The 98,995-nt window shown below is 53.9% G+C and carries 91 protein-coding genes and 1 tRNA gene (1 of these 92 cut by a window edge); 42 read left to right on the forward strand and 50 right to left on the reverse strand.

The genetic code is table 11. From position 1 onward, the window contains the following. The 3 genes from ACMZ66_RS19620 to nadB form a co-directional block, all read right to left on the reverse strand. Positions 1-909, reverse strand: the 5' portion of a protein-coding gene (locus ACMZ66_RS19620) for a sensor domain-containing diguanylate cyclase (RefSeq protein WP_416939841.1). It extends 162 nt beyond the left edge of the window; 909 of the gene's 1,071 nt are visible here — the first part of the coding sequence; it begins with the start codon at positions 907-909; the stop codon falls past the left edge of the window. Positions 910-989: 80 nt separating this feature from the next. Beyond that, a complete protein-coding gene (locus ACMZ66_RS19625; RefSeq protein WP_416939843.1) occupies positions 990-1,439 on the reverse strand; it encodes an MOSC domain-containing protein in 450 nt (149 codons plus the stop codon). 29 nt (positions 1,440-1,468) lie between these two features. After that, positions 1,469-3,115, reverse strand: coding sequence for an L-aspartate oxidase (gene nadB / locus ACMZ66_RS19630; RefSeq protein WP_416939844.1), 1,647 nt, complete (start codon positions 3,113-3,115; stop codon positions 1,469-1,471). 236 nt (positions 3,116-3,351) lie between these two features. Between nadB and ACMZ66_RS19635 the strand changes: the two genes are divergently transcribed. After that, positions 3,352-3,798, forward strand: coding sequence for a GFA family protein (locus tag ACMZ66_RS19635; RefSeq protein WP_416939845.1), 447 nt, complete (start codon positions 3,352-3,354; stop codon positions 3,796-3,798). On the opposite strand, the gene ACMZ66_RS19640 is transcribed toward ACMZ66_RS19635, so the two are convergent. The 3 genes from ACMZ66_RS19640 to ACMZ66_RS19650 all read right to left on the reverse strand — a co-directional run bounded on the left by ACMZ66_RS19640 (position 3,789) and on the right by ACMZ66_RS19650 (position 6,923). Next, complete coding sequence (locus ACMZ66_RS19640; protein ID WP_416939847.1) at positions 3,789-4,763, reverse strand: SAM-dependent methyltransferase; 975 nt, start codon at positions 4,761-4,763, stop codon at positions 3,789-3,791. The two genes, ACMZ66_RS19635 and ACMZ66_RS19640, sit on opposite strands and share 10 nt — an antisense overlap. 94 nt (positions 4,764-4,857) lie before the next feature. Beyond that, positions 4,858-6,159 carry an esterase-like activity of phytase family protein gene (locus tag ACMZ66_RS19645; protein ID WP_416939849.1) on the reverse strand — a complete coding sequence of 434 codons (1,302 nt, stop codon included), beginning with the start codon at positions 6,157-6,159 and terminating at the stop codon, positions 4,858-4,860. 155 nt (positions 6,160-6,314) lie between these two features. After that, positions 6,315-6,923, reverse strand: a complete 609-nt coding sequence (locus ACMZ66_RS19650) for a flavin reductase family protein (RefSeq protein WP_416939851.1) — start codon at positions 6,921-6,923, stop codon at positions 6,315-6,317. Between the two features lie 114 nt (positions 6,924-7,037). On the opposite strand from ACMZ66_RS19650, the gene ACMZ66_RS19655 reads away from it, so the two are divergent. Then, positions 7,038-7,631 carry a Crp/Fnr family transcriptional regulator gene (locus tag ACMZ66_RS19655; RefSeq protein ID WP_416939853.1) on the forward strand — a complete coding sequence of 198 codons (594 nt, stop codon included), beginning with the start codon at positions 7,038-7,040 and terminating at the stop codon, positions 7,629-7,631. 88 nt (positions 7,632-7,719) lie between these two features. Beyond that, positions 7,720-8,160, forward strand: a complete 441-nt coding sequence (locus tag ACMZ66_RS19660) for a methyltransferase family protein (RefSeq protein ID WP_416939855.1) — start codon at positions 7,720-7,722, stop codon at positions 8,158-8,160. Between the two features lie 29 nt (positions 8,161-8,189). On the opposite strand, the gene ACMZ66_RS19665 is transcribed toward ACMZ66_RS19660, so the two are convergent. The 5 genes from ACMZ66_RS19665 to ACMZ66_RS19685 all read right to left on the reverse strand — a co-directional run bounded on the left by ACMZ66_RS19665 (position 8,190) and on the right by ACMZ66_RS19685 (position 14,313). Continuing rightward, a complete protein-coding gene (locus tag ACMZ66_RS19665) occupies positions 8,190-9,479 on the reverse strand; it encodes an amidohydrolase family protein (protein ID WP_416939857.1) in 1,290 nt (429 codons plus the stop codon). 49 nt (positions 9,480-9,528) lie between these two features. Beyond that, positions 9,529-10,470, reverse strand: coding sequence for an ABC transporter permease (locus ACMZ66_RS19670; RefSeq protein WP_416939859.1), 942 nt, complete (start codon positions 10,468-10,470; stop codon positions 9,529-9,531). Positions 10,471-10,481: 11 nt separating this feature from the next. Next, positions 10,482-11,552 carry an ABC transporter permease gene (locus tag ACMZ66_RS19675; protein WP_416939862.1) on the reverse strand — a complete coding sequence of 357 codons (1,071 nt, stop codon included), beginning with the start codon at positions 11,550-11,552 and terminating at the stop codon, positions 10,482-10,484. Continuing rightward, positions 11,549-13,144, reverse strand: coding sequence for an ABC transporter ATP-binding protein (locus ACMZ66_RS19680; protein ID WP_416939864.1), 1,596 nt, complete (start codon positions 13,142-13,144; stop codon positions 11,549-11,551). The genes ACMZ66_RS19675 and ACMZ66_RS19680 overlap by 4 nt, the downstream gene beginning before the upstream one ends. Before the next feature lie 161 nt (positions 13,145-13,305). Beyond that, complete coding sequence (locus ACMZ66_RS19685; RefSeq protein WP_416939866.1) at positions 13,306-14,313, reverse strand: BMP family protein; 1,008 nt, start codon at positions 14,311-14,313, stop codon at positions 13,306-13,308. A 487-nt stretch (positions 14,314-14,800) separates the two neighbouring features. Here ACMZ66_RS19685 and ACMZ66_RS19690 point away from each other — a divergent pair, with 487 nt between their 5' ends. Together ACMZ66_RS19690 and ACMZ66_RS19695 are read left to right on the forward strand one after the other, a co-directional pair. Then, entirely contained in the window at positions 14,801-15,901 is a 1,101-nt protein-coding gene (locus ACMZ66_RS19690) for a site-specific DNA-methyltransferase (RefSeq protein WP_416939868.1), read from the forward strand. A gap of 140 nt (positions 15,902-16,041) precedes the next feature. Then, positions 16,042-16,251 carry a hypothetical protein gene (locus tag ACMZ66_RS19695; RefSeq protein WP_416939869.1) on the forward strand — a complete coding sequence of 70 codons (210 nt, stop codon included), beginning with the start codon at positions 16,042-16,044 and terminating at the stop codon, positions 16,249-16,251. A gap of 78 nt (positions 16,252-16,329) precedes the next feature. On the opposite strand, the gene mutY is transcribed toward ACMZ66_RS19695, so the two are convergent. Then, entirely contained in the window at positions 16,330-17,403 is a 1,074-nt protein-coding gene (gene mutY, locus ACMZ66_RS19700; RefSeq protein ID WP_416939871.1) for an A/G-specific adenine glycosylase, read from the reverse strand. A 56-nt stretch (positions 17,404-17,459) separates the two neighbouring features. Here mutY and ACMZ66_RS19705 point away from each other — a divergent pair, with 56 nt between their 5' ends. The 9 genes from ACMZ66_RS19705 (at position 17,460) to ACMZ66_RS19745 (ending at position 26,862) form a co-directional block, all read left to right on the forward strand. Continuing rightward, entirely contained in the window at positions 17,460-18,083 is a 624-nt protein-coding gene (locus ACMZ66_RS19705) for a DUF721 domain-containing protein (protein WP_416939873.1), read from the forward strand. A 245-nt stretch (positions 18,084-18,328) separates the two neighbouring features. Further along, entirely contained in the window at positions 18,329-18,925 is a 597-nt protein-coding gene (locus tag ACMZ66_RS19710; protein WP_416939875.1) for a DsbA family protein, read from the forward strand. 73 nt (positions 18,926-18,998) lie between these two features. Next, entirely contained in the window at positions 18,999-22,532 is a 3,534-nt protein-coding gene (gene smc / locus ACMZ66_RS19715; RefSeq protein WP_416939877.1) for a chromosome segregation protein SMC, read from the forward strand. 93 nt (positions 22,533-22,625) lie between these two features. Then, positions 22,626-23,957 (forward strand): class I SAM-dependent methyltransferase, encoded by a 1,332-nt coding sequence (locus ACMZ66_RS19720; protein WP_416939879.1) that lies wholly within the window; start codon positions 22,626-22,628, stop codon positions 23,955-23,957. A 441-nt stretch (positions 23,958-24,398) separates the two neighbouring features. Next, on the forward strand, positions 24,399-24,752 hold the full coding sequence (locus ACMZ66_RS19725; RefSeq protein ID WP_416939881.1) for an AtpZ/AtpI family protein: 354 nt from the start codon (positions 24,399-24,401) through the stop codon (positions 24,750-24,752). Between the two features lie 34 nt (positions 24,753-24,786). After that, complete coding sequence (locus ACMZ66_RS19730; protein ID WP_416939883.1) at positions 24,787-25,509, forward strand: F0F1 ATP synthase subunit A; 723 nt, start codon at positions 24,787-24,789, stop codon at positions 25,507-25,509. Between the two features lie 60 nt (positions 25,510-25,569). Then, positions 25,570-25,794 (forward strand): ATP synthase subunit C family protein, encoded by a 225-nt coding sequence (locus ACMZ66_RS19735; protein ID WP_007089066.1) that lies wholly within the window; start codon positions 25,570-25,572, stop codon positions 25,792-25,794. A 74-nt stretch (positions 25,795-25,868) separates the two neighbouring features. Continuing rightward, a complete protein-coding gene (locus ACMZ66_RS19740; RefSeq protein WP_416939885.1) occupies positions 25,869-26,354 on the forward strand; it encodes a hypothetical protein in 486 nt (161 codons plus the stop codon). Between the two features lie 4 nt (positions 26,355-26,358). Further along, positions 26,359-26,862, forward strand: coding sequence for a F0F1 ATP synthase subunit B (locus ACMZ66_RS19745; protein ID WP_416939887.1), 504 nt, complete (start codon positions 26,359-26,361; stop codon positions 26,860-26,862). Between the two features lie 87 nt (positions 26,863-26,949). Here the strand turns inward: ACMZ66_RS19745 and ACMZ66_RS19750 are convergent, their stop codons facing one another. Both ACMZ66_RS19750 and ACMZ66_RS19755 read right to left on the reverse strand, forming a co-directional pair. Next, complete coding sequence (locus ACMZ66_RS19750) at positions 26,950-27,765, reverse strand: substrate-binding periplasmic protein (protein ID WP_416939889.1); 816 nt, start codon at positions 27,763-27,765, stop codon at positions 26,950-26,952. 84 nt (positions 27,766-27,849) lie between these two features. Beyond that, on the reverse strand, positions 27,850-28,800 hold the full coding sequence (locus ACMZ66_RS19755; RefSeq protein WP_416939891.1) for a glutathione S-transferase family protein: 951 nt from the start codon (positions 28,798-28,800) through the stop codon (positions 27,850-27,852). A 167-nt stretch (positions 28,801-28,967) separates the two neighbouring features. Between ACMZ66_RS19755 and ACMZ66_RS19760 the strand changes: the two genes are divergently transcribed. After that, a complete protein-coding gene (locus tag ACMZ66_RS19760; protein ID WP_416939893.1) occupies positions 28,968-29,933 on the forward strand; it encodes a LysR family transcriptional regulator in 966 nt (321 codons plus the stop codon). A gap of 12 nt (positions 29,934-29,945) precedes the next feature. Here ACMZ66_RS19760 and ACMZ66_RS19765 read toward each other — a convergent pair whose 3' ends face one another. The 5 genes from ACMZ66_RS19765 to ACMZ66_RS19785 are packed head-to-tail and all read right to left on the reverse strand — an operon-like array spanning position 29,946 to position 36,722. After that, positions 29,946-32,021 (reverse strand): hypothetical protein, encoded by a 2,076-nt coding sequence (locus tag ACMZ66_RS19765; RefSeq protein WP_416939895.1) that lies wholly within the window; start codon positions 32,019-32,021, stop codon positions 29,946-29,948. Further along, entirely contained in the window at positions 32,018-33,553 is a 1,536-nt protein-coding gene (locus ACMZ66_RS19770) for a DUF4159 domain-containing protein (protein WP_416940010.1), read from the reverse strand. Before ACMZ66_RS19770 ends, ACMZ66_RS19765 begins: the two co-directional genes overlap by 4 nt. Continuing rightward, complete coding sequence (locus ACMZ66_RS19775) at positions 33,493-34,731, reverse strand: BatA domain-containing protein (protein WP_416939897.1); 1,239 nt, start codon at positions 34,729-34,731, stop codon at positions 33,493-33,495. The genes ACMZ66_RS19770 and ACMZ66_RS19775 overlap by 61 nt, the downstream gene beginning before the upstream one ends. After that, complete coding sequence (locus ACMZ66_RS19780) at positions 34,728-35,675, reverse strand: DUF58 domain-containing protein (RefSeq protein WP_416940012.1); 948 nt, start codon at positions 35,673-35,675, stop codon at positions 34,728-34,730. The genes ACMZ66_RS19775 and ACMZ66_RS19780 overlap by 4 nt, the downstream gene beginning before the upstream one ends. A gap of 6 nt (positions 35,676-35,681) precedes the next feature. After that, on the reverse strand, positions 35,682-36,722 hold the full coding sequence (locus ACMZ66_RS19785) for an AAA family ATPase (protein ID WP_416939899.1): 1,041 nt from the start codon (positions 36,720-36,722) through the stop codon (positions 35,682-35,684). Between the two features lie 113 nt (positions 36,723-36,835). On the opposite strand from ACMZ66_RS19785, the gene ACMZ66_RS19790 reads away from it, so the two are divergent. Genes ACMZ66_RS19790 through ACMZ66_RS19810 form a run of 5 tightly spaced genes read left to right on the forward strand, consistent with a single transcriptional unit; the run spans position 36,836 to position 40,382 of the window. Further along, positions 36,836-37,417: a DUF1285 domain-containing protein gene (locus ACMZ66_RS19790; RefSeq protein WP_416939901.1), complete on the forward strand. Its 582-nt coding sequence runs from the start codon at positions 36,836-36,838 to the stop codon at positions 37,415-37,417. Further along, the gene (locus ACMZ66_RS19795) at positions 37,414-38,058 is read left to right on the forward strand and encodes a CoA pyrophosphatase (RefSeq protein ID WP_416939903.1); all 645 of its coding nucleotides are present in this window, start codon (positions 37,414-37,416) and stop codon (positions 38,056-38,058) included. The genes ACMZ66_RS19790 and ACMZ66_RS19795 overlap by 4 nt, the downstream gene beginning before the upstream one ends. 23 nt (positions 38,059-38,081) lie before the next feature. Next, on the forward strand, positions 38,082-38,369 hold the full coding sequence (locus ACMZ66_RS19800) for a hypothetical protein (RefSeq protein WP_416939905.1): 288 nt from the start codon (positions 38,082-38,084) through the stop codon (positions 38,367-38,369). A 37-nt stretch (positions 38,370-38,406) separates the two neighbouring features. Continuing rightward, entirely contained in the window at positions 38,407-39,738 is a 1,332-nt protein-coding gene (locus ACMZ66_RS19805; RefSeq protein ID WP_416939906.1) for a CCA tRNA nucleotidyltransferase, read from the forward strand. Then, positions 39,735-40,382 (forward strand): GDSL-type esterase/lipase family protein, encoded by a 648-nt coding sequence (locus ACMZ66_RS19810; protein ID WP_416939908.1) that lies wholly within the window; start codon positions 39,735-39,737, stop codon positions 40,380-40,382. The genes ACMZ66_RS19805 and ACMZ66_RS19810 overlap by 4 nt, the downstream gene beginning before the upstream one ends. Positions 40,383-40,387: 5 nt before the next feature. On the opposite strand, the gene ACMZ66_RS19815 is transcribed toward ACMZ66_RS19810, so the two are convergent. From ACMZ66_RS19815 to ACMZ66_RS19840, 6 genes are all read right to left on the reverse strand, one after another. Continuing rightward, a complete protein-coding gene (locus ACMZ66_RS19815; RefSeq protein ID WP_416939909.1) occupies positions 40,388-40,741 on the reverse strand; it encodes a hypothetical protein in 354 nt (117 codons plus the stop codon). Between the two features lie 81 nt (positions 40,742-40,822). Then, positions 40,823-42,679, reverse strand: a complete 1,857-nt coding sequence (locus ACMZ66_RS19820) for a GGDEF domain-containing protein (RefSeq protein ID WP_416939911.1) — start codon at positions 42,677-42,679, stop codon at positions 40,823-40,825. Positions 42,680-42,920: 241 nt separating this feature from the next. Further along, positions 42,921-43,871: a site-specific tyrosine recombinase XerD gene (locus ACMZ66_RS19825; RefSeq protein WP_416939913.1), complete on the reverse strand. Its 951-nt coding sequence runs from the start codon at positions 43,869-43,871 to the stop codon at positions 42,921-42,923. Between the two features lie 12 nt (positions 43,872-43,883). Then, positions 43,884-45,434, reverse strand: coding sequence for an antifreeze glycopeptide (locus tag ACMZ66_RS19830; protein WP_416939914.1), 1,551 nt, complete (start codon positions 45,432-45,434; stop codon positions 43,884-43,886). A gap of 5 nt (positions 45,435-45,439) precedes the next feature. Next, positions 45,440-45,958: a hypothetical protein gene (locus tag ACMZ66_RS19835; RefSeq protein ID WP_416939916.1), complete on the reverse strand. Its 519-nt coding sequence runs from the start codon at positions 45,956-45,958 to the stop codon at positions 45,440-45,442. 1 nt (position 45,959) lies between these two features. Beyond that, positions 45,960-46,097 (reverse strand): hypothetical protein, encoded by a 138-nt coding sequence (locus ACMZ66_RS19840; protein WP_416939918.1) that lies wholly within the window; start codon positions 46,095-46,097, stop codon positions 45,960-45,962. A gap of 432 nt (positions 46,098-46,529) precedes the next feature. On the opposite strand from ACMZ66_RS19840, the gene ACMZ66_RS19845 reads away from it, so the two are divergent. The 6 genes from ACMZ66_RS19845 (at position 46,530) to ACMZ66_RS19870 (ending at position 52,609) form a co-directional block, all read left to right on the forward strand. Then, the gene (locus ACMZ66_RS19845; RefSeq protein ID WP_416939919.1) at positions 46,530-47,141 is read left to right on the forward strand and encodes a shikimate kinase; all 612 of its coding nucleotides are present in this window, start codon (positions 46,530-46,532) and stop codon (positions 47,139-47,141) included. Positions 47,142-47,145: 4 nt separating this feature from the next. Further along, positions 47,146-48,261, forward strand: coding sequence for a 3-dehydroquinate synthase (aroB, locus tag ACMZ66_RS19850; protein ID WP_416939920.1), 1,116 nt, complete (start codon positions 47,146-47,148; stop codon positions 48,259-48,261). A 144-nt stretch (positions 48,262-48,405) separates the two neighbouring features. After that, the gene (locus ACMZ66_RS19855; RefSeq protein WP_416939921.1) at positions 48,406-49,680 is read left to right on the forward strand and encodes an HlyC/CorC family transporter; all 1,275 of its coding nucleotides are present in this window, start codon (positions 48,406-48,408) and stop codon (positions 49,678-49,680) included. Between the two features lie 233 nt (positions 49,681-49,913). Continuing rightward, positions 49,914-50,363: a CBS domain-containing protein gene (locus tag ACMZ66_RS19860; RefSeq protein ID WP_416939923.1), complete on the forward strand. Its 450-nt coding sequence runs from the start codon at positions 49,914-49,916 to the stop codon at positions 50,361-50,363. A 182-nt stretch (positions 50,364-50,545) separates the two neighbouring features. Then, the gene (locus tag ACMZ66_RS19865; protein ID WP_416939925.1) at positions 50,546-51,127 is read left to right on the forward strand and encodes a DUF2889 domain-containing protein; all 582 of its coding nucleotides are present in this window, start codon (positions 50,546-50,548) and stop codon (positions 51,125-51,127) included. A gap of 111 nt (positions 51,128-51,238) precedes the next feature. Further along, a complete protein-coding gene (locus ACMZ66_RS19870) occupies positions 51,239-52,609 on the forward strand; it encodes a hypothetical protein (RefSeq protein WP_416939927.1) in 1,371 nt (456 codons plus the stop codon). A gap of 33 nt (positions 52,610-52,642) precedes the next feature. On the opposite strand, the gene ACMZ66_RS19875 is transcribed toward ACMZ66_RS19870, so the two are convergent. After that, on the reverse strand, positions 52,643-52,936 hold the full coding sequence (locus tag ACMZ66_RS19875) for a BolA family protein (RefSeq protein ID WP_416939929.1): 294 nt from the start codon (positions 52,934-52,936) through the stop codon (positions 52,643-52,645). A 159-nt stretch (positions 52,937-53,095) separates the two neighbouring features. Here ACMZ66_RS19875 and ACMZ66_RS19880 point away from each other — a divergent pair, with 159 nt between their 5' ends. The 4 genes from ACMZ66_RS19880 to gluQRS all read left to right on the forward strand — a co-directional run bounded on the left by ACMZ66_RS19880 (position 53,096) and on the right by gluQRS (position 57,798). Continuing rightward, on the forward strand, positions 53,096-53,740 hold the full coding sequence (locus ACMZ66_RS19880; protein ID WP_416939931.1) for a J domain-containing protein: 645 nt from the start codon (positions 53,096-53,098) through the stop codon (positions 53,738-53,740). 214 nt (positions 53,741-53,954) lie between these two features. Further along, positions 53,955-54,962 (forward strand): cobaltochelatase subunit CobS, encoded by a 1,008-nt coding sequence (gene cobS / locus ACMZ66_RS19885; RefSeq protein WP_416939933.1) that lies wholly within the window; start codon positions 53,955-53,957, stop codon positions 54,960-54,962. Between the two features lie 51 nt (positions 54,963-55,013). Then, positions 55,014-56,939, forward strand: a complete 1,926-nt coding sequence (gene cobT / locus ACMZ66_RS19890) for a cobaltochelatase subunit CobT (protein WP_416939935.1) — start codon at positions 55,014-55,016, stop codon at positions 56,937-56,939. Between the two features lie 19 nt (positions 56,940-56,958). Beyond that, complete coding sequence (gene gluQRS / locus ACMZ66_RS19895; RefSeq protein WP_416939937.1) at positions 56,959-57,798, forward strand: tRNA glutamyl-Q(34) synthetase GluQRS; 840 nt, start codon at positions 56,959-56,961, stop codon at positions 57,796-57,798. Here gluQRS and ACMZ66_RS19900 read toward each other — a convergent pair. Further along, positions 57,789-58,715, reverse strand: a complete 927-nt coding sequence (locus tag ACMZ66_RS19900) for a LysR substrate-binding domain-containing protein (protein WP_416939939.1) — start codon at positions 58,713-58,715, stop codon at positions 57,789-57,791. The two genes, gluQRS and ACMZ66_RS19900, sit on opposite strands and share 10 nt — an antisense overlap. A gap of 101 nt (positions 58,716-58,816) precedes the next feature. Here ACMZ66_RS19900 and ACMZ66_RS19905 point away from each other — a divergent pair, with 101 nt between their 5' ends. Both ACMZ66_RS19905 and ACMZ66_RS19910 read left to right on the forward strand, forming a co-directional pair. Continuing rightward, positions 58,817-59,416 carry a short chain dehydrogenase gene (locus ACMZ66_RS19905; protein WP_416939941.1) on the forward strand — a complete coding sequence of 200 codons (600 nt, stop codon included), beginning with the start codon at positions 58,817-58,819 and terminating at the stop codon, positions 59,414-59,416. Between the two features lie 187 nt (positions 59,417-59,603). Further along, positions 59,604-61,670, forward strand: a complete 2,067-nt coding sequence (locus ACMZ66_RS19910) for a putative bifunctional diguanylate cyclase/phosphodiesterase (protein ID WP_416939943.1) — start codon at positions 59,604-59,606, stop codon at positions 61,668-61,670. A gap of 91 nt (positions 61,671-61,761) precedes the next feature. On the opposite strand, the gene ACMZ66_RS19915 is transcribed toward ACMZ66_RS19910, so the two are convergent. Beyond that, positions 61,762-61,950, reverse strand: a complete 189-nt coding sequence (locus tag ACMZ66_RS19915; RefSeq protein ID WP_416939945.1) for a hypothetical protein — start codon at positions 61,948-61,950, stop codon at positions 61,762-61,764. Positions 61,951-62,419: 469 nt separating this feature from the next. Between ACMZ66_RS19915 and rpmB the strand changes: the two genes are divergently transcribed. Together rpmB and ACMZ66_RS19925 are read left to right on the forward strand one after the other, a co-directional pair. Further along, the gene (gene rpmB / locus ACMZ66_RS19920) at positions 62,420-62,713 is read left to right on the forward strand and encodes a 50S ribosomal protein L28 (protein WP_416939947.1); all 294 of its coding nucleotides are present in this window, start codon (positions 62,420-62,422) and stop codon (positions 62,711-62,713) included. Between the two features lie 372 nt (positions 62,714-63,085). Next, on the forward strand, positions 63,086-63,652 hold the full coding sequence (locus tag ACMZ66_RS19925) for an HNH endonuclease (RefSeq protein WP_416939949.1): 567 nt from the start codon (positions 63,086-63,088) through the stop codon (positions 63,650-63,652). Between the two features lie 81 nt (positions 63,653-63,733). Here the strand turns inward: ACMZ66_RS19925 and ACMZ66_RS19930 are convergent, their stop codons facing one another. From ACMZ66_RS19930 to ACMZ66_RS19945, 4 genes are all read right to left on the reverse strand, one after another. Beyond that, complete coding sequence (locus ACMZ66_RS19930) at positions 63,734-65,920, reverse strand: TonB-dependent siderophore receptor (RefSeq protein WP_416939951.1); 2,187 nt, start codon at positions 65,918-65,920, stop codon at positions 63,734-63,736. A gap of 146 nt (positions 65,921-66,066) precedes the next feature. Beyond that, on the reverse strand, positions 66,067-66,936 hold the full coding sequence (locus ACMZ66_RS19935; RefSeq protein ID WP_416939953.1) for a helix-turn-helix domain-containing protein: 870 nt from the start codon (positions 66,934-66,936) through the stop codon (positions 66,067-66,069). Positions 66,937-67,179: 243 nt separating this feature from the next. After that, the gene (locus ACMZ66_RS19940) at positions 67,180-67,686 is read right to left on the reverse strand and encodes a disulfide bond formation protein B (RefSeq protein WP_416939955.1); all 507 of its coding nucleotides are present in this window, start codon (positions 67,684-67,686) and stop codon (positions 67,180-67,182) included. 43 nt (positions 67,687-67,729) lie between these two features. After that, positions 67,730-68,317, reverse strand: a complete 588-nt coding sequence (locus ACMZ66_RS19945; RefSeq protein ID WP_416939957.1) for a YqaA family protein — start codon at positions 68,315-68,317, stop codon at positions 67,730-67,732. A 217-nt stretch (positions 68,318-68,534) separates the two neighbouring features. On the opposite strand from ACMZ66_RS19945, the gene ACMZ66_RS19950 reads away from it, so the two are divergent. Both ACMZ66_RS19950 and ACMZ66_RS19955 read left to right on the forward strand, forming a co-directional pair. Then, a tRNA-Leu gene (locus ACMZ66_RS19950) sits at positions 68,535-68,620 on the forward strand. Positions 68,621-68,826: 206 nt separating this feature from the next. Continuing rightward, complete coding sequence (locus ACMZ66_RS19955) at positions 68,827-69,774, forward strand: cyclase family protein (RefSeq protein ID WP_416939959.1); 948 nt, start codon at positions 68,827-68,829, stop codon at positions 69,772-69,774. A gap of 102 nt (positions 69,775-69,876) precedes the next feature. Here the strand turns inward: ACMZ66_RS19955 and ACMZ66_RS19960 are convergent, their stop codons facing one another. The 16 genes from ACMZ66_RS19960 to ACMZ66_RS20035 all read right to left on the reverse strand — a co-directional run bounded on the left by ACMZ66_RS19960 (position 69,877) and on the right by ACMZ66_RS20035 (position 88,288). Beyond that, a complete protein-coding gene (locus ACMZ66_RS19960) occupies positions 69,877-71,031 on the reverse strand; it encodes an iron-containing alcohol dehydrogenase (protein ID WP_416939961.1) in 1,155 nt (384 codons plus the stop codon). Between the two features lie 21 nt (positions 71,032-71,052). Further along, the gene (locus ACMZ66_RS19965) at positions 71,053-72,528 is read right to left on the reverse strand and encodes an NAD-dependent succinate-semialdehyde dehydrogenase (RefSeq protein WP_416939963.1); all 1,476 of its coding nucleotides are present in this window, start codon (positions 72,526-72,528) and stop codon (positions 71,053-71,055) included. 18 nt (positions 72,529-72,546) lie between these two features. Continuing rightward, positions 72,547-73,701: an iron-containing alcohol dehydrogenase gene (locus ACMZ66_RS19970; RefSeq protein ID WP_416939965.1), complete on the reverse strand. Its 1,155-nt coding sequence runs from the start codon at positions 73,699-73,701 to the stop codon at positions 72,547-72,549. A gap of 36 nt (positions 73,702-73,737) precedes the next feature. Then, entirely contained in the window at positions 73,738-74,400 is a 663-nt protein-coding gene (locus tag ACMZ66_RS19975; RefSeq protein ID WP_416939967.1) for an ABC transporter ATP-binding protein, read from the reverse strand. Next, entirely contained in the window at positions 74,397-75,173 is a 777-nt protein-coding gene (locus tag ACMZ66_RS19980) for an ABC transporter ATP-binding protein (protein ID WP_416939969.1), read from the reverse strand. Before ACMZ66_RS19980 ends, ACMZ66_RS19975 begins: the two co-directional genes overlap by 4 nt. Next, a complete protein-coding gene (locus ACMZ66_RS19985) occupies positions 75,170-76,117 on the reverse strand; it encodes a branched-chain amino acid ABC transporter permease (protein WP_416939971.1) in 948 nt (315 codons plus the stop codon). The genes ACMZ66_RS19980 and ACMZ66_RS19985 overlap by 4 nt, the downstream gene beginning before the upstream one ends. A 1-nt stretch (position 76,118) precedes the next feature. Beyond that, positions 76,119-77,018, reverse strand: coding sequence for a branched-chain amino acid ABC transporter permease (locus tag ACMZ66_RS19990; protein WP_416939973.1), 900 nt, complete (start codon positions 77,016-77,018; stop codon positions 76,119-76,121). Between the two features lie 94 nt (positions 77,019-77,112). Further along, on the reverse strand, positions 77,113-78,426 hold the full coding sequence (locus ACMZ66_RS19995) for an ABC transporter substrate-binding protein (protein WP_416939975.1): 1,314 nt from the start codon (positions 78,424-78,426) through the stop codon (positions 77,113-77,115). Between the two features lie 21 nt (positions 78,427-78,447). Continuing rightward, complete coding sequence (locus ACMZ66_RS20000) at positions 78,448-79,785, reverse strand: ABC transporter substrate-binding protein (protein ID WP_416939976.1); 1,338 nt, start codon at positions 79,783-79,785, stop codon at positions 78,448-78,450. A 244-nt stretch (positions 79,786-80,029) separates the two neighbouring features. Continuing rightward, positions 80,030-81,400, reverse strand: coding sequence for a sigma-54-dependent transcriptional regulator (locus ACMZ66_RS20005; protein ID WP_416939977.1), 1,371 nt, complete (start codon positions 81,398-81,400; stop codon positions 80,030-80,032). After that, positions 81,369-83,123, reverse strand: coding sequence for a sensor histidine kinase (locus tag ACMZ66_RS20010; RefSeq protein WP_416939979.1), 1,755 nt, complete (start codon positions 83,121-83,123; stop codon positions 81,369-81,371). Before ACMZ66_RS20010 ends, ACMZ66_RS20005 begins: the two co-directional genes overlap by 32 nt. Positions 83,124-83,785: 662 nt before the next feature. After that, positions 83,786-84,502: an ABC transporter ATP-binding protein gene (locus tag ACMZ66_RS20015; protein WP_416939981.1), complete on the reverse strand. Its 717-nt coding sequence runs from the start codon at positions 84,500-84,502 to the stop codon at positions 83,786-83,788. Further along, positions 84,486-85,205 (reverse strand): ABC transporter ATP-binding protein, encoded by a 720-nt coding sequence (locus ACMZ66_RS20020; protein WP_416939983.1) that lies wholly within the window; start codon positions 85,203-85,205, stop codon positions 84,486-84,488. Before ACMZ66_RS20020 ends, ACMZ66_RS20015 begins: the two co-directional genes overlap by 17 nt. Then, positions 85,198-86,172 carry a branched-chain amino acid ABC transporter permease gene (locus ACMZ66_RS20025; protein WP_416939985.1) on the reverse strand — a complete coding sequence of 325 codons (975 nt, stop codon included), beginning with the start codon at positions 86,170-86,172 and terminating at the stop codon, positions 85,198-85,200. The genes ACMZ66_RS20020 and ACMZ66_RS20025 overlap by 8 nt, the downstream gene beginning before the upstream one ends. A gap of 1 nt (position 86,173) precedes the next feature. Beyond that, the gene (locus ACMZ66_RS20030) at positions 86,174-87,046 is read right to left on the reverse strand and encodes a branched-chain amino acid ABC transporter permease (RefSeq protein ID WP_416939986.1); all 873 of its coding nucleotides are present in this window, start codon (positions 87,044-87,046) and stop codon (positions 86,174-86,176) included. Between the two features lie 57 nt (positions 87,047-87,103). Next, positions 87,104-88,288, reverse strand: a complete 1,185-nt coding sequence (locus tag ACMZ66_RS20035) for an ABC transporter substrate-binding protein (protein WP_416939988.1) — start codon at positions 88,286-88,288, stop codon at positions 87,104-87,106. Positions 88,289-88,546: 258 nt separating this feature from the next. Here ACMZ66_RS20035 and ACMZ66_RS20040 point away from each other — a divergent pair, with 258 nt between their 5' ends. Further along, positions 88,547-89,320: an IclR family transcriptional regulator gene (locus ACMZ66_RS20040; protein ID WP_416939989.1), complete on the forward strand. Its 774-nt coding sequence runs from the start codon at positions 88,547-88,549 to the stop codon at positions 89,318-89,320. Positions 89,321-89,350: 30 nt separating this feature from the next. On the opposite strand, the gene ACMZ66_RS20045 is transcribed toward ACMZ66_RS20040, so the two are convergent. Continuing rightward, a complete protein-coding gene (locus ACMZ66_RS20045; protein ID WP_416939991.1) occupies positions 89,351-90,745 on the reverse strand; it encodes a hypothetical protein in 1,395 nt (464 codons plus the stop codon). Between the two features lie 6 nt (positions 90,746-90,751). Then, positions 90,752-92,317 (reverse strand): class I adenylate-forming enzyme family protein, encoded by a 1,566-nt coding sequence (locus ACMZ66_RS20050; protein ID WP_416939992.1) that lies wholly within the window; start codon positions 92,315-92,317, stop codon positions 90,752-90,754. Between the two features lie 235 nt (positions 92,318-92,552). On the opposite strand from ACMZ66_RS20050, the gene ACMZ66_RS20055 reads away from it, so the two are divergent. Genes ACMZ66_RS20055 through ACMZ66_RS20075 form a run of 5 tightly spaced genes read left to right on the forward strand, consistent with a single transcriptional unit; the run spans position 92,553 to position 98,842 of the window. Continuing rightward, the gene (locus ACMZ66_RS20055; RefSeq protein WP_416939994.1) at positions 92,553-93,755 is read left to right on the forward strand and encodes an acetyl-CoA C-acyltransferase; all 1,203 of its coding nucleotides are present in this window, start codon (positions 92,553-92,555) and stop codon (positions 93,753-93,755) included. Positions 93,756-93,766: 11 nt separating this feature from the next. Beyond that, positions 93,767-95,875: a 3-hydroxyacyl-CoA dehydrogenase NAD-binding domain-containing protein gene (locus ACMZ66_RS20060; RefSeq protein ID WP_416939996.1), complete on the forward strand. Its 2,109-nt coding sequence runs from the start codon at positions 93,767-93,769 to the stop codon at positions 95,873-95,875. Beyond that, positions 95,872-96,879: an NAD(P)H-dependent flavin oxidoreductase gene (locus tag ACMZ66_RS20065; protein ID WP_416939998.1), complete on the forward strand. Its 1,008-nt coding sequence runs from the start codon at positions 95,872-95,874 to the stop codon at positions 96,877-96,879. Before ACMZ66_RS20060 ends, ACMZ66_RS20065 begins: the two co-directional genes overlap by 4 nt. Continuing rightward, positions 96,876-97,625, forward strand: a complete 750-nt coding sequence (locus ACMZ66_RS20070; RefSeq protein WP_416939999.1) for an enoyl-CoA hydratase-related protein — start codon at positions 96,876-96,878, stop codon at positions 97,623-97,625. Before ACMZ66_RS20065 ends, ACMZ66_RS20070 begins: the two co-directional genes overlap by 4 nt. 20 nt (positions 97,626-97,645) lie before the next feature. After that, on the forward strand, positions 97,646-98,842 hold the full coding sequence (locus ACMZ66_RS20075) for an acyl-CoA dehydrogenase family protein (RefSeq protein WP_416940001.1): 1,197 nt from the start codon (positions 97,646-97,648) through the stop codon (positions 98,840-98,842). The last annotated feature ends 153 nt before the right edge of the window (positions 98,843-98,995 follow it).

A 98,995-nucleotide genomic window follows, 5' to 3' on the forward strand; every position in this document is an offset into this window, starting at 1 on the left:
GATTCGCACGGGATTGCCGTCACGATCGGTAAAGCGGCATTGCTCACGCACGGTGTCGCAAAGCTTAAAGCCCAGGAAACTTGTCTGTTCCTGACGGACGCCCGGCATCAGGCAAGCAAAGCCGTAATCATCAACCCGACCGACCACGTCGCGCTGGCGCAGGGATGTTGTGACAGCGGTTGAGATGGCCTGAATGATGCGATTGACCGTGTCCTGCCCAAAACTTTTGACAAGCTTGTCATGCTCGTCAATTTCAAAGCGGTAGATACCAATCGTGCTATGTTTCAGGCGCGCATTGATCAATTCGCGGTGCAGAAACTCTTTCATCCCCATTTCGTTCCAGGAACGGGTCAATGGATCGATCAGGAGCTGATGTTTTGCGGGATCAAGATCGTTATAGACCTGCTGCGGGGTGCGCGCGCCATAGCGAAGTGCGATGGTCGTTTCCGCCCAATGTCCCAAATCTTCAAGGATTTGCAAATCATCGGGGCTGAACTGACGCGAATGCGTATCCACAACGCAAAGCGCACCGATCTTGTAGCCGTCCGGATTGGTCAGGGGAACGCCAGCATAGGACCGAACATTCGGAACGCCGGTAACAAGCGGATTGTCGTAAAAGCGCTCGTCACGGGATGCGTCTTCGACCACGAACGGGTCATCACCATTGATCACATGGCCACAAAATGAAATGTCGCGCGGTGTTTCGCTCGATGGCTGATTGATGTTGGACTTGAAGAATTGCCGATCATTATCAAGCAGCGAAATCGCCACAATTTCCGAACCAAATATCCGTTGGGCAACACGGGTAATCCGGTCAAGTTCCGGGTCCGCAACGCTGGTCAGGATGCCCATGCTTTCAAGGGATCTTTGGCGGGCGGCTTCGTTATCTGGCAATTCTGCTTTTTTCATCAGCCCTTTTCCTGACGGATCAATGATGAGTAACGAGCAATTTTAAGCGTTTATCACCAAGGATCAAGCTGGCCTTTGATCTAAGACACCAACGCAATCACATCGCCAAGCGCAACTGAGCCACCCTCAATCACGCGACACGTAACCCCACCACGCCAGTCCGGCGTCATCGCCTCTTTCAGGCCGGGTGCCGCGTCATCCATGCGGTTGCAGGGATCGGTTTCGCCAGTGATCTCAAATACCACATTCCCGATGGTAAGTTTTGAACCCTTGGTGCGCGGAAGATCAACACCGCGCACATAAAGGTTTGCGCGGCGCGTTGTCCAATCAAGGTCGCCACGATCAATCGCGTTACATGCTGCCTGCCAGCCTTCTTCGGCCAGAATGGTAACCTGGCGGCGACGTAGTTTGCCGCGGAAATCACCATCAAGGCCAAGCTCGGTGGTGATCTCAATCCGATCAAGCGTTTCCATTGGCGCGCGCGAACGTGCCTTGCGTGCGATTCCGATCAGTTCGGCTTTGACCGTCATGCTTGCTTCCCTTGTTTTGATCTTGGGGATCAGGTTTTCCACTGACCTGAAATCACCCAGCGACCTGCAAAGTTTTCCGGTACCAGAATGGTCTGGCGCGGGGTTCCGCTTTCATCCAGATCCGGATAGTCGGTTGTGTAATGCAGACCACGGCTTTCGCGACGCCAAAGCGCTGATTGAATGATCAGCTTGGCGACAACCGACAGGTTACGGAGTTCCAACAGGTCATTGGTGACGCGGAAATTACCGTAATATTCGTCGATTTCCGAAAGCAACAGGTCAACACGATGTTGCGCGCGCTGAACGCGTTTGGTGGTGCGGACAATGCCAACAAAGTCCCACATCACGTTGCGAAGCTGTTCCCAGTTATGGGCAACAATCACTTCTTCGTCGGAATCGGTAATGCCGGTTTCATCCCAATCAGGGATCGGTTTGAAATGATCTTCGACCGGAAGGGCTTCGATGATGTCGTTGGCGGCCGCTTCACCAAATACAAGACATTCCAGAAGCGAGTTCGATGCCAGACGGTTCGCCCCATGAAGGCCTGTGCCCGCGCATTCGCCAATGGCATAAAGACCCGTCAGGTCAGTACGCCCGCGAAGATCGGTCAAAACCCCGCCGCAGGTGTAATGCGCAGCCGGAACAACCGGGATCGGTTGTTTGGTCATGTCGATGCCATAACCAAGGCAGGTCTCATAAACCGTCGGGAAATGTTCCTTGATGAAATCCGCACCCTTGTGGGTGATATCAAGATAGACGCAATCGGCACCAAGACGCTTCATTTCATGGTCAATTGCGCGCGCGACGATGTCACGCGGGGCAAGTTCACCGCGCTCGTCAAACCGGTCCATGAACCGCGTGCCATCGGGCAGTAAAAGCTTGCCACCTTCACCACGCACAGCTTCGGTAATCAGGAAGGATTTGGCTTGCGGGTGATACAGACAGGTCGGGTGGAACTGGCTGAATTCCATATTCATCACGCGACAACCCGCGCGCCACGCCATCGCAATGCCATCCCCGGTCGACCCATCGGGGTTTGAGGTAAATCGATAAACCTTGCTTGCACCACCGGTCGCCAAAATGACTGTGCGCGCGTTAAATGATTTTACCGTCCCTGTTTCAAGATCCAGCGCATAGGCGCCGATGCACCGGCGGCCTTCGCCGCCAAACTTGCGGTCTGTGACCAGATCAATCGCAAGGTAATCTTCAAAGATATCGATGTTCGGATGATTAACCGCCTGGCCCTGCAGCGTGGTTTGCACAGCACGCCCGGTTGCGTCCGCCGCATGGACAATGCGGCGATGGCTGTGACCGCCTTCGCGGGTCAGATGGAATGGCTGATTGTTGTCACCAGCCGGATCACGGGTCAGCTGAATGCCAAGCTCATCAAGCCAGCCAATCGCGCGCGCCGCATTGGCGGCAACAAATTCAACGGTTTCGCGTTTGCAAAGGTCTGCACCGGCAACCAGCGTATCCTTGACGTGATTTTCGATGCTGTCAGCAGCATCAAGGACTGCTGCAATGCCACCCTGCGCCCAGTTGGTCGAGCCATCATCAATCTTTCCCTTGGAAAGAACGGCGACCTTAACGTGCGGGGCAAGCTTAAGCGCGGTAGATAGACCGGCAGCACCACTGCCAATGACAAGAACGTCATAGTGGAATGAGTTTTCGGACATTTTATCCCATCACTTTTGGGCGGTGCCCGATGGCGGAAACTGGCGCGGTGGCGTCAACATCGGGCTCCGAACAGAGCCGCAGAATAGGACTGCTTTTCGCCAATCTCAAACATATTTGTCTGAAATGGTGTGATGATTTCGCCTTTGATGATGTGGCCTTGATATCCGCTGCTTGCAATTTCGGGCCAATCAAACAGATTTAATGGATCACCCACCACCAATCAGGGGAGGTTGCTGTGGGCAAAACTGCCAGCGAAAAGACCGTCTATACCGGCGGCTGCCATTGCGGCGAAGTGCGTTATCAAATCCACGGTCCATTGGATGACACGGTCATGTGTCATTGCGAACTGTGTCGCAAACTTCACGGCCATGTCAGTTCATATGCGCGGTTTGACCGCCATCACATGAAACTGACCCGTGACGAAGGATTGCGGTGGTATCGCCTGTCAGACAAAACCGACCGCGGATTTTGCAAGGAATGCGGGACTGCCCTGTTCTGGCGTCCTGTGCGGACCGACAATATGGCACTGATGCCAGGTACCCTTGATGATACCAAGGGCATGACGACGGTCGGTCAGATTTATTGTGCTGATAAGGGGGATTATTACCCGATTGATCCGGCAATCCCCCAACATGACCAGTCAGATAATGTCGGTACAGCGGCGGTTGCCGGTCAATCCTGATCGGTAACGCCCGGCACCTTCATCCAGGTCAGCTCGTGCTTGTTATTGTAAAGATGCACGACCTTTGATCCGGGAATATCGGCAAACTGGGTGATGGCGGAATAGTCCGTATCGCCCTGCAGCTTGATGGTGCAGATAAAGTTGGTCGCCATGCCGGTATCCATCCACTGGTTAACCAGCTGGAACAGGCGATCCGGATAGCAAATGATGTCCGAACACAGCCAATCGATATAGCCGACTTCTTCCGGGTTCAGGCCAAAGGCACTTTCCTGACGGAAATCAACGCGCGGCAGATTGGCGATCTTGCTGTCAAGGCGGGCCTTGTCGATGGAAATCACATCGGTGCCAAATTCATGCAACACCCAGGTCCAGCCACCGGGGCTACCGCCCATATCCATGGTGCGATCACCTGCCTGCGGATAAGCGCCCAGACGTGTAAACGCTTCCCACAGTTTCAAATAGGCGCGGTTTGGCGGGACGACCTTGTCTTCTTCGAACTCGACTTCGCCGTTTTTCCACGGGCTGGAACAATCGGCAGACGCAATGATCGTATCGGGATCGATCAGCGTCCAGGATCCAAGTGGCGCGGTCGGTGCCGGTTCGCCAAATACCTGACGTTTTGCCGATACATGGGGCAGATGCCCTTCGATCAGCTTGGCGCGGGAAAAATGGTCAAACTTGAACAGGGCCCAGTTGCGCTGATTGAATTTCAGGATTTTGGCCGCACCCTTGATCGAGGGGATGGCAATCTGCACCGGGTTGCGCCAGACATTTTGCGCCCAGAAGACACGCCGTTCCGGACCGGGTGCAAACATCAACCGGTCATGGCGTTCAATCACATCGCCCAATTCCTTGAACAACTGCTCCTCAAAGCCAACTGGGGCGAGGTAGCCGGTTGCATCCATGGGCTCAATCACGGCGTCAACGCCGTCCGGGGTGTCGAATGTCTGTTTTTCTGTCATCATGGGCCTGCTTTTACGCCCATTTCAGGCAATAAAAAAGCAGGAAAGCTGCATGACAGCCTTCCTGCTTTGGTGGTTCAGATCAGAAAGTGTCGGATCAGAACTTGTCAGCCTGAACCAGACCTTCGATCAGGATGACCTTGGTCGGGTCGCCCTTGATGCCGAAATCATTGTCATTGATCATGGCAAGTGCGCCATCACCCATGATCGCCAGGCCTTCAAGCTTGTTCGGTGCTTCCGGGTAGTCGGCACTGTCAAAGCGAAGGGTCTTGGAAACGGCAACCAGATCGATTTTCGAAAGATCGTTTTCCTGTTCAAGCGACGGGCTGGTCGACATGTCGTCCCAACGGGTCGCAAGAATGTTGGTCGCACCTTTAAGCTCGATTTCATGAAGCTTGGTGGTTTTGTCGGTACGTTCGAGAACCAGCAGACGGTCATCGCCAAGACCAAGAACTTCGGAAATGCGCGGTGCATTCTGTTTCTTGGACGGATCGTTGCGGAAGGTCTGCGGATCATCAAGCTGATAGATATATTCGCCGGTCAGCTTTTCCGATGCACGGTCATAGACGAACAGACGGGTGTTTTTCGCCGCCTTGTAGGCATCCGCATTGGGGTTCGCCAGCGGGTTCTGAACCATGAAATAAAGCTTGGATTCATCAGGCGATACCGCCATCGATTCAATGCCACGGTTGGTCTGGCGGGTCACCAGAATGGCCGGAAGACCACCGGTTACTTTATAAGCAGCGCCAGCAAAATCCTTTTCCGAACCGGCCGGAACGATACGCTGGATCACGATGCCATCAGATGCAACATGCAGAATGGACGGGCCGTTTTCTTCGCCAATCCAGTAAGAACCATCCGTCAGACGAATGATGCCTTCTGCGTCGATGGCAGATTCAGACTGTTCAAGCATATTGCCATTGGCATCAACCGGCTTTTCGGTTTTTGCGACGGTCAGCTTGTTGGTCAACCCGGTCAGCGGAACGCCCTTCTGATCCTTGATGGTAATGACGTCCTTGATGTCAAAGCTGCCATCATTGTTCAGGAAGATGGTGTAGATCGACGGCGAGTAATCCGGGGTCGGATAAACGCGCACTTTCTGGCCTTTGCAAACCTGATCAGCAGAAACGCCAAGAACGGTTTCTACATCGCCACAAACGAAGTTCGGACCACGGTCAGAAACGGCATAGAACATGTTCGCCGGATCACCCGGACGACGATATGCGCCAGAGCCAAGGCCAACCGTAAGATCACGTGACTTGCCTCCATCAACCATCACGGTCGACAGGTTGTTGATCGCACTTTTGGTTTCGAAAACCTTGGCTTCACCAGCCATTGCCGAACCGGCCAGAAGCATTGCCGCAAAGCCGACAATACCGGCTGCAAACGTCCGTTTCATCTTGGAGACCCCCAGAAAAATGTACAAAGAACCCCAGCTCAAGCCCGTTTGATGTTCGAGCGAACTGTGTTCCTGTTCACATTAGAGTGTCTCTGTGACAGTTTGTTTGCGCTTGAGCGTCGTTTTGATGAAACAAATCAGACGCTTATCACCAATTATTTCCAAAAATCTTCGCGCCGAACCGTAAAGGTCTCGGAAATGCTGGCATATTCGTGATAGCCAAGCCGGGCAAGCGGCTCAAACAGGGTGATATCGACCATCCCGTCGCGGATGATGTCATCATCAATATGCAAACCAACCACGGTTCCAATCACCATACCGCACGGGCGTTGATCGGGGAAGGCGCTTGGCAGATCGACGATCTGATAGACTTCGCATTCCATATGGATCGGAACGCCCTTGATCAGATGCGGTTTAACGCATTTGGCCGGAAGCTTTTCAAGCCCGGCATATTCAAATTCATCTTCACCTGATGGCAGTGGCGATGAACTGAAATTAAGCTCTTTCAGCATCGCCTTTGGGGCAACACCAACCACAAACTCGCCCGTATCACGCGCATTCTGAAGACTATCGACCGAACCACCCGATGAAAACATCACCATCGGCGGCGTGCCCAAAACAGCATTGAAAAACGAATAGGGTGCCAGATTGGGACGACCGTTTTTATCAAGCGTGGAAATCCAGCCAATCGGGCGCGGTGCAACACATGCCTTGAACGGATCGTGTGGAAGATTATGGGCGGTTTTTCCGGGTTCGTAGAACATGTCGATCCTTGGCTACTAAGCGGGCGCTTGGTCTTTGGCGAATTGAGCGATAAGACTAGGTTCGCCTCATGCGCCAGGCAAGGGCATTCTTGTGATTTGGGGATATGAACCGCAATGATCGCAGCCACCGATTTACTGCGCCAACGGCTTAGTGATTTACACCCGATTTCCGATGCAAGCTGGAGAGCCGCGATTGATCACCTGAGCACCAAAAGCTGGAAGGCGGGTGAGACGGTTTTTGCCGCAGGGGATAGCGATCAGCGGGTCTATTTCATCGCTGATGGTTTGGCGCGCTATTACTACATTGATCCGGATGGCCGCGAACGCAACAAATCCATCACCGGCCCCGGCGGGGCTTTGGCCAGCATGGATACCGCGATCAACGGGGTTCCAAGCCCGTTCTTCACCGAAGCCCTGACAGAACTTCGTACTGTTGCCATTACCTATCCCCACCTTGTTATGCTTTCTGAACAGCATTCCGATTGGGCGGTGGTCGTGCGGAGATTGTTGGAAATCCTGATCCTGAAAAAGGAACGGCGCGAAGCGGAATTTCTGATGCTGTCCGCGCGCCAGCGCTATGAAAATTTCATTGCCGAATTTGGATCGGACGCCGGGCGGATTTCACTTCGACAGGTGGCGATGTATCTGGGCATTACCGATGTGGCACTGTCACGCATTCGCCGTGAAATGGGCATGACAAATTCCTGATCAGATCGCTTAATCGCTGCTCTTAACCCATGTTAAGGTCGGTGGCCGTCAGGCGGGCATGATGGGCGTCTTCACAAAGGAGACATCCATGCAAAAACTTATTCCGCCTTATTTGTTCTTGTTGCTGCTGATCGTGATCGGTGTAACGGCCCAACTTTGTTTCATCCGTGACGGTGCACTTGTTATCAATCCGTGGGGCTTTGTCCCGTTTGTCGGTGGATTGATGTTGGCCGTGATTGCCAAGAAACAATTCCGTAAACAGAAAACGACCGTTGAAACCTTTGATGAGCCAAACACCATCGTCACCGACGGCCTGTTTCGACATAGCCGCAATCCGATGTATCTGGGCCTGACAATTTCATTGATCGGGGCGGCTGTGATCAGCCACTGCGCATTGGCGTTCTTTGCACCGGTCGCGTTTTTTGTCGTTTGTCAGTTCTGGTACATCGCCCATGAAGAAGCCGTCATGCGGACCGGGGTCGGCGATGCGTATCGCATCTATTGCGCGCGAACCCGGCGCTGGATCTAGGCGATCACAGTAAACCGTCGCTTAAAGCGTTACTGACCCGGCGCGTATTCATGTTCGCGGACATGATCCGGGCGGTCTGCCAGATGCAGGCGGGTTTGCGCCATCGGCGTTTCGGCGATGATCTTGCCACGGCGGATGACCAACAGGCGATTTGCCCGCATGCGGATCGCCTCGATCGTGTCGCGGGCCTGCAGGATGACGAAATCGGCATTGTTGCCGATTTCAATGCCATATCCTTCAAGGCCCATGATCTTGGCGGGCTCGGTGGTCACCGCATCAAAGCAGGCCCGGATATCATCGCGCGACGTCATTTGCGCCACATGAAGCCCCATCGATGCGACTTCCAGCATGTCGCCAGACCCCATCGAATACCAGGGGTCCATCACGCAATCATGACCGAACGCTACCGTCAGACCCGCCTTGCGCAGTTCCGGCACGCGGGTCATGCCGCGACGCTTGGGATAGGTGTCATGACGGCCCTGAAGAGTGATGTTGATCAGCGGGTTGGCGATGGCGGAAACTTCGGCTTCGGCCATCAGGGCAATCAGCTTGGAGACGTAATAGTTATCCATCGAATGCATCGATGTCAGGTGTGATCCGGCCACTCGTCCCTGAAGCCCCAGACGCTGGGTTTCATAGGTCAGCATTTCGATATGGCGCGACAGCGGATCATCGGACTCATCGCAATGCATATCAACCATAAGCCCACGATCGGCCGCCATTTCGCACAGCTCTTTGATGCTTTGTGCGCCGTCTGCCATGGTGCGTTCGAAATGCGGAATGCCGCCAACAACATCAACACCCTTATCCAGCGCGCGGATGGTGTTTTCCTTCGCCGTTTTGCTTCGCAGGTAACCATCTTGCGGGAAGGCTACCAGTTGCAGATCAAGGTAAGGCGCGACCTGCTTTTTGACTTCCAAAAGCGCATCAACTGCAAGCAACCGGTCATCACAAACATCAACATGGCTACGGATCGCAAGAAGGCCCTTTGATACCGCCAGATCGCAATATTTCAGCGCCCGTTCAATGACTGCTTCGGGTGTCAAAAGCGGTTTAAGCTCCCCCCACAACGCGATGCCTTCAAGCAATGTCCCCGACTCATTCATGCGCGGCAAACCAAGTGACAGGGTCGCATCCATGTGGAAGTGGCTGTCAACAAAGGGCGGGCTGACCAGCATGCCACCACAATCAAGAACCTCGACCGCGGGCACATCGATATGTTCGGCGATTTCGATGATCTTGCCGTTCTGACACGCGATATCAACATTGCTCTGGCCGTTGGCGATATTGGCGTTTTTCAGGATCAGATCGGGTTGCATGGCATCATCCTTGGTCTGGTGGTGGCAGTCTTAAAACAGTCGGGCGTGCTTAACGCTGGCCTTTGAACCATGGCACAAGAAGTGCCTTGGGGTAATCGGCCTTACGGGCAACGACGATAAGGGCAATGATCGACAGGATATAGGGCATCATCAGGAAAACCTGCGACGGCAGGAAGGCGCCGACTTCGGTCTGCAGGCGCACCTGAAACGCATCAAACGCGCCAAACAGCAATGCGCCGATCAATGCCTTTACGGGCCGCCAGCTTGCAAATACGGTCAGGGCAATACAAACCCAGCCACGACCATTGATCATGCCGAAGAAGAACGCATCAAAGGCCGACATGGTCAGGAACGCACCGCCAAGTGCCATCAATGATGACCCGACAACAACCGCGCCAATGCGAAGGCCGTAAACCGATAATCCTTGCGCCTCGACCGACGATGGATTGTCACCAACAGCGCGGATCGCAAGACCAAGCGGGGTGCGATACAAAACCCAACCGGTCACAAATACCAGAACCAGCGCCAGGATCGTCATCGCCGTTTGCGAAAACAGCGCCTGACCAATAAACGGCAGGTCAGACAGGAACGGAATATCAAGCGGACGGAATGGCTCGATACGCGGCGGCGATGAAACGTCGGGAAGGGCTGTGCGGTATGTGAAGTATGAAAGGCTGGTGGCAAGAAGCGTCACACCGATGCCCGATACATGCTGGCTCAGGCCAAGCGGAACGGTCAGGATCGCATGGATCAGGCCAAAGAACGCCCCGGCAAGGGCTGCGACAAGCACACCACCCCAAAGCCCGGCACCCAGCCAAACGGCCATCCAACCCGCCATCGCACCGGCGGTAAAGATGCCCTCGATCCCAAGGTTAAGAACGCCTGCACGTTCGCAAACAAGCGCACCCAAAACGCCAAAGATCAACGGGGTCGCGATGCGAATGGCGGCTTCCCAAAAGCTGGCGGCCAGAATAATATCAATGATTTCCATGGTCTTTCCCCTTAGCCCTGTGCCGATTTACGATCAAAGTGAACCTTGAACCGGGTCAGGAACCCGCCGATCAAAACGCACAGAAGCGCCATGGCAACGATCAAATCGGCCAGATAGCTTGAAACACCAATTGCGCGGCTCATGGAATCTGCCCCAACGAAAACCGATGCAACAAACAGGGCCGATGCAATCACGCCCACGGGCGATAAACGCGCCAACATCGCCACCACAATCCCGGCATAGCCATAACCCGGTGACAGGTCTGTTGCGAGATAACCACGCGTGCCAGCCACTTCCGACACACCGGCCAAGCCCGCCAGACCACCCGAAAGGGCCGCGACAAGGATCATGGTTTTGGTAACGGAAATGCCGGAAAACTTGGCAGCCGCAGCATTCTCACCAACCGCACGGATTTCAAATCCCCACACAGTTCGTTTGACGAAAACAGCCAAGGCAACCGCGCAACACAGCGCAATGATCAGGCCAATATGAACCCGCATGCGTTCGAGAAGCGGCGGGAAAATCGCGCTATCGATGATCGGTTCGGACTGTGGCCAGCCCATCGACATCGGGTCTTTAAGCGCGCCTTCAAGCATCATCTGCACAAACAGCAAAACAATGAAGTTCAAAAGCAAGGTGGTAACGACTTCATCCACACCAAGGCGGGTCTTCATCAAAGTCGGACCGATCAGCATCACGGCACCGGCGACCATGCCAGCAATGACGATCAGCGGGATCATGATCCAACTCGGACCATCAACCACACCGGCACCAACCGCAACGGCGGCCATGGCCCCCATGTAAAGCTGACCTTCGGCACCAATGTTCCAAAGCTTTGCGCGAAAGGCGATGGCGGCCGCAAGACCTGTCAGGACCAGCGGGGTCGCACGTGTCAGCATCTCCGATGTTGAAAACACGGACCCGAACGCACCTGTAATCATAAGGCCATAGGCCTTCAGGATCGGTGCATCGGCCAAGGCAAGCGGAATGGCGGCGAGTAAAATGGCGATCGCAGCTGCAATAACCGGCACGCCATAAACCAGAACAGGACCGGGATTAGTGCGGGGTTCAAAGCGGATCATGCCGTTTCTCCCGAATTGGTGGTATCGGCATGCGGAGCCTCTTTCTGTCCGGCCATCATCAGGCCAAGCTCGGATCGATCAATGCTGTCCGTCGCCATGGGATCGGTGATGTGACCAGCATGAATGACGGCAATCTGATCAGAGATGGTCAGAAGTTCATCCAGATCCTCGGAAATCAGGATGACGGCAGCACCGTTTTGCCGTGCTTCGAGCAGGCGACGATGGACTTCGGATTGCGCACCAACATCAAGGCCGCGTGACGGCTGATTGGCCAAAATCAGTTTCGGCGATTTTTCCAAAACACGTGCCAGAATAAGCTTCTGGATATTGCCGCCCGAAAGAAGGCGGGCAGGCGCATCCGGCCCCGGGCAGCGGACATCGTAATCGGCAATGGCATGTTCGGCACGTTTGCGAATGGCGTCAAAATCAAGGAAGCCGAATTTCTGAAAATCAGGATTTCGGACATCTTCGATGGCGATGTTTTCGGCCACGGTCATTGATCCAACCATGCCATCATGATGTCGGTCTTCGGGGATGCGGGCGATGCCGTTTTGCGCAAATTTGTGCGCATCAAACTTCGTGACCGTTTCACCGAAAATCTCGACCGTGCCCTGATCTGGTTTATCAAGGCCTGCAATCAATTGCGCCAAGGCTGCCTGACCGTTGCCTGATACTCCGGCGATGCCAAGGATTTCACCTTCACGGGCGGTGACATTGACCCCATGCAGGGATCGGCGTAAATCACCGCGATCAATCGTCACATCCGAAAGTTTGATCACCGGTTTTCCCGGTTCACGTGCTGTACGGCGACTGACCGGGACTTCGCGGCCAACCATCAGCTCGGCGATGGAACGATGATCGGCATCGCTGGTATTCATTTCGCCGACCTTTTTGCCACCGCGTAAAACCGCAATACGGTGAGATACGGCAAGGACTTCAGCCAGTTTGTGGGCAATGATGATCACGGCCAGACCATTTGCGGCAAGCTTGCGCAGGATCGCAAACATGCTGTCGGCTTCTTGCGGTGTCAGAACGGCGGTTGGTTCATCAAGCACGAGTAATCTGGCATCACGATAAAGCGCTTTCAGGATTTCAACGCGCTGCTTTTCACCAACGGTCAGCTTGTGCACCGGCTGATCGAGATCGACATTCAAACCCGATCCGGCCATCAATTCGCCAAGCTTGGCGCGCGCCTTGGTGCGGTCGCGACGCAGGCGGAAAATCGGCTCTGTCCCAAGGACGATATTATCAAGCCCGGTCAGGTTTTCGGCCAATGTGAAATGCTGATGAACCATGCCGATCCCGGCATCTAGGGCGGCCTGCGGGGCGCCCGGTTCGAGTTGCTCAAGATCACCATCGCGATTGGCGACCGTGACGGTGCCTTCATCTGCAACATAGTGACCGAACAAAATGTTCATCAAGGTGGTTTTGCCCGCGCCATTTTCGCCAAGCAGGGCGACGATTTCGCCGCGATGGACCGTCAGGTCGATGGCGTCATTGGCAATCAGCGGGCCGAATTTCTTGGTGACCCCTGCCAGTGACAGCAGAAGTTCCGGGGACGTTTCAGGTGATGTGTGCGCAGCAGATGACATCCGGGAATTCCGTTTTGTTTTTATGCGTCACGCTGTGGGGCGATAAGGCGATATTTCGATGGGACGGTTTGATCAGACGACCAGAAATGGGCGGGATTTGATCAAACGAGAAAGGGCAGTTCGGCTTTTATACCGAACTGCCCAATCAGTTCACGGAAATCTTACATCGAAGATTTCGGCTCTTCGTCGTTCACTTCAACGGTGAAGGAACCGTCAAGGATCTCAGCCTGTTTGGCTTCGACTTTGGCAACGGTGCCATCCGGAAGCAGGCTTCCATCAAGAACAACCGAACCGCCACCGAATTCCATGTAGCTGAACTTGCCGTAATCTTCGGCTTTGAATTCACCGGCTTTGACCGCTTCGATCGCGTGATCGATGGTCGCTTCCATGTGCCAAAGCGCTGAACCAAGAATCGTGCCCGGATAATCAGCTGCCGTGTCGATCACGTTGCCAACGGCCAGAATGCCGCGTTCCTTGGCCGCATCCGATACGCCGAAACGCTCGGCATACATGATGTCAGCACCCTTATCGATCATCGCAAAGGCTGCTTCTTTGGCTTTGGGCGGGTCGTACCAGCTGTTGATGAAGGTCACCATAAACTCAACATCGGGATTGACCGATTTGGCACCTGCCATGAAGGCATGCATCAGACGGTTTACTTCCGGGATGGCAAAGCCACCGACCATGCCGATCTTGTTGGATTTCGATGCTGCACCGGCAGCCATGCCAACAAGGTAGGACGGTTCATGAATGAAGTTGTCAAAGACCGAGAAGTTCTCGCCATCCGGGGCAAAGCTTGAGCCCATCAAGAAGGCGGTTTCCGGGTAATCAGCGGCGACTTTACGGGCTGCGCGTTCAACGCCGAACACTTCACCAACAATCAGGTTGGATCCGTTTTCGGCATATTCGCGCATGACGCGCTCATAGTCGGTATTGGCAACGTTTTCCGAGAACTCATAGGAAATGTCGCCACGTTCCTTGGCAGCGTTCAGCGCCTTGTGGATACGCGATACCCACTGCTGTTCGACCGGAACGGTGTAGATCGCAGAAACTTTTAGCGGATCAGCCGCCTGAGCCGGCGTGCCAAAGCCAAACGAAACCACGGCTGCTGCGGCAGCAACGGCCGATAGCAAGGCGCGGCGGGAAAGGCGAAAAGTACCAGACTTCATGATGTCCCCCTGCAGGTTATTACCGTTATGCGAAGTTCAACTTTTATGCATAGATTGTGGGCAGATTGTATACACGATCAGAAAAGAGGCAAAGCCTGTTCTGTCCAAATGGTCAGTTTTTCTCGGTTGACCTAAGTATTTGGGAATGCGCCCGGAATTTACGATATCCATGGCGTGTATTAGGTCGAATTTTATCATCTTAAAGATGATTGATCGTGATTGGGCCTGCATTTTTGGGACGTTGCGGGCTGGGCAATCTGCGGAGTCCGCCCGGTCTGACCAGTCGTTTGCGCTTTTGGGCGCCAAACGGTTTCCATGGTCAAAATCTTCCGGTTTTTGGACCATACCGGTTAAGATTGTCTAAACGGATCACGCACTTTCTAACACAATGCAAATCCTTGAAAAATTTCGGAGTCGGTTAACTCTTTCATTAACTATTTCGGTTGATGCTTTCATCAAGATTTCAAGGGGGAACCTAGAAGGCATCATGACAAAAAAGACATCTTTACCACTTGATCAGGTCCTGGTCGGCGATTGCATCGAACTGATGAACAGCCTGCCGGAGAAGTCCGTTGATCTGATCTTTGCCGATCCGCCCTACAACCTTCAGCTTGGCGGCGATCTGCTGCGCCCGAACAATTCCAAGGTCGACGCTGTTGACGATCATTGGGATCAGTTTGACAGCTTCCGTCACTATGACGAGTTCACCCGCGACTGGTTGACCGCAGCCCGCCGTGTGCTGAAGGATACCGGCGCGATCTGGGTGATCGGTTCGTATCACAACATTTACCGTGTTGGAAACACGCTTCAGGACATCGGTTATTGGATCCTCAATGACATCGTCTGGCGTAAAACCAACCCGATGCCGAATTTCCGCGGCAAACGTTTCTGCAACGCGCATGAAACGCTTCTGTGGTGCTCGAAAAGCGAAGAGCAAAAGGCAATCACCTTTAACTACGAAGCGATGAAGCAGCTCAACGAAGGCCTGCAGATGCGCTCTGACTGGTTGATGCCGATTTGCTCTGGTTCGGAACGCCTTAAAGACGACAAGGGTAAAAAGGTCCACCCGACCCAGAAGCCCGAAGCACTTCTGCAGCGCGTTCTGATGGCAACCACCCGTCAGGGTGATGTGGTGCTTGACCCGTTCTTTGGTACCGGCACCACCGGTGCGGCAGCCCGTCGTCTGGGCCGTCATTTCATTGGTCTTGAGCGTGAAGAAACCTATGCCGAAGCCGCACGGGATCGCATTGCCAAGGTCCAGATGCTTGATGGCGAAAGCCTTGAGATGACCGAATCGAAACGTTCTTTGCCGCGGATTCCGTTCGGTGCCGTCATCGAACGCGGCCTGCTGTCGCCGGGCGACAAAATCTATGACAACCGTGGCAACGTTGCTGCGATGGTCCGTGCGGATGGCTCGATCAGCCACAAGGACAATGCTGGTTCGATCCATCAGATCGGCGCGCATGTTCAGGGCGCACAGGCTTGTAATGGTTGGACTTATTGGCATTACAAGTGTGACGGACGTCTGGTTTCGATCGACAATCTGCGCAGCCAGCTGCGGAAGGAAATGGGTCAGGTCCCCGCCTGATCCTGATCGGGGAAACCCGGTTAAATCATTGATGCCTCAAAGCCGGCGTGGTGTGAAAACCCGCCGGCTTTTGCTTTCTTCAAAAAAAATGTTATATATTTAAGACGAAAGCTTATCCGTAAGGATAGATGGAGTACGTTATGCAAGCAGGTGCAGTAGGTGGTGCAAGTTACGCACCCAACCCGGTCCAAATTCAGCAGGCGACATCGCCGATTGCTGAAACGGGCAGTAATGACCTGAATTCTCCGCCGACACAGCGGATTGAGCAAACAGCAGAAACTGAAACTTCGCAGCAGGCTGCACCAACCCCGACCGAAGGTCGTGGACAGGTGATCGATATCTACGCCTGATCGCGCCGCGCAAGTAACAAAACAAAAGGCCCGTGGATCATCTCCACGGGCCTTTTCAATTTCGCGAGCGTATTTCGCTCAGCGATATTTCAGTGCATGGCGAACGATCTTTTTCATCACGGTCGGCAGGGCGAAGTCCGAAAGTCCGTCAATCGTTGCCCAACTGCCATCAAGCTCGTCGGCCCGATCAGGTGAAATCGTTGTCGCCAGTACACTGACATTGAGATGGAAATGCGTGAAGGTATGCCCAACTGTTCCATCAAGTTCCGACCATTGGGCTTTGATCGGAGCTTCGGACAGCATCACATCATCGGGCGCATCAATAGCACGCCAGTCACTTCCGGGTACTTCGTAAAGGCCACCCAGCAATCCCTTTTCCGGGCGACGGCGTATCAGAATGCGACCGTCATCCTCGCGACGGATCCAGAATGCGTATCCGACACGGGTGGGTTTGGGTTCTTTCTTCTGCTTTTTCGGAAGATCAGGCGCGATGCCGGATTTGCGTCCTTCGCAATCGGCCTGCCATGGGCAAATGCCACATGCCGGATTGCGTGGTGTGCAGATGGTTGCGCCCAAATCCATCAAGGCTTGGGCGTAATCACCGGGGCGGTTTGACGGTGTCAGGGCAGATGACTTTTCCTTGATTTCCGGTTTGACGTCGGGAAGCGGCGTTTCAAGCGCGAACAAACGCGAAATCACACGTTCGATATTGCCATCGACCGGGCTTGCGTGACGGTTAAAGGCAATGGCCGCAACCGCGCATGCGGTATAGGGACCAATACCGGGCAGCTTTAACAAGCCTTCTTCGGTATCGGGAAATACGCCGTCATAATCGGTTGCGACGACCTTTGCGCATTTATGCAGATTGCGCGCACGGGCGTAGTATCCCAACCCTTGCCAAGCATGCAGAACATCATCAAGTTCCGCATTGGCAAGATCAGTCACCGTCGGCCAGCGGTTCAAGAATGCTGCGAAATAGGGACCAACGGTTTGCACCGTGGTTTGCTGCAGCATGATTTCGCTAAGCCAGACGTGATATGGATTGGGCGTGTCGCCCGGTTCGGAGCGCCACGGCAAGGTGCGGTGATGGCGATCATACCATTCCAGCATGGTGTGGCCGAGGCGATCTATGTCCTGAGTGGTGAAATGCACGGCGTTCCCGTGTTATGTTGATTTTGAAACATGCAGACCCTACGGAAGAAGCGGGCGTGAGCAAGAAAAAAGATACGGCTGATACGAAAACCACACGCGGAATGGATCAGGCATTTGATCCGGTTGCGGCAAAAAACGCGGCCAGAAAAAAGCAAAACATCACGCCGATGGGTAGTTCAGAACGCCGCATGGGGTTGCGCAATGTCGCCCCGCTTGTCGGTAATTTGACCAGACCACTGGTGCGCAAGCGCGGCTTCTTTCAGACCGAGATTATTTTGCATTGGGCGGAAATCGTCGGGCGCGACCTTGAACAATTTACCATGCCGCTCAAATACACCCCGCCGCCCAAGGAAAGCATCGCCGGTGGCACGCTTTTGATCCGGGTGGTTGGTCCGGTCGCGATCGAACTTCAACATCGCATGCCGCAAATCATCGAACGGGTGAACAGCTATTTCGGGTATCGCGCCGTGAACAAGATCACCATGCTTCAAGGCGATATTTCCCGTCCCGAACGCACCGTGCATATTCCAACCAACGTACCCGAGGGCGAAATCACCAAAACCAGCGAAGAAAATCTGGCAAAGATCGAAGATCCGCATCTGCGCGAAGTGCTGACTCGACTGGGGCGCCACATAGCCGGGGCCAGTGGTGGTTTGAAGCCAAAAGGCGATAAAAAGTAGCCATCCGGGCAACCGGGATTTCATCACGCAATGGTGTTTGGCCAAAGGCCTGATCACTAGGCAAAATTCGGCATCAAATTCGAGCCAAATATCGAATCAGTTTCTTGAAATGAACGATCACGGAGTTGCCGCATTTGCGGGCCAACTTGGCGACTCGTTGGTGCAATAGCTGTTTTGGGGCGCGTGTTGACTCCCGCGCTGCAACAGGCTTGTAATCACAAAACTTTGTTTTAACGGAGGTTTCCTTGCTAAAGGCGGTTAAGTTTCTTGCAGGTGCGTTTCTGATTGCGCTTGGCGTATCGGCTACCCATCAGGCACATGCGACTGAATGGAAAGAACATGTACTGGGTGACGAGAATGCACCGGTCACGATGATCGAATATGCGTCTCTGACCTGCCCGCATTGCGCAGCGTTCCACAATGAAACCCTGCCCGAGATCAAAGAAAAGCTGATCGATACCGGCAAGCTGAAATTGATCTTCCGCGACTATCCGCTTGATGGCGTTGCGCTTCGTGCAGCGGCGATCGCACAGTGCGCGGGTGATGATCGTTACTTTGGCGTTCTGGGCATGCTGTTCAAATCCCAGATGACCTGGGCACGTTCCGAAGACCCGATTGGCGCGATCAAGGAAGTTGTCCGTTTTGGCGGGATGACCAGTGATGCGGTTGATGCCTGCATCAATGATCAGCCAATGATCGAAGCCATCGTTGCTTCGCGCATGAAGGGTGAGCAGGAATTCAACGTGTCCTCCACGCCGAGCTTCATCCTTGATGGCGAAACCATTGCCGGTGCACGCGACGCAGAATTCTTTATCGAAAAAGTCGAAGACCTTATCGACTAATCAAAACAAATCTGCCGGATACCGCGCCTGCGGTGTCCGGCATCAGGGGCAGAGGTCGGACCGGGGGACATGATTGGTCCAGTTTAAATCGCTAAAGCTGACGGGGTTTAAATCCTTCGTCGATTCAACAGATTTATTGGTTGAAGACGGGCTGACAGGTGTTGTCGGACCGAACGGCTGTGGCAAATCCAATCTTGTTGAAGCGCTGCGCTGGGTGATGGGCGAAACATCAGCCAAGCAGATGCGCGGCTCCGACATGTCCGACGTTATCTTTGGCGGGACCTCGTCCCGTCCTGCCCGAAACGTTGCCGAAGTTTCCGTGACGCTTGATAACAGCTCACGCAAAGCTCCGGCGATGTTCAATGATTTTGATATGCTTGAAGTTACCCGCCGTATCGAACGTGGCGGTGGGTCGAACTACAAGGTTAATGGCAAGGATGTCCGTGCACGTGACGTCCAGTTGCTGTTTGCCGATGCCGCGACCGGCGCGCGATCAAACGCGATGGTGTCCCAGGGCAAGATTGGCGCACTGATCGGTGCCAAACCGATCCAGCGTCGCCTGATCCTTGAAGAAGCTGCTGGCATCACGGGCCTTCATTCACGTCGCCACGAAGCGGAACTGCGTCTTAAGAATGCCGAGCAGAATATGGAACGTCTTGAAGATGTTCTGGTTCAGCTTGATGGGCAGATCGCATCGCTGCAAAAGCAGGCCCGTCAGGCCGAACGTTATCGCAAGCTTTCCGAAAGCATCCGCCAGACCGAAGCTTTGCTGTTCCATATCCGCTGGACCGAAGCCGAAAAACGCCAGAAAGATGCGCGCGAGTTGCTGGTGGCGGGCGAAAGTGCCGTCCGTGATCTGACATCATCCGTGACCGAGGCCACCACGGTTCAGACCCACATTGCCGCAAGCCTGCCCGATCTTCGCAAAAAAGAAGCCGATGCGGCCGCAGCCCTTCAGCGTCTTTTAATTGAGCGCGAAGGCCTTGATAAGGACAAGGCGCAGATTGAAATGCAGATGACCCAGCTTCGCGGGCGCATCCAGCAGATCGATGCCGACCTTGCCCGAGAAGCGGAACTTGCCAGTGACGCGCAAGGTGCGCTTGAAAAGCTTAAACGCGAACGCGAAGAACTGCGCGAAGCGCAGGGCGGCGAAGATGACGAGCTTGATGCAGCCAAGGAAATGGCGGCAGAAAAGGCAATCCGGGTTGAAGAGCTTGAAGGCGCAGTTGACGCGCTGACCAATCGCGTCGCCGAGGAAGAAGCCCGTCTTAAATCCGTTCAGCAACGCTTAAGCGAGCTTAATACCCGCCGCAACCGTCTGACAGAACGCCATGACGAAGCGGTCGCCAAGCTTGATGATATCCGCATTGAGGCCGACTTCACCGAAGCTCTTGAAGAAGCAAATATGCATCTTGAAGAGTGCGAAGAACTTTGCGAGCAGCGTAAAATGGCCGTCGAAGAGGCCGAGATGCGTCTGGCTGAAATGCGTGATCGTGAAGACGGCCTGAAAACAGCCGAAAGCGATGCCCGTGATGCGCTGCGCGATGCGGAAAGCCGCAAGGCCCGCCTGATGGCGGAAATCGAAGCCCTTGAAAGCCTGCTTAAGGGCGGCGATGACGACAAATATCCCGGCGTGATCGAAGATATCTCGGTGCAAAGCGGGTTTGAGCTTGCCATGGCAGCTGCCCTTGGCGAAGACCTTGATGCGCCCGATGCCATTGATGCCGCCATGCATTGGTCGGTGATTGATCCTGCATCTGATGATCCAGCATTACCCGATGGTGTAAGCGCATTGGCAAAGTTTGTCGAAGCGCCGTCATTGCTGAACCGTCGTCTTTGGCAGATCGGTATTGTTGAAGATGAAGCGACCGGCAATTTCCTGTCCAAAAACCTGAAGGTCGGACAGCGTTTGGTGTCGCGCGAAGGCGCACTTTGGCGCTGGGATGGCTATCGTATTTTGGCCGGTGCCGAACTTCCGGCTGCTGTGCGTTTGCGTCAACGCAACCGACTGGAAGAACTGCGTGGGGAGCTTGAAGAAGCTGACGCAGTCGTCGAAGCCGCCCTTGAGCGTTCCGAAATCGCCAGCGAAAATGTCGAACGCCTTGATGAAGAGATTGAGGCTGCGCGCACCGGCGAACAGGAAGCCCACCGTGCGGTTCGCGAAGCAGAAAACACTTTGTCACGGGCACGCGAAGAAATCGCCAATATCAAACGCGATGCCAGCGCAATCGAAAGCCGCCTTCAAAACGCTGAAGAAGCTGAAAAGCGCGCCAAGCAAGACCTTGACGAGGTCGTTGCCGAACAGGAAGAACTGTCTGCCCTGCCAGAGGAAAGCAGCGAAGGCCTGATGGAAATCAAGGCGGAAATGATTGAGCAGCGCGCAAATCTTGCTGATGCGCGTGCTGATCAGATGGAAGCCAGAACCATGCTTGAGCGCATGCAAAGTGCGATGTCGGGCCGCCGCAAGCGTCTTGAATTTGTTGAAAACGAAATCGCCACATGGAACGAACGTGCTTCGGGTGCGGGCGAACGTGTTGCTGAACTTCGGGATCGTCAGGAAGAAGCCCGCATGGAGATCGAGGAGCTTGAACTCAAGCCCGAAGAGATCGAAGAGCGCCGTGCGATCCTGTCTGACCGGATCGAGCTTTCTGATCAGACGCGAAAAGATGCAGCAGATGAGCTGCAAAAGGCCGAAAACGCGCAGCGCGAAGCCGACCAGACCCTGAAAGAAGCCGAACAAAAACTGGCCGAAGCCCGTGAAGGTCGCGTGCGTTGCGAAGCATTGCTCGAACAGGCCGAACAGCATCGCCGTGATTTGATCGAACGTATCCGCGAACGCGTTAATGCAACGCCTGATCAGTTGGTTGAGCTTGGCCAGATTGATCTCACCAAGGATCTGCCAAGCGAAGGCGATATTGATGCCCGCCTGCAACGCCAATCGCGCGAGCGTGAAAACCTTGGTGCGGTCAACCTGCGCGCCGAAGTCGAATTGGCCGAGATGCAGGAACAAAAAGACACGATGGTGTCTGAACGCGATGATTTGATTGCTGCCATTGATAAGCTGCGCAATGGCATCAACCAGCTCAACCGCGAAGCCCGTGCACGTCTGAAAACGGCGTTTGATGAAGTGGATAAGCATTTCCAGCAACTGTTCGTGCGCCTGTTTGGCGGTGGCGGAGCGCATCTGATGCTGACCGAGGCGGACGATCCGCTTGAAGCCGGGCTTGAGATCATGGCATCCCCGCCGGGCAAGAAGCTTCAGCATCTGTCACTGCTGTCTGGCGGCGAGCAGGCACTGACCGCGGTTGCGTTGCTGTTTGCTGTGTTCTTGACCAACCCTGCACCGATTTGCGTACTCGATGAGGTTGACGCACCGCTTGATGATGCGAACGTTGACCGCTTCTGTAAGCTGCTTGAAGCAATTGGCCGTCACGCCAATACCCGCTTCCTCGTCATTACCCACCATCGTATGACGATGGCCCGCATGAACCGGCTGTTTGGTGTTACAATGGCCGAACGAGGTGTATCGTCGCTGGTGTCGGTCGATCTGCATCAGGCAGAAGTCTATTCCAAAAAAGAACAGACTGAACTCGACTTCAGCGCTTAGCTTCTTCCAACCCAATAAATTTCATAAACTTTTTGGGTTCGGCAGCCAGCGGATGTTACACCTCATTGAAACAGAATGATGGTGAAGGCTCAGATGTCCCAACAAGTGCGTGAACTCTATGAACAGTTTCCCTATCCGCTGCGCGATCCGCAGCAGGAAAAAGACCGTTTATTGATGCCACCACTCGATACACTTTCACGGGTTAATCATTACTGCTTTGGCGGGACGCGCGAAATCGATGCTGGCTTTCGCGCCCTTGTCGCGGGTGGTGGCACTGGCGATGCCATGATCTGGCTTGCCGAACAGCTTCGTGACGTTGACGGATCGGTGACCTATCTTGAACCATCTTCGGCCAGCACCAAGGTCGCACGCGCCCGGGCCGAAGCCCGCGGCTTGACCAATGTGACCTATGTAAATCAGACCATCTCGGATTTTGCGAAATCAAAACCCGAACCGTTCGATTACGTCAATTGTGCCGGTGTGCTTCATCACCTTGAAGACCCCGAAGAAGGTCTTGCTGATCTGACATCGGTTCTGAAGGCCGATGGCGCGATGGGTGTCATGGTTTACGGCGAACATGGGCGTCTTGCGGTGACCGAATGGCGCAAGATGATCGAGCCCCTATTGGCGGGCAAAGACCTTGTTGAACAGCTCGCCATGACGCGAAAGCTGCTCTCAACCTTGCCCGAAGATAATATGTTGCTGAAAATGGGTGGCGGGCCTGGCTTCATCAAAGGGCTTCTGGAAAATGATCCGGAAATCGTTGATTTGCTGCTCCATCCCGTGGAATGCGCTTATGACGTTCATGGCGTCTATGATTTCGCAGCTTCTGCCGGATTGAACGTTGCGGCCTTTACCGGCTTCTTTGGCTTTGGCGGGACCGGCAAGGCGCATTACAGCATTGAAAACCTGATCCGTGATCCGGGGCTGATGCGCGAACTGGCAGCCAAACCTCTGCGTGATCAGCAGGCATTTTGCGAACGCTTTAGCGGTGCGATGCCGCTTCATGCATTCTATCTGACGCGTGAGGACAAGGGGCAAACCACCGAAGCACTGCCTGATGGCGAACTTGCCCCCTATTTCTTTGTCCCACCGAGCAAAACTTTCTTTGATGATCTCTTGGCCTTGGCCGGTAAACCAGTTCTGATTGAGGATGGTACTGGCAATGCGGTTGATCTGACCGGTGGGCCGGATCTTGCACGGCTGCTGGCTGTATTTGATGGCAAGAATAGTGTGGCTGATATCGTCAAGATTTTGCGCGATGAAATATTGGCCAAACAGCCGATCGATATGAATTCGATCGCAATCAATACGCTTGGTGCAGTATGGGCGCTGTTTCACAAGTTCGACTGGATGTTGGCGGCCAAGCCCGGCGGGTGGCAGAAGATAGATGGCGAACGCGTATTAAGTGTTCGCAAGGTCTAAGGCGGCCGAACCTGATTCCCCTCATCATTACATCCCACGGTAAATCGGCGTAGCCAAATGCCGATCATCAGCCTTTCATGCTGTTACGGGCGGGGAAATCACGCCTGTTTTCATGAAAATGCCTGATCTTGTTGAATTTAGATTGCACCGTAATCTGCATTACCATTTTGCGCCAAATGCATGAGAACCAAGGGAAACCGCCGGTTGCAAGCGTGCTTTCCAACCAGCAGCAGGAATAATCGACTGCGACTATTGCCTAACGCCAAAAGTGTTTTCCTTCACATTTTACCAGTTAAGTAATTGATTTAATGATCAAATATTGCTTTTGATCGTCTCCCGGAAGGTGGGGTTTTACAGCTTGACAGCCCATGGGGTGCTAAGTATGTTGCCCGCGCATTTCCTTGCGACGTTTGAAAGGTTGCCAAAGCGGGGTTCACGACAATGAGCGATGACAAAGATCGCGCTTCATTAGAAGAGCTTGAAAGCAAGCTGGCAGCTGTAGCAGGCAAACGCGAAGAACTGCATAGCCCGAACCGGGCGACTGGCAAACCATCTCAAGGGATGGCGCTTGGCATGAGGATTTCGGCGGAAATGATCGCTGCGGTTCTTGTTGGCTTGCTGATCGGCTGGGCGCTGGACCGGGTGCTTGATACGACGCCTTGGCTGCTTGTTCTGTTCGTTTTGCTCGGAGCAGGTGCCGGAGGCTTGAACGCTTATCGCGTTGCCAAGGGATACGACAGTGCTGTCGGACTTGGTCGTGCGATGGGGGAGCGCAAGCAGGGGAACGGGGAATAACCTCGAACCCTTATAATATTGAGCGAGGATTACGGTGGCTGGACCGCTAGAGCAGTTTGAGATCAGGCCCCTTGCCGAAATGGCGATTGGTGGCGTTGATGTTTCCTTCACCAACTCCGCACTTTGGATGGTGATCGCAGCCGTTCTCGTAACAGGCTTCATGACGCTTTCGATGCGTCGCGGTGCACTTGTTCCGGGACGTTGGCAGGGTGCTGCCGAGGTGATGTACGAATTCGTCGCCAATATGCTCAAAGACAACGTGGGTAGCGCAGGTCGCAAATATTTCCCGTTCGTCTTTACGCTGTTTATGTTTGTTCTGTTCGGGAACCTTCTTGGTATGATCCCGCACAGCTTTACTTTCACGAGCCACATCGCTGTTACCTTTGCGATGGCTCTGGTGATCTTCATCGGTGTGACGATCATCGGCTTCATGCGTCATGGCACGCATTACCTCCGGATGTTCTTCCCGGCTGGTGCGCCGATTGCGACCGCGATCATTCTGGTCCCGATTGAAATCATCTCCTATTTCTCTCGTCCGTTCAGCTTGGCGATCCGACTGTTTGCGAACATGACCGTCGGCCACATCATGCTGAAAGTTATCGGTGGGTTCGTTGGCCTGATCGGCATTCTCGGCGTACTTCCCTTTGCGATGCTGACGGGGATTACTGTTCTGGAGTTCGGCATTGCTGCGCTTCAGGCTTATGTCTACACAATTCTCACCTGCATCTATCTCCATGATGCAATCCACATGCACTAATGTGTGTGGTTTGGTGTGATCTCTTCTGATTGCCTTTAAGAAATTCGAAAGGGTGAAGTTATGGAACTCGATGCTGCTAAGATGATTGGTGCTGGCCTGGCTGCTATTGGCATGATTGGTGCCGGTATCGGTGTTGGTAACATCTGGTCGAGCCTGATTGCGACTGTTGGCCGTAACCCGGCTGCAAAAGGCGACGTTGAACTGTATGGCTGGATCGGCTTTGCTGTTACCGAAGCTATTGCACTGTTCGCACTCGTCGTTGCGCTGATCGTTCTGTTCGGCTAATCGGCGCCTTTTGCGCGAATACACGGCCCGGCGAGGTACCCCCTCGCCGGCGTCGTTGAATTCGGGAGTAGGCTATGCCGCAGTTTGATATTACGACGTTCTCGGAACAGATTTTCTGGCTGTTCGTTATTTTTGGCATTCTGTATTTCCTGATGTCGAAAATTGCACTGCCGAAGGTCGGTGAAGTTCTCGAGCGCCGTCAAAAAAACATCGAAGACAACCTTGGCAAGGCTCGGGCGTTGAAAGACGAAACCGATGCCGCCATCGCGAAATACGAGGCTGCTTTGGCAGAAGCTCGTGACGCCGCTCAGGCTGACATTCGCGAAGCTTCGGAAAAGGCTGCTGCAGAGCAGGCCAAGAAAACCGAAGCACTGGTCAAGAAGCTGTCTAAAAAGACATCTGATGCCGAGAAGGCAATTGCGGATGCTAAAACGGAAGCTTTGACCGGCGTTGCAGAAGCAGCATCGGAAATCGCCCGTGAAGCAACCGAAAAACTTATCGGTGTCAAGGTTCAGGCCAAAACTGCCGACAAGGCTGTTTCGGCAATCGTAGGAGAGTAAGACAATGGCAACCCAAGAGGTTACTTTCCTTACCGACCCTTACACCTGGACCACGCTTTCTTTCGTGTTGGTCGTTGGCTTTGGCGGTTTTAAAGCCGTTAAAGGTATCTCTGCTGCACTCGATAAACGTGCTCAGAAGATCTCTGACGAACTGGACGAAGCTCAGCGTCTTCGCGAAGAAGCTCAAAAGCTTCTGGCCAATTATCAGGCCAAACAGCGTGAAGCCCTGAAGGAAGCTGACGAGATCCGCGCGCATGCCAAGGCAGAAGCCGACCGTATGCTGGAAAGCGCCCAGGCTGAGCTCAAAGCGGCACTCAAACGCCGTGAACAGCAGGCTCTGGATCGTATCTCCAACCTCGAAAGCCAGGCGATTGCTGAAGTTCGTGCACATGTTGCCGAAATCGCAGCAAAAGCTACCACCGCTCTTGTCACTGACAAGGTTTCCGGTGCAAAGGCAGACGAGCTGGTAGACAGCGCGATCGCGGAAATCAAAGGTCGCCTGAACTAAGATTTTCCGTTTATCGGATATCAAAAAAACCCCGTAAGCATCGCTTGCGGGGTTTTTTGTTTGATAGACTTTGGCGGGCGATTGGTTCTAGTGATCGTGTGAGCTTTCCTGCTCATAAAACGCATGACCCACACCGGTATCGACCAATTCCTTGAACGCGGTTTCCAACAGTACCGACGCATTTGATCCGCGCGCAGTCCCGATCCAGATCGCTTCATCCTGCTCAAGTGCGAAATCAGCAATCTGCCAAGTGGTGTATCCAATCTCTTCGGCCATGCGGGCAAAGCCCTGCAGGTTGGTAAGGGCGATGATATCGACCGTGCCACGACCCAATTCGACAATCAGTTGTTCTTCACCTGGAAATGCCTGTCTGCTGATGCGTTTGTCATTGTTAAAGGCAGTGCCGTAATACCCGCGCAAGCGCACCCCAACATGAAGACCAAACAGATCGGCAAGCTCGTTTAAATCGACCGGACGTCTGGTGTCATAAATGAATTGGACCTTCTTGGTGATGTCATTGAATGGTCCATGGTAAAGAACGTAGCCTTCACGCTCTGGCGCGCGATAAAGCCTTGGCAAAACGATATCGCTGCCTTGCTCCAGTGCACCCAGTGAATTGGCCATGGGGCGCACCAGCCAGACCGGCTCAACCCCGGCAATCTCGGCAGCACGGTTAACGATATCGAATAGGGGGCCTGATATGGTGCCGCGATCATCGACAAACATGTCAGGCGGGCGATGGCGGGCGTGGATTTCAACACGCGGGCTTTGTGCCAGCGCATCCGACAGATCAAGGACGACCCAGCTGATCAGACAAATAAAAACCCCAATGGCCCGGTGACCGAAATGGCCAAGCCGCTGAGATGCTTTGCGATCAACTGAGACGTCCAAATATGTCTTCATGTTTGATAGGTTTGCGCATCAGGATCGACTTTCAAGACGCTCAAGCTTTACCGATCGATGAATATTCACGATCGCCCATCGCGATCAGAACCGGTCATGCGGGCTATCAAGATCAAGCTCAGGTCCAATTGGCACAACACCGGACGGGTTCACTGAACTGTGGCTTTGATAGTAGTGCTTCTTGATATGATCCATATGCACTGTGCCCTTCACACCGGGGTGCTGATACAGCGACTTGGTGTAGTTCCACAGATTTGGATATTCATGGAGCATCTTGAGATTGCATTTGAAATGCCCGTGATAGACCGGATCAAACCGCAACAAGGTCGGGAACAGTCGCCAATCAGCTTCGGTGACCTGATCCCCGACAAGGAAGCGCTGCCGGCTTAAACGATCTTCAAGCCAATCTAGCGTCTCAAACAGGGTCGTGACGGCTTCTTCATAGGCGTCCTGACTGGTGGCAAAGCCCGATTTGTAAACGCCGTTATTCACATCGTGATACACGCGTTCATTGACCGCATCTATTTCTGCCCGCAGATGTTCCGGGTAATAGTCACCCTCGGTCGCACCGATACCGTCAAACGCATTGTTGAACATGCGGATGATTTCCGATGATTCGTTGCTTACGATCCGGTTGGTCTTTTTGTCCCACAGGACCGGAACGGTCACACGGCCGGTATAATCAGGTTCTGCGCTGGCATAGACCTGATGCATGAAGTTGTGCCCATGAAGGTCATCAACCAAGCCATCCGCAGCCGAGAATTGCCAACCCCGGTCACCCATATACCAATGCACGACAGAGACCGTGATCATGTCTTCAAGGCCCTTGAGCGCACGGTATATCAGGGTACGGTGCGCCCATGGGCAGGCATAGGAAACATAAAGATGATAACGTCCTGCTTCGGCAGGGAATTCTGCGTCCGGATCATCGGAAAGCCAGTTGCGAAATGACAAATCCTGGCGTTTGAATTTACCGTTACTGTTTTTGGCAAGGAGGGCTTCTGTCTGCCACTCGCCATTTACCAGTTGTCCCATCTTGGTCCTCCATCTTGCGGTTCTGCAGGGCCATTGGCTGCGATCCGCTGATATTTGCTGTTTCCCTTATTCTCGCCATTTCCGCATTGAAGACAATCCGGTCTTGTGACATTTATTTGTTTCCAATTGCGCAACAGTTTCGTTGTGCCGCGATCAGGAGTAGCAAGATGTTGATCGGTAATCTGGATGGCATGACCGTGTTTGCCCGCGTGGTAGAAGAACAAAGCTTCTCCGGGGCAGCCCGAAAGCTTGGGATGTCAAAATCGGCGGTCAGCAAGCATGTGACAAAGCTTGAAGACAGTCTTGGTATCCGGCTTTTAAACCGTACCACACGTCGGCTGAGCCTGACCGATGCGGGATCGACCTTCTATCAGCACTGTGCGCGCGTGGTTGAGGAAATCGAAACAGCCGAACATGCCCTGACCGACTTGCGCGGGACACCGCGCGGCACATTGCGCATTTCCGCCCCGCTGACCTTTGGGCAGATGTATTTGCCGCAACTGGTGACGGAATTCATGGATATGTATCCGGGACTGCATGTTGATATCCATCTGGCCGATCACATGGTTGATCTGGTGGCCGAGGGCATTGATATGGCGGTGCGTATCACCCGGCTTAAGGATTCCAGCCTGATCGCGCGCAAGCTTGCTGACTTCCGCGGGCATGTGGTCGCCGCGCCATCCTATCTTGCCGAACATGGCGAACCGAAAACGCCACAGGAACTGACGCAGCACAAGACGCTGTCCTACACCAACATTGCCAATCCCAATGTTTGGGACTTCGAAGGACCCGAAGGGCACGTGACGGTCCGCGTTGATCCGGTCATGTCATGCAATAATGGTGAATTCACTTCGATCGCTGCGATCCGCGGTCTTGGCATCGCACGCGAGCCTGAATTCATCGTCGCGGAGGCGCTAAATGAAGGCCGCCTTGTCCGCATCCTTCAGGATTACGATCCGCTAAGCAGCGGCGGCATTTACGCGGTTTATCCCGAACGCCGCCACCTTCCGACCAAGGTGCGTGTCTTCATCGACTTCCTGGTGGAAAAGTTCAAAGGCGGGCTGTGCAATTTCCACGAACGCGCGTGTCAGGAATATCGCAACGGATTGGGGCGTCAGCGGCCAAGTCCGTGAGATTGGCGCGCGTCACTTGCTTTCGACGCGCCACCCCATCAGACAGATCGCCCCGATCAGAAGTGCAATGACTGGAAGGGGCAGAAGATTGGTGATGCCGCCAATCACCGTCTTGTAGCTATCGGTTTCGATAAAGCCTGCCCAGTTGCCGCCATGCCAGACACGGTCATCTGGCACATGACGGAAGTCCGGAAGTCCGTCTTCGATCCGACCGATATAGCCATCATTCTCTGCCACCAGTTCGGCCAGAAGTTCTGGCGTGGAATTGGTGTTCTGTGTTTCCGCGGTCAATACATCCCGATCAACATGAAGGGCGGTTTGCTGGCGTCGGTTTTGATCGCGCACACTGACCCGGATCAGGCCACGTTCGGCAATCGGAACTGTCGCCTGCCATGATTGATCAGGCAGTTGTTCAAAGGATGCATTGATCTGCTCGCCGGTTTCCGGATTGATCACGCTGGCAGCTTCCGGGGCCGCCCCGATCTTGCGCCAGTTCAGGATCAGGCTATCACCATCGGGGCTTCTTGCCGTTGTGACGGTGTTTTCATCAAGGGCCGGTTCCTTCATCAGCCAGTGCGACAGACGACGCAGAAGCTCTGCCACCGGGCCACCACCATCATGGCCGCGCTGCCATAGCCACATCTGATCAGAACTTAGCATCGCAACCCGGCCTTCTTCAACTCGTTGCAGGGTCAAAAGCGGCATGTCATCGACCCCGGTCAACAAGGTCATGGCATCGGGATCGGATACGCGCGTTTCAATCTGACGATACCAGCGTCCCCATTTGGGTGGCGTGGTCGGTGATCCGGCAATGGCTGCTGTAACCGGGTGCAGGCGCCCGGCACGGTTAACCTGCGGGGCAAAGGGTTGCTCCACAACCCGGCCGGTAACGGCGGCTGGCATCAGGTCATCAAGGGCGGTGCTGGCAAGCCCGTCCGGTCCGACATATTCCGGGCCAGCGACGACAAGGGCGGCACCACCCCAGCGGACATAATCAACGACCTTTTCCAGATAGTGGGGCGGCAATACACCGCGCATCTGATAGCGGTCAAAAATGATCAGATCGAATTGGCGCAAACGCACTTCAAACAAATCGCGGATCGGGAACGGGATCAGGGCCAGTTCATTGATCGGCGTGTCATCGCCTTTTTCTGGCGGGCGCAGAATGGTGAAATGCACCAGATCCACACCGGGATCAGCGCGCAAAAGGTTACGCCATGCGCGCTCGCCCGGATGGGGTTCACCGGATAACAACAACACACGCAACCGATCACGCACGCCTGTGGTTTCAAGGATCAGGCGGTTATTGGTTTTATCGGTTTCTTCCTCGACATCATCCATTCGCAACTCGGCCAGAACCGATCCGGCATGGGGGACGGGGATGCTGACGCGATGTTGTTCATTGGCGGGCAGGAAAATCTCGTCCTCGGTGCCATCTTCCAAAAGCATCCGGACGGGGATGGGCGTACCCGGCGCCAGATCATGATCAATCGCCTCGATCATAAACTCGGCATCCTTGCCGACAATCCCGTAATCGGCACTTTGGCGGATGACCAAACGCCGGTCGCGTTCATCTCGCTCCCCGCTGATCAGAACATGCAGCGGGGCATCAAGATCAAGATTGGCGGGCACGTCATGGACTTGGCCATCAGTGATCATCATGACACCACCAATACGTTCGCGCGGGATGCCGCCCAGTAGCCGATCAAGCACGGCAAACATGCGGGTATCTGTTTCGCCCGGAACATCTTCAAACCGAAGTTCAACCGATGGATCGTCGGCAAAACGTTCCTTCAGTTCTTCGATGGCAGCGTCGGTTTGCTCGGTGCGTCCGGCAATGCGCTGGCTGCCGGATCTATCGACCAGGACAAGGACAATGTCGCTCAGCTTTTCGCTTTCGCGGTCGGTGAATTGCGGGGCAAGCAGTGCCAATAGAACAAGCACCATCACCACCCCGCGCCAAACAGTGCCGCGCAGGCGGAAAATGGTGAAAAGCACAATGGCCGCCAAGCATAACAGTGCCAATCCTTGCAGGATGGTTATGTCAAGAAGCGGCGATATCTGAAGGTTCTGCCATCCCTGGTTCATCGGCCCAACCTTTCGAGAATGGCGGGAAGATGGACCTGATCACCCTTGTAGCTGCCCGTCAGCGCATACATCACCAGATTGATGCCAAACCGATAGGCCATTTCGCGTTGCCGGGGTGAGATATCCTCAGACCGGATTTCATCGCGGCCTTCGGGAATGATCCAGGCCGATGCCCAATCATTGCCGCCAAACAGAACCGATGCCACCCCATCAAGACGCTGATCAGGCCGTGCATCCAGCCATAGCGGGGCAGAGAACCGACCATAGGCATGATCAAGCAAATAGAAACTGCGAAACAGGATATGATCCCCCGGAGCCCGGTCCAAAAGCGGAACCTCAAGCCCGGCCAAAAGCCGCCGCAAACGGGCGGGCTGCACTTCGCGGTCGCGGCTATCAATCAGGATCATGCCACCGTTATTCAGATACCGGTTCAACCGTTCGCGCGCCCGTTCGGAAAACGGTTCCTGCCCATCAACCAGCGGCCAGTAGATCAGGGGATAAAAGCTAAGCTCGTCCGTTTCCGGATTAACGCCATCCACGGTGTTAAGGTCCGCCGCACTCCGGCGTCGCAATATTTCGGTCAGCCCGGTCATACCTGCCTGACTAAGCCGATCCACCGGGGCATTCCCGGTTTTAAGATAAGCCAGACGCGGTTGAAGGGCGGCTTCCTGAATGGATGCGGCATGACTTGATCCGATTGATCCAAACAGGATGGCGGCACCAAGTCCCGCAACGCCAACAGCAACAAGGATCGATGTGAAGGCATTGCTCCGCCGATTACGTCGAAGCGTCACGTGATGGATCGCAAGCAGGATCAACGCATCACACAGAAGCAGGATCAATGCCCCAAGCAGACATAGGGCCGCCAGATCGATCTGGCTTTGATCCGTGATCTTGCGTGTGCTGATCGCCGATGGCCATGTGATGTTATCGCCAATCTGACCCAGTGACGGCCCAAGGTTAAGCGCAACCGCCTGACCATTTTCCCCATAAATGCCCGGCGGATGGCGCGGATTGGGTGTCGGAAGCGGGGTTCGCACTGGCAGGATCAAGGCATCTGGCTGATGGGCCTGCCCAAATCCGTCAAGGATCGCTTGGGGTGGCAAGCTTGTGCGAAGCTCGGCATCATTGCGGTTGCTGGGGCTGGCAAGCGGCAGAATCTTTTGCCACAGCTCAACAAACAGGCCCGACATCGGAAGGTTTGACCAATCGGCCCACGGTGTCACATGGAACAAGACAACGCGCCCGGCATTGCGTGCCGCACTCGTGATCAGTGGTGTTCCATCTGTCAAACGCGCCCAGGTTTTGCTTAGAATATCGGGATCGGGTTCAGCCAGAAGCTGACGGGTAACGGTGATGTCGCTTGGCACTTCAATGCCATGGAACGGGCTGTTGTCGGGGAAATCAAGTAAACGCTTGGGCTTCTCCCATGACATGGAACCGCCAAAGTCCCGGTTCCCCAAACGAAGTGTTACCGGAAGGAACTCATTGCCGATTTCGGTCGAACTGTCGCCAGCAAACCGGACCAGCATCCCGCCATCATTGACCCAACGTTCCAAGGCTTCGAATTGGCTGCCAAGCCCAGAAATCGGACCGGCCGACACCAGAATGTCGACCTTCTTTTCAAGCAGTCTGCCAAGCGGCTCATAACTGACATCGGCATAGGGCGACAGCGCGCGATCAAGGAAGAAGTATTGGTCAGATAGAACACCGGGGCTATCCCCGAACTGACAATCACACCGACCCGGCGTTGTTGCCAACGCGCACCGGTTTGAAACATCGTCGCGGCACTTTCGATGCCTTCCACACCAACCGACTGAATGGCGTTTGAAATGTCACTGGGCAGGAAAATTGCAACTTCGGTTTGATCGGTGTTGGCGGCAAGTTCGGCGTTATGACGCAACAGTACCGACCCACGTTCGCCGCGCGCCAAAAGGTTGATCATGCGCGGTGTTTCGCTACGATCATGACCAAGGACTGCTACCAGCCCGGTTCGTGACCGTTCAAGGGATTTGATCGCAATCCGGTCGGTTCGGGTCGGTGAAATGACAGTGATTGGGGCAATGTCGGTAAGCTCTGATGCGATCTTGGCCTTGCCAGGACTGTCCATATCCCCGGTCAGCCACAAGATACTGCCGACCATGCTGTTCATTTCCGGATGTTCGGCAATCAGATCAGACAATGCCGTATAATCGGAATTCCAGGGGCGGGGTTGCAGGCGATCAATCAGCGTTTCCGTATCATGTGGGGAAACCGGCCCGACGATCTCTGGAAGCTTCCAGGTCGATGCGCCAGAAGCCTCTGGCGCAGTTTGCGCGATATAGACGGTTTGCAGGTCAAACCGAGCCTGATTGGCGATCTGTTGCAGGGCCTTGCGATATTGCGCCCAGTTTGCCGCGCTTTCCCATCCGTTATCGGCAATGATAAGTACGGCACCACCGTTTTGGGCGAAGTCATTGCTGTTCATAACCGGGCGGGCCGCCGCCACAATCAAAAGCGTCAGGATGATACAGCGCAGAATCGTCTGCCAAATCGGCGCGCGCTGAATATCGCGGCGCTGGCTTTTAAGGCCGCGCAGCAACCGTGCCGCAGGAAAAATCACATTCTTGGGTGCGCGCGGGGCGGACCGGATCAAAAGCCAGACGACCGGCAAAACCATCAGGCCCGCCAGCATGGCCGGATACAGGAATGTGATGGCCGACAGGCTCATGACATTTCTCGCTGGTTATGGCGATGCAGGGTCGGACGGCCGCGGCCGTTTGATCCGCTTTGGTTTTGCCTCTCACTCAGATGTTGATACAGTGCAAGCAAGGTCGGGCTGGCACTTTCTGATGTGACGTGCCGATCATAAAGCCAGTCATTCTGACGTGCCGCATCACGGACTGATGCCCGCCATTTCTGTGCACGCTGTTTGAACCCGTCGCCGATATCTTCAAACTTCTCGCTTCTGAAAATCATCTGATCGTCGGTATCAAACAGATCAACACGCCCGCGAAATGGCGGGGCGATTTCAGCCGGATCAAGGATTTGAACCAGCGCACCGTCATTCTGATATTGGCCAAGCTGCCGGATCGCATTACTGGCCTTATCGGCAAGATCGGAAAATTCCAGAAAGTCACCCAAAAGCAGCACGGATTGTTTGCGACCCGGATGGATAGACGCACCTTGTTCGGCAACGCTTTGCGGGCTTGCCAGCATGGCGTGGGCCAGCTTTTCCAGATGTTCGGCTGAAGTGATGCGCGTGCGTTCCCCATCAAACGTTCCGACCGTTTCGCCATTTCGGATCAAAAGATCGGCGAGCGCGATCGAGATGATCAGGGTCCGTTCGGCCTTGGAGGGCACAGAGCTATCAGATGTCCAATACATGGACGGCGAAAGGATGGGCCAAATCCAATAATTGTGGCTGGCCTGCCATTCGGTTTGCCGGATGAAAGTATGATCACTGCGTGCGGATCTGCGCCAGTCGATCTGATTGGTTGGATCGCCGGGGATGTAGGGTCGAAACTGCCAGAAATCGCTGCCCGGTCCGACCTTGCGGTTACCATGAAGGCCACTCCGCAAACTGATTGCCGTTCTGCGGGACTCATCGATCAGTTGGGGCAGTCGGGCCGCAAGGGCACGGGCGGCGGCGACATGATCATGCACGGCGGTCACGGCCAATTACGGGTTCTCCTGAAGGTGGGCGAGGGCATCGGTAATCAGGCCTTTGGCGGTGTATCCTTCGGCGCGCGCGCCGTAAGTCAGGCCAAAACGATGGCGCAGCACGGGCACAGCCAGTTCTTCGACATCTTCAATTGATGGGGCAAAACGCCCAAACAGCATTGCACGCGCCCGGCAAGCAAGGGAAAGGGCCTGTGCGGCACGTGTACCCGGACCCCATGCAACGTTATCGCGAATATCGGCCATGGATGTGCTTTCCGGGCGACATTCGCGACACAGGGCAATGATGGTATCAAGCACGCGGTCGGGCATCGGGAGACGACGGACAAAATCCTGCGCTTCGACCAGATCATCAGCCTGAAGAACCTGACGTGGACGGGTCGGATAGCGGCCCGTCGTTTCCGTCACGATCTTGCGTTCTTCTTCAGCATTGGGATAGCCAAGGCGTACTTCCAAAAGAAAACGGTCAAGCTGTGCTTCGGGCAGGGGATAGGTGCCTTCTTGCTCCAGCGGGTTCTGGGTTGCCAGAACATGGAACGGTTCGGGAAGCTTGTGGCTGTAACCGGCGACCGATACTTCGCGTTCCTGCATGGCCTGCAGAAGGGCTGATTGGGTGCGCGGGCTGACGCGGTTGATTTCATCGGCCAGAAGCAATTGGCAGAAAACCGGACCTTTGATGAAACGAAATGCGCGTTTGCCATCAGCCCCTTCTTCAAGGACTTCGGAGCCCAGAATGTCGGCAGGCATCAGATCGGGGGTAAACTGAACACGTTTATCAAGAAGCCCCAGCACCTTGCCCAAAGTGTGGGCCAACAGGGATTTGCCAAGGCCCGGTGCACCCACCATCAGAACATGGCCACCGGATAAAATTCCGATAAGTGTTTGCTCTACGGCATCATTCTGCCCAAATATAATGGTGGAAACCATTTTGCGGGCTTCGGCCAGCCGTGCGACACATTCGTCCAGACGGGCTGCGTCGCGTTCCAGACTGCTATCTTGGGAAAACCCCATCTCTTCGGGGAAACGTGGCGCGTTTGTCATGATGCGAAACTTTGCTTCCTTTGTTGCAGTGCGGGCGCTGGCAGGTCGAAAAACGCAGAAGGTTTCACATAAGCATAACGGGAAAACGTCTGGTTCTGGATCAACTTTACAGCATGAATGATAACGAAAAAACTGTCGATCTCGCCGAAAAGTTGTGGTCCCGCCTGCGTGGGCAAAAGCCCGGGAATGGGCGGCATCCACAAATCTGCGGCGATATTCCTATGTCTATAGGTCGGGATGGAACCTGGTTCTATCAAGGTGGTCCTATTGGCCGAATTGAACTGGTGAAGCTTTTTTCTTCCGTACTGCAACGCGACGAGGAAGGTGGCCACTGGCTTGTTACCCCGGCCGAGATGGCAAGGATCGAGGTTGAAGACGTTGCATTCATTGCTGTCGAGATGCAAAACGACGGCGATGGCAAGGATCAAACCATTCGGTTCCGCACCAATATCGATCAATGGGTTGAGCTTGATAAAGACCATCCTTTACGTGTCGAACATGACCCGGAAACGGATGAACCATCACCCTATATCGGGCTGGAACGCGGTCTTGAAGCGCGCCTGAACCGGGCGGTTTTCTATCAGCTGGTTGAACTGGCCGACGAAATTATTGACCCTAAAACCAATATGTTGCGTATCGGTGTCTATAGCCATGGACAGTTTTTTGAAATTGGCCAGATGGAGAACCCCGAATGACGCCAGATGATATCATCGCGGCACTCAAGGCACCCAAAGACGACATTTTGCAGCGCCGTGGCGATCATGCGGTCGACTATCCCGGTTCAAAGTCCCGTGCGCGTGCCTTTGCCGAAGGTGAACTTGTCTCGCGTCCGGCGGCTGTTTTGGTGCCGTTGGTCAAACGCGAAGCCGGTCTTCATGTCATCCTGACGCGCAGGACCGATCATCTAAGCGATCATGCAGGGCAAATCAGTTTCCCTGGTGGCCGTCAGGAAGAAGAAGACGCCACCCTTGAAGAAACCGCCCTTCGCGAAACCGAAGAGGAAATTGGTCTGGCACGGCGTCACATTGATCTGATTGGCCGGATTGATGATTACTACACCGTGACCGGTTATCAGGTCACACCGGTGATTGGTATCGTGACCCCGCCTTTTGATCTTAATCCCGATGATCACGAAGTGGCCGAAGTGTTTGAAGTGCCACTTAGCTTCATCCTCAACCCGAAGAATCAGAAGCTGCAAACCGTGACCTTTGAAGGGGCACGTCGGCGTTACTTTGCCATTCCATACCGGGAATATTACATCTGGGGGGCGACAGCCGGGATGCTTGTGAATTTTAGCGAAGTCGTGCGTGCCAATGCGCCCTCGATGCAACCGTAATCACGATAGTTGGGAACATCATCATGTTGAGACAAATCATTCAGATCGGTCTTCCACTGATACTGCCTTTCGTGATTTATGGGCTTTGGATGAAATGGGCGCGGGCAAAGGCCATCCGCGAAGGCCACGATGTCATCCCGCCCTGGAACAAGGGGCCGTGGCTTTGGTTGTTTGCCGCCGGTGTTGCATTGACCGGGGCAATTCTGATTTTCACCGCATTGGGGACTGGCGCGCCGCCTGATTCCATCTATCATGCGCCGGTATTGCGTGACGGTGTGGTTGAACCCGGCTATTTCGAGCCGAAGGAATAACCAGCCGACCCTGTTTGAATATAGGTCCTTGTCCTAGATGACAGCACTGGAAGTCACCGGAAGATTGCGGCCATACGGGATTATGGTCGCCGATGATACTGCCCGCGTTTTTGATGCAATCAAGCAGCATGGCGGACGCGCGCGCTTTGTCGGTGGAGTGGTCCGTGATGCGTTGCTTAAACGTGATCTTATCGACGTTGATATCGCGTGTGACCTGGCACCCGAAGAAACCCAGACTGCTTTGGAAAAGGCTGGCATCCGGGTGATCCCGACCGGGTTAAAGCATGGCACCGTGACCGCAATTACCGATGCCGGGGCTTATGAAATCACGACGTTGCGTGTTGATGTCCTGACCGATGGTCGTCATGCCGAGGTTGCTTTTACCGACAGCTGGTTGGAAGACGCCAAGCGCCGCGATTTTACCTTTAACGCGATTTATTGCGATCTTGATGGCACGATCTATGACCCGTTTGATGGCGAAAGCGATCTGCGCAATGGCTATGTGCGCTTTATCGGTGTGGCGGAAAATCGCATTGCCGAGGATTTCTTGCGCATTATGCGGTTCTTCCGCTTTCAGGCGTGGTTTGGTCGACCGCCGATTGATCCGGTGGGCGCCGAAGCGTGCCGCAAGGCTGCCTCGGGCCTGATTGATATTTCCGCAGAACGCATCCGTGATGAAATCCTGAAACTGCTTCGGTCAAAAAGCCCGGCCAGCACGGTTGGTGAAATGATCGGCTTTGGCGTTTTGCCGGTGATCTTGCCCCAACTGATCCATACCGATTGCCTGCGCATGATGCAGTGGTTGGACAGCACCGCCCTTGCCGATCCGACAGTCCGTCCTGATCCGCTGCGTCGTTTGGCTGCACTGTTTTCCGCGACAGCGGGCAAAAACGACGACGATCAGGAAGATAACCTTGCCGCAGCCGAACGGTTCGCCCGCGAACTTCGCCTGTCGAACGAAGAAACCGATCGCTTTGCCGTCATGATTGCCCATGCGCCATTAATAGATCCGGCAATGTCATCCGATAACATTCGACGCGATTTGTATCGCATCGGGCCTGATGCATTTCGCGATGCTGTTTTGCTGGCATGGAGCACGCGGGCAGCCACACCGCCGCGCTGTTCGAGCAGTGAAAATGATGCTTGGAAAAGCCTGCTTGATGCGGCGACAAATTGGCAAGTAGTCAAATTGCCGATACAAGGGCGCGATATTCTGGCGGCCGGTTTGGTTCCAGCCGGTCCACGCATTGGCGCGTTGCTAAAGCAGGCGGAAGAATACTGGCTTGAAAATGCTTTTAAGCCAGACCAACACGAATTGATGGAATATGTCACCAACCTGATCAAGGCTGGCGAACAGGAGACGGAATGAGCACGGGCGCAATCGGACATCGGATTTGTTGTTTTGGGGACAGCCTGGTCAATGGCGTGCGCGACGGGGAAAAGGGCGGTTGGCCCATGCGTCTTGGCCGTCGTTTGCTTGACGAGGTCAAACGCGAAGTCACGATCTATAACCTTGGCATCCGTGCAGAAACCACCGAGGGGCTCAAGGCCCGTTGGAAGTTTGAAGCAGATCTTCGCATGGTGCCGGACTTTCCAAGTGTTCTGATGTTCAGCTTTGGCGTGAATGATGCCAACCATGCCGAAGACCGTGGTGAAGAAACCACCATGCGGGTGTCACCGGCAAAGTCCGCCGCCAACGCCGCCGAAATCATCGGCGAAGCATCCAAACTGGCGACCACGATTTGGATTGGGCCGCAGGCGGTGATTGATGGCAGTAAATCCAGTCAGGAAATCAATGAACGCCTTGAAGGCTTAAACCAGATTTATCTGGAAACAGCGCGTGGCTTTGATGTGCCCTATCTTGATCTGTTCAAGGTAACGCTTGGCGACGAAACATGGCAGCGCGCACTGCGTCGTGGCGATGGATATCACCCCGATAAAGCAGGTTATGACCGTCTTGCAGAATTGATCTGGGAATGGGGTGGCTGGAAACGGGCTGTCGGCCTGATCTAGTAGGATCAGGCGTAAAAATCAATCACCTGTCCGCGGCCGCCAGCATTGTTGGCTGATGCGGATTTCGATGATCCCGATGCTTCGTAGCCGACCGGGTCATATTGTTCGATATAGTTTTCCAGAACGGTATCTTGTGTGCCTTCCTTGATGAACCGCTGCTGTTCATTGCGGTCACGCTCAAAGGAACGAATGGCACGTTCGACTTCCTGATCCGATGTCTGGCGGACCTGACTGCCACGCTCAATCACCTGATCTTGTTGCAATTGTCCCTGTTCCGATTGCTGGCGTTGGGCAATCGGGCTGGTTGGACGTACCGGAATGGTATTTTGCAGATCAGAAGTAGATGAGACGTTGGCCATCGACGTGGAATGCTCGTTTGGAATCGCTACGATTGATTTCTTTTGCCGGAATATTACCCGGCGCGTCGATAAAATGAAGCGTTATTTTTGCCCTGCGTCAGAACCATGTTGCCATGCGATGCGGGGCTGCTTTTCGCTCATCGGGATTGGGGCGCACGGTGATGAATAAAGCCCGCTTGCAAAACGACTTGGGCTGTTTTTGGCGATCGCCTTCAGCTTGGCTGCTTCGACCGAAATATGATCAAGGGTGATGTCGGTTCGTTCCGGCGGGATCCGCACCAGTGCCGCACTGACACTCATCAGATCGAATCGCGCCACTTTGTCATCGCGTCCCTTGCCCTCAAGATACCCACGGTCGCGGGTTTCCGGGTCATAGAAACTTTTGATCTGCTGATCGAACATGGCCTGCGCGCGTTGCACGGCTTCGACCGCATCTTCAAAATCAATCGACTGCACATAGGCAAAGAAATCATCCCCACCAATATGGCCGACAAACCATTCATTCTGGCTGAGTGCCTTGCCAAGGATATCCTTGAACAAAAGGATCGCGCGGTCGCCTTGACGGAACCCGTAACGGTCATTGAACGGTTTGAAATTATCAAAGTCGAAATAGACGGCAAAACGACGCCTGCGCGGTTCGGCAAGGGCGCGCGCAGCATAACGATAAATCGCACTGTTGCCCGGCAGGCGGGTCAGCGGGTTTTCATCACGCGCGTTTAGCGTATTGCGCTCGTTAACAGCACGCAGCAGCGCACTTTGATCCAGAACGCCAAGATACTGACCATTTTCCGTCAGGATCACACCATCAAGCGCATCGGTCGCAACAAAGGTTTCAAGCAGTTCTGACAGGCTGGTTCGGATATCGGCAACCGGGCAGCGGCGCAAAAAGCGTTTGATATTCGCACGGTTGGCCGGGTTTTGCAGAAGCTCGCGACCAAACGGCGTGTAGATGAATGCCTTGAACTCGAAATCACGGACAATGCCCAATGGCTCGCCCTGATGGTTCACAACCGGCACCAGCGAAATATCCGGGTTCTGCTGAAAGTAGCTCAGGATATCGACCGGGTTGATGTCGCTTGGCAGGGCTGGGGTTTCCAAAAGGTACGATCTGACCACATCATCATCGCGATCCGATTGGCGGCGTGTGTCAGCTGCTATGTCTGCTGCGACCGGGACGATGTCGGTGCGTTCAGGTAAATCGGTTGATGGGCGCGCGATAAAGAAACCTTGCACAAGGTCACAGCCAAGACGACGGCAGCACAGGAATTCTTCACGGGTTTCGACCCCTTCGGCAACCACCTGGGCTGCGATCATGTGGGCGAATGCGGTAATCTGGGTGACGAACAGTTCCTTGCGGCGATCCTTGTCGATGCCATCAATAAAGAACCGGTCGATCTTGATGATATCGGGTTCGCATTCATAAAGTGCGCGAAGCTGGGCGAAACCGCTGCCGTAATCATCAATCGCGATCTTGAAGCCCTGACTGCGATAACGCACCAGAATGTCCTTGAGATACCCGGCATTGCTGATGTCGTGGCGTTCGGAAATTTCAAGAAAGATGGTGTCGCGTTCAAGCCCGGCATCAGCCAGAAGGGCTGCTGTTTGACCGGGTTGGTAATCCTCGGTCTTCACCACGCGGTTGTCGAAATTATAAAACAGCTTCAGACGTTTTGCATCGGGCAGGCGGGCGAATTTATCAATCGCCTTGGCGCGCAGAAGCATATCAACGCTATGAAGGTTGCCCGTATCCCAGGCTGTATCAAACAGTGCCTGGATCGAAGCAAAGCCTGCATCTTCCCAACGACGCAAAAGTGCTTCATATCCGAAAACATGGCCTGTATGCGGGCTGACAATGGGCTGGAATGCAAAGTCGACTTTTTCAACGACCTGCTGCCAGTTGCGGAGCATGACCGGCTGCGTCACTGGACGCTCGGACATCAATTCATCGTCTGCATCAAACGCCAATGCAGTTCCCCGATTTTCAAAAATGGCCTGAATTCCCGGAAGTAAGGAGTTACGAATTTTTCCGGTATTGCTGGTAGCTCACATATGACAACAACTTGATGACAGTAGAGTTACGAATATGTGACATCCGCAGAAAACATGCGCTTTTTTGTCAAATAATCGACTTGTTCCTATACATGCGGGTTAGACAAATTCGAAAAGCGGGCAGCAAGTGCTACTTCGAGCCCAGTTGGGCCAGCGGATGATGCTCTTGCACCAGCCCGCGCAGCCGTAACTCGAGAACATGGGTATAAATCTGTGTCGTCGAGATATCCGAATGCCCCAGCATCTTTTGCAAGCTACGCAAATCCGCCCCATTGGCCAGAAGGTGGCTGGCAAAGGAATGGCGCAGGACGTGTGGCGATACTTTTGATGGCGGAACACCGGCCTCAATCGCCAGATCCTTGATCATCTTCAGGAACATCTGTCGCGTCAGATGCCCGGTTTTCCCGCGCGACGGGAAAAGGTATGAGGATTGACCGGGGCGATCCGCATGACCGTTTGATTTGTCTGATGGAATGAATGCGTCGCGGACGCCAAGATAATCGCGCAGTGCATCGCGTGCCGGATCAGATAGCGGAACAAGCCGTTCCTTGCTACCCTTACCACGCACAATCAGCATCTGTGGATCGCGTGCGGCCGCGGCATAGGGCAGTTCAACCAACTCAGACACACGCATGCCCGTGGCATACATCAGCTCAACCATCGCAAGCAGGCGTTTACCCTTGATGCCCGGATGATTGGTTGCGGCAATGATCAGGCGATCAATTTCCTCAATCGATAAAAACTTCGGCAGGGTCTGACCCTGTTGCGGGCTATCGATGTTCGATGACGGATCATCATTGCGGTAGCCATCGGCGTAAAGAAACTTGTGAAACTGCCGCAGGGCCGACAGGCGCCGGGCTTGCGTGCGCGGTGCCAGTCCGGCCGATCCCAATTCAGCCATATAACGCCGCAGATCCGCATCACTTGCGACAACCGGATCGGTTTTACCGGCAGTTAGCGAGGATGCGTAATCTTCAAGATCGCGGCGATAGGCATCAAGCGTATGCGTACTGGCACCACGTTCTGCTGCCATCATTTCCAGAAAAGCGGAAATCAGCGAGCTTGTCAGTGCCTTGGCCATGGCCGGTTTCCGTTATTGATTAAACGACAGCAAAAGCTCGGTCGCCAAACGCTGCGCATCGCCGTGCAGGCCAACCGTTTCAAGGGCTGCGACCGTATCGGCCAATGCTTTTGGATCGGCATTTGGTGCATTGGAAATCTGCTGCGCCTGAATGACCATGGCCGCCGTTTTGGCTTTTTGCTGCGCGCTTGACGATACGCCAAGGCTATGGGCAACAGCGCTGCTGATTGTCAGGCGATCTTCGGCATAGGGTGCGGTCAGAAGGCTATCCCAAAGGCCTGCCGGAACTTCGATGCCTGATCCTTCAAACAGGGCAAAGATCATTTCGGCATAGCGCTTTGCCGCGGCCTGATCACCACGGGCAGCCTGGAGTTCCTGCCACTCGATCATGCGCGCACGGTGGCGCGCGATGGCTGCTGCGCGGTCGCTGGCCTTTTGAATGTCTTCGGGCGAGGTCGAATTGGGCATAACCGTCGCAGATGAAATGCCGTTATTGGTCGCAACTGCGCCGCCAAGGCCAAAGCTTTGGGTGGTTAGCGGTTGACCAGCAACATCGGCGGTGAGGCCAAAGGTCTGCGCATTCATTTCAACCGGGGCATTTGCCACCTGATCTTCGGGGTTCAGCGCGCCGGTATCTTCAAGACCGGAAATCGCCAAAACCGGATAAAGCATGCTTAGACGTGAAGAAATGTCATTGCCCGGATTGGCCGCGTTCTTGGCAACCGACAGCCAGTTTGCTGCGCGCTCAAGACTGTTTGCGGCAATCGATGCTTTAAGGGCGGCAACCGCAAACCAGGAAAAGTCACCATTGACCGGAATGGCTTCAAGAAGCGGCGCGCTTAAGCGTGCGGCCTGCATGAAGTCACCCTGAATTTCAGCGGTATCAAACAGGGCTGCAAGAATTTCGGCACGCGCAGCAGGCACATCGCTTTTGGCTGCTGCCTGATAAAGTTTGGCATACTGGCGGGCCTGAATACCGTCGCTTGCATCATCAAGCGCGTTTTCCAATGCCGCCGCATCAAAATTGACCGCGCCATAGATGCCAGCCAGCTGATCAGATGATATCAGACCAAGCTTTTCAGCCTTGCGGGCGGCTTCAAGGCGCACATCGGTTGCGGTGGCATTGGCATTTACCATGCCAATGATTGCGGCTGCATTGCCAAATTCAAGCTGACTGGTCGGGATGGATTGTTTGGCAATTGCCAGAAGGGCAATATCGATCGGGCGCAGTTCGGAAAGAAGTTCAGGATTTGCAGCACTGCCGCTTCGGATTGCACCGACAAGACCAAAGAAGGTTGCATCGCCTTCGCCACCCATTTCACGGACCAGATCAACTGAGAAGGCCGCACTGGTCGGATCATTGGCATAGAATGCGCACATGGCAGCAGCCTTAAGCCAGAACTGCTCGTCATAGCTTGCGCCATAGCCTTCAATTGCACTGCAAGCTTCGTCCATCTTTGCACTGATCAGAAGCGCGTTAACTTCGGCCTGTGCCAGAATGGAGCCACGTGATCCTTGTGGGGCTGCACGCACAAGGCTGATGGCCTCGTTGAGCGCACCCATATTGATCAGCTTGGCAACGCGCGCTTCAAGAACGCTGATTTCTTGAAATCTTGCGGCAGGGCAGCCGCCGACAGCAACATGCGCACCTGAAGATCACGTGCAGCATGGGTTGCCGGGATTGCCGGCAGTTCGGAAATCAGCTTTGCAGCAGATTTCCGTGTGGTGCCGTTCCACATATCAATGCCAAGTCCGCCGCGCGACCGGTCAAGCGTTCCGACCGCTTCGGCGTCAACAGCGCCAAGCGACAGGGATTGAACCGCGTTGGGGTCGCTTGGGAATGTTGGCGTCGGGGCAGCGGTGGTTGCGTTGCTGCCAAATCCGCCGGATGGGGCAGTGCCGCTCAGGCCCGGTTGTGCGGGCGTGGTTTCTTCAGATCGAGTTTCTGCGTCCCGTTCTGCTTCCTGTTTAAGAAACAGCGGCACAGGTGCCGAGGTCTGCGCAAGCGCAGGTGCCGCAGCAATCCCCGTTCCCGTCATCATTGCCAGTAAACAGGTGTGCATTAACAGGCGGGAACGCAGCTTCATCTTAGTTGAACCTCGAATTCGGGATTGTTTCTTCGATTTGGGCAGTCGGTGCGGGGATGTCCCAGGTGATCAGGAACGTAGCGCCGCCAGCAATTACGGCGATAACCAGCAACAAGATGATGCGCGATAAGATTCTCATTTTAATCCAGACTTCGAAGCGTTTAAGCGAATGACGCGGCTACCAGTATGCTGACGAAATGCAAAGATGCAAGAAACGGTACGTCTCGTTTGACCAATCTGTTTTCAAGGTCAGACAACAAACGAAACTGTCTCATTGCATGGGCCAGCCCGATCCCCGTCGTAGCAGGGATAATTGGGCTGGGTGCCATTTCATTTCGGCAACTTCAAGGCAGTATAGGGCGGCGTTACTCACAGAGGGTTAATAAGCAGCCCGGCAATAACGTTAGCCAAAACATCAATCAAGCATCCGTGACGTGATCCGAAGTCACAAATCGACGCGTGATTTTTGTCGCAAAGAATGCGCGGTTTGCTTGCGTTTGCGGGCAAGCTGCCCTAAAGAATTGGGTAATTTGTATATCAACAGACTGAACGACAGGACTGCAAACCGAACATGGACAACAACATTGCCGAGTCGGGTTTGCACGAAGACGTAATCGCCAAAATTCGGGAAGGTCTTAAGGGCCGGACCTTGGTGTTTATCGGGCTGATGGGCGCTGGAAAAAGCTGCATCGGACGCATGGTGGCCAAGGAACTCGATCTGGATTTTGTCGATGCCGACCGCGAAATCGAAGAAGCCGCTGGCTGCTCGATTGCCGATATCTTCAAGCTGTATGGCGAAGAGGCATTTCGCGATGGCGAGGAACGTGTAATTGCCCGTTTGCTTGATGGCGAACAGATTGTTCTGGCCACAGGCGGTGGTGCGTTCATTCGTGAACGTACCCGTGAGCTGATTCTCGAAAAATCCATCTCTGTTTGGCTGCGTGCCGATCTGGATCTGCTGTTGCAGCGTACCAGCGGTCGAACCCATAGACCGTTGCTCAATAATGGTGATCCGCGCCAGATTTTGGCCGACCTGATCGATACGCGTTACCCGATCTATGCCGGGGCCGACATTATTTTCGACTGTGATAAATCATCAAAAGAAGCAACCCGTGACGCGGTTCTTGAACTGTTGTCGCGATCCTTTGATGAAGACGGTCAATTGATCAAGACAGGAACCTGATAGAGTGAGCAATCACGACACCCTTCGCGTCGAGCTTGGCGCGCGCAGCTATGACATCCTTGTTGGCAGCAACCTTTTGGCTGATACTGCCAAATACATCGTACCGTTTGTCAAAAAAGCCGGTGTTGTCGTGATCAGTGACGCGGCACTGTCGGATAACCATCTTCCGGTGGTTTTGGCATCGCTTGATGGTGCGGACATCCCGCACCGGGAAGTCATTGTGCCGTCAGGTGAAAAATCCAAAAGCTTTGGCGTGTTTGAAAGCGTCGTCGAACAGATTTTGGCGATGGGTATTGAACGCTCAACACTGATCATCGCCCTTGGCGGTGGTGTTGTTGGTGACCTTGCCGGTTACGTTGCCGCATCGCTTCTACGCGGTCTTGATTTCGTTCAGATCCCGACGACCTTGCTGTCGCAGGTTGATAGTTCTGTTGGTGGCAAGACCGGCATCAATTCCAAATCGGGCAAGAACCTTGTCGGCGCGTTTCATCAGCCGCGTCTGGTTTTGGCCGATACCGCGGTACTTGATACCTTGCCTGCGCGCGAACTTCGTTCGGGCTATGCCGAAGTCGTCAAATACGGCCTGATTGATGATCCGGAATTCTTCGCGTGGCTTGAAGAAAACGGGCAGGCGGTTCTTGATAATGATGGTGTTGAACGCCGTCAGGCCGTGATCAAAAGCTGTGCGGCAAAGGCACGCATCGTGTCCGAAGACGAACGCGAAGGCGGCAAGCGAGCGTTGCTTAACCTTGGCCATACATTTGGTCACGCACTTGAAGCGGAAACCGGTTATGGCGAAAAGCTTCTGCATGGCGAAGCCGTTGCCATGGGCATGGTGATTGCGCATGACGTTTGTGGTGCGATGGGCATGGCCCCGGCCGGTGAAAAGGATCGCATTGTTGCGCATCTGAAATCGGTTGGTCTTCCGGTCACCGCATCAGAAGTCAGCGGCATGCATTGGGATATCGACAAGGTCATCAGCCACATGTCGCGTGACAAGAAAGTCCGCGATGGCGAGATCACCTTTGTCATGACGCGCGGTATTGGCAAGGCGTTCACATCCAAGGCAATGGATGTGGAAAAAATGCGTGCAGCAATCACGCGTTCCTGCCGCGGATAAGTGCATTAAAGCCCCGCAATCGGGTTTGATTGCGGGGAAACTTCCATTTTGTGAAGCTGTTAACTTGTTTAACGGCAATTGACCTTATAGGTGAAGACAGGACAAAGTGTTCCTGACGTGATCACCCTTTGGAGACGGCCCTGAATGACAATCACGATTGTCGTGATTTTTCTTCTGCTGATGCTTTCGGCATTCTTTTCTGGCTCGGAAACCGCGCTGACGGCGGCGTCGCGTCCGGTCATGCATCACAAAGAACAGGATGGCGACCTTCGTGCCGGCATCGTCAACCGTCTGCGCCAGTATCAGGAACGCCTGATCGGGGCGATCCTTTTGGGTAATAACCTGGTCAACATCCTGGCATCCGCCCTTGCGACATCTGTCATGATCGAGATGTTCGGTGAAAATGGTGTGGTCTATGCGACCGCCATCATGACCGCATTGGTTCTGGTCTTTTCGGAAATTTTGCCAAAAACCTATGCCCTTCAGCATGCCGATACCATGGCGCTGCGTGTCGCGCGCCCGATGAGCATTCTGGTTGTGGTCTTTGCGCCGGTCACCCAAAGCATTCAGGTGGTTGTTCAGGCCACCCTGCGTCTGTTTGGTAGTGGCGAAGGGCCGGGCATGGACAGTGAACGTGAATTGCGTGGTGCGATTGAACTTCATGCCGACGATGTTGTTGTTGGTAACCACCATGCTGAACGCACAATGTTGCATGGCGTGCTGGATCTTGAAGATGTCGGCGTTTGGGAAATCATGGTGCACCGTCGCAAGGTGCAGATGATTGATATCTCCCGCCCGATGGAAGAGATCCTTGATACGGTTCTGGCAAGCCCGCACACCCGTATTCCGATTTATGAACAGGACCCCGATAATATCGTTGGCGTCCTTCACGCCCGTGAAATCCTGAAAGCCATCGTGCGCGGTGCAAAACCGACAACGGCGGCGGATATCCGCGAGCTGAGTGCCGAGCCTTGGTTTATCCCGAACTCAACCACGCTTGCGGATCAGCTCAAGGCATTCAAGGAACGTCACGAACACTTTGCTATCGTTGTTGATGAATATGGCGCGTTCGAAGGCGTTGTATCGCTTGAAGATATTCTTGAAGAAATCGTTGGCGACATTGCCGATGAAACCGATGTCGAAGTTGTCGGCGTACAGCCGCAGGCAGATGGATCGGTTATCGTGCGTGGTGATGTTACCATTCGCGATTTGAACCGTCGTTTTGGCTGGCGTCTTCCCGATGAGGAAGCTGCCACTGTGGCCGGTCTTTTACTTTACGAAACCCGACGTATTCCAGATGTAGGCCAGCAGTTCCGTTTCCATGGGTTCGAGTTCGAGATTCTCCGTCGAATTCGCAACCAGATTACCCGTGTGCGGATGCGTGAAGTGACCGACCTTAGCAACGAGGAACAGGAGTAATTCATTCCTGTTTTTCCATCGGCCTTATCGGGCTGCGTTAAACCAAACTGGCGTAAACAGTTTTAAGTTTCTCCACTTATGGGTTAAAATCATGATCGAAGGTCTTGACCCAAAGGATTGCAGGGCCACTTGCAAATAATGGCCCTACCGTGTTGTCAGTTTTGTGCAGTGCGGAACCAGATGATCTGATCGGGTTTGGGCATGTGGCAACAGCAATCTGCAGAGAGAGATGCATGGATACGAAAATCGTACCTGGTGTGGTCAAGGAACAATCCATCGCGACGCTTAATCCCGCTGATTCCGTGATGGATGCCGTAAACCTGATGTCCGAGCGTAAAATCGGTGCCGTGATCATCGTCGATAACAATGCCAAGCTTGCCGGTATCTTTACCGAACGTGACCTTGTGAACCGTGTGGTTGCCAAGGGGCTGGATGCGGCAAATGTGCCATTGTCCAAGGTGATGACATCGGGCCCCGATACGCTATCGCCAGATGACACGGCAATGAATGCACTTGATCTTATGAGTGCACGGCGTTACCGCCACTTGCCGGTTGTTGATGGTGATACTGTCATTGGCATGGTGTCGATCCGCGACCTGTTTAACGTGGTGAAGGCGCAGCTTGAGGAAGATGTGCGGGAGCGCGAGAAGTTTATCTTCGGTTCGGACTACGGTGTCGCCTAATAGGTTTGACCATTTAACACCTTAAAATACATGGCCATTTTTCGGCTGTGACCTTCCTGATCGGCCAAGTTTCGGGGTGCAGTGGTGCCCCGAATTCCCCCAAGTTGGAATATCATCAATCGCTATTGTTGCTTGACAACGCGTGGGTGAATGTCTTTACGTTTACGTAAAGGAGAAATCCCATGCCATTGTCCCGCCCCGATGACCGTGAACATATCCATACTCGCACCGTGACCTGTCAGGGGTTCCGTCGCAAGGATGGGTTATGGGATATCGAAGGTCACATCACCGACATCAAAACATATGGTTTTGAAAACCATGATCGCGGCGAAATCCCGCCCGGTGAGCCGGTTCATGAAATGTGGATCCGGGTGACAATCGGCAATGATCTGGTAATCCAGAAGGTCGAAGCGGTAACCGATTACGCGCCGTTTGGGGCCTGTGACGCGATTGCACCGGAATATGAAAATCTGGTCGGGCTTAAGCTTGGACCGGGTCTGCGCAAGCAAATCCGCGATCGTGTTGGTGGTGTGCATGGCTGCACCCATCTGACCGAATTGATGGGCCCGGTTGCGACCACAGCTTTCCAGACGGTGTTTCCGATCCTTGCCCGTGAACAGCTTCAGGCTCAGAAAGACAGGGAAAAAGACGGCGAAAAGTCCCCCAAGCGGCGCATACCCCTGATCAATACGTGCCATGGATGGCGCAGTGACGGTCCGGCCGTTCAACGCATTGCCCCTGATCATTACACCGGTGATGAATAATTCCCGAGCGTCTTGGTGGCGTGTGCCGAGCAGGTCATTTTCCCGTCTTGCAAGCACCCAACGGCAGCCCAATATCAGTTTTATCCACTATGTGTCTGGTTCGGGCAGGAAATGACCGTGTTGCGCAGTGCTGGAAAAAACAAGAACAACAAAGATAAGGGGCGAAATGTTCTGTTGCATCAGTGTGCAACGGCGACCCTTTTGTTTGGGTTAGGCGCAGCGGTTGGAGCATCCGATCTGCGCGCGAACGAACTTGTTCCCCCTGCCTTTGAAATCGCACAGCAAGAAAATGACAATCAGGACAAATTTCTGATTCTGCAAACCAATCTGCATCCACCTTATCAGGAGTTGCAGAACGGACTGTTGGGTGGATATTCCATTTCAGTCCTGAACTGCGCGTTTGAGCGGATCGGCGTTGGCTATGGCTTGGCTGTCGCCCCGCGTCAACGTAACCGCGATATGGTGCGAAGTGGCCGGGCGGATGGTTTCTTCTTGGCGCGGATCAGTGACTTTATGGATGAATATGCCGTCGCAACACATCCGCTGGCCCTGGAAAAGTGGGTCTGGGTTTCACCTTCAAGCAACGTTGTGAGCTCCAAGGCAAGACATCTTCCCAAGCCGGGCGAGTTTACGACCATCGGTGCCATTCTCGGATCGAACGAAGCCGAATGGCTGTCCGAGCAGGGTTATGAAGATGTCATGCGCGTGCCGTCTATCGCATCGCTTGTGTCACAGGTTGCTGCCGGTCGGGTCGATTTTGCATTGGTTGATAAGCAAAGTTTTGAGATCGCCCGGAATGATCTGGGGCTGGGTGCCGAACAATTCCTTGTTCAGTTTGAACGCTATGCACCGTTGGTCGTCTATTTCTCAAAACGCTATGTCGAGACCTATCCGGATCTGCTTGGCAAACTGAATAACGTTCTTGAATTCTGCGAAACGCGGCCGATGCATCTGGAGCCGTGGGAACGTGATGCGATTGAACGCATCCAGCTTCCGATCGTGCGACAATTTGCGAAATCAAAGGACCTTATCCGAAATGTGCGTGCTGTCCTTGGTACGGAGCACATCCCATCAGATCAGAAACGGGTCATTGACGAAGAGTGGACAGCGCTGAGCCGACGTGGCTTGGCAAGTTCAATGGCGCAGAACATTCTTGATAACATCCTGTCAGATTATCTGCAGACCTTTAAAAATACCGCGGGTGCGCAAGTTGCCGAGGTCTTTGTCTTTGACCTTGCCGGGCAAGTAATCGGTATGAACCGACTGACATCGGATTTTGATCAAAGCGATGAGGTACAATATCAGATGACGGACAGCATCAATCGCGATCACGCATTGATCGCCGATATTCGCTATGACGCCTCAACCCGGACATTTCTGTCGCAGATCACTGTTCCAATCATTGATCCGGAAAGCGGACGGACACTTGCGGCATTAACTGTGGGGCTTGATGTGTCCGCAGCCCTGCGACCGGAAAGCTGATCGGAAGGCTGCGGGTGTCATGGTCAATGTTGCTTAGCCGCGATTAGCAAGCGCCGTGTCATATTCAGACGGCGTCATGGTTTTAAGCGCCAGTGCGTGCACGCGATCTTTCAGCAAGGCATCAAGCGCACCATAAACCAGACGCTGACGGTTCACGCGGTTCTCGCCTTCGAACTTGTCAGATACAACCAGAACAGAAAAATGGGACTCGCCACGCGGGTCGGCGCCCGAATGTCCGGCATGTTTGGATAAATCGTCGATTATCTGAAGCTCGGTCGGGGTAAATTGTTCCGTCAGGATGTCACGGATCTGGTTGGCTACCTGCATGGTAAGGGCCTCTATTTTCTGGGGATGCTTGCAGATCACTGCAAAAACGAAACTGTCTGACAGGTTCTGGCATGCGATGGCAGTTTTTCAAGCCTTTTATCGCATTTAATCGATCCGTATGATATTGCGAGCATCGATTTTCAGAACATATAGACCCAGATGAACCGAGGACACCGCAACAAGCGCAAGACGCTGTATCACAATGAACCGATCCTGCCGGGCTGTGACTGGCCGGGATGTGACGGGCATGGTGAGTTTCGTGCGCCCAAGGATCGCAAGTTGCGTGACTATTACAAGTTCTGCCTCGATCACGTCCGCGAATATAACAAGTCGTGGAACTATTATGAGGGCATGAAGGCCGAGGATATCGAAAACGACATGCGTCGCGATACCCATTGGCAACGTCCCACATGGACATTCGGTCATATCCGCGGATCGAAAAAGCCGTTCAATTTCAAATTCAAGGACGGGTTTGGCTTCTTTAATGAAGATGGCGCTCAAACCCATCACGGTCCGGGTGGCGATGCGGGTGCCGAACGCAAACGCAAAAGCGAAGAAGCCCAGCGTCGTGCTGGTGCACTTGGCATGCCAAGCGAACAGCAACAAGCCATGGCGACCCTTGATCTTGGCTGGCCATTTACCCGTGATGAGTTGAAAGCGAAATACAAGATGCTTTCGAAAAAGTACCATCCCGACGCCAATGGCGGGGATAAGGGTGCCGAGGAACGCTTCAAAAAGATCAGTGCGGCTTATACGTCACTGATGAGCTATATCCGTGATCTTGAAGCACGCGTCACGCTCTGAGCGTTTTGGCGCGATTTCCTGACAAAAATCGAAAAATGTGGTCAATCTGGTTGCGTAATGCGTACCGGGACTGTCTTATCGAGCAAACCTTTTGCGGTGATAGAGATTTTTTGCGCATCTTCCCTTTGTGTGATGCGACTTAACCGCTATTAATGAGCAAGTTTAACGAAACGACCGCGCCACCAGCGCTGGTCCGAAAAATGCGCGAGTACTTATGAGCCAAGGTTACGAAGCGAGTGGTGCAGCGGCTGAACATCCGCTTGATGCACCAGATACCACCATTTCCGTGCGCGAAACGTTCGGGATTGATGTTGATATGGAAGTCCCGGCATTCAGCCAGGGCAGTGAACACGTGCCGGTCGCTGATCCGACCTATCGTTTTGACCGCGACACTACGCTGGCAATTCTTGCGGGCTTTGCCCACAACCGCCGTGTGATGATCCAGGGTTATCACGGCACGGGTAAATCGACCCATATCGAACAGGTGGCATCGCGCCTGAACTGGCCGTGTGTTCGTGTAAACCTTGATAGCCATATCAGCCGTATCGACCTGATCGGTAAGGACGCGATTGTTCTGCGTGATGGCAAACAGATCACCGAATTCCGCGAAGGCATTCTGCCGTGGGCGCTTAAACGCCCGGTCGCGATGGTCTTTGACGAATATGATGCCGGTCGTCCGGACGTGATGTTCGTGATCCAGCGTGTTCTGGAAGTCGATGGCAAGCTGACCCTTCTTGATCAGAACAAGGTCATCCACCCGCATTCACATTTCCGCCTGTTTGCGACGTCAAACACGGTTGGTCTTGGTGATACCACCGGTCTTTACCACGGTACTCAGCAGATCAACCAGGCGCAGATGGACCGTTGGTCAATTGTTGCAACGTTGAACTATCTGTCGGTTGCGGATGAAACCAACATCGTCGTTGCCAAGGTTCCGGCATTTGACAATGCCGAAGGCCGCCAGAAGATCGAAGCGATGGTGGCCCTTGCCAACCTGACGCGTCAGGGCTTTGTTGCCGGTGATATCTCGACCGTCATGAGCCCGCGTACGGTGATTACGCTTGCAGAAAATGCCAAGATCTTTGGTGACGTTTCCTATGCCTTCCGCGTGACGTTCCTGAACCGTTGCGATGAAGTCGAACGTCCGATTTTGGCGGAATATTACCAGCGTTGCTTTGGCGAAGAACTGCCCGAGGAAGCCATCAATGTGATGGTGCGCTAAGGCGTGGCCTTAAAGCAGATTGGCGAGCTGGTTCCACAAGCGAGTAGTGCTATGAAGAATGATGAGGCTCTTTCCGGGTTCTTGCGCGGTACGGCAGCGACGTTTCGTGCGCTTGCCGGGCGCAATGATCTGGAAGTCGGCTTTGTCAAAGGCGGGCGTCCGGGCGGGTACGGCGAACATGTGCGTTTGCCAATGCCCAAGCAGGCTTTGCCACAGGATGAAGTCGCAGATCTTCGCGGTGTTGCCGATGGCTGGGCGCTTAAAATGCGCCACCATGACGCAGCCCTGCACGCCAAGCGCATGCCCGAAACGGCCGAGGCTCAGGCTGTTTACGATGCGCTTGAAACGGCACGCTGTGAAGCGCTGGGATCGCGTTACTTCCCCGGTGTTCGCAAAAACCTTCGCGAACATGCCGAACAGGATTGCCACGCCAAGAACTATCACCGTCTGACCAACCGTGAAGATGCACCATTTGCCGATGCGATCAGCATGCTGGCGCGTGAAATCTTTACCGGTGAACGTGCGCCTGAATCAGCCCGTCCGCTAATTGATCTGTGGCGCACTCATATCGAAGAAAACGCCGGACCGGATTTGTCTGATCTGAGCGAGGTTCTTGATGATCAGGAAGCCTTTGCGCGGGGCATGCGCAAGTTGCTTGATCACCTCTCGCTTGAAGAAGACCTTGATGATGCCCCGCCGGAACAGGAAGGCGAGGATGACGAGGAAAAGGACGGCGAAAACGATCCCGATCAGCAGGACATGGAAAGTCAGGGTGGCAATCAGGGCCAGCAGGACGATTCCGAACCGGATGGCGGCGATGATCAGCAAGAAGCCGGTTCCGAAGAAGCCGAAACCGGCGAAGGCGATATCGACGATCAGCAGCTTGAAGCCATGTCGCAGGAAGAAAAGCCTGCAGGTCCTGGCGAGCAGCCCGAGTTTGATGGTCGTAACGAGCCGGTCGAGCGTGGCTATGAGCCGTTCACGCGCGAGTTTGACGAAGTCGTCACTGCCGATGATCTGTGTGAAAATCTGGAACTGTCACGCCTGCGCGCCATGCTTGATAAGCAATTGGCGAATTTGCAGAACGTGGTGTCAAAACTTGCCAACCGCTTGCAGCGCCGCCTGATGGCGCAGCAGAACCGTGGCTGGGACTTTGACCTTGAAGAAGGCATTCTGGATGCGGCGAAGCTTGCGCGTATTGTTGCAACGCCTTCGACGTCGCTTTCTTTCAAGCAGGAACAGGATACCGATTTCCGCGATACGGTTGTGACGCTTCTGATCGATAATTCCGGCTCCATGCGCGGGCGTCCGATCACGATTGCGGCCCTGTCGGCCGATATCCTTGCACGTACGCTGGAGCGTTGCGGGGTGAAGGTCGAAATCCTTGGCTTCACCACCCGTCAGTGGAAAGGTGGTCAGTCGCGCGAACGTTGGGTCGATAGCGGCAAGCCGCCAAAACCGGGTCGTTTGAACGATCTGCGCCATATCATCTATAAGGCGGCAGATACGCCATGGCGTCGTGCACGCAAGAACCTTGGTTTGATGCTGCGCGAAGGGTTGCTTAAGGAAAATATCGACGGTGAAGCGCTGCTTTGGGCGCATGAACGTCTTCTGGGCAGATCGGAGCAGCGCCGGATCATGATGGTGATTTCCGATGGTGCGCCGGTCGATGACTCGACATTGTCGGTAAACTCCGGAAATTATCTGGAACGTCATCTGCGCGAAGTGATCGAATGGATCGAAACCAGATCGCCGGTCGAGCTTCTGGCAATTGGCATTGGCCATGATGTGACCCGTTACTATCGCCGTGCGGTAACCATCAACGATCCGGAAGAATTGGGTGGCACGATGCTGCGTGAACTTTCCGATCTGTTTGATGAACAGGGTGCGCGTCAGCCAAAACGCCCGATGCGCCATGTTCCGGCAGATAACGGTCAGACACGCGACCGTGCTGCGGGCGACCGCGACCGTTGGTAAGGGCGGGGGTGCATTCCCGATGACGGCGATCACCCGCTTTGCACCCAGCCCGACCGGATACCTTCATCTCGGCCATGCGGCCTCTGCCCTGTTTTCTGCAAAACAGGCCGGGCCGCATGGCCGTTTTCTTTTGCGGATCGAAGATATCGACCAAACCCGGTGTCGCCCGGAATATCGTGAGGCGATCTATGAAGACCTCGCTTGGCTTGGCCTTGAATGGGAAACGCCGGTGCGTGTTCAGTCCGCGCACTTTGATGACTTTCAGGTGGTTCTGGATATGCTAAGTGACATGGGGTTGCTTTATCCGTGTTTCTGCACCCGCAAGGATATTCAGGCTGAAGTCGCGCGGATCGGCAATGCGCCGCATGGCCCGGACGGTGCGCTGTATCCCGGCACGTGTAGAGCCTGTTCTGCGCAGGAACGATCTGATCGGATTGCGGCGGGCGAAAGCTATGCGCTGCGGTTTGATATGGAAGGTGCGATCAAGCGTGTGGGGAGCGAACTGGTGTGGTTTGATCGTGCAGCTGGCAAACAGATCGCCACACCCGAGATTTTTGGTGATGTGGTACTGGCACGTAAGGATACGCCGACCAGTTATCACCTATCTGTTACCCATGATGACCATCTGCAGGGCATATCGCTGCTGACCCGTGGGCAGGATCTGTTCTTTGCCAGCCATCTGCATCGATTGTTGCAGGAAATCCTTGGCTATGACGTGCCGGAATACCATCACCACGGGCTTTTGACCGGCCCCGACGGCAAGCGTTTCGCCAAGCGCGACCAATCCAAAACCCTTCGATCCATGCGTGAAGAAGGTATGTCGGCGGACGACGTCCGCGCATTGGCGGATCAGTTCTGATCGCGACCAAGTGTTTCAAGTAGATCGGGGCGTTCTGCAAACCAGTTGCGGATGAAATCGATCAGAAGCCGGTTCTTGATCGGAAGGTTCCCCTGATAGGCATAGACAAGATAGATCGGCCGCAAGGGTGATCGATACGCCTCAAGCGCGGTTTCCAATCGACCTGCCTGAATTTCCGGCATAGCGACATATCGTGGCAAGTTTGAAACACCTAGCCCTTGGACCGTCGCATTGCGGATCAGCGGATAGTGGTTCAAACGAAGGGTTCCTTCGACTGCAACCGATTGCGGGCCATCCTTGGAAAAGAACACCCATTTGCGATCCTTGTAATATTGGAAATTCAGGATGCAGTTGTGGTGCAAAAGATCGCTCGGTGTCTTTGGCTTGGCGTGGGTGCGCCAATATTCCGGGCTGGCGCAGATCAGTTCGGAAAGCTGACCCAGTGGGATGGCCACCTGATCAGGGTCCGGTGTCAGGCCGGCGCGGATGGCGATATCCATATGTGACGATTGCAGATCGCGATAACTGTTTTCCAGTTCCATTTCGATCTGAATGCGTGGATGGATCTGCTGAAACGCAAGAATGATGTCGTGCAGGAACATCTCGCCAAAGGAAACGGGAACCGTGATGCGGACGGTTCCGACCGGCTCTCCGCGCAGGGTTTCAACCGCCTCAAACGCGGCATCGGCACTTTGGGTAATGCTTTGGCAATATTCCAGAAATGTACTGCCGATTTCGGTCAGTTCCAGCTTGCGGGTGGACCGAAACAGAAGCTTGGCACCAAGTGTGTCTTCAAGCCGTTTGACATGCTGACTGATCAGGCCTTTGGACGCACCGGTTGCGCGGGCGGCATCGGTGAAGCTGCCCTGTTCAATCACGGCCGCAAAGCTGCGCATTTCGCTAAGATAATCTTTCATTGTTTAAAATATTAAACGATAAGTTCGAAAATCACCAGATTATCGCGCTTACTGTTCTGTGAAATCTTTCAGTCATTCAATTTCCTGATTTGGAGGATGACATGAAGATTTTGTTGGTTGGTGCATCGGGCATCATTGGTAAGGGTGTGGATGCCGAACTGGCACCGCGTCACGAAATTATCCGCGCATCGCGCAACAGCGGTGATGTGAATGTGGATCTGAAAGATGCCGGTTCGATCCGCGCGATGTTTGAAAAGGTCGGCGCAGTTGATGCGGTGGTCTCGACCACGGGCAAAGTGCATTTTGGTGATTTTGCCGAAATGGACGAGGAGAAATACCGCATCGGCATTGATGACAAACTGTTTGGTCAGATTAATCTGGTTCTGATCGGTCGTGACTATGTTGCGCCAAATGCCTCCTTCACCCTGACGACCGGTATCCTGTCCAAGGACCCGATCCGCTATGGCAGTTCGGCATCCATGGTGAATGGTGCGATTGAGGGCTTTGTGAAGTCCGCTGCCATCGAAATCACGTCGGGCATGCGCATCAATGCGGTCAGTCCGGGGGTGATTCTTGAGGCGATGGAAGGGTACGCGCCTTATTTCCGTGGTCATGACCCGGTTCCGGCCGCACGCGCAGCGCTTGGTTACGCCAAGTCGGTCGAGGGACTTCAGACCGGTCAGGTAATTGAAATCTTTTGATTTCTAGCCTGTGAGGTCAGGGCGGCAAGGGCAAAAATGCCGGTTTGCCGCCCGTGTCCACGTGCTCAATACCGAAAAAAGCATTTCACAGATGCTTTTTGTCCCTGATATTCTCGTTTGCGTTGAATAGTACCTATGTATAGGAGGTACTTGTTCAAGCGAAGAGGTCAGGGGCAAAAAAGACCAGATGGAAAAGCAAGCCAGTTTGGTCACCGCAATCGGACGCCGATTTGTTGACCCGAACATAAGATTAAAGCCCAGCGGGGAGCTGACCGAAAAGGTCCGCCGTGACCTGCTTGATCTGGCATATCGAAATAACTGGGCAAACATTCTGGTGAACCTTGCCGCAGGGGCAGGTTTGACCACCATGTTTTGGCTGCAAGATGAATTGCATCTCGCGACCATGTGGTGGTTCGTGACCCTGTTTGTGATTTGTGTCATTCGCCTGTGGGGCGGCTTCCTGTTTCACAAGCATCGCAAATCACAGGTCGAGTTCGATGCGGATGCATTTCGCACCTGGCATCAACGCTATGTCGCGGGCGTGATTATTGCGGGCTTTATGTGGTCGGCCATCGGTATCATCGAAATCCCCACTGTGCGCGGCGAAAGCCAGTTCATGACGCTGATCATCATCGCAGGCCTTGCCGGTGGTGCGACGGGGATTTTGGCACCGGTCTTTGTGGTCGGCCGCCTCTATCTGATTGCGTTATTGTTACCGCCTGCGGTCATCATGACCTTTATGGATGATCCCAACTATATTCTGGCAGTTCTTTCAGGTGTGTTCCTGATTGTGATGCTGGCAACCCATCGCAACAACCATGCGGTTTTGTTCAGATCGCTTGTCTTGAAGCATCAGAATGATGACCTTGTTGAAGACTTGCGCCAGAAAAACCGGATCACCGAAAACTGGAACGCCACGCTTGAGGCGCGCGTTGAAGAACGCACCGAAGAACTCCGTAACCTGATCGAACATGACACTTTGACCGGGGTTTTGAACCGTGATGGTATCGTCGCCTGGTTTGAAGCCATGCGTAAAAGCGGCGCAAAGCTTGATTACGCTGTTTTGTTCATCGATCTGGACCGGTTCAAGCAGATCAATGACGGGCTGAGCCACGCGATTGGGGACGAAGTTCTCCGCGTGGTTAGCGACCGGTTGCGTTGCCATGTGGACGATCATCAGGCAGTTGGCCGATGGGGCGGGGATGAATTTTTGATGGTGCTGGCAGCCCCTCATGACGAACTACATGATCTGGTCGCCAGCACGATTGAAAAGGCGAAGTCGGCGGTACAGGAGCCGATCACGATTTGCGGCCATACGCTTCATGTCGGGTTTAGTACCGGGGTTGCATTTGCATCCCATCGAAGCCCGGCCATTTCCGAGTTGATCCATTGGGCGGATCTTGCCGCGGCCGAGGTCAAACGATCCGGACGTGGGAGTGTGCATAACTATGACAGCACGCTTTTGGTTGAACAGGAACGCAGGCTTTCGATCAACCAGGCCCTGCGCCGGGCTTTGGCAGCCAACGAGTTCTATCTGCAATATCAGCCGGTGATTGATGCGGTTGACGGCGAAATCGTTTCATATGAAGTGCTGTTGCGTTGGCATAGCGGTGATCTTGGCGTGGTAACACCTGACGAGTTCATTCCGATTGCCGAGGAAAGTGCGCTGATCGTTGAGATTGGCGAATGGGTTCTGCGGGAAGCCTGCACCACGATCCTGAACTGCGCCGATGTTTCTGTCCGAACCAAGGTCGCGGTTAACGTTTCCATCCGGCAAATCATTGCGCCGGGCTTTGCCGATATGGTTGAGCGCATTTTGGCGCAAACCGGACTGGTTCCGGATCGGTTGATCCTGGAAGTGACCGAATCAATCTTTGAAAAACGTCAAACCATGCAGATCGCGCGCGTTCTGGATCAGCTTCATGACGCGGGTGTGGAAATCCACATTGATGATTTCGGTACCGGATATTCATCCCTGTCCCGCCTGCATCAAATCCGCATTGATGCGGTCAAGATCGACAAGTCCTTTATCCTCAAGATGGATGAAAATGCCCGCGTCGTGATCGAGGCCGCCATCCTGATTGCCCATCGCTATGGCCTTAAGGTTATTGCCGAGGGGGTCGAGACCGAACAGCAGCGCAGCATTCTGGAAGGCATGGGTGTTGATGCCTATCAGGGATATTTCTTTGCCTATCCCGGCGCGATCCCGTGCACGGCATCTCATTGGCGCGCGGCAGAGGTCACAGGCAAATAGCCACAGCTACGCTGGTCACGTGATGACAAAAAAGAACGGCCTGTCCGCAGAAGCGGCAGGCCGTTTTAGTGCTATTCCGCTGGGGGCAGAATTAGCGGCTGAAGTCTATCAGGACGAGGAAACTGACAGGCACCAGGGCAAGTGCCACATAAATCCAGAACGAGGCGACAGGAACGCCGAAATGGGCCAGAACAAAGCCGACCAGATAAAGGACCAGACCGACGACTGCGACCAGAAGGATGCCCAAAAGCGGCAGTGAAACGTTGCTATCTGTTTTCATGTTCCGTCATGCTCCCGAAACGGATGTCTTAACTCATGGTGTTGAACCTACCATGTTGTGCGCGCGGGCGTTTTGATCCGTATCAATATGACGGGTATTGGTCGAAGTTTGGCGGCGTTTGCCGGAATCGGAGATCGCACATGACATATATAGTGTCATCGCACGTGTATCTTGGGCGAGAATCGGTCAAGAAGACCGTGATATTTGGCGGAATTGCTTGTTAGATCGGTCGCTGATATTGTCGCGCTGGTTTGGAAAGGGGAAGATTCCGTGCGGTTGAGTTGGGTAAAAACCGACCCAAACCACGGATTATCGCCAAAACCGCTCTGATAAGCGTTTTTGTCGCAGTTTTCGTTTGATGAAGGCTTGACGACATTGGTCAGAGGCAGTATTAACCCGCTTCCAAGCGCGGGCCTGCATGTTCAGGCCAAGCGTCCTTTTGCGAATTTATAGACCAGGAGATCAGGTCATGGCACGTCGCTGCCCGGTATCCGGCAAAGGCGTTTTGGTCGGCATGAATGTGAGCCACGCCCACAATCGTACCAAACGTCGTTTCCTCCCGAACCTGCAGCCGACCTCGCTGCTTAGTGAGTCGCTCGGTGGTTCGGTGCGTCTGCGTCTGACCACCAATGCTGTCCGCACCATCGAAAAACGTGGTGGTCTGGATGCATATCTGCTCAGCACTGCAAATGCAAAGCTGCCGGCAGATTTGGTGAAAATCAAACGCCAGGTCGCCAAAGCTGTTGAAGCAAAAGCTGCCTAATTCAGGCTTCTGCTTTACAGACAGATTTTACGAAGGCTCGCTTCTGGCGGGCCTTTCGTTTTTTCGCATATCGGTCTGGTAACGGACCGCGAAACAAGCTGCCATCCCTTGGGATGTGCGGCTTTTTTGTGCTTTGCAAAAACTGTGATGCCTTGGAGTCGCTTGGTTTGCGGACGGGTGTTTGTCACGAAACGCGACTCGGCGGCAGACGGGCTTTGCGCTTTTGGGAAATTGGTTTATACTTTGCTCTATCAGTGGTTTATGAGGCCGCGTTGCCCGGGTTTTTGAAACGTCACGATATCTTCATCACCAGCGATTCACGAACCTGCTAATTAAGGCGTGCGACTCGGTTAACACGGTGGAGCGGATGATATGCATTTATCGCCCAATGCGTGTCCGGCACTTGTTCTTAACGCCGACTTCCGGCCGTTGAGCTACTTCCCGCTGTCCCTTTGGTCTTGGCAGGATACGCTCAAGGCGGTCTTTCTTGAACGTGTCGATGTTCTTTCCGAATACGACCGCGAAGTGCGTTCTCCTTCTTTCAAAATGCGGCTGCCCAGCGTCATATCGCTAAAGGAATATGTCCCGCTTAAAAGCAGCCCGGCCTTTACCCGGTTCAACGTTTTCCTGCGTGACGAGTTTTCCTGCCAATATTGCGGCGATCGCTTGCCGACCAACGAGCTGACCTTTGATCACGTCATTCCGCGTGCCAAGGGGGGGCGTACGAACTGGGAAAACATCGTCACGGCCTGTTCGGACTGTAACCTGTTCAAGGGCAGTCGATCGGTCCGTGAGGCGGGCCTGCGACTGCGCAGGACGCCGGGACAGCCCTCCATGCACGAACTCCAGTCAACAGGACGCCGGTTCCCGCCAAACTATCTTCACGAAAGTTGGCGGGATTTTTTATACTGGGATACCGAACTGGAATACGACTTCTGATCGTGCCTTGGTGGATCTGTCCAACGAAAAAAGCACTGCCCGGATGAGCAGTGCTTTTTCTTTGTTGATTGCAGCGGGTTTTTACCAGCGATACTTAACAGTTGCCAGAATGGTGCGGCCCTGACCGTAGTAGCAGACGTTAGAGCCCGAGCAGGTTGAGACCCAACGTTCATCTGCAAGGTTCGTGGCATTCAGAGCCAGAAGATATCCATCGATCTCGTAGTGAATGCCGGCGTCAAACAGGGTCGTTGAAGGGATTGCAAAGGTGTTTGCATCGTCGCCGTATTGTTCGCCAAGATAGCGAACGCCACCGTTAAACCCGAAGCCCTTCATGACACCGGTTTGCAGGGTGTAATCAGCCCAAAAAGATGCGGTGTGCTCGGGAACGCCAAGCGGCGTGTTGCCCTGATCGCCGTCATTGTCTTTGGTGATTTCGGCATCGTTATAGCTGTAGGCTGCTTTGGCTACAAAACCGGCAAATGGTTCGATCGTGCCTTCAAGCTCCAAACCACGTGAGCGCACTTCGCCTGTTTGTACTTTGCGCGTGCTGTCATCGGGGTCTGCGGTGGTTACATTCTGACGGCGAAGGTCATAGAGGGCTGCTGTCAGAAGGCCGTTGAAGCTTTGCGGTTCATACTTGGCACCGATCTCCATCTGTTGACCAGTTTCAGGATCGAAGCTTTGGCTGCCTTCGCTTGCGACCGGATTGAAGGATTCCGAGTAGCTGATATAGGGAGCCAGTCCGAAGCTTGTTTTGTAAACAAGACCTGCCTGACCGGAGAAAGCTTGGTCATTCTTGCTGCTTTCCGCACCATTGCTGGCGTTGTTGTATTTTTTCTCGTCAGACCAGTCTTGGCGACCGCTAAGCGTCAATGTCCAGTTGTCGTCAAACTCAATCTGATCCTGAGCATACAGGCCAAGTTGGCGCAATGTAATGTCATCATCATACCAAGTCGTCAGAGAGCCGATGCTTCCGCCGTAGCTCGGGCTATAGACATTAAAGTCTGAGGCGGTGCCGTAGGCGGCGTAGCGATCATAAATGTAGTGTTGATAGTCAACGCCGGTCAGCAGTGTGTGATTGACCGTGCCGGTGTCAAAGCGTGTTTCGACCTGGTTGTCGATCGTAATTGCATGTGCATTTTGATCCGTGCGCAGGACATTTCGTTTCAGAGTGCCAGCATTCACGTCAGACCAGCCATTGCCATACACGGTTTTGTAATCAACATCGACGAACGCGTATCTGGCGTTCTGGCGGAACGTGATGTCGTTTGTGAAATCGTGACTGAACTCGTAACCAAACGAAGTCTGAACGCGCTCATACCCCTCAAATGAAGGTTCGCCGGTAAATACATCAACCGGTATCGCCCCGTTTGGAGCAGCGTAAATTGTGCCGACTGCGGGCAGCCAGTTATTGGCTGAGCCGGTTTCGTCATGCTGATAGTGGGTCAGGATGGTCAGCGACGTGTCGTCATTTTCCCATTTGAGGGATGGGGCAATGTAAATGCGGTCATCATCGACCATGTCGGTCTGGGTGCCGGAATCTTGAACCAGTCCAGTTAGGCGATACAGAACGCTTCCGTCTTCAACGGCTTTGCCGCCAACATCGAAAGCGCCTTGTTTGTGCTCAAAGCTTCCGCCCTCAAGTGTGACTTCGTTGACGATGTCTTCATGCGGGCGCTTGGTAACGACGTTCACAAGGCCACCTGGCGAGTTCTGTCCATACATGACGGAAGTCGGGCCACGCAGTAGTTCGATGCGCTCGGCACCGTATGCTTCCTGACGGAATGACGCATAACCCGACGAACGCAGTTGAAGGCCGTCACGATAAAGGCCGGTGTCCTGCTGGGAAAATCCACGCACTTTGAACCAGTCGTACCGCGTGTCATAGCCAAACTGATCGGGTTGTACGCCAGCAGAATATTTCAGGGCATCCATGACCGTCTGGTCCTGGCGCGCATCAATTTCGTCTGCGCCAACCACAGACATTGAACGCGGCGTTTTCGAAATCGGCGTGTCGGTTTTGGTTGCGGTGCCACTTTGTGTGGCAACAAAGCCCTCTACCGGTGACGTGGCTGTCTCGAACTGTTGTTCGGCTTCGATCAAGATCGCCGGTGTTTCAGTCGCGCCTGTGGCGGAGCTTTTTTCTGCTTCCGAGGTGGTTGCTTCAGTTGATGATTGCGCCTGCGCGAAATTCGGGGCGGCAAAGACCAAAGCAATGGCTGTACCCAGCAAAAGGGTGGAAGACAGTTTACGTCCTGTGGAAAGCATTTGGGTTTCCCTATCGGTTGTCTGTGACGACGACCTGCAGGGCGGGAACCGGCGGGCCATCTTTCATGATGGACCTGTCGATATCACGCGCGACGGGGGTAAATATTGAACCGGATTTGGACGGATTGAACGGATTTTGGCTTAAGTTAAGCGAACTGTTCCTTGCGCCATGCGCCCGGGGTGGTGCCAACGATCTTGCGGAACACGCGGGTTAAATGTGCCTGATCGGCAAAGCCGACCCGAAGGGCAACAGATGCCAATGGCGTGTCGTTATCCATCAGCAGGTTTTTGGCGCGCTCCACACGGGCCTTCATCTGCCATTGCTGGGGCGGCATGCCGGTTGATTCGCGAAATGCCGAACAGAAATAGGACTGTGATAGTCCGGTCAGCTGTGCAAGTTCATCAAGGCGAATGGTGCGACCGCAATTCTGTTCAATGAAGTCGACCGTTTTGCGAAGCTGATACGGGGCCAGTTTGCCGCGTTTGCGCTGAGGTTCTTGATCCGGGCGTGGTTGGAGAAGGGCCGCGGTCAGGGCGGTAACCAGGCCTTCGCCATAAATCTGCGGTCCGGGCATGCCGTTTTCCAGATCGTCGGTAAGCAATCGTACCAGCGTGTTGATGCGCGGATCGCAAAATCCGATGCGCGGTGTTTCAAGGGCGCTGCGATCAAGATGGTTGCCCAGGCTTTGTTCAAGGGCATCAACATCAAGATGGATATCGAGATGGCGTAACCGGCATTTGCCAAGCACTTCAGAGGAGACTTCCATCCCGGCCGGTATATAGGACAAGCAGCCTTGGCCGCGATGGCCGCGTTTGACATTGTCGCTTGATGCGCGAACCTCGACCCGACCATCACCAACGCAATCCAAAATCGCCACAAGACGCGGCGCGCGCGACACATAGGTGCCGCCTGCCGACTTTTCGCATTCCACATGCCACAGATCTGTGATGGCTGCGTTCCAGCGGCGGAAGCGCAAATCATCGAGAAGGGAGATGCCTTCGATCTTGCTGGTCATCTGGGGGTGGAATGCCATGTCGGTCAAGAGTGCCCGGGCCTTTCAATGTGGTCTGGTTTTGGATTTTGTTGGGCCTCAATATAACGGGGATTTTTCTGCAAACAATAACAATTCTCATTATCAAATGAATATTTGTTCGTTTTGTGAATAATTAATCGCCTAGGATGTGATCGAAAATGACAAAACCCGCCCAGCGTGTGGGCGGGTTTGCAATAACTGATCTTGTGCGCGGTTTGGAAGTTCTTACTTCTTCATCCAGCGCGACGGTGCAATGAAGCAAAAGGCGGTCAGTGCTGCCGAGAAGAACACGTTCACCGTGGGCATGGTGATGCCAAACAGGGTCCAGTCGATCTTGTCACAGCGGACAATCGGTTGCGCCATCAGTTGTGCCTTGAGTTCTGCAAGTGAACCTGCACCGCTCTGAACGCCGCCGCACATGGCCGGTCCCGGCCACCAAAGTTCCTGAACCCCGACATGATAAAACGCGATGCCGGTGCCAACCGCAAAGGTCACGCCGCACAAATAGACCAGCGCGCGCGCCACACCGGGGAACCGGAGCAACAGAACGGCTGCCAATGCCAATCCCGCGGCCACATAAAACGGCACACGCTGATAAAGACACAGAATGCAGGGCAGGAGCTTCTGAACATACTGTGCGTAAAACGCAAAGCCGAGGCTGCCGACCGAGGTCAAAAGCAAAATGGCCGGTGCCAAAGCAAGGGCGTAATGCGGGCGAAGCAGTTTGAACATCAATAAATCCGTTTGTCGTCTTCCGTGAAATGCACTCATCAGATCAGCCGTGCGGGATGAACTTGATGGCGACGAACCCACCGACAAGAACCACGATAAATATGGTGAAAACGAGGCCCAGTCGCTTTTCGATGAAATCTCGAATGACGGGACCGAATTTCCAGATCAGCGCGGCAATGACAAAGAACCGCAAGCCGCGCGCAAGAATGGATGCGACTGTAAATACGATCGGATCAAGGGCGGTAACACCCGACAGGATCGTAATGACTTTATAAGGGAACGGTGTGACACCGGCGATAAACACCGCCCATGCGCCCCATTCGTTATAATAGTCTCGGAACTGATCAAATTTCCCGGCATAGCCATACAGATCCAGAACCGGGCGACCCACGGTTTCAAACAGGAAGTAGCCGATACCATAGCCGATCACACCGCCCAGCACAGAACCAACCAGACAAATCAACGCATAGCGCCATGCCTTGGTCGGGGCGGCAATGATCATGGGGATCAACAGGATATCTGGCGGGATCGGAAAGACGGAGCTTTCAATCATGGCAATGAAGAACAATGCCAGACCGGCATGGCGATGGCCTGCCAGATTCATGGTCCAATCATAAAGACTGCGGATCACAGCTATTGCGCCTTGTATTGGTTGCGATGTGTTGGTGAAGCGGCGCAAAGGCCCGAAAACGCGGGCGATCAAAGCGCATTTTGCCCAAGATCGCAATGACGCAGTTCGCGTTCAACAAATCGGACACATTTTTGCACAAACCCCCATTGACCCGGCGAAATTTACAGCTATTATCCCGCCCGTCGATGGAGGGTACGCATAGGTACCCAAATTGCCTGCCCCTGTGGCGGAATTGGTAGACGCGGCAGACTCAAAATCTGTTTCACTTAGTGAGTGGGAGTTCGATTCTCCCCGGGGGCACCATCGCTTTCTCCAACAAAAGAATACATAAAGCTTGAGATGCTCAGGCCTCTTTGTTGCGTGCGATTCCAGAGCGGTAACCGATCATTCTATATGTGAAACTGATCGGCTTTCGCTCAACCTACGCGAGATAAGCGCCAGTTTTAGCCATTTTTTCTTGGCACATTATTTGCCATTTCCTGATTCCTTATCAACTTAGGGAGGAAAAAATGCAAAAAGCAAAAATGCTTGTCTCTGCTTCTATTGTTACTGGATTTCTTGGTTTTACTGGGTTGGCTTCTGCCGAAGATCGGTTCGCATCGCCATTTGGGCCGGATGATCAAATCGGGGCTGCCAACTATCTCAACTCCGAGGTCACTCTTGCTGCCAGCAAGCTTATTTCCGAAGGGAAAGTTTATTCACTCGGTATGGAAGTTTCGCGTGACACACCTGCTTTCGCACCGCGCGGTGTCTCGGTCACTGTTTTCTCGCCGGGACAAAGTGGTAACAAGACATTTGGCAGCAATGCCGGATCATATAACGACGACATGTTCACTGGATGGCTTGGTGTCGGGACGCAGATCGACGGTCTTGGGCATTTGGGCGATCATCACACCTACTACAATAACAACCACGCCGAAGAGATCGTTGCAGCAACGGGCCTGACCAAGTTGGGCATCGAACATGTACCGCCAATCGCAACGCGCGGCGTTTTGCTTGATGTTGCGTCGATCAAGGGAACAGATCGTTTGGAAGGCGGTTATGTCGTAACGCTTGATGACATCATGGCAGCACAGAAAGCGGCTGGAACTGAAATCCGTAAGGGTGATGTTGTTCTTATCCATACCGGCTGGCTTGAATTGGTTGGAAAGGACAATGCACTTTACGGTTCGACTGAGCCTGGTATCGGCTTGGAAGCAGCTGAATGGCTTGCCAAAAAGGGTGTTGTTGCTGTCGGTGGGGATACCTGGGGACTGGAAGCAGTTCCCCATGAAGATCCAACCGCGTTCTTTCCCGTGCACGTGAAACTGTTGGCCGAAAACGGTGTCTATATTCTTGAAAACATCGTGACCAAGGATTTGGCCGCAGACCGCGCACACGAGTTTCTGTTCGTACTAGGACAGGCAAAACTTAAAGGTGCGGTTCAAATGATCATTAACCCGGTCGCTATTCGCTAATCCGGTACGATCATTTTGTGAGCTTAAGAACCGGCGGCCAAGCGACCAAACAGGCCGCCGGTTCTTCTGACACATGCAAACGTCCGTCTGCATGTGGCTAACTCAATAAACGCTTCGATAAATCTCTTCGATCTCACCTGCTGTCATATTGCGTGGATTGCTATCGATCAGGCGATGGATTTTGGTAAAGACTTCTTCCGCCATTTCCGGAAGGGCGTCTTCGGTCACACCAAGATCGCGCAGACGGGTTTCAAGGCCGCTGGCCGGAACCATTTCCTCGATCCGTTTGACGAATGCCTCGGCAGCGGCGTCTTCACTCTCGAAATCGACACCTTCGATCAGGCAAGGTGCCAGTTCGGCATACAACTTTTTGGCTGCTGGCAGGTTAAAGCGGATGATTTGCGCCATCACCAGCGCATTGGCATGACCATGCGGGATATGGAAACGTGCACCCAGCGGATAGGCCAGACCATGAATGGCGGCGACCGATGCATTGGCAAAGGCCATCCCGGCAATCAGAGATCCCTGCAACATGGCAGAGCGTGCTTCCTTATCCCCCGGGTTTTCAATCACCTTCATCAGGTTCTTGCCGAGCAGCGAAAGGGCGGTGACTGCCATACCATCGGCAATCGGGTTCTTGCGCGTGCGGCTGGTATAGCCCTCGATGGCGTGCACCATGGCATCAAGGCCGGTGGCAGCTGTGACTTTTTGCGGCAAGCCATAGGTAAGTTCGGGGTCAAGAAGGGCGACGTCAGGCATTAACTGCGGGGTGTAAACGGCCTGCTTGAGGTTGTTGTTATCAGTAATCACCGACACCCACGTGACTTCCGAGCCGGTCCCGGCCGTGGTCGGGATCTGGATCAGCGGCAGGCGATCGCCGGTTGCCTTGTCCACTCCATAGATCTCCTCAATCGTCTGATCGCTGTTGGCCAGCAACGCAACCAGCTTGGCGCTATCAAGCGAGCTGCCGCCGCCAAGACCAACCACGCCATCCGCTTCCCAATCACGTGCATCGGCAATGGCGGCTTCGACGATTTTCTGGGGTGGGTCGGCTTCGACATCGGAAAAGATCTGAACCGCGATACCAGCGGTCTCAAGTGCATCTTGCGCCTTTTTCGCAAAGCCCAGTTTGACGATGCCCGGATCGCAGACGATGGTGACACGGCTGGCGCCGAGTTCCTTCATAAGGCTGCCGGTCTTGGCAATGCCACCGGCTTCGCAGACGATGCGCGGCACGCTTCGGAACATGAAACTCATGATTTGTCTCCTTATCCGGGATCAGTTGGCATTCCCGGCGAGACCGCCGAGGCACATGTATTTAATTTCAACGAAATCATCGATGCCGTATTTCGACCCTTCGCGGCCGATACCGGATTCCTTGACCCCGCCAAACGGTGCTGATTCGGTCGAAATGATGCCTTCATTGATGCCAACGATGCCGTATTCAAGCGCCTCGCCAACCCGCCAGATGCGGCCGATGTCACGCGCGTAGAAATAAGCTGCCAGACCAAATGGCGTGTCATTGGCCATGCGAATGGCGTCTTCTTCGCTATGGAACTTGAAGAGCGGTGCGACCGGACCAAAGATCTCCTCGGAGAATATCCGCATATCCGCTGTCACCCCGGTCAGGACGGTTGGGGTGAAGAAGTTGCTGTCAGCCTTGGCGCGATCACCTCCCAGAACGGCTTTTGCCCCACGCGAAACGGCGTCTTCGACAAGGGCTTCGACCTTTTCAATTGCCTTGGAGTTGATCAGCGGGCCTTGGGTGACTCCTTCTTCGGTGCCGTGACCGACGCGCAGTTTGCTAACGGCCTCGGCCAGTTTGGCGGCAAAGGCATCATAGACACCTTCCTGAACCAGAATGCGGTTGGCACAAACGCAGGTCTGGCCAGCATTGCGGTATTTCGAGGCAATCGCGCCTGCGACTGCTGCATCAAGATCAGCATCGTCAAACACGATAAACGGCGCATTGCCGCCAAGCTCGAGGCTAACCTTTTTGACGGTGTCAGCGCACTGACGCATCAGAAGCTTGCCAACCTGGGTGGAGCCGGTGAAGGACAGCTTGCGCACGATCGGGTTGGCAGTCAGTTCACCACCGATTTCCGCCCCGTGTGATGCGGTGACGATATTGATCACGCCATCGGGGAAGCCTGCACGTTTGGCCAGTTCAACCAATGCCAGTGCGGTCAATGGGGTATCTTCGGCGGGTTTGATAACGACCGTGCAACCCGCAGCAAGGGCCGGGGCGCATTTGCGCGTGATCATGGCCATCGGGAAGTTCCAGGGCGTGATCGCGGCAACAACACCAATCGGCTGTTTGACGGTGATGATGCGTTTATCCGCACCATGGGACGGGATAACGTCGCCATAGATGCGTTTGCCTTCTTCGGCAAACCATTCAAGGAAGGACGCGCCATAGGCAACTTCACCGGATGCCTCGGCCAGCGGTTTGCCCTGTTCGCGGGTCATCAGCAATGCAAGGTCGGCTTGTGCCGCCATGCAGAGATCAAACCATTTACGCAGCACATTTGCGCGTTCCTTGGCGGTTTTGGCCCGCCACGCAGGAAGGGCCGCATTGGCGGCATCAACGGCACGGCGGGTTTCGGCCGCCCCCATATCTGGGACATCGGCAAGATGTTCGCCGGTGGCCGGGTCAACAACGGCAAAGATCTTGCCGCTATCGGATGCAACCCATTTGCCGTCGATATGTGCCTGGGTCTGCCAGAGGCCAGAATCATTAAGCTGGATGGTCATGGTGGCTATTCCTTTTCGTTACAGCACGGCGGCATAAATCGCGCGGGCGGCATCGAACGTCATTTCACGCGGGTTGTTGATCAGAAGGCGTTCCACCTTCATCGCATCGGTTGCCAGCATGTCGAGGTCGCTTTCCGCCACGCCGACTTCGCGCAAGGTGCGGCTGAACGGCATGCGTTCGACCATGTCAGTCATAAAGGCGATGAAGCGATCACAGGCGGCATCGTCATTTTCGAATTTTTCACCGGGCAGAACCGCGCGGGCGAGTTCGCCATATTGCGATACGGCGGCATCCCGGTTGAATTTCAGGACTTCGATCAAGACCAGTGCATTGCTGTGCCCGTGCGGGACGTGGAAATGTCCGCCGAGTGGATAGGCAAGGGCATGAACCGCCGCGACCGGGGCATTGGCAAACGCCATCCCGGCCAGCATGGACCCCTGAAGCATGGCTTCGCGGGCTTCACGTGACGGGCTGGCGGAAACCGCATCATCGATATGGGCTGTCATCAGCTGCATCGCGCGAACGGCAAGCCCGTCCGAGAGGGCATTTTTCTTGTGCCTGGTGGTATATGCCTCAATCGCATGGACCATGGCATCAATGCCGGTCATGGCCGTGATCGGGGCCGGAAGGCCCATAGTCAGCTTGGCATCGAGAAGTGCAATGTCTGGATAAAGAAGGTTGGACACCACACCCTTTTTCTCATGCGTCGGCGTGGTGACGATCGAGATCGGGGTGACTTCCGAACCGGTGCCCGCCGTGGTTGGCACCTGAATAAGTGGCAGTCGCGGACCTGTTGCCAGACCGATGCCATAGATCTCGTCAAGTTTCTGATCCTTGCCACACAGAAGCGCGACCAATTTGGCGGTATCAAGTGATGAACCGCCACCAAGACCGATGACGATATCGGCCTTGAAATCACGCGCACCCTTGACCGCAGCAAGGATGCTTTCCTCAGGCGGATCGGCCTGAACATCGGTCCAAAGCAGGGTGTCAATCCCGGCTTCTTTAAGCGCGGCATAGGGGGTATCGATCAGGCCAACCTTCTGCAAGCCCGGGTCGGTCAGGAGAACGGCGCGTTTTGCACCGAACTCCTTGCAAAGTGTACCGAGCTGCAAGGCACCGTCGAACTCGCAGATGACGCGAGGGGTGGTTTCAAACACAAAGTCTGACATGGGGAACCTCGTCTTTTGACTTGTCTGCTGTCGGGATCAGGCGGTTTCCAATTCAGCCTTGGAAACGGTGCCGCGTTCGATGCGATAACTGCCCGCCACCAGATCGGCCGAATGGGTGTCATCGGATTCAGAAATCAGGACACACAGACCACTGCTGCCGAGATCGGAAATGACTTCCGACAGGCGACGTGACAGGACCGGTGCGACCCCTTCGAACGGTTCATCAAGCAGCAGAAGATTGCGGCCGGGCATCAATGCGCGCCCAAGCGAAACCAGTTTCTGTTGACCACCGGAAAGCTGCAGCGCACGGCGATCCCGGAACTGGGCGATTTCGGGTAACAGGTCATAGACCCATTTCAGCCGTTCTTCGGCGTCTTTGATGCCATTGGTCCATGCCGGAAGAAGAATGTTCTCCTCAACCGTCAGAGACGGGATCAGACGGCGGTCTTCGGGCATGTAACTGATGCCGGTTTTGGCACGGGCGAAATCAGGCTGCTTTCGCAGGTCCTGCCCATCAAAGGTGATGGTTCCCTGATCGGCATCAAGAAGACCCATGATGGCGCGCATCAGGGTGGTCTTCCCCGCCCCGTTATGACCGATCAGGCCAAACATCTTGCCGGACGGCACCGAAAGCGAGACATCGCGCAGGATCGGAATATTGCCGATCGAAACATCGAGATTGCGGATTTCCAGGGTCATGATGCGCCATTCCCTTGTTTGGTGGTGGGACGATGGCCGGTCACAAGATCGCGGACTTGCTGATCGGCCAGAACAGCCGCAGGTTCGCCATCGGCAATGATTTCGCCGCTGTAAAACGCCAGAACGCGCGAGACGTAGCGTTCGACCACATCCATGTCATGTTCGACAAACAGCACGGTCACGCCATGCTGACGCACAGCATTCATCACCGTATCCATCAGGCCGGTTTTTTCATCCATGCTGACACCACTGGTCGGTTCATCCAGTAGCAGCATCTGCGGATTGCCAATCAGCGCCATGGCGATATCAACCAGCTTGCGCGCCCCCTGCGGGACGGCGGTGACCATTGAATGGCGATAGTTTTCGACGCCGAATTCCTTAAGGATTTCCTCGGCCCGAGCGATGCGAGCATCGCTGCGAAGGGGGCTTAGGAAACTCGGGCGGGCACTTTCGGCAGCGGCCAAAGCAACAATCAGGTTGTCGAGAACTGTCATTTCCGGGAATAGCTGCGCAACCTGGAAGGAGCGCGCCATTCCAGCACGTGTGATGGCACGCGGGGAATGCCCCATGATGGACTTGCCGTTAAACAGGATCTCGCCCCGGGTTGGTTTGAGATAGCCCGTCACCATGTTGATGAAGGTCGTCTTGCCAGCCCCGTTGGAGCCAATCACACCAACGACTTCACCCTTGTTGATCTGAACGTTCAAATCCTTTGCGGCGATGACCGCGCCGAATTCTTTGTTCAGCGAACGTGTTTCGAGAATACAGGTCATGCCCGTTCTCCTGTTTTTTCACGGCTGACCAGGCACCACAGCCCTTTGGGCAGGAAGATGATGACCGCAAGAAGCGTGAAGCCGAGGATCATCTGCCAGGTGTGGGGAACGAATTCGATGGCGTAGGTGCGCACAAACGAGAAGACGATGGCGGCAATAAACGGTGCTGCCACATGGCCCAAGCCACCCAAAAGCGCGATGAAGACGAACTCACCCGACGTGGTCCAATAGGCCATCTCCGGATCGACATGGCCGGTGGCCAATGCCGTTAGGCCGCCACCAAGTGCGGAAACTGCGGCCGCAGCAACATAGTTGCCATAGAGCAACCAGCGCGGCGACAGACCAAGATATTCAACGCGGACTTCGTTTTCACGAACCGCCTCGCAAATGACGCCAACACCGGCCTTGGTGTAACGATGGATCAGAACCGCAACGAGCAGACCGGCAATCACCGTCATGGTAAATACGGTTTGCTGGCTACCTGCACCTGCCTCGGGTGCCCAGCCAAACAGGGTCCAGTCATGAACGTTAAAGCCATCCGTGCTGCCCAGTTCCTGACTTTTCACAAGGATGCCAAACAGGATCATCGAAAAGGCCAGCGACAGCATGGCAAAAAAGATTTCGCGATAGCGCGTCAGCAACAGACCCAGCAGCATCGCAATAACGATCGCGACAAACATACCCAGCGACAGGGCCGCAATCGCATCATGAATGCCAAAGAACTGGCCGCCCATGCCAACGGTGTAGCCGCCGATGCAATAGAACAATCCTTGGCCAAAGGATACGAGACCCGAGCGCATCTGCATGACAACGCCCTGAACGACAAGTGCTTTGGCCAGTGCGATGGTCAGAAGGAAGATCAGCCAACCCGGCGAAACGAAGCCGAACAGCACACAGGCAAGTGCCACCAGTCCGAGCGAGATTTCAGTTTTATCAAGACGCATGTCAGATTTTCCTCGCCAAAGTACGGCCAAACAGGCCTTCGGGACGGAACGCCAGAACCAGCGACATCACGCCATAAATGACGAACAGTTCGAATTCAGGAGCGTAGTGAACAGCGGCCGCACGGCTCAGACCCACAAGAAGGGCACCAACCGCGGCACCGCCGATGCTGCCTAGGCCACCAATAACAACCACGGCAAAGGCCAGAACGATCACTTCGATACCGATACCCGGCACCACCGAAATTGCAGGTGCGGTCAATGCACCGGCGAGTGCGCCCAGCGTCGTGCCAAGAACAAAGGTGATGGTGAACATCAGTTTCACGTTCACACCCATGGCAACCGCGATTTCGCGGTCATGGATGACGGCACGCAGGACCTTGCCCTGGTTGGTGCGTTCCAGCCACGCCCACAGGCCAAGCCCGAGAAGTGCGGACACGCCAACAAGTGCGAGGTCGTAATTGGAAACCTTGAGCAGACCAAGCGACGTGCGCCCGAGTTCGGAATAGGGCTGATAGGCGAAATAGGGGCTGACACCCCAGACGATTTTCATGCCGTCTTCAAGGATCAGAAGAAGGGCATAGGTAATGATCACCATCAGGATTTCGTCGCGGCCATACATCAGGCGCAGTAACCCGCGTTCGACGATCACACCGACAATCAGACCGGCAACCAGCGCGGCACCCACCAGCATCAGATAGCTGACCCATGCCGGGCCCATGCCATTGTTGAAATACCAGCCAACGAGCGACGCTGCCGAATAGGCGCCGATGGCATAGAAGCTGCCATGCGCCATGTTCAGGATGCGCATCACCCCGTAAATCACGGTCAGGCCAGCAGCCACAAGAAACAGCCACGATGCATAGATCGAGCCATCAATCAGGACGGCAAGAAGACTTGTCATCACAAATATCCAGTGTGCAGGGAAAGGGGCGGACATCCCAAGGGAGACGGGATGTCCGCAGGATCAGGAAGCTCTTTGAAACAGAGCAGGCAGCTTAGTTACACTGAGCGCCCGGGAAGCCGTTTGCGATCCAGTCCGCAGCAGCAACACCTTCCGGCGGCGTTACGCATTCGCCAGCGAACGAAACAGCGTTTTTGATCGAGGCAACGCCATCTTCGTAGTGGTATTCACCATAGGTGATACCCTGCATGGCCTGATGACCATTGCCGCGTGCCATTTCAACGGTGCCTGAAACCGACTCAAAAGTGGCGCCTTTCATGGCAGCAGCGAGTTGCTCGGCAGATGCGATTTCCTTGTCGCCAACACCTGCATTTTCAGCAGCATATTTCAGACCAAGGATCGCCTGAGCCATTTTGGTTGCCGGGTAGACCGGCTCAAGACCATAGGCATTCTGATACACACCCTTGAACCAGGTGTTCAATTCGTTGTTCGGGGCAAACTGGCCGAACGGGCCGCGTGCACCGATGATCATGCCGTTCGGTGCCTGATCCTTGTAGGTGGCAAAGGATGCTTCGCCGCAGGTCAAAAGGCCGGTCGCATCTTCAAGCAGGCCACGGGCATTTGCCTGCAGGACCAGTGCTTCCATGTCACCACCCCAGAAGGAGCTGTGAACGATTTCAGGGCGCTTCACGGACAGGGCTGAGATTTCTGCGCCATACTGACCCTGATAGATTTTCGGGAATTGTTCTTCTACGACTTCCGCTTTTGGGAGGAGGGCGGATGCTGCGGCGGTGAAGTCAGCCCAGCTGTCCTGACCCCAGGAATAGTTCTGCTGGATACCGGAAAGACGGGTAACGTCCGGGCGAGTTTCCGCAAGGTAACGTACAGCACCAATGTTATCGACCGATGCATCGAGACCGGTACGGAACATGTAGGCTGCATCAGGGTTGTCAGCAAAGAGACGGGGAGTACCGCAATCATATGCGATAGTGAAGGTTTTCAGTTCTTCGGCAACCGGAGCAACCGCCAGGCAGTCACCCGAAGAAACGTAACCGATGACAGCGTCGACTTTCTGACGCTGAACAAGGTTGCGGTATTCTTCAACCTGCTTGGTTGCGCCACCGGCTTCGTCAATGATCACGGCTTCGATTTCAGCACCATTGATACCGAGCTTATCGTAAGGTGCAGGCAGATTACCTTTGTTGAGTTCATCAACAAGAATCTTGGCGGCATTTGCCGATGGAACACCGAACGGACCAGCAGCCGGACCGGACAGGAAGGTAACGATGCCCACGCGGAACTTGCCGTTTTCGGCAGCCGATGCAGAACCGGCTGCGCCAGCAGCAAGAGCGAGGGCTGCGACGCCCGAAACAAGGTATTGGCTGAAATTTGATTTATTATTCTTCACTATTTCCTCCCTTAGGAAAGGTCATGGAGTTGGCGGTGGAACTGCCTCCGACCCGCCAGCCACGGCATCGCGGCGACGTTTAACCATCTCTTTGGATGGCTTGAGGTCTTCGGCATCGTAGATCGCCCAGTTCCCCACCATCAGTTTTGATGGCGGAAAGTCTTCGTTGTGGACGACCGTGCCCACGGCTTGCGCCTGGACAATCTGGTGAGTTTCGGGATCGATGTAGGATGCAAAGCCCGGCGGATCTTCGGGTAGGGCCAGTTGCAATCCTTCGAGGGCTGTAATCAGCGCGCGGTCATCATCCACGCCGCCTGCCTTTTCAATGGCGCGCGCAATGGCGATGATCCCGGTGTAGGCGCCTTCGGCAGCATAGGTCGGATATCGCCCGGTCATGTCGTGGAACTGTTTGACGAACCGCTTGTTGCGGCCCGTTTCTGGCCAGTTATTGTGGTGACGGGCAGACAGGATCAAACCCGGATAAGGCTGACCGCCAAGGGCCATCATCACATCGTAATTGGCACCGGTATCAAAATTGGCCAGACGGGTGGTTTCAAAGAACCGCGTCGATGCCGCCTGCTTGATAAAGGCAATGAAATCCCCACCCCAAAGTGCGGTGACAACGATGTCAGCCTCGGCTGATTGTAATGCGTTGATATAGACCGAGTAGTCCGGCTCATAAAGTTTCGGCCACAGATCTCCGACGGTTTCATATTCAACACCCAGCTCATCAAGGGCGAGCTGCAAGTCCGTCCAGGAAACATGGCCGTAATCGTAATCTGGCCCGACAAAGGCCAGGCGCTTCCAGCCGGTTTCCTTTTGAAGATCGCGCAAATACCGTGCGCCTGCGGCCATCGACGTCCAGCTGTCATTGGTGACGCGGAAATAAAAGTCATGACCGGCTTCGATGCTAAGCCGTGACGACGCATGATCGGTACCGACCATGATGATCTTTTCGGTCCGCGCCAGATCGCTTACGGCATGGGCAACACCTGATGAGACGATGCCGCAGAAGAACTTGGCATTGTCATTGGTGATGAAATCTTGCGCCAGACGGACCGCATAGGATGCTTTTGATCGCGGGTCATCGGCGATGACGCGAAGGTTGGGGACATCAAGACCGGATTTTGCTTCGGCTTCGAGGTCCTGAAGCGCGATCTTGATCCCGGAAATACTGTCGCGACCATAGGTGGCCGAGCGACCGGTCATTGGGTACAAACAGCCGATGACGGCATCTGCGTTCTGTGCCGATGCGCCCAGCTCAAAACGTTCTGCCTGTGCGGTTGTGGCCGCAAACAGTGCGAACGTGGCAGCAATGATGGTGATGCACCCCGAAATCGGGTGTTTGGACATCTCCATGACTTTCCTCCCTGCGAATGGTTGTTCCACCCGCGTTTGTACCTTTGTCTCGCTATTCCGCAAAGGCTGTGCCAGTTGCGAAATTTCTGTGCAAAGTCAGGAAAGCCGCGCGATTGACCGTTTTGGCCAAAAAACTTGGAGCGGTTTTGCGCGTTGGTTTGAGCGTTTGGCGCTCAGGCAGTAAAAAACCCTTGAGCGGAAACCGCTCAAGGGTGTGAAGGGGAAACTTCGGAGTAAGGTTCAGTTACTGCAGACCAAGCCTTTGCAGGCGGCGCTTTAGTGCATGACGTGAAATCCCAAGGATTTCAGCCGCACGCCCTTTGTGGCCATCGGCTTGATCAAGGGCATCCTGAACCAGATGTCGTTCTGTGCTGTCCATGCGATCCTGCAACTGAGGACTTCTGCTGAAATGCTCGGCCTGAAGATCATCAGACCCTTCGTCGGTTACGTGAAATTCGGCGGGCAAAAGATCCGGCGAAATCTGTTTGGATGGATAAAGAATGGTCAGACGTTCGATCAAGTTCTTAAGCTCACGCACATTGCCGCGCCAGCGATGATGGCGCAGCAGTTCGAGCGCCGCATCGTCAAAGTGGATCGGATGGCAGCCTTCGGCTTTGGCCTGATGATCGGCAAAATGATCAACCAGCTTGATGATGTCGTCGCCACGGTGGCGAAGGGCAGGAATCTCAATCGTGATGACATTTAGACGATAAAAAAGGTCTTCACGGAAGTTGCCCAAACGGACTTCTTCGGCAAGATCACGGTTGGTCGCGGCAATAACGCGGACATCGGCGGATGCGGAATGTTCGCTTCCGACCGGCCGGTAGTCACCGTTTTCAAGGAAATGAAGAAACTTTGCCTGCATGCCAAGCGGCAACTCGCCAATTTCGTCGAGAAACAGACTGCCGCCGTCAGCAAGGCGGACAAGGCCGGTGCGTTTCTGATGCGCGCCGGTGTAGGAGCCTTTTTCGGCTCCGAACAGTTCGGCTTCGATCAGTTGCTCTGGCAGGGCAGCACAGTTGATCTCGATAAAGGCGTTTGCTGCGCGCGGGCTTTCGCCGTGAATGGCGCGCGCGACCAATGCCTTGCCGGTACCTGACTCCCCCTGCAGCAGGATACGGCTGGCGCTGCTTTGTGCGACGCGGTCGATTGTCGTGCGCAACTCACGCATCGGCGCGCATTCACCAATCAATCCCTTGGTAGGCACATTACGCTTGCGATGGTAATCAAGCTCAAGGGCGGTTCGGTTCTGATCAAGGGTCGTGTTGATCGTGTGGATCAGCTCATCAAGCTCAAACGGTTTGCTGAGGTAATCTGCGGCACCGAGTTTGACGGCCTTTACCGCAGCACGCGTATCGCCATGAGCCGAAATCATGATGACGGGCACGTCGATATCAAGCTTGCGGATGCTATCAAGCACCTCCATGCCATCGGCACCGGGCAGGCGCAAATCCAGCAGGACGATATCGAACTTGTTTTCTCGAACGCGCAAAAACGCATCTTCACCGGAATGAACGCCGGTGACATCCATGCCTTCGGTGCGAAGTGCAAAGCTTAGTGATCGGACGAATGATTCTTCATCATCAACGATCAGAATCCTGATCTGACGTGGCATTTTTCGATGTTTCCTCCTTTGAAGTTTCCGATTTCGTTGCCGGGAACTTCAATGTGATTGTCGTGCCCTCTTGCGGGGCACTTTCAATATGGATTGAACCGTTATTTGACTCGACCAGTTGTTGGCTGATCGTAAGGCCTAGTCCGGTTCCTTTGCTTTTCATGGTAAAAAATGGCTGCACGACGTCAAGCAAATGCTCTTTGGGGATGCCAGCACCATCATCTGTGACGCGTATTTCGACCTGATCCTGATGGCGTTCGGCGCGTAGGCTCACCGTTCCGCCGGGTTGGCAGGCTTGGATGGCATTGATCCCGATATTGAGCAGGATTTGCAAGACCTGATCCGGGTCGACATAGATCGTCAGGCGGGAATCACCGCTTGTATAAAACCGCACTTGGGCTTCTTCGGCGACGGGTGTCAGGACACGAGATGACTGTCGAAACAGATCGCGAATTTCGGTTTCCTGTGGGCAGGCTTCACCAGGACGACCATAGGCCAATAAATCATTCACAACGCGCGACAGCCGATCAATCTGATGCCCCATATCATCAAGAAGCGTCTTGCGTTCACCATCTGGTTCCTTGCGGACAAGCGCTTGCACAGTTGTTTTCATGGTCGCCAGCGGATTGCGGACCTCGTGGGCGACACCGGTGGCGAATTGGCCCAGGACCGCAAGCTTTTCGGCCCGCACTGTCCGGTCAATCAGGTCTTTGAGCTGCCAAGCCATGGTGTTGAAGGCCTTCGCAACCGTGCTGATTTCATCGCGACGTCTTCCTTCGGGCAGACGGTAATATAGATCGCCGGACGCGATGCTGTGCGCACCCTGAACAAGCGTATCGACCCTTCGGCGCAAGCTGCGTGACAGGGCAAAAAAGATCGCCAAAATAATCACGATAATGACGGCTGCGGTAACTGCCAGCCAGAACCGGGTTTCATCAATTGGTTGGATGATGGTGCCTGGACGGACACTCATCACAAGGTTCCATCCGGGCAGGATGCTAGGGCCCTCAATAAGCTCGCCATTGACCTCGGTCGGACGGCCGGTGGCATCAAGAACAATGCCGCCGGGTGTACGCAAAAGCGGATCAATCACGCCTGAAATGCCTGCGCTGGCCAGAAGTTCAGTAAGCGATGCCAGTCGCACATGCAAAGCCACAGATGTGTTTTGCCCCAAGCCGGTATCGCGGATATGTGCACGCATTAAAATCCAGCCGGAATTGCCGTTCTCTGGCAATTTTGGGCCAATAAACTCGATCCCTTCATGTTCGACCCGCGGCAGACCGGAAATGTCCCAGCCATGTTTTGACCAGTAAGGGGGCCCGGATGCAGCCTGACCTGCGACCAGTCGATCAAGATTATCGTACCAATCAAAGAACAGCACGCCATACAAATCAGGTGAGTCGGCCTCAACCCGAAGCAACGTAAGTGCTTCTTCAGCTTGGGGTGAATTCGGCGCTTCGATGAAGGCGGGCATCGCCGGATGGTTTGAAAGCGTTACCAACTGATAGATACGGGTATCGAGAAAGGCAGAAAGTTTGTTTGAAGTGGCCGCAACCTGCGCGCTGAGCCGTTCACCCGTAAGCCTGTCGATCAATTCGTTGGAAAAGCGCTGATAAAAGAAACTAAGGGCGAGCAACGCGCATACAACAACGCCAACCGATAGCAATGTATATCGGCCGACAAGGCTTAGACGTTGATTTCGGGACCAGTGAAACCTAGGCACCCGGTAACTCCCTTTCATCGGCGGCTTTAAGAATGAACGTACCAAGATAGAATTCTCAAGAAACCATACCGTTCAGCATTGCCAGTTCATCATGTGCATAATTGTGGAAAACAGTCAGGCTACCAAATCGTTGGCGTTTTGAAGCGCTTAACTGACTTACTCCCGGCCAACAGAGGTTACATTAAGAAGGCGATCATAACGCTGTTTAGTCCTTTTCCTAGCGACATTTCCTATTCAGTAAACTTGCAGAAATCACTGAAAGTTTCCCCGTTAGAAGATGCTGTTCTCGATGGAAGGGTAGCTAATCCCATTGATTTTAATGAATTATTTGTGTCTCAAAATCTGTTTCACGTAGTGAGTGGAACTTCGAATCTGCCCGGGGCACCATCGCTTTTCCGTAGCTTTCAGAGCTTTGAAAAGTAAGCCGGTTCAGTCTCACTTCAAACTGAAGTGCGGGATGCTGGAGCGACCTGTTGCTGAGCGTTCCAAAAGCAGCAAGAGGGAGATCTTTATCTCCCTCTTGTGTTCTTTCATGATCGAGGTCGTCTTTTGGGCGCTCGTCGTGGGAAATGGTTCTGTTTGGCACCGTTTCGATATGCTCGGCCTCTATAGGCAGTAATCTGGAAAAAGGTGCTTCTTCGTCTTAATTGGTTGCGTTGCCGTTAGGCTGACCGAGCGAAATACAGGTCTTCAAGACGTTGAAGATCAACCGCATCACGTGATTCAGACAACGTGACTTTACCCGCCTGCATCAGGTAGACATGATCCGCAATCTTAAGCGCCTGGTTGGTATTTTGCTCGACCAGAATGATGGTCATTTTCTCTTCCTTCAGGGTCCTGAAGATCGCGAAAATCTCATTCGTCATAACCGGTGACAGACCAAGAGACGGCTCATCAATCAGGCAGACTTCTGGCTCCTCCATCAATCCACGACCGATCGCAAGCATTTGTGCTTCGCCGCCCGAAAGTGTCCCTGACTGCTGGTTGCGGCGTTCTTTCAAACGCGGAAACAGTCCAAAGACATATTCGCGGTTTTTCTCCATCGACGCGCGTGCCTTTTGGGGATACGCCCCCATGATCAGGTTTTCTTCAACACTGAGATCAGGGAATAACAAACGTCCTTCGGGTATGAGAACCAGACCGTTATCAATACGGCTCCAGGTTGATGCAGTTGTTACGTCCTTGCCATCGAACTCGATCGATCCACCCTTCGGCGTAATCAGGCCCATCAGGGTCTTTAGATAGGTACTTTTGCCTGCGCCATTCGGGCCAACGATGGTTGTGGTTTTGCCCTCTTCAAAGGTCAAAGACAAATCCCAGAAGACTTCCATCGCCCCATAGCCGGCACTCAGTTTCTCGGTTTTAAGAATGTGCCTCACCGGTATAGCTCCTTACGACTTCGGGGTTACGGAAGGTTTCTTCGGGCTCACCTTCTGCGATCACTTGGCCAAAGTTAAACACAACAACGCGATCACAGAGGTTCATGATCGTTTCAATGTCATGCTCGATCACAATCATCGACAGCGCATAGGTCCGATGAATGTTCTTTAGCGTCTGCATGAACAGCTTTTTGCTGGTGGTTTCAAGCCCGGCCAAAACTTCATCAAGCATCAACAATGTCGGCTCAGTCGCGAGCGCTTTGGCCACTTCGAGTGCTTTGCGCTCTGTCAGTGCCAACTCGTTGGCAGCATCATTTTCTGATTTATGCAGAAGATTTACCGAAGTGAGAATTTCGTCGATGCGTGCATGATCAACCTTGCCATCCTCGCGACCAAAACGCTGGGCGACGATCAGGTTTTCACGCACGGTCAGCTCATGCATCGGCTGGGGGATCTGAAAGGTTCTTCCGATCCCGTGCTTCACGCGCTGATGCATTGATGATTTCAGGATGTCTTCGTCATTATAAGTGACTTCACCCGACGTTGGCGTGATCACCCCTGACAGAACGTTGAAGCTTGTTGTTTTGCCAGCCCCATTTGGGCCAACAAGGCCCAGAACTTCCTGCGGCTGAACTTCAAAACTGACATTCTGAAGCGCTTTGACCCCACCGAAATTGACGCTCAAATCCTTTACTTTAAGCATTCTGTTTCTCCTTTACGGATTTGGAGAGGCCTTTTGACGTAAAGAATTTGGTGATGACCGGTAGAAGTCCGGTCGGGCTGAGGATGATCATTCCGGCAAGCATCGCACCAAGAATAAGGTGATGGCCATGCGGGATCAGGTTCTTGAAGATCAACTGATCGACCAGATAGATGAACAATGCGCCAAGAACCGGACCGCTCAGCGTGCGATAACCGCCAAAGATCGCCGCAACAATCGGGAACACTGTCCAGGAACCGTTAAATGCATATTCCGGATCCAGGAAGTTGATTGCATGCGCATTAAAAGCACCAACACAGCCCGTCATGAAGGCTGAAACAATCAGCATCACGATTTTAAGATGGGTTGCCGGAACACCAACGATCCGGGTGGCGAGCTCGGAATCATGCATCGCCTTAAGCGCAAGACCATAAGAGCTTTTCCGGATGAAGTGATATGTGATCAACATCAGAAGAACGATGTTGAGGATCACGATATAGCCGCCAAGTTTGGTGCCGAAATCAAAGCCCATAAATACCGGAAGCGGTGGGATGCTGAGCAAACCTGCTGCACCGCCCGTGATCGGGGTTGCCTCGGTCGCAAGGATTTTGAAAATCTCGGCATAGGCCAGAATGGATAGTGCAAAGTAAGGGCCGCGCAACCGAAGGGCCGGGATCATGAATAGCGACGAAATACTTGCGCCGATGCCACCAATTACAAGGGCGACAAAGACGGGTACGCCATAATCCATGGTCAAAACGGCCGAGGTGTATGCGCCTACCCCAAAGAATGCGGCATGCCCGAAACTTACCATCCCGCCAAGGTTGCCAAGCAGTGCCCAGGCAACAGCAATACCGGCAATGATAAGTGCTGAAGAAATCAGACCAATCAAATAGTCATCGCCACCAAGGATCGCAGGAACGCCCAGATACATGGCAAGTAGCAGGAGAATGGAAACTTTTGCGTTCATGTTAGTGTCCCCCGCCTGGCTTGCCAAACAGACCGGATGGCATGACAAGAAGAACGATCAGGAACACCCCCATGCTGGCAAGATTTGAGAGGGAAGACTGGAAGTAGGTCGTGGTCAGGCCTTCGATCACACCGATCAGAAGGGCTGCGACAAGAACACCAGGGATGGAGCCCATACCAGCCAGAACCGTAATGATAAACGCCTTGATAGTGAGGCCATGTCCAACGGGCGGATGAATGACGCTTGTGACATACAGCATCACGCCGGCAATTGCGGCAATGACCCCGGCAATCCCCCAAGACCACAGCTCGGCGCGCATGGGGTTCATCCCCATAAGTTTGGCGGCGTCACGGTTGGAGGAAACAGCACGGATGCCGCGGCCTTGCCAAGTATGGTTCAGCCACCAGTACAAGGCGACCATCGCAGCAATGCCGACGATGAATGCGAGGAACTCACTGCGCATGCTAAACAAGGTATCTGCGATGATGAACCCGTCGAGGAACCATTCGGCTTGTGTTGAGTTGATATCAGCAGAGAAAATTGTCAGCAGCAGGTTGGTCAGCACAATCCCGATACCAAAAGTCAGGATCAGCGAGTTAAGCTCGCGGTCCTTTTTGATGCCGTTTGTGAGATAAAATGTCACAAGTGCCGCCATGACGGTGACAATTACGGCCACTGGAATTGATAAAACAGGATTAAGTCCGGCCTGACTTTCAACAACATATGCAATGTAAGCGGCGAGCAACACCAGCTCGCCATGTGCCAGGTTGATTACTTTCATTGTCCCGAAAATAAGTGCCAGCCCTAAGGCAACGAGACAATAAAACCCTCCCATCAACAGGCCCGTAAAGATTGCCTGAGCAGTAAGTTCCATCTTCTTTTTCCTTGAAGTACCCGGGCCGAAGCCCGGGTATTTTTTAGACTTGTGGAATTATTTCCATGGCGTCGCGGGGAAGACTTTATCACCGGATTTCGCCGTGGATGGCCAGACAAGCGGGATGTTGCCACTCTGATGTTGGCCAACGCGCTGGACGAATTCCGGGTTGTCGCCGTTTTCGTCAAACCGGACGCGGCCTGAGATGGTCTCTTCGTCAACTTTACGGAGTTCTGCAGAGATACCTTTAAGGTTTAGCTCGCCCTTGTCATGCGCGCGGATGATAGCTTCGCCCAGAAGACGGGTTTGCACATAACCGAACTGCTCAAGGTAGCTTGGCTCTTCTTCGTAGTTTTCTTTGTACGCGTTATAGAAGAGTTTTTCTTTGTCGGTGGTGAACGTCACCGGGAAGGGCAACATTGCCGTGCCGTAAACGTTTTCCATCAGGTCCGGGAATTCCTGCGCCATTTTGCCGGTCGCAAGTGACCATGCACCCATGATCGCCTTAACGTCAGGCTTTAGCAGTTTCGCTGCGCGCAGGATGCCAACATATTCGCTTTCATAGCCGACCATGATGATCCCGTCCGGGCGGTCACGCAGTTTGACCTTGTTCACGATGGATTTGAAATCTTTTACGTTGTCATCATATTCATGCATCGTAACCGTGATGCCTTTGGGCTGAACATGCTCTTCGATATATTCCGCCATCTTCAATGTGGCGTCTTTGTTATTGTAGATGATCGAGATGTTTGTAAGGCCCATTTCCTCGGTCAGGCCGACAAGTGCCTTGCCGTAACCTTCGGAACTGTTGATGCGGAAAAAGCCTTCGTGGCCGCGCTGGGATAGTGCCTCTGCCACGCCACCAAAGGTGATGTAGGGGATGTTTGCCTTGTTTGCGGCCTCGGATGCCGGGCCGATAATGCCAGAGGCATAACCACCACTAAACGCAACCACGCCTTCACTTACGAGCTTTTCAACAGCGCTGACAGCTTTCGCAGGCGAGCTTTCGTCATCAATCGTTTTCAACTCAAAGGTGTGAACACCTTTGTATTTTTCGTTCAGTACCTTGATGCCCGTGACAACACCGTGATGTGATCCATTCCCCACCCGCGCCAATTTGCCGGTCAGTGGAGTATGCTCACCTATAACGAACGTCTCTGCTTGCACAGCGCTAAAGCCAGCCATGCTTACAGCCAGCCCAACTGCGCATCCCAGCAGTTTGGATTTTGAGATAAACTTCATGGAAGCCTCCACCCGATTATGTTTATTTTATTTCGATTGTAGTTTGTTCATATCAATTGAACTTCAACCTTTATATTTATGCGAAACGTATATGTCAATTATCACAACATAGTTTCGCAGAGCGAAACTTAACTTGCAAACTGGATCAGATCAGCGTACATTTTAAAACGCGGGAAATATCACATTAACAAGCTAGAATACTTACGATATTCTCCGATCCGACTACTCATGCAGATGCCAAGGACAAAGATGACTGATATGGTTGCCACAAATCCGGAAAAAGACAGAAAATTCGTTGCGGCCCTATCACGCGGACTAAGCATTTTGGCTGCATTTGATAAAATGTCTGGTCCATTGGGTAATCAGGACATCGCCAAAATCACCGGACTTCCCAAGCCGACCGTCTCGCGCATGACCTATACTCTGTCGCAATTGGGTTATCTTGAATATTCACATCGCAGCGAAAAATACGAGCTTGGCGCAACCAATCTGACACTTGGGCATGCTTACACGTCGAACCTTCGTATTCGCCAGATTGCCAAGCCGCACATGATCGAACTGGCCCGCGAGTTCAAGGTTAACATTGGCCTTGCGACCCGCGTTGATGACGAGATGATCTTTGTCGATTACTGTCGCGGTGATCAGCTGAAATCTGTGATTGTCGATGTTGGTACACGCCTGCCGATGTCCAGATCGGCTATTGGGCGATCTTATCTGGCAAGCGTCTCACCGGATGAACGCGCCGAGCTGATCGAAGCCGTCAAGCCGCTTCATGGAGCAGACTGGCCAGCAATTGAAGCCAATCTCGACAAATGCTTGGAAGATTTCGAAGAGCTTGGCTTTACAACTTCGTTTGGCGATTGGGACCGTAATATCAACACGGTTGCCGTGCCGCTCAAGCTGTCAGACAACCGGATCTTCTGCATCAGTTGCGGTGGGCCCAATTACGTGATTTCGACCGAAACGCTTACAAATGTGATTGGTCCCAGATTGCGCCACGTATCGCGTGACATTCTAAATAGCGGTCTTTAGGTCGCTATTTTTTGCTCTGACGTCGTGCTTCTAATCATAAAGCAGATGAAAACCATAAAGTGCGACCGCGCCAAGAAGGGTCGCGGCAATACTGTAGCGCCCATTCCATCGAAGCGTGATGTCCTTGGGCTCACAGTTCAAAATACGCGCCACCATTATGGCCGAGATGGTAAGTGGCGATGCATTTAACGCCAGGAACCAGCCAATCAGCAGACTGATCGACAGAACATAGGGCGATAGACCAAATACCATAACATCGGAAAATGTCGCCCCAAGGATAGAGACAGAGACGAACGGGCTTACGCCGACCAGACTGGTTAGAACCACCACTGCCATGCAAAACACGGCCAGTGGATAACCATGAAGGTACAATGTCTTGCTAACTGCCATCACTGTTTCGGGTTCAAGAATTCCACTGACCAATGCCCCCAAAAAGCTGGCTCCGCCGATAACGGCAATCTCTGGGGCCAGTGCGCCAAGTTCGCGCATAAGATCACGCGGCAAGGCAACAGCTAGCGTGGTCACGCCGCTGCCACCAATCGTGCCTTCAAGCATGAACCACATCACCCCGAAAATCGGGCACATGATCAGGATGGATGTCGGCAAGCCGTAATCAAATGCCTGACTAAAGCTTGCTGATGCGCCGAACAAGACGATCACAATCAACGCAAATTGAAACAGCGCCAGAATGTCCTTTTTGCGATGTGTGACATCTTGGGCGCGTCCCTTTGCGTAGGCATAAGCACGCGTATCCATCAACCAGCCAAGCGCGATCAAACTTACCGCCACACCGAACGTTAGTGGCAGCAGCGATTGCCATCGAAGGGCCGGGATCAGTGACAACATCAATGCCATGGAAATTGAAAAGGGCGATGATAGCGGCAAGGCGCCAAAACCGCGCATCATCGCAAGCACCATGCGCTTCTTGCGGATTTGATGAATGCGTGTGTCACCCTTGGCAAATTCCAGCGTGTTTCCGCTTGAGATCACCTGCCCCATAAGGTTCAAGGCGCCAAAGCTCAAAACCGCACCGATCAGCCAACTGCCATACGATAAAACCGCATAGCGTGCTGATGGCTTCTGATGGACAAGGAAATGGCCGCATCTGGCAATAATATCGGATCGCTTGGCCGCGACGCGCAAAAACAAAAGTGCGACCATAAAGGCCGAAAACAGATTGACCCTGTCAAAGCCAACCTTGATCACAGCCCAATCAACACCCTGTCCCCAATAGATCGATACAAGGGTGATGTTTGCAATGATGAAGATCTTGCCTGCGCGCGAGTGCTTCTTCCACGTCATCGCCAAAAACAGAACGACGGCAATGGAGGATGCAATTAGAAGTGTCTCTGTGCCCTGGGTGCGTAAGATGATTGTTGCCGCAAGGACAATTATGAGCAGGATAGAACTGATACGGTTCATCATCCGCGATCAACTTTGCGACTGGGCAATTTCCCTTAGGCGCTGTTTCAGGATTTTGCCGGTCGAGCTGGCAGGGAGTTCGTTTAAAACAGTGATCCAAGATGGGCGCTTGTAGGCAGTCAGGCGATCCTTGCAGAAGGCCTTGATGTCGGCCTCGGTCAGTGAGCTGCCTTTGGGGACTTGAACAAAGGCATGAACATCTTCGTTCCCCGGAATGGTGACGCCAACAACCGCAGACTGGACGATGCCGTCATGTGAATTCAAAACAGCTTCGACTTCAGCGGGATAGACATTAAACCCGGACCGCACGATCATTTCCTTGGATCGGCCAACAATGAAGATATTGCCGTCTTCATCAAAGCGCGCCAGATCCTGCGTGTTTAGCCATCCGTCGTCATTCAGGATCGCTTCGGTTTCACGCGGTTTACGGAAATACCCCTTCATCACATTCGGGCCACGTACCCAAAGCTCGCCGGTTTCGCCGTGTGCGGCTTCCTGATCGGCTGCTTTCATGAGTTTGACCTCAACGCCCGGGATCGGTTTGCCAACAGAGCAATTATCAATGTCTTCATTCAGACGGACCTGGGAAACGGTCGGGCTGGTTTCGGTCAGACCGTAGCCGTTATGAAGCGGCATCTTGAAGAATTCTTCGGTGATGGCTTTGGTTTCAGGATCAAGCGGTGCGCCACCGGCTGACATGTAACGCAGGTATAGATCATTGGCATCAAGGCCCTTGTTCTTAAGGCCATCAATCAGCAAGGAATACATCGGCGGAACGCCTTGCATCACCGTGATCTTGCTGTCGCGCAACGCGCGCAGGCATACTTCGACATCGAACCGGGATTCCATAAACAGTGTCGCACCGGCAAACAGGCTTCCAGCACACGTCGATGCTAGTCCGAACACATGGGAGATCGGCAAAACAACATAAACGCGGTCGCTTTGTTCCAATCCGCGCAAGGCGCCGGAGACGGTGGCAATGAAACCGATATTACGGTGCGTCAGCATGACGCCCTTGGGTTTCCCGGTCGTGCCAGAGGTGTAAATCATGGCAAAGACCTGATCCTTGCCGCATTCCATCACAGGTTCGCGTGCAGATTCAGGATAGGTCTGACAGGCAAGGGCGCCCAGAATGTCATCTTCTACGCCGTAGCACCCGACATGGTCGCAGTAACGCTTTGCATCTTCGGAATATTCAACGAAACCGATCAGATGCTTCGGGTCGCAGTCACTGCGGATCCCATCAAGTTCGACATTTGACATGCGTGCGTTCACAACCGTGATCCAGACATTCATGTCACTTGCCGCCAGCATGAAAGCGATAATCGGGCAGCAGTTTTCAATCACCACCATGATGCGGTCACCGGCAACGACGCCGTGATCCTTAAGGTGCTGTTTTGCGCGCTCAATCGCTTTGCCGAGATCGGCATAAGTCCAATGTTTCTTCCGATCGATCACCGCATCCTTGGTCGGTGTCTTTGCGATCCATTCCCAGACTTTATGGCTTACACGTTCCGGCAGCGCGCTGACGACTGCATCGACGTCGCGGCCTGAAACCTTTTCCATATTCTTCATTATCCGCCTGTCCTTGAGTCAGCGCGTTTTTCCAACGCTTTGAATTTTAGTTAACACTCACCCCAAGCGTTGTAAACAGAAAGAAGTACCGCATAGCGAAACATATGTTCTGTTTTTAATTGAAACTGTCCATTTTTTAAAAATTGTTGGACATGTTTCTGGTTAATAGATATTAAAAAAATCAAACTTATGAAATTAAGTTTCGCCAGGCGGAACAATTCAGGGAGAAAACCACATGCAAGAAGCATATCTTTATGATGGCGGTCGAACCGCCTTTGGCCGGCAGGGTGGAATTCTGTCTTCACTGCGTCCGGACGATATGCTTGCCCATGTGATTAAAACCCTTGTTGAACGCAATGGATTTGACGCCAACGATTACGAAGATGTCATTGCGGGTTGCACCAATCAGGCAGGCGAAGACAGCCGCAATGTCGCGCGGTTTGCCGGGCTTTTGTCTGGCTTGCCGATTGAGACCGGCGGCATCACGGTGAACCGTTTGTGTGGGTCAAGCTTGGCATCGGCTGCCGACGCGGCACGCTGTGTCAAAGTTGGTGAGGGTGATTTGTTCGTTGCCTGTGGCGTTGAGTCCATGAGCCGCGCGCCACTGATCCTATCGAAGGCGCAAAGTGCGTTTGACCGCGGACAAACGATTGCTAACTCAACAATGGGCGCGCGTTTTAGCAATCCAAAACATCTTGCACAGTTCGGCGCACATTCCATGCCCGAAACCGCAGACAATATAGCCCATGACTTTGGCATCAGCCGTGAAGAAAGCGATCTCTTCGCGCTTGGCTCTCAGCAGAAATATGAAGCGGCCTGCCAGGATGGTTATTTTAAGGACGAGATCATCCCGATCACAGTCAATCTTGGCCGCAAGAAAGGCGATGTCCTAGTTGATGCAGATGAGCATCCGCGCCCCGGAACCGATATCGCATCCCTTCAGAAGCTAAGAGCGCTGTTCACCGACGGGGTCGTAACGGCAGGCAATGCATCGGGCATCAATGATGGTGCTTCAGCTGTTTTGATCGGCAACAAGAAAATCGGCGAGAAAGCCGGGGTGAAGCCGCGCGCGCGTATTATCAGTTCCGCGATTGCTGGGGTGCCGCCACGTGTCATGGGGCTTGGTCCGGTTGCGGCCAGCCAAAAAGCTTTGGCACGTGCGAACCTGACGCTCAAAGACATGGATGTCATGGAATTTAACGAGGCCTTTGCCACGCAGGCTTTGGGGTGTCTCAAGCAACTAGGCATTTCCAATGACGATAGTCGTGTGAACCCGAATGGCGGCGCGATTGCCGTTGGTCATCCCCTTGGCGCAAGTGGTGCCCGCATTCTCTGGACTTCTGTTCGACAGTTGGAACGCACAGGTGGTCGCTACGCCCTGGCGACCATGTGCATTGGCATTGGCCAAGGCATCGCAGTTGTTGTTGAGCGCGTTTAGGAGATTTTCCCATGTCACCTGTCACCTACGAACTCAAAGACGATATCGGCGTCATCGCGATTGATAACCCACCGGTCAACGCCCTATCCCAAGCGGTCCGTAAAGGCATTCAGGATGCCATCGCCACGGCGCAAGTCGATGGCAGCAAGGTCATTCTGCTGCAATGTTTGGGCAGAACCTTCATCGCAGGTGCGGACATATCCGAGTTTGGAAAGCCGCCACTTGATCCGTCACTTCCAGAAGTTCTGAACAGTATCGAGCAATCAGCCAAGCCCGTAATATGCGCTATTCACGGTCAGGCGCTTGGTGGTGGTTTGGAAACCGCGCTGGCCAGTCATTATCGCTGTGCCGCGCGCACTGCCAAGGTCGGCTTGCCGGAGGTTAATCTTGGTCTTCTTCCAGGTGCTGGTGGCACACAGCGCACGCCGCGCCTGGCCAGTATGCAGGCAAGCCTTGATCTGATTTTAAGTGGCAAACCGATCTCAGCAGAACAGGCCCATGACGAGGGCCTGATCGATGCATTGTTTGCCGAAGACGAATTGGCCGATCAAAGTTTCGCTTATGCCAGAAAGCTTGCAGATGAAGGCGCACCGGCGCGCCCGACAAGAGAACTTACGGTCAAGTTCTATGAGGCTGATACTGAGCTATTTGATATCTATCGCAAAACCTATGCAAAGAAACTCAAAGGCCAAACCGCGCCCCAACTGATTGTCGATTGCCTTGAAGCCGCAACGACAAAGAGCTTTGCCGAGGGTTTGAAAATCGAACGTAACGCGTTCGTCGCCTGCAGAGCATCGGAACAATCCGCAGCCCTTCGTCACATCTTCTTTGCAGAGCGTCAGGCTGCCAAGATTGCCGATATTCCCAAAGATACGCCAACGCGTGACATCAATTCCGTTGCCATTATCGGGGCCGGGTTGATGGGGGGCGGCATTGCAATGAATTTTGCCAATGCCGGTATTCCGGTCACAATGTTGGAAATCTCGCAAGAAGCTCTGGATAAGGGTCTTGGCAACATTGCATCGATCTATCAGGGCATGGTCAAAAAAGGCCGCATCAGTGCTGAGGACGCCCACCGTCGGACATCCCTGATTACGGGCACCACCCGTTTCGACGATCTTGGATCGGTCGATCTTGTGATCGAGGCGGTGTTTGAAAGCATCGAAGTCAAAAAAGACGTCTTCACGAAGCTTGATCAGGTTTGCAAACCCGGTGCAATTCTTGCGACCAATACGTCCTATCTTGATGTGGACGAGATTGCTCAGTTCACATCTCGTCCGGGCGATGTTCTGGGCCTGCATTTCTTTAGCCCGGCCCATATCATGCAGTTGCTTGAGATCGTTCGTGCACAACAGACGTCAAAAGATGTCATGGCGACCGCGATTGAACTGGCGCGCAAGATCAAGAAAGTCCCGGTTCAGGCCCGCGTTTGTTACGGCTTCATCGGCAATCGCATGCTCCGCCAATATCAGCGCGAAGTGCAGATGTGCCTGATCGAAGGCGCATCACCAGAACAAATTGACACTGCGATGATGTCCTGGGGCATGGCGATGGGACCATTGATGGTTGCCGATCTTGCCGGTCTTGATATCAGCTACAAGGCCCGACAGGCTTTAAGCGATGCGCAAAAAGGTGATCCGAAAAGCTATCGCATCCCCGATGTTCTCTATGAAATGGGACGCGTCGGGCAGAAATCCGGATCGGGATATTATGTCTATGACCCGGAAACCCGACAGCGATCCTCGGACCCAACCGTAATTGAAGTCATCGAACAAGAAGCTTCCAAGTTCGGTGTAAGCCGCCAGCCAATCAGCGACGCGGAAATCCTTAATCGCATCACCTTGGCCCTGATCAACGAGGGCTTCAAAATCCTTGAAGAAGGCATTGCTCAGCGCGCAAGCGACATCGATGTGGTTTATTGCTTTGGCTATGGCTTCCCGAAATTCCGCGGTGGACCGATGTTCTTTGCCCAAACGCGGGGTTTGGACGCGATCTATGCCGATATTTGCCGCTACCGCGAGACACACGGGGACATGTATTGGACGCCATCGGACCTGCTCAAATCATTGGTTGAACAGGGGCAAACGCTTGCCGATTGGGAAAAAGGTCAGGCGCAATGATACCGCGCCCGGGTTTTGCCAATAACTACCTGATTAATGAGTTCGGCCTTACCCAGCCGATATTGGCTGGCGGATTGATGTGGTTGTCAGATGCAAGTTACGTCAGCGCCTGCGCACGTGCGGGCATTCTTGGCTTCATCACAGCGGCAAGTTTCCCCGATGATGATCAGCTTCGCGCTGAAATCCGCAAATGCAAAAGCCAAAGCGGAGGCAAACCATTTGGCGTCAATGTTTCGATGTTACCCAAACTGGTGCCAGGAGAGCGCACCAAAGACATATTACAGCTGATCATTGATGAGGGCGTGCGGGTGGTTGAAACATCCGGACGCAACCCCGAAGCCTATTTGCCGATGCTTAAGGATGCCGGGGTCAAAGTCATCCACAAGGTGCCGGCCGTCAAATATGCCCAGAAGGCAGAACGCATTGGGGTCGATGCTGTTTCCATTGTTGGTGCGGAATGCGGTGGTCACCCCGGCGAAGAAATGATCGGATCGATGGTCAATGCGATCCTTGGGCTGCAACGGCTGCGTATTCCGTATTTCGTTGGGGGCGGGATTGGCCACGGCGCACAAATGATCGCAGCGCTTGCCATGGGCGCAAGTGGTGTTGTGATTGGCACCCGTTTTCTTGTCGCCACAGAGATTTGGGCTCATCCGAACTACAAAGAGGCGCTTATTGCCGCCAGCGAAGGCGACACAGCCCTGATTATGGGAAGTATTCGAAACACGGTTCGCGCACTTCGCAACGACACGACTGATCAGGTTCAATCGATCGAGAAATCCCAAGCCGACATCACCATTGAAACGCTGTTGCCTTACGTTTCGGGCAAGATCGGAAAGCAAGCCTATGAAACCGGTGATGTTTCCAAAGGGGTGCTGTCAGCAGGGCAATCGCTTGGACTGATGCACGAGATCAAACCGCTTGGCGACATCTTGACTGATCTTGGTCACGAGGCCGAAGACGCGTTGCGACGGCTTCCCCAGTTTGAGGACGCATCCATATGACAAGTCCACATATCCTGACCTCTGTTCGCGAAAAGGTTCAAATCATTGAAATCAGCCGTATCGAGAAAAAGAACGCGCTGACCAATGAAATGTATCAAGCGCTTCGCAATGCGATTGAAACTGCCGATAGCGATCCAGCCGTCAATGTCATCTTGTTGCGCGGCGCGAATGGTGTCTTCACGGCGGGTAATGACATTGGCGATTTCAACAATCGCCCAAAAGATGCGCCGTCGCCGGGACAGCAATTCATGCACGCGATGCATCGCACTGAAAAGCCAATCATTGCACAGGTTGAAGGCCTTGCGATTGGTATTGGTACAACCATGCTTTTGCATTGTGATCTGGTCTATGTGGCCAAGGAAACCCGCCTGCGGATGCCGTTTGTAAATCTGGGTGTTTGCCCGGAGGCAGGATCAAGCTTGCTTCTGCCGATGCGCGCAGGCCATCGCGGTGCAAGCGAGCTTTTGTTGCTTGCCGACTTCTTCACAGCGGAAGAAGCGGTCTTACACGGCATTGCCAACCGCGCCCTTGATCGTGACGAGATTGATGATTTCGTTTGGGCACGCGCAGTTGAACTTGCCGCCAAGGACCCGACGGCCATTCGCGAAAGCAAACGGCTTCTCAAAGCTCATTATGCCGATGCCTGCACCAAGCAGATCAATGAAGAATCATTGGTTTTCAGTCGCCTGTTGGAGACTGAAGCGTCCCGCAATGCACGGGCCAATACCCTTCCCCAAAAGAACTGATTTCAACGTAGTGGTGTAAGATGAACATTCAATTGTCACAGCAGGAACTGGCGTTTCAAAAAGAAGTTCGCGACTTCTTCGCCAGCGAATTCCCCAAAGACATCAAGGCAAAGCAGGATCAGGGGATCTACCTGTCAAAGCAGGACCACATCACGTGGCAGAAGGCGCTTTATGCCAAAGGATGGGCAGGCATCAACTGGCCGGTCGAACATGGTGGCACAGGTTGGACTTCGACACAGAAATACATCTTTGCCAACGAAGCCGCCAAAGCCAATGCGCCGCGCATCATTCCGTTTGGTCTGACGATGGTGGCCCCGGTGATCTTTACCTATGGCAACGAAGAGCAAAAGCAGCGCTTCTTGCCCGATATTCTCGCCTCCAATGTCTGGTGGTGTCAGGGGTACTCCGAACCCAATGCGGGTTCCGACCTTGCATCGCTGAAAACAACGGCGGTCCGTGACGGGGACGAATATGTGGTCAATGGTGCGAAAACCTGGACAACGCTGGGTCAGCATGCCAACTGGATTTTCTGCCTTGTTCGCACCGAAGATTCCGGAAAGAAGCAGGAAGGCATCAGCTTCCTTCTGATCGATATGAAAAGCCCGGGCGTTACCGTGCACCCGATCATCACCATTGATGGCACGCACGAGGTCAACGAAGTCCATTTCCAGAATGTGCGCGTTCCCGCGAACAACCTGATTGGTGAAGAAGGCAAAGGCTGGACATATGCCAAGGTTCTTCTGACCCATGAACGGACGGGCATCGCGCGTGTTGCGGAATCCAAGGCCCTTCTTGCGTCGCTTAAACGGATGGTAAACGCCCAAAACGATCAGCTTGTCGACGTCAAACAGAACGTTGTCTTCATGACCCGTTTGATCGAGGCGGAGATTGAGCTTAAGGCGCTTGAATATACTGAACTGCGTGTGTTGTCGGCTGTTTCAACCGGCAAGGCACCGGGACCTAAATCCTCGATCCTGAAGATCAAGGGAACCGAGATTATGCAGCTTCTCAATGAACTGTTCGTCGAAGTTGCCGGGATCTATGCCATCCCATACGTGCCAGAGCAGTATCAGGATGGCTTTAACGGTGAGCCGGTCGGACCGCAATTTGCCGCAAAGACCAGTGCGACTTACTACAACAACCGTAAAGTCAGCATCTATGGCGGCACCAACGAAATTCAGAAGAACATCATTTCCAAGCAAGTACTTGGATTGTAAGGGGAGGACGTGTCATGGATTTTTCTCTTAACGACATCCAGGAAATGATGCGCGACGGGGCATCACGATTCATTCAGAAAGAGTATGATTTTGAAACCCGCCGCAAGCTTGCCAAAAGCGATATCGGCTACGACCAGAAAAACTGGGATTTGT

The sequence above is a fragment of the Thalassospira sp. genome, assembly GCF_048059015.1.
Classification (GTDB): Bacteria; Pseudomonadota; Alphaproteobacteria; order Rhodospirillales; family Thalassospiraceae; genus Thalassospira.

Bases quoted from the DNA above. Each gene is read 5' to 3' on its own strand.
- gluQRS (WP_416939937.1), top strand. From the start codon at position 56,959: ATGACGGCGATCACCCGCTTTGCACCCAGCCCGACCGGATACCTTCAT.
- ACMZ66_RS20065 (WP_416939998.1), top strand. From the start codon at position 95,872: ATGATACCGCGCCCGGGTTTTGCCAATAACTACCTGATTAATGAGTTC.
- ACMZ66_RS20070 (WP_416939999.1), top strand. From the start codon at position 96,876: ATGACAAGTCCACATATCCTGACCTCTGTTCGCGAAAAGGTTCAAATC.
- ACMZ66_RS19805 (WP_416939906.1), top strand. From the start codon at position 38,407: ATGACAGCACTGGAAGTCACCGGAAGATTGCGGCCATACGGGATTATG.
- ACMZ66_RS19845 (WP_416939919.1), top strand. From the start codon at position 46,530: ATGGACAACAACATTGCCGAGTCGGGTTTGCACGAAGACGTAATCGCC.
- ACMZ66_RS19960 (WP_416939961.1), bottom strand. From the start codon at position 71,031: ATGAGTTTCATGTTCCGAAGCGTGCCGCGCATCGTCTGCGAAGCCGGT.
- ACMZ66_RS19765 (WP_416939895.1), bottom strand. From the start codon at position 32,021: ATGAACCAGGGATGGCAGAACCTTCAGATATCGCCGCTTCTTGACATA.
- ACMZ66_RS19670 (WP_416939859.1), bottom strand. From the start codon at position 10,470: ATGGAAATCATTGATATTATTCTGGCCGCCAGCTTTTGGGAAGCCGCC.
- ACMZ66_RS19985 (WP_416939971.1), bottom strand. From the start codon at position 76,117: ATGCGTCTTGATAAAACTGAAATCTCGCTCGGACTGGTGGCACTTGCC.
- ACMZ66_RS20060 (WP_416939996.1), top strand. From the start codon at position 93,767: ATGTCACCTGTCACCTACGAACTCAAAGACGATATCGGCGTCATCGCG.
- ACMZ66_RS19880 (WP_416939931.1), top strand. From the start codon at position 53,096: ATGAACCGAGGACACCGCAACAAGCGCAAGACGCTGTATCACAATGAA.
- ACMZ66_RS19755 (WP_416939891.1), bottom strand. From the start codon at position 28,800: ATGGGACAACTGGTAAATGGCGAGTGGCAGACAGAAGCCCTCCTTGCC.
- ACMZ66_RS19675 (WP_416939862.1), bottom strand. From the start codon at position 11,552: ATGATCCGCTTTGAACCCCGCACTAATCCCGGTCCTGTTCTGGTTTAT.
- ACMZ66_RS19990 (WP_416939973.1), bottom strand. From the start codon at position 77,018: ATGACAAGTCTTCTTGCCGTCCTGATTGATGGCTCGATCTATGCATCG.
- ACMZ66_RS19760 (WP_416939893.1), top strand. From the start codon at position 28,968: ATGTTGATCGGTAATCTGGATGGCATGACCGTGTTTGCCCGCGTGGTA.
- ACMZ66_RS19740 (WP_416939885.1), top strand. From the start codon at position 25,869: ATGCCGCAGTTTGATATTACGACGTTCTCGGAACAGATTTTCTGGCTG.
- ACMZ66_RS20030 (WP_416939986.1), bottom strand. From the start codon at position 87,046: ATGGAACTTACTGCTCAGGCAATCTTTACGGGCCTGTTGATGGGAGGG.
- ACMZ66_RS19905 (WP_416939941.1), top strand. From the start codon at position 58,817: ATGAAGATTTTGTTGGTTGGTGCATCGGGCATCATTGGTAAGGGTGTG.
- ACMZ66_RS19970 (WP_416939965.1), bottom strand. From the start codon at position 73,701: ATGTCAGACTTTGTGTTTGAAACCACCCCTCGCGTCATCTGCGAGTTC.
- ACMZ66_RS19795 (WP_416939903.1), top strand. From the start codon at position 37,414: ATGACGCCAGATGATATCATCGCGGCACTCAAGGCACCCAAAGACGAC.
- ACMZ66_RS20020 (WP_416939983.1), bottom strand. From the start codon at position 85,205: ATGCTTAAAGTAAAGGATTTGAGCGTCAATTTCGGTGGGGTCAAAGCG.
- ACMZ66_RS19725 (WP_416939881.1), top strand. From the start codon at position 24,399: ATGAGCGATGACAAAGATCGCGCTTCATTAGAAGAGCTTGAAAGCAAG.
- ACMZ66_RS19925 (WP_416939949.1), top strand. From the start codon at position 63,086: ATGCATTTATCGCCCAATGCGTGTCCGGCACTTGTTCTTAACGCCGAC.
- ACMZ66_RS19830 (WP_416939914.1), bottom strand. From the start codon at position 45,434: ATGGGTGCGCTCAACGAGGCCATCAGCCTTGTGCGTGCAGCCCCACAA.
- ACMZ66_RS19900 (WP_416939939.1), bottom strand. From the start codon at position 58,715: ATGAAAGATTATCTTAGCGAAATGCGCAGCTTTGCGGCCGTGATTGAA.
- ACMZ66_RS19815 (WP_416939909.1), bottom strand. From the start codon at position 40,741: ATGGCCAACGTCTCATCTACTTCTGATCTGCAAAATACCATTCCGGTA.
- ACMZ66_RS20000 (WP_416939976.1), bottom strand. From the start codon at position 79,785: ATGGAGATGTCCAAACACCCGATTTCGGGGTGCATCACCATCATTGCT.
- ACMZ66_RS19860 (WP_416939923.1), top strand. From the start codon at position 49,914: ATGGATACGAAAATCGTACCTGGTGTGGTCAAGGAACAATCCATCGCG.
- ACMZ66_RS19955 (WP_416939959.1), top strand. From the start codon at position 68,827: ATGCAAAAAGCAAAAATGCTTGTCTCTGCTTCTATTGTTACTGGATTT.
- ACMZ66_RS19835 (WP_416939916.1), bottom strand. From the start codon at position 45,958: ATGAAGCTGCGTTCCCGCCTGTTAATGCACACCTGTTTACTGGCAATG.
- ACMZ66_RS19825 (WP_416939913.1), bottom strand. From the start codon at position 43,871: ATGGCCAAGGCACTGACAAGCTCGCTGATTTCCGCTTTTCTGGAAATG.
- ACMZ66_RS19930 (WP_416939951.1), bottom strand. From the start codon at position 65,920: ATGCTTTCCACAGGACGTAAACTGTCTTCCACCCTTTTGCTGGGTACA.
- ACMZ66_RS20035 (WP_416939988.1), bottom strand. From the start codon at position 88,288: ATGAAGTTTATCTCAAAATCCAAACTGCTGGGATGCGCAGTTGGGCTG.
- ACMZ66_RS19910 (WP_416939943.1), top strand. From the start codon at position 59,604: ATGGAAAAGCAAGCCAGTTTGGTCACCGCAATCGGACGCCGATTTGTT.
- ACMZ66_RS19640 (WP_416939847.1), bottom strand. From the start codon at position 4,763: ATGATGACAGAAAAACAGACATTCGACACCCCGGACGGCGTTGACGCC.
- ACMZ66_RS19975 (WP_416939967.1), bottom strand. From the start codon at position 74,400: ATGACCCTGGAAATCCGCAATCTCGATGTTTCGATCGGCAATATTCCG.
- rpmB (WP_416939947.1), top strand. From the start codon at position 62,420: ATGGCACGTCGCTGCCCGGTATCCGGCAAAGGCGTTTTGGTCGGCATG.
- ACMZ66_RS19935 (WP_416939953.1), bottom strand. From the start codon at position 66,936: ATGACCAGCAAGATCGAAGGCATCTCCCTTCTCGATGATTTGCGCTTC.
- ACMZ66_RS20005 (WP_416939977.1), bottom strand. From the start codon at position 81,400: ATGCCACGTCAGATCAGGATTCTGATCGTTGATGATGAAGAATCATTC.
- ACMZ66_RS19865 (WP_416939925.1), top strand. From the start codon at position 50,546: ATGCCATTGTCCCGCCCCGATGACCGTGAACATATCCATACTCGCACC.
- ACMZ66_RS19655 (WP_416939853.1), top strand. From the start codon at position 7,038: ATGATCGCAGCCACCGATTTACTGCGCCAACGGCTTAGTGATTTACAC.
- ACMZ66_RS19625 (WP_416939843.1), bottom strand. From the start codon at position 1,439: ATGACGGTCAAAGCCGAACTGATCGGAATCGCACGCAAGGCACGTTCG.
- ACMZ66_RS20045 (WP_416939991.1), bottom strand. From the start codon at position 90,745: ATGATGAACCGTATCAGTTCTATCCTGCTCATAATTGTCCTTGCGGCA.
- ACMZ66_RS19720 (WP_416939879.1), top strand. From the start codon at position 22,626: ATGTCCCAACAAGTGCGTGAACTCTATGAACAGTTTCCCTATCCGCTG.
- ACMZ66_RS19965 (WP_416939963.1), bottom strand. From the start codon at position 72,528: ATGACCATCCAGCTTAATGATTCTGGCCTCTGGCAGACCCAGGCACAT.
- ACMZ66_RS19660 (WP_416939855.1), top strand. From the start codon at position 7,720: ATGCAAAAACTTATTCCGCCTTATTTGTTCTTGTTGCTGCTGATCGTG.
- cobT (WP_416939935.1), top strand. From the start codon at position 55,014: ATGAAGAATGATGAGGCTCTTTCCGGGTTCTTGCGCGGTACGGCAGCG.
- ACMZ66_RS19695 (WP_416939869.1), top strand. From the start codon at position 16,042: ATGCAAGCAGGTGCAGTAGGTGGTGCAAGTTACGCACCCAACCCGGTC.
- ACMZ66_RS19790 (WP_416939901.1), top strand. From the start codon at position 36,836: ATGAATGATAACGAAAAAACTGTCGATCTCGCCGAAAAGTTGTGGTCC.
- ACMZ66_RS19775 (WP_416939897.1), bottom strand. From the start codon at position 34,731: ATGAGCCTGTCGGCCATCACATTCCTGTATCCGGCCATGCTGGCGGGC.
- ACMZ66_RS19770 (WP_416940010.1), bottom strand. From the start codon at position 33,553: ATGCTGGTCCGGTTTGCTGGCGACAGTTCGACCGAAATCGGCAATGAG.
- ACMZ66_RS20050 (WP_416939992.1), bottom strand. From the start codon at position 92,317: ATGAAGAATATGGAAAAGGTTTCAGGCCGCGACGTCGATGCAGTCGTC.
- ACMZ66_RS19735 (WP_007089066.1), top strand. From the start codon at position 25,570: ATGGAACTCGATGCTGCTAAGATGATTGGTGCTGGCCTGGCTGCTATT.
- ACMZ66_RS19645 (WP_416939849.1), bottom strand. From the start codon at position 6,159: ATGAAACGGACGTTTGCAGCCGGTATTGTCGGCTTTGCGGCAATGCTT.
- ACMZ66_RS19810 (WP_416939908.1), top strand. From the start codon at position 39,735: ATGAGCACGGGCGCAATCGGACATCGGATTTGTTGTTTTGGGGACAGC.
- ACMZ66_RS19915 (WP_416939945.1), bottom strand. From the start codon at position 61,950: ATGAAAACAGATAGCAACGTTTCACTGCCGCTTTTGGGCATCCTTCTG.
- ACMZ66_RS19855 (WP_416939921.1), top strand. From the start codon at position 48,406: ATGACAATCACGATTGTCGTGATTTTTCTTCTGCTGATGCTTTCGGCA.
- ACMZ66_RS19785 (WP_416939899.1), bottom strand. From the start codon at position 36,722: ATGACAAACGCGCCACGTTTCCCCGAAGAGATGGGGTTTTCCCAAGAT.
- ACMZ66_RS20025 (WP_416939985.1), bottom strand. From the start codon at position 86,172: ATGAACGCAAAAGTTTCCATTCTCCTGCTACTTGCCATGTATCTGGGC.
- ACMZ66_RS19980 (WP_416939969.1), bottom strand. From the start codon at position 75,173: ATGACCTGTATTCTCGAAACACGTTCGCTGAACAAAGAATTCGGCGCG.
- ACMZ66_RS19690 (WP_416939868.1), top strand. From the start codon at position 14,801: ATGACAAAAAAGACATCTTTACCACTTGATCAGGTCCTGGTCGGCGAT.
- ACMZ66_RS19840 (WP_416939918.1), bottom strand. From the start codon at position 46,097: ATGAGAATCTTATCGCGCATCATCTTGTTGCTGGTTATCGCCGTAATT.
- cobS (WP_416939933.1), top strand. From the start codon at position 53,955: ATGAGCCAAGGTTACGAAGCGAGTGGTGCAGCGGCTGAACATCCGCTT.
- ACMZ66_RS19745 (WP_416939887.1), top strand. From the start codon at position 26,359: ATGGCAACCCAAGAGGTTACTTTCCTTACCGACCCTTACACCTGGACC.
- ACMZ66_RS19870 (WP_416939927.1), top strand. From the start codon at position 51,239: ATGACCGTGTTGCGCAGTGCTGGAAAAAACAAGAACAACAAAGATAAG.
- ACMZ66_RS19940 (WP_416939955.1), bottom strand. From the start codon at position 67,686: ATGTTCAAACTGCTTCGCCCGCATTACGCCCTTGCTTTGGCACCGGCC.
- ACMZ66_RS20040 (WP_416939989.1), top strand. From the start codon at position 88,547: ATGGTTGCCACAAATCCGGAAAAAGACAGAAAATTCGTTGCGGCCCTA.
- ACMZ66_RS19875 (WP_416939929.1), bottom strand. From the start codon at position 52,936: ATGCAGGTAGCCAACCAGATCCGTGACATCCTGACGGAACAATTTACC.
- nadB (WP_416939844.1), bottom strand. From the start codon at position 3,115: ATGTCCGAAAACTCATTCCACTATGACGTTCTTGTCATTGGCAGTGGT.
- ACMZ66_RS19650 (WP_416939851.1), bottom strand. From the start codon at position 6,923: ATGTTCTACGAACCCGGAAAAACCGCCCATAATCTTCCACACGATCCG.
- ACMZ66_RS19685 (WP_416939866.1), bottom strand. From the start codon at position 14,313: ATGAAGTCTGGTACTTTTCGCCTTTCCCGCCGCGCCTTGCTATCGGCC.
- ACMZ66_RS19680 (WP_416939864.1), bottom strand. From the start codon at position 13,144: ATGTCATCTGCTGCGCACACATCACCTGAAACGTCCCCGGAACTTCTG.
- ACMZ66_RS19800 (WP_416939905.1), top strand. From the start codon at position 38,082: ATGTTGAGACAAATCATTCAGATCGGTCTTCCACTGATACTGCCTTTC.
- ACMZ66_RS19750 (WP_416939889.1), bottom strand. From the start codon at position 27,765: ATGAAGACATATTTGGACGTCTCAGTTGATCGCAAAGCATCTCAGCGG.
- ACMZ66_RS19665 (WP_416939857.1), bottom strand. From the start codon at position 9,479: ATGCAACCCGATCTGATCCTGAAAAACGCCAATATCGCCAACGGCCAG.
- ACMZ66_RS20075 (WP_416940001.1), top strand. From the start codon at position 97,646: ATGAACATTCAATTGTCACAGCAGGAACTGGCGTTTCAAAAAGAAGTT.
- ACMZ66_RS19820 (WP_416939911.1), bottom strand. From the start codon at position 42,679: ATGTCCGAGCGTCCAGTGACGCAGCCGGTCATGCTCCGCAACTGGCAG.
- ACMZ66_RS20055 (WP_416939994.1), top strand. From the start codon at position 92,553: ATGCAAGAAGCATATCTTTATGATGGCGGTCGAACCGCCTTTGGCCGG.